Consider the following 115,343-nt stretch of genomic DNA (forward strand, 5'->3'; position numbering starts at 1 on the left):
CGAAAGACCCTGCGCGCCGTCGGCGCCGCCGCACTGACCACCGGGCTCGTCGTGACCGGCGCGGCCGCCGCGTCCGCCCACGTGACCGTCACGCCCGACACGACCGAGGCGGGCTCCTACGCCCTCCTGACGTTCGGCGTCCCGCACGGGTGCGGCGACTCCCCGACGACGAAGGTCTCCGTCCAGGTCCCCGAGCAGGTCGTCACCGTGACCCCCACGGTGAACCCCGGCTGGGACGTCGAGAAGGTCAAGGAAGACCTCGCCGAGCCCGTGGACGACGGGCACGGCGGCCAGTACACCGAGCGCGTCGCGGAGGTCGTGTACACCGCGAAGGCGCCGCTTCCCGACGGCTACCGCGACGCGTTCGTGCTGTCGCTCAAGCTCCCCGACGCGGCGGGCGAGACGCTCGTCTTCCCGACCGTGCAGGAGTGCGCGGAAGGCGAGAGCGCCTGGGTGCAGGTCCCGGCCGACGGCGAGGACGGCGAGGAGCTCGACCTGCCCGCCCCGCTGTTCGAGCTGACCGCCGCGACCGGCGGCGACGCGCACGGCACGCAGGACGCCGCGGCCGACGCGACCGCCGAGCCGGCCGCCGCGGGCGGCGAGGCGACGGAGGCCGCCGCGAGCACGTCGAGCGGCCCGGCCCCCGCCGTCACGTGGACGGCGCTCGTCCTCGCGGCGGCCGGCCTCGTGCTCGGGCTGCTCGGGTTCGTGCGCTCGCGCCCGCGGGCCTGACCCGTGGGCCGCCCCCTGGCGCTGCGCCGGGCGGTGGCCGTCGTCGTCGGTGCCGCGGCCGCGGTCCTGCTCGCGATCCTCGCGAGCGGCCCGGCCGCGGCCCACGCCGTCCTCGTGGGCACCGACCCGCAGGACGGCACCGTCCTCGACGCGCCGCCCGACGCGCTGACCATCACCTTCAACGAGCCCGTCCAGGTCGTCCCCGGCGGCACGACGGTCCTCGCGGCCGACGGCACGCCCGTCGACGTGGACGTCGCCGCGGTGGACGACGCGCTCGTCGTCACGCCCGGCTCGACCCTCGACGACGGCACCTACGTCGTGAGCTGGCGCGTCGTGTCGCTCGACACGCACCCCGTGGCGGGTGCGTTCACGTTCTCCGTCGGCGCGCCGAGCGCGACCGCGGTCGAGGCACGCGTGGCCGAGCCGACGGCGGCGCTCGTCGCCGTCCGGGCGCTCGACCAGGCCGCCGTCTACGCCGGGACGTTCCTCGTCGCAGGGCTCGTCACGTTCGAGCTCCTCGTGCTGCACGTCTCGCCCGGCGCGGCCCCCGTGCTGCGGCGGCGGCTCCAGCGTGTCCGGCGCGGGGCGCTCGGCGTCGCGGTCGTCGGGACCGTGCTCGCGGTCCCGCTCACGCCCGCCTGGCAGGCGGGCGGCGGGCTGGGCGCCCTCGTCGACCCGGCGACGTGGACCGCGGGCCTCGCCTCCGACACCACCGTGGCGGGCGCCCTCGGGCTCGCGGGGCTCGTCGTCGCGACGCTGCTCGCGCCCCGGGCCGCGCGCGAGACCCGGGCCGCGTGGCCCGCGGGCACGGTGCTCGGCGCCGCCGCGCTCGCGCTGGGGTCGCTCGTGCTCGTGGGGCACACGCGGACCTTCGGCCCGCCGTGGCTCGTCGTCACGGCGGACGCGCTGCACGTCGCGGCCGGGGCGGTGTGGCTCGGCGGCGTCGTCGGGCTCGCGCTCGTGCTCGCGCCGTCCGCACACGTGGACGCCCGTCGGGCCGGGGTGACCGTGGCGCGGTTCTCCGCGCTCGGCGCGTGGGTCGTCCTCGCGCTCGCGGTCACCGGGACCGTCCTCGGGTGGCGCATCCTCGGGTCGCTCGACGCGCTCGTCTCGACGACGTACGGCCGGACGCTGCTCGTCAAGGTCGGCGTCGCGCTCGTGCTCGTCGGCATCGCGGCGTGGAACCGGTACCTGCTCGTCCCGGAGGTCGCCGGGCCGGGAGGTGCCGGTGCGGCGGGCGGCACGACCGCCACGACCGCGCGCCGCCGCCTCGGCCGGACCGTCGCCGTGGAGGCGGCGCTGCTCGTGCTCGTGCTCGCCGCGACAGGCGTGCTGGTCTCGCGCAGCCCGGTCGTCCCGACGACGCCGTCCGCGCAGGACGCCGCGACCTCCGGCGTCGAGGTGGTCGAGGAGCTCGGGGACGGGACGCTCCGTGCGCGCGTCATGCCGGGGCGCGTGGGCGTCAACGCGCTCGAGGTCGAGCTGCTCGACGCCGCCGGGGCGCCGTTCGAGCCCGTCGCGGTGCCGGAGCTGGCGACGACGCTCGCCGACCCGGCGCTCGGCCCGTTCTCGCGGCCGCTCACACGCACCGGCCCGGGCGCGTACGAGGCGACGCTCGACCTGCCGATGCCCGGCTCCTGGACGCTCGAGGTCAGCGTGCGGACGTCCAAGTACGAGAACCCGATCGTCCGCATCCCCGTGGAGGTGACCTCATGACCCCCGACCGCCGTCCGCCCGGGCCGCGCCGCGGAGCGCGCGCCCTCCTCGCCCTGGCCGCGGCCGGGACGCTCGCGCTGCTCACGGCTGCGCCCGTCGCCGCGCACGTGCTCATCGAGACGGTCGAACCGCGCGGCGACGGCTCGGCGCGGCTCACGTTCACGTTCGACCACGGGTGCGACGGCGAGCCCACCGACGGCCTGCGCGTCACCCTGCCCGCCGGGGTCGAGGCGCTCGGCGCGGGCCAGCCGTCCGGCTGGACCTCCGAGGTGACGGACGACGCCGTCGCCTGGGCCGGCGAGCCCGTGCCCGACGGCGAGCGCGCGGCCTTCACGCTCGACGTCCGCGTGACGGGGGAGCCCGGTCAGGCGTTCGTCTTCCCGACGGTGCAGGAGTGCCCGTCCGGGGCCTCGTACGCGTGGACGGACACCGACCCGGCGGGAGCCCGCCCGGCACCCACGTTCGTCGCGACGGCGGCGTCGCTCGCCCCCGCGCCCGTCGCGGCGGGCGCGTCCCCGACACCGACCGGCCCGCTCGTCGGGGCGGTCGTGCTCGGGGCGGGCGTCGTCGGCGTCGCGGGCGGAGCGTGGTCCCGCCGTCGCGTGCGGGGTTGACGTCCGCAGCCGTCGCGGGTCCCCCTCTCAGGGGCCCGCGACGGTGAAGCCGACGCTCACGGTCGGCCCGAACCCTGCGGCGTCCGACGCCGGCTCGACGAACCGGAGCCCGAACGTGTGCGGGCCGGGGGCGAGGCCGCGCACCTGGCGCACCGCGGGCTCGTCGCCGAGCTCGTGGAGGTTGCCGGTCGGGCGCCCGTCGACGAACGCCTCGACGACGAGGCCCGCGGTGCCCGCGAAGGTCACGAGGACGGAGAAGCGCGGGTCCGCCCAGGGTGCGGTCTCGCGCGCGCCGACGACGGTCTCGCCAGGACCCGGCGACAGCACGCGCGGGAGGTCGAACACGTAGGGGCCGAGCGGCGCGGCGGCCGCGGAGGCGACGCCGTCGACGTCCTGGACGACGTCGAGCACGTGCTCCCCGGAGGCGTCGAGCCCGGTCGGGACGAGCGCCCAGCGGCCGTCGGTCGCCACGGTCGTCGTGCCGACGACCGCCCCCGCCGCGTCGAGCGCCCGCACGCGTGCCCCGGGCTCTCCGGTGCCGCGCAGGGCGGGGTAGACGGTGAGCGTCCCGGCCGGGGGCGCCTCGTCGACGACGGGCGCCGGGGGTGCCGGTTCTTCGGGCGCGGGCTCTTCGGGAGCGGGCTCCTCCGGCCCGGGCCGCTCGGGCTCCGGCGGGGTCGGGGCGGCCGGCTCGACCGGCGGCGGGGCAGCCTCGGGCGCGGTCTCGCCGGTGCCGGGCGCGCCCTGCCCGTCCGGACGCGAGGCGGGAGGGACGTCGAGGCCCGCGTCCGGCGGCTCGGGGCGGTCGCCCGCCCCGGTGGGGACGTCCGGCTCGGTCGCGACCGGCGCGTCGTCGGCGGGGCTCTCTGCGGGTCGGCCCTCCTGCGGGACGGGGAGCGGCGCGGCAGGACCGGGAGCGGACGCCTGCTGCCCGGCCGCGGCGGCGGGCGGCTCGGCGGCGGACCACGGCCGCGCCACGGCCAGCACGCCGACGACGGCCGCCACGACCACCGCCGCGAGCGCGCCGACCAGGACGCCGGGCGCCGCGACCCCCGCGGCGGCGGCCCCGGCGCCTGACGCTGCCCCGGTGGCCCCGCCCCCGGCCGTGCCGGCCGTCGGGCCGGTCGTCGCGCCGGGAGCCGGGCCCGTCGTCGTGCCGGGCGCGGCGGTCGTCGCCGCGAGCGCGGACGTCGCGGCGTCGACCGCGGCCGGGACACCGAGGACGAGCGGCAGGAGGACGATCCGCAGGCGCGAGGCGACGTCGTCGAGCTCCTCCGCGAGGATCGAGCACGACAGGCACCCGGTGAGGTGCTCCTCGACCCGGTCCCGCGCGGCGCGCGACAGCGTCCCGCGCGCGTGGTCGCCCAGGCGCTCGACCGTCCAGCGGCACTCCGGTGCCACCGAGTCGGTGCTCACGTGGGCCTGGAGCCACTCGCGGCGCAGGCCCTCGCGGGCGCGGTAGGAGAGCGCGGCGGTCGCTCCCGCCGACAGCCCGAGCAGCGGCGCCGCCTCGCGCGGCTCCATCCCCTCGACCTCGGTGTACCAGAGCACGGCCTGCCACCGCTCCGGGAGGCGGCGGAACGCGCGGACGGTCACCGAGCGCTCGAGGACCTCGGTCGACAGGTCGCGCGGGTCGACGACCTCCGGCACGTCCTCGACGGGCAGCGGGTCCGGCGTCCGGGCCCAGCTCGCCGCGACGTGGCGCAGCGTCGTGTAGAGGTAGGGCCGGAACGGACCGGTCGGCCCGTAGCCGGACTGCAGCGCGCCGAGCACGCGCAGGTACGCCTCCTGGACGAGGTCGTCCGGGTCGTACGTCGCCGTGAGGCGGCGGGCCGCCGAGCGCCCGGCGGCCGCGTGCCGCTCCCAGAGCACGGCGAACGCCTCCGCGCGGCCCGCGCGCACCGCGTCGGCGAGCTGCTCGTCGCCGAGCTCCGTCAGGTCCTGCGTGTGCACGCCGCTCCCGTCCCGGCCGCCTCCGTCCGGCAGCCCTCAGGGAGGAAGACGCTCCCGGGCCGCGATCATGACGCGGGTCGGGGTGTGACGTGCGCGCGCGGTCGAGCCGCTCGCGACGTACTGTGATCCACATCACTGGCAACGCGCGTCACGAACGGGCGCCCCGGTGCTCTTGCACTGGTGGGGGACGTCGCCACGACGGGTCACGTGGCGACACACCTGGACCGGTGGCGGTCCGCGACGAGAGCTTCGCTGGGGGGAGCTCTCGCGGCGGATCGCCACCGGTTCTCCCGTCTTCAAGAGCTTCCGTCCTTCCGGCCCGCCCTCGCGTCCCGGCGGCAGCGGCCCCGACCTCAGGCGGCGTCCGTGCGCGCGCCGAGCCAGGGCGCGAGGACGTCGGTGCGCCCGAGCCAGCGCAGCCCGCCGTCGGCCAGCTCGTCCGGCGTCGCGAGCACGTCGCGGAACGCGTCGAGGACCCGTTCGCGCACGCCGTCGCCGGGATCGCCGTCCGGCGGCGTCGCGCCGACCACCACCACGCGCGTGTGCGGCTCGACGGGCCGCCCCTCGGCCGTGGTCGCGTCGTCCCACGTGCCGAGCGTGCCGATGCAGAGCTGGCCGCCCGCGCCGTCCCACGCGCACAGCGAGTCGGGGCGGTTCGCGACGTGGAACACCCCGCGCGACCGGACCCGCCCCGTACCCAGGTCCTCGATGCGGCGCAGCAGCCGCTCGGGGTCGAAGGGGCGCGCCGAGCGCAGCTCGACCGTCCAGCTCCGGTCGCCCGTGCGGCGGGCGTGCCGGGGGAGCGGGCCCCGCACGCCGAGCGGGTGCGCCCGGCGCTCGCCGGCTCCGGCGTCGTGCGTGCGCCCAGCGAGGTCGGCGGCGGCGAGCGCGTGGAGGCCGTCGATGCGACGCGTCCCGACGCCACGCAGCCGGTCGACGAGCCCCGACCCGGTGGTGGCGGCGACGGGGTCCCCGGTCGTCACGACGAGGTCGGCGTGCTCGAGCTGCGCGGCGAGCACCTCGCCGACGGCCCGCTGGTCGTCCTCGGTGAGCCCCACGCCGCGCTCGGCGACGAGGTCGTCGTCGAGCAGGTCGTGCTCGAGCGTGTCCACGTCGGCGACGGCGAGCACAGTCGCGAGGCGCAGCCGCTCGAGCTCGGCGCCGGGGGTGGCCTGCGCGGCGAGCGCGCGGACCACGGGCAGCGACTCGGCGGCCACGGGCAGGGCGAGCACCACGTGGTCCCAGCGCCCGTCCTCGGCGAGCCGGCGCAGGGTCGGGACGGCGTCCTCCCGGACCGCGCACGACAGGCACGCGTGCTCGAGCGGCACGACCTCGTCCTCGACGACGCCGGTCGCGTCGACGACGACCCGGCGCAGCGCGCCCTCGGCGGCCCGGATGTCGTGGCGGAGCGCGACGACGCGCGGCGCCCCGACGACGAGCCCGAACACCGCGCTGTCGCGCAGCACGGGGTCGATCGTCGCGAGGACGCTCAGCGCGACGCGGGTGTCGTCGGGCGACGGTTCCGGCGAGGGGCGTGACGAGAGGGGCATGAAGCGCTCCGATCCGTGGTCTGGGGCGTCCCGGGCGGTTCGTTCGGCCGACCCGGGAACAACCTGCTCCTGAGAACTGTTCTCGACAGCGGGTCAGCATAGCGTCTTGACGGGAATGATTCTCACTATCTAATGTCGTCCCCGTCGCCCCGACCGACCCCGAGAGGAACCGCCATGTCCGCCGTCTGCCAGGTGCTCGGCACCGCTCCCGGGTTCGGCCACGCGATCTCGCACTCCCACGTGCGGACCAAGCGTCGCTTCGACCCGAACGTCCAGAAGAAGCGCTACTGGGTGCCGTCGCTGGGTCGCCACGTGACCCTGCGCGTCAGCGCCCGGGGCATCAAGACCATCGACCGCCAGGGGATCGACGCCGTCGTGGCGCGGATCCTCGCCCGAGGGGAGAAGCTCTGATGGCTACCCGCACCGACCTCCGTCCCGTGATCAAGCTCCGGTCCACGGCGGGCACCGGGTTCACCTACGTGACCCGCAAGAACCGCCGCAACGACCCCGACCGCATGGTCCTGCGCAAGTTCGACCCCGTCGTCCGCCGCCACGTCGACTTCCGCGAGGAGCGCTGATGGCGAAGCGGTCGAAGATCGCGCGCAACGACCAGCGGGCGGCCGTCGTCGCCCGCTACGCCGAGCGCCGCGCCGAGCTGAAGCGCGTCGTCGCGTCGCCGTCGTCCTCGCCCGAGGAGACGGCGGCCGCGGTGCGCGAGCTCCAGCGCCAGCCCCGCGACGCGAGCACCACGCGCGTGCGGAACCGCGACGTCGTCGACGGCCGCCCGCGCGGCTACCTGAGGAAGTTCGGGCTCTCCCGCGTCCGCCTGCGCGAGCAGGCGCACCGCGGCGAGCTGCCCGGAGTCACGAAGTCGAGCTGGTGACGGCGGCCGCCCAGCGCGGCGGCCCCCCACCCGTCACCGGCCCAGCGAGGAGAACCACCATGAAGAAGGACATCCACCCCGTCTACGGGCCCGTCGTCTACCGCGACAAGTCCGCCGACCTCTCGTTCCTGACCCGCTCGACCCTCGCAGGCGACCACCCGCAAGGCCCGGGCGTCCCGCGCGAGACCGTGACGTGGACGGACGGGAACACCTACCCCGTCGTCGACGTCGAGATCTCGAGCGCGAGCCACCCGTTCTACACGGGCACGCAGCGCGTCGTGGACACCGCCGGGCGCGTGGAGAAGTTCCGCCAGCGCTACGGCGCCCGCGGCGGCGCGCAGGGCGGGAGCGCGCGATGAAGGTCCGCGCCTCGCTCCGCTCGCTCAAGGACAAGCCCGGGGCGAAGGTCGTGCGCCGGCACGGCAAGACCTTCGTCCTCAACAAGGCCAACCCGCGCTGGAAGGCCCGTCAGGGCTGACCTGCGCACCACCACCACCGGAGAGGAGCGGCCGCCCGGGTGTCCGGGCGGCCGACCACGCATGCACCACACCGCACCCGACCCGACCGACGCCGCTGCCGATCCCGCCCGGGTGACGGCCCCTCCCGGCGCCCGTGCCCGACGCCGCCCGCTCGCCCTCGCGCTCGGCCTCGCCCTCCCGCTCACGCTCGTCGCGGCGTGCGCGCAGGGCGCGGGCGCCGAGGGCGAGCGGGGCGACGCGGCCGAGCCCGCGCCGTCGGCCACGTCCGACGTGAGCGAGGCCGCGGCGCTCACCCCCCGCCTCGCGATCACCTACGACGGCGGTGTCCAGGTCCTCGACGCGACGACGCTCGAGGTCGTCGACGACCTCGAGCTCGACGGCTTCAACCGCCTCAACCCCGCGGGCGACGGGCGGCACCTGCTCGTCTCGACGTCCGGCGGGTTCCAGGTGCTCGACGCCGGGACGTGGGCCGAGCCGCACGGCGACCACGCGCACTACTACACGGCGGACCCGGTCCTCACGGACGTGACGTACGCGGCCGAGAAGCCGGGGCACGTCGTCGTGCACGACGGCCGCACCGCGCTGTTCGACGACGGCACGGGCGAGATCACCGTGCTCGACTCGGCCACGGTGGCCGACCCGCACGGCATCGACGACGCGCGCACCCTGACGACCCCGGCGGCGCACCACGGCGTCGCGGTCGAGCTGTCCGACGGCGCGCTCGTCGTCTCCGAGGGCACCGAGGACGCGCGCACCGGCGTCCGCCTCCTCGACGCCGCGGGCGCCGAGGTCGCGGCGAACGACCAGTGCCCCGGCGTGCACGGCGAGGCCGTCGCCGCGGACGAGGCCGTCGTCATCGGCTGCGAGGACGGCGTGCTCGTCGTCGCGGGAGGCGCGATCACCAAGGTCGCGGCCCCGGACGCCTACGGGCGCATCGGCAACCAGGCAGGCAGCGAGGCGTCGCCCGTCGTGCTCGGCGACTACAAGTCCGACCCCGACGCGGAGCTCGAGCGGCCCACGCGCGTCTCCCTCGTGGACACGCGCGACGCGAGCCTGCGCCTCGTCGACCTGCCCGCGAGCTACACGTTCCGCTCGCTCGGGCGGGGCGACGCGGGCGAGGCGCTCGTGCTCGGCACCGACGGCGCGCTGCACGTCATCGACCCGGAGTCGGGCACGGTCGTGCGGTCCGTCCCCGTCGTCGACGCGTGGGAGGAGCCCGAGGAGTGGCAGGAGCCGCGGCCGGCCCTGTTCGTCCAGGACGGCATCGCCTACGTCACGGACCCGGCCGGTCGCGCGATCCACGCGGTCGACTACGTGGGCGGCGAGGTGTGGAAGAGCGCGGAGCTCGACGTCGTCCCGAACGAGCTCAACGGCGTCACCGGGAAGCCGGCCGCCGCGGGGGGCCACGAGGCCGACGAGCACGCCCACGAGGACGGCGACCACGGTCACGACGAGCCCGCGCACGACGAGCACGAGGGTCACGACCACGAGCACGAGGAGGGCTGAGCGAGGACACGCGACGACGAGAGCCGCGAGAAGTCGCGCGAAACTCCGCGTGTTCCCTAGTGTTGTCCCCGGTGCACGGCCCCGCGGCTGGCACACTGAGACCGTGACGACGGGTGGTGACCACCGCGCGTCGTGAACCGAAGAAGGGATTCGCATGTCGCTCAACAAGTCCGAGCTCGTCTCGGCCATCGCCAGCAAGGCCGACCTGTCGAAGGCGGACGCCGAGAAGGCTCTCAACGCCTTCCAGGAGGTGCTCATCGAGTCGCTGGGCAACGGCGAGGCCGTCAAGGTCACGGGCCTCCTGTCCGTCGAGCGCGTCGAGCGTGCCGCCCGCACGGGCCGCAACCCCCGTACGGGCGAGGAGATCTCGATCCCGGCCGGTTACGGCGTGAAGATCAGCGCCGGCAGCCTGCTCAAGAAGGCCGTCGCCAAGTGACGTCCCGCTGACCGGCCGTCGCCGGCCCGGTCAGCAGCACGAAGGCCCGGACCCCCGTGAGGGGATCCGGGCCTTCGTGCGTCGCACCCCCTGCGCCGAGCGCGGGGTTGACGTCGTTATCGGCGTGATGGCGCCACCGACCTCGTGCTCGACCGCGAGGAGGCTCGTGATCGGCGACCTGCGCTTCTCAGGCGTGCACGACGTTCGCGAGGATGCCGTGCTGCGTGAGGCGCGTGCCGATCGCCTGGTCGACCTCGCCGAACGCCTTGTTCGAGCGCGCGACGCCGACGGCGCCGGCCATCGCGCCGTGCCCGGTCGGGCGGTCGATGCGCGCGACGAGCTGGTCGCCGTGGACCATGAAGTCGACCGTGAAGACGAGGTGCTGGGCCTTGCCGGCGAACGCGCCGAGCCAGAACGTCTTCTGCTTGCTGCCGCGCTCCGCGGCCCACTGGCCCGTGGGGCGCGTGGTCACCGTGAAGCCCTGCTCCTGGAGCGCGGCGTGCAGGTGCTGCTTGGCGACCTCCGGGTCACCGGAGAGGAAGTAGTCGACCGTGGCCATGAGGGCTCCTCGTGCGTCGTGGTGGCGGGTGCGGCAGTCGCGCCGGGTCCGGCGGGTCGTGGCAGGGTGCGCGCGGCCCCGGGGATGCTACCGCCGGGCCGTACCGACAGCGCGACCGTCTTGAGAATCGTTCTCACGAACTGGTAGGCTGGTCGCTCGCCCACCGGAAGGACCCCTCATGGCCGTGCCCAAGCGCAAGCTCTCCCGCTCGAACACCCGTGCCCGTCGCTCGCAGTGGAAGGCGCAGGTGCCCGAGCTCGTGACCGTCGTCGTCGACGGCCGCGAGGTCACCCTGCCGCGCCGCCTCGTCGCGGGCGTGCGCCGCGGCCACGTCACGCTCCCCGAGTGAGCCGGAGGGGCGGCGTCGGGCCCCGGACGGCCCGGCCCGCGCGTTCGGTGCCCGACGGCGCGTGCCGCCGGGCGCCGTCGGGCCGCCGTGGCAGCATCCTCGGGTGAGCGCACCGACCCCTCCCGAGACGCCCGGGCACGGCGAGCGCCGCACGCGGTCCCGGCGGGTGCCCGACGTCCTCACGCGCGGCACCGCGCACGCCCCCGCGCACGCCCACGGGCACGCGCACGCCCACGGCCCGGCGGCGCCCGCGACCCGTCGCGTGCGGCTCACGCTCGCCGCCCTCCTCGTGCCCGCCCTGCTCGTCACGCTCGCCGGGCTCGTCGCGCTGTGGCCCGCCGCGGCGGACGTGCCCGCGCGCATCCCCGTCGCCGCCGAGGGCAGCACGGTCCTGCGCGCGACCGTGACCGGGCCGGTCGACGAGGCGACGAGCGAGGTGCCCGCCCGGCTCGACGCGGGCTCCCGCGCGGGCGGCGAGGACGTGGGGGGCGACGCGATCACCGTCAACGCACCGCCCGAGTACGTCGCCTACGGGTTCGACGAGGGCGACCGCCTGCGCGTCCTGTACATCGCCGAGGCCGCGGGCGCGGGCGGGACGCCGTACGTCTTCATGGACTTCGAGCGCGGGCTGCCCATCGGCCTCCTCGCGGTCGCGTACGCCGTCGTGGTGCTCGCCGTCGCGCGGTGGCGCGGCCTCGCGGCGCTCGCCGGGCTCGCGGGCGCGTTCGTCGTCATCACGTCGTTCACGCTGCCCGCGCTCCTCACCGGGCAGAACGCGCTGGGCGTCGCGCTCGTGACGTCGTCGCTCGTCATGTTCGTCGTGCTGTACGTCGCCCACGGGTTCACCGCGCGGACGTCGACGGCGCTGCTCGGCACGCTCGTCGGCCTCGCGCTCACGGCCGTGCTGGGCTGGTGGGGGTCCGGGGCGGCCAACATCACGGGCCTCACGTCGGAGGAGTCCCTGTGGATCCCGCAGTACGCGCCCGAGCTCTCGATCCGGGGCGTCGTGCTGTGCGGGATCGTGCTCGCGGGCATGGGCGTGCTCAACGACGTGACGATCACGCAGGCGTCCGCGGTGTGGGAGCTGCGCGCCGTCGCGCCGCTCGCGACCCGGCGCGAGCTGTACGCGCGCGCGATGCGCATCGGTCGCGACCACATCGCCTCGACCGTCTACACGATCGCGTTCGCGTACGTCGGCGCCGCGCTCCCGCTCCTCATGGCGGTCTACCTCTCCGACCAGAACCTCGCGACCAGCCTCACGTCGGGCGAGATCGCGGAGGAGGTCGTGCGCACCCTCGTCGGCTCGATTGGGCTCGTCCTCGCGATCCCCATCACCACGGGCATCGCCGCGCTCACCGTGCCCGGCGCCGGGTCGGCGCGGTCGGTCCCCGTGGGTAGGGTCGAGGTCCCCGCGGCCTGACGGCGGGGCGCCCGCCCGCGCGGGCGGGACGACCGGGGCTTGCCGGCGCGACGACGAGAGGACCACGGTGACGGGGACGACGGGCGGATCGAGCGGCCGGGACGGCCGGGACGTGGCGGTGCTCGGGCCGGGCGGGGTCGGCGGGCTGGTCGGCGCGCTGCTCGTCCGGTCGGGCGCGCGGGTGACGTTCCTCGCGGGCGAGGCCACGGCGGCCACCCTCACGGAGCGCGGCATCCACGTGCGCAGCCGCCAGCTGGGCGACCTCCACGTCCCGGTGCGCGCGGCCACGCGCCTCGACGCCCCGGTCGACGTCGTCGTGGTGGCGGTCAAGCAGACCGCGCTCGACGACGCGCTCGACCGCGTGCCGCCCGAGGTGCTCGGCGACGGCGTGGTCGTCCCGATGCTCAACGGCCTCGACCACCTCGACGCGCTGCGCGCGCGGTACGGCACCGCGCGCGTGCTGCCCGCGACGGTCCGCGTCGAGTCCACGCGCGTCGCGCCGGGCGAGATCGAGCACACGAGCGCGTTCGTCGAGGTCGACGTCGCGCCGGGGGGCGTGGACCCGAAGCGGGTCGAGGCCGTGCGTGCGCTCCTCGACCGGGCGGGCATCCCCACCACCGTGCACGACGACGAGACGGCGCTGATGTGGGCGAAGCTCGGCTTCCTCGCACCGTTCGCGCTGCTCACGACGGCGCACCGCGCCCCGATCGGCGAGGTGCGGACCACGCACCGGGCCGAGCTCGAGGCGCTCGTCCGCGAGGTCGCCGCCGTCGCGGCGGCGAGCGGTGCGCCGTCGGACCCCGAGCGCACCCTGCGGTTCTACGACCGTTTCGGGCCCGACGCGAAGTCCTCGATGCTGCGCGACGCCGAGGCGGGCCGGCCGCTCGAGACCGACGCGGTCGGCGGCGCGATCGTGCGCGCCGCCGACCGTGCGGGGGTCGACGCGCCCCTGACGCGCGCGCTCGTCGAGCGGCTGCGGGGCTGAGCGCAGCCGCTGAAGCCGGTCCTCTTCACCGGACCGCCACGCGACCCCCTGTGGACACGTCCCCAGGCGCCTCACAGGTTCGCCAGGATGTCCGTCATGAGAGAACCGTGGGTCGACGTCGCGCTGACGCGGCTGCCCGAGACGCGTTCCTGCCCCGCGTGCGCCGCGCCGTTGCGGTCGTCGCGGTGCGACCGGTGCCTGCTCGACCTCGTCGGACCGCTCGCCTTCGAGGTGGCGGCGGCGTCGACCGACGCGGCCGACGCGCTCCGGCGGCGCCAGACCGCCCTCGACACTCTCCGGGCCGCCCAGCCCGAGGCGGCCGCGTGGGCCGCCCGTGCCGCCGTCGCGGCCCCGCCCGGCACGCTCCCCGGCACGCTGCGCGGTGGCCGGCCGGGCGCAGCAGCGGGCGGCGGCTGGGCAACCCCGGCCGGCCCGCCGCCGATGCGTCCGCTCGACGCGAGCGGGCGCGGCGCGGCGGGGCCTCGCTCGTCGACCCTGTCGCCCGTGGCCGGACCGGGCGGGCCGGCGCGTCCCGGAGCGGCCGGCCCGATCGCGCCTGTGCCGGGGCCTGCGGGCGCGCGCGCCGGTGGTGTCGGTCCGGGTGCGGCCCCCGCGCGGTCCGTCGGCCTCCAGCCCGTCCTCGCCGGGGCGGGGGCCGGGCTGCTCGCCGTGGCCGCCGTCGTCTTCGTGTTCTTCACGTTCGCCGACGACCTGGCCCTGCGCGCCCTCGTCACCGGGGTGGTCACCGCGCTCACCGTCGGGGCCGCGGTGCTCCTGCGGTCGCGCGGCCTGCGGTCGTCCGCGGAGGCCGTCGCGGCGTTGGCCGTCGTGCTCGCCCTGGTCGACGTCGAGCTCGCGCTCAGCGCGTGGGCGCTCGACCCGGTGGGTGCCGCCGCGGCGCGCGCGACGCTGCTCGCCGTCGTGCTCGTCGGTCTCGGCGTCGTGGGCGAGCGGGCACGCGTCCGGGCCTGGGTGACGGGCGCCGTCGTGCTCGGTCCTCTCGTGCCGCTGGTCGCTGCGCCCGCGGCGCAGGCGTCGTGGGGCTGGGCGGTCGCGCTCCTCGTGACGGCGTGCCTGACGGCGGTCGCCGGCCCGGTCGCCGCGGCGGCGGGCGCGCGCGTGGGCGGTCGCCTCGGCGCGGAGCGCAGGTTCCTGGGTGTCGTGCGCACGGTCGCCGTGCTCCTCGCGGTCCTCGTCGGGCTCACCGTCCCCGCGCCGCCGGGGCTGCCCACGGGCGCGGGTGCGGCGCTCGTCGCGCTCGGGGCGGCGCTCGTCGCGACGCTGCTCCGGGTCACGACGGCTGAGCGGCGCTGGTACGCGGTCGGCGGCGCCGCGGCGGTGCTCGCCGGCGCGCTGCTCGGCACGGGCGGCGGCGTCGGCTTCGTGGGCCTCGCGCCCGCGCTCGGCGCGCTCGCGTGGGTCGTCGTGCTGGTGCTCACCGGCCGCCGCGTGTCGGCGGGGATGCTCCGAGGGCCCGTCCCCGCGGTCGGCCGCTCGGACGCGCTCCTCGGGGGCGCCGTCGTCGTGCTCGTCATGGCGGGACCAGCCCTCGCGCTCGCCGGCCTGCGCGCCGCCGAGGTGCTCGTGACCCCGACCGCGGGGACGAGCGCCGCGCTCGACGACGCACCGCTGGGCGTCGGCATCCTGTCCGCCGGGCTGGCGGGCGAGGGCACGGCGCGCGGGACCGTCGGCGCCACGCTCCTCGACGGCACGCTCGTCGGGCTCCTCTCCGTGCTCGTCGTCCTGCTCGTCGCGGCCCGCCTCCCGCTGCGCACGCCGCGGACCGCGCCGCCCCTCCTCGGTGGGGCGCCGCGGCTCGGGACGGCACCGCTCGTCGTGACCGGGCGCGGGCTCGCCCCGTGGGCGGCGCTCGCGCTCGTCCTCACCCTCGCGCTCGACCCCCGGCTCGCGGGCGTCACGTCGCTCGTCCTGCTCGCGCTGCTCGCCGCGGCGCTGCTCGTCGCGACGGCGCGGCCGGCCACCGTCGCTGCGCCCGTCGGGACCGATCGCTCGGCGGCGGCCGCTGCGGGCGCCCCGTCGCCCGGGACCGTCGTGCGCGCCGTCCGGAGCGGGCTCGGACGCGCCCTGCGCCCCGTCGCGCGTCTCGTGCCGAGCCCGCGCACCGCCGTCCGCCACGGTCTGCTCCCCGGCGCCCGGTCCGAGCGGCGAGCCGCTCGTGCCGCCGCCGTCGTGGGTGCCGTGCTCGCGCTCGTCCTCCTCGTCGCCGGTTCCTGGGTCGCGCGCCCGACGGCGACCGTCGGGGCCGTCGTCGTCGGTCTGCTCCTGCTCGCGGCGCGCGCCGCCGCGCCGCGGTCCCTGCACGCGCCCCTCGTCGGCGTCGCGTACGGGTACGCGCTGCTCGTGCTCGGCGTGACGCTCGCCTGGAGCGGGGCCGGGACGGTCGTCGTCCTGTGCGGGGTGTCCGGCGTCGCCTCGCTCGCGGCGCTCGCGGTGACGCTCGCGCCACGCGTCGACCGGGGCTCGTGGTGGGCGGTCCTCGGCGTGACCGCCGTGCCGTTCGGGCTCGGGGTGCTCACCGTCGTGGACGAGCGCAGCACCTGGTCCGTCGCGGCGTGCCTCGCGATGCTCGCGCTCGAGGTCGTCCTGGTCGGCTCCCGACGTCCCGGTTCGGTGACGGCGCTGCGCGTCCTCGCCGCGGCCCTCGTGCTCCCGACGGCGGCCGTCGCCGTCGTGAGCGCGGGCGCGCTCGTGCTCCCGGGCAGCGGCTCGCCGGTCGTCCTGCCCGTCGTCGCCGTCCTGGTCGCGACGGCCCTCGCGGGGGCCCGGCCGCTCGCGGCACGGCTCGACCTCGGGGCCGGTCGCGTCGCCGTGGAGGCGAGCGCGGCGGTGACGGGGGCCATCGCCGTCGGGCTCGCGTACGGGCGCCCTGCCGCGGGGCCGACGGTCGCCGTGGCCGTGCTGCTCCTGCTCGGCGCCGGCGCGGGGCTCGCCGCGCGCGACCGCGACCGCCGGGGCGAGTGGTGGCTCGCCGCCGCGCTCGGCACCGCGGCGCTGTGGACGGCGCTCGCGGCCGCCGAGGTCGGGCTCGTCGAGGCGTACACCGCGCCGCCGGCGCTCGCCGCCGTCGTCACGGGCGCGCTCCTCGCCCGTCGTGCGCGGCGCTGGTGGGAGATCGCGAGCGCGGGTCTCGTGCTGCTCGTCGTGCCGTCGGTGCTCGTCCTGGGCGCTGCCCCGGGCGCGGGGGACGTCCGCGCGTCGCTCCTCGTCGTCGCCGGTGCGGTGGCGGTGGCCGGTGCGGTGCTGCTCCGGCAGGGGACGACGGCGGGTGGCGTCGCTCCGGCCGCGACGACCCGCAGCGCGTGGCGGCGTGCCGGTGCGCTCCGGCTCGCCGGCGCCGCGGTGCTCGCCGCGGTCGCCGGGACGGTGGAGTCGCTGCACGTCGCGCACGTCCCGGGCGGCGGTGCGCTGTTCGTCCTCGGGTTCGCGTGGGCGCTCGCGGCGGGTGGCGTGGCGCTCGGTGCCGGGCTCGTGGCGGCGCGCTCGGCCTCGGGACGAGGTGCCGCGGTCGCGCGGCGCTGGGCCGTCGCCCCCGCCCTGGGGCTCGTGGTGGTCGGCGCCGTCGCGAACGTGCGGCCCGTGTGGGGCGTCATCGCGGCGGTCTGGCTCGTCGAGGTCGCGCTCCTCGCGGTGCTCGTGGTGGCGGTGCGCCGCGCCGTGCACGGGCGGCTGGACCTCCCGCCCGCGTGGTTCCTGTGGCTGCTCGCCCTCGTCGCCGCGATCGGTGCGTGGTCGCCGCGCGAGCTGCGCGTCGAGGTCTTCTCCCTCCCGCTCGGCGCCGGGCTCCTCGTCGCGGGCTACCTCGCGCTCGTGGCGGGCTCGGCGGGCACCGCGGGCTCGGCGGGCTCGGCGGGAACCGTGGGCTCGGCGGGCACGGCCGCGGGCGGACCGGGCGGTCTCCCGGCCGTGCCCCCGCGCACGGCCCGGCCCCTCGGCGGCTGGCCCGTCGGCGTCGTCGGGTCGTGGCGCGCGCTCGCACCCGGACTCCTCGCGCTCGTCGGGCCGTCGGTGCTCGCGACGTACACCGACGCGCGCACGTGGCGCGCGATGCTCGTCGTCGTGCTCGCGCTCGCGGCGGTCCTCGTCGGGACGCGCAAGCACCTCGCGGCGCCGTTCCTGCTGGGCGTCGCCGTGCTGCCGGTCGAGATCCTCGTGGTGTTCGTCTCGCAGCTCGGCACGCGCATCTCCGCCGGGCCGTGGATGCTCACGCTGGCCGCGGCGGGCGGCCTGCTGCTCATCATCGCGACGTACTACGAGCGGCGGATCGCCGCGTACGACGGCGCCGCCGCGTACGTCCGGGACCTGCGCTGACCATAATCCCTACCATGTGGCCCGTTTCTCCGCCGGGTGGCCCATAATGTTCGGGATCCGCCGCACGACGGCGGGCTCATCGGCAACGCAGGCGGGGGCGAGGCCGCGACGGCACACGGAGGTGTCCGGTCGTCGGGCCACGCCCCGGGGGCGCAGTCCCTGGAGAACGGCATCGTGATCAGGATCGGCATCGTGGAGGACGACCCCGCGAGCAGCGCGCTGCTCGTGGAGTACCTGCGACGCTACGAGCAGGAGCACGGCGAGCAGTTCGCCGTCGCGCTCTTCGCCGACGGCGAGCAGGTGGTCGCCGGGTACCGGCCGGACTTCGACATCCTGCTGCTCGACGTCGAGATGCCGAACCTCGACGGCTTCAGCGCCGCCCGGCGCATCCGTCAGGTCGACGCGGACGTCGTCCTGATCTTCATCACCAACATGACCCAGCACGCGATCAAGGGGTACGAGGTCGACGCGCTGAGCTACATGCTCAAGCCGCTGCGGTACTTCGCGTTCTCCCAGGAGCTCAAGCGGTCCGTGGCCCGGCTCCGACGGCGGTCGGCCGACTACCTCCTGCTCGCGGTCGACGGCGGGCTGGCCCGCGTCGCGACCGACGACATCGTCTTCCTCGAGAGCGCGAAGCACCGCACGACGGTGCACACGGTGGACGGGAGGCACTCCGTCGTCGGGCCGCTCAAGGCGCTCGAGGCCCAGCTGGAGGGCCGGGACTTCTTCCGGAGCAACAGCGGCTACCTCGTGAACCTGCGGCACGTGCTCGCGGTCCAGGGCAGCAGCGTGCTCCTCGTCGGTGGCCACGACCTGCTCATCAGCCGGGCGCGGAAGAAGGCGTTCCTCGCGGCGCTCACCGACTACCTCGGGGCGCGACGGGCATGAGCGCCGCGACGGACCTCATGGCGACCCTGCCCGACATCCCGCGCGCCCTGACCGGCCTCGCGGAGTGGCTCGCGTGCCTGGTCTACGTGCTCCTGCGCCGACCCCGCCTGCCGCGGTCCCGGCTCGTGGCGCTCGCCGTCGCCGCGCTCGCCGCGCAGGTCGGGGTGCAGGCGCTCGCCGACCTGCTCCCGCGCCAGCTGTGGACCGTCGGGATGGCCGCCGCGGTCGCGTGCATGTACGGGTTCATCGTCGCGGCGGCGCGCGTCTCGGCGCGCGACGCGGGCTACTTCGCGGCGCGCGCGCTCGTGCTCGCCGAGCTCGTGGCGGCGCTGCACTGGCAGGTCCACTGCTTCTTCTTCCTGCCCGACGGCCGCCCCGGCACGGCCTGGCAGGTCGCGTTCTTCGTCCTCGTGTACGCGGTGGGGTACGGGGTCGCGTTCGTCGTCGAGTCCCGCCACTTCCGCCCGGACCAGGAGCTCGACGTCACCGTCGGCGAGCTGGCGTCGGCGGTCGCGATCGCGCTCGTCACGTTCTTCATGAGCAACATCAGCTTCCTCAACGCCAACACCCCGTTCAGCGGGCGCCTCGGGCTCGAGATCTTCTACATCCGCACGCTCGTCGACCTGTGCGGCTTCGTGGCCCTCTACGCCCAGCAGGGCCAACGGCTCCAGCACCAGGCGCGGTCCGAGGTGCGCGCCATCGACGAGATGCTGCGCCGGCAGCACGAGCAGTACCTGCAGTCGAAGCGGAACATGCAGATCGTCCACCGCAAGTACCACGACCTCAAGCACCAGATCGGGGTGATCCGCGCCGAGGCGGACCCGGGACGGCGCGCGTCCTACCTCGACCACCTCGAGGCCAGCATCTCCGGCCACGCCCGGCAGGCCGACACGGGCAACGGCGTGCTCGACGTCATCCTCACGACCAAGAGCCAGGAGTGCGCGGAGCGGGACATCGACCTCACGTGCGTGGTCGACGGCGCCCTGCTCGACTTCATGTCCGCGATGGACGTCGCCGCGGTCTTCGGCAACGCCCTGGACAACGCGATCGACGGCGTCATGGCCGTCCCCGACCCGGAGCGGCGCATCATCAAGGTCGCGGTCTACGCGCGCGACCGCTTCGTGCTGCTCACGGTCGAGAACTACTTCTCCGGCGAGCTCCGCACCGAGGGCGGGGACATCGTCACCCGGCGCGCCGACCGCACGCGGCACGGCTACGGGCTCAAGTCCATCCGGTACACCGCGGAGAAGTACGGCGGGTCGATGACCGTGAACACCGAGGACCGCTGGTTCCTCCTCCGCGTCCTGCTGCCCATGCCGGAGGACCGCCCGCCCACGGGCTCGCCCCGGCAGGCGGCGTCGGCCACGCACCCGGCGTAGACCTGCGCCCCGCGGCCACGGGCCCTGCCGGGCTGTCACGGGCCGTCGCACGGCCACGGGCCCCCGCCCCGGAGGCCGACGGACGACCCGTCCGGGCGGGACCTGGGGCCCGCCCGCCGTGACCCCGCCGTGACCTCAGCGACCGTTCGTGGACGCAAAGCGACGGTTCGTGCACCCGGCCGCCCCGGCCGCCCCCGGCGTCCATAGCGTGACGGCGCGGCTCAGGGACCACGACGTCCCGGGCCTCGACGGGTTCGCAGAGCTCGCTGCGCCACGCACGCGCCTCCGGGTGGGTCGCCGGGGTCGGTGCGGAGCGGGTGGGCGCGGAGACGACAAGGGAAGGTCGATGAAGACAACGACAACGGCGGGACACCGCGACAACCGGGCGGGCCGCGTCAAGGGAGCGGCGGTGCTCGCGAGCCTCGCGCTCGTGGCCGCGGCGGGATGCACGGCGGGCACCACGGACGACGAGAGCGCGGCCGACGCGTTCACGACCCGGGAGGTCACGGACGGGACCACGTCCTTCGTGGTCGTCGACAACCCGGGCGACGGGCCCACCCTCTCCTACGGGAAGGACAGCGCCGTCGAGCTCCTCACCGAGGAGGTCGACGGCCAGGAGCTCGCGTTCAAGGACATGAACGCGAACGGGACGCTCGACACGTGGGAGGACTGGCGGGAGCCGGCGGAGGACCGCGCGGCGGCCCTCGCCGAGGAGCTCACGATCGAGCAGATCGCCGGGCTCATGCTCTTCAGCTCGCACGAGCGGTCGCAGGCCGACGGCCTCACGGACGCCCAGAAGGAGTACCTGACGGACTCCCACCTGCGCAACGTCCTGCACGCGGGCCCGAGCGACGTCGAGGCGACCGTCACGTGGGCCAACGAGATGCAGGCCTACGCCGAGTCGCTCGCGACCGCCGACGAGCCGTACGTCCCGGTGAACTTCGCCTCCGACCCGCGCTCGACCGCGGGCTCCGGCGGCTACAACGCCGAGGGCGCGGACATCTCGCGGTGGCCGTCGAACCTCGGCCTCGCCGCGACGTTCGACGTCGAGCACATGGACAACTTCGCCGAGATGTCCTCCGCGGAGTACCGCGCGCTGGGGATCACGACGGCGCTCAGCCCGCAGATCGACCTCGCGACCGAGCCGCGGTGGCTGCGCGTCGGCGGCACGTTCGGCGAGGACGTCGAGCAGAACACCGAGCTGGCCGCCGCGTACGTGGACGGCTACCAGAGCACGACCGGCCAGGACGGCTGGGGCCCCGAGTCCGTCAACGCGATGATCAAGCACTGGGCGGGCGACGGCCCCGGCGAGGGCGGCCGCGAGGCCCACACCGACGCCGGCAAGTACGGCGTCTACCCGGGCGACAACTTCGACGCGCACACCGAGGCGTTCCTCGGGTCGCTCGACTCCGCGGCCGTCATGTCGGCCTACTCGATCGCGCTCGACGGCGCGGGCGAGCCGCTGTTCGGCGAGCGCGTCGGCACGGCGTACGACGACACGCGCATGAACCTGCTCCGCGAGGAGAACGGCTACCAGGGCGTCGTCGTCACCGACTGGGGCGTCACGACCGGGGTGAACGACGAGGGCGCGGTCATCGCGACCGGCTGGGGCGCCGAGGACCTCACCAAGGAGCAGCGCCATTACGAGATCCTCAAGACCGGGCACGACATGTTCGGCGGCAACAACGACGTCGCGCCGGTCCTCGCGGCCCACGAGATGTGGCAGGCCGACTTCGAGGCCGGCACGAACGACGTCGACGCCGACACGCGCTTCCGCGAGTCCGGCGCGCGCATCCTCACGATGTTCTTCAACCCGGGTCTGTACGAGAACGCGTACCTGGACCTCGACGAGTCCACGACGATCCTCGCGAGCGACGACAAGGTCGCCGCGGGCTACGCGGCGCAGCTCGACTCCGTGGTCCTGCTGAAGAACGACGGCGAGACCGTCACCGCCGCGGACGCCGAGGCGTGGAAGGACAAGACCGTCTACGTCCCGCGCAGCGACAACACCGGCTTCGCGAGCTCGTTCGGTCCGGGCGAGTACACCGAGGGCGCGGGGATCGACCTCGAGGTGGCCGAGCAGTACTTCGGCACCGTGCTCACGGACGAGGCCGTCACCGACGCCGACGACAAGGTCACGAGCTACACCGCTCCCGACCTGTCGGACGTCGACCTCGTGCTCGTGGGCATGGACAGCCCGGACAACGGCGGCACGTTCTCGAACATCGGGCACGACGTCGAGAACGACACCTGGTACCCGCTGTCGCTGCAGTACCGCCCGTACACCGCGGACGGCCCGAACGTGCGCCAGACCTCGATCTCCGGCGACCTGCTCCCGGACGGCACGCGCCAGAACCGCTCGTACTTCGGGAACACGTCGAAGATCGCGAACGAGTCGGACCTCGACGCGTTCGAGCGCGCCGTGGCGGCCGTCGAGGCGTCCGGCAAGGACATCCCGGTCGTCACCGTCCTCAAGGCGACCAACCCGGTCGTCCCGGCCGAGTTCGAGCCCGCGTCCGACGCGATCGTCGTCGGGTTCGGCACGAGCGACCAGGCGCTCCTCGAGGTCGTGCTCGGCCTCCACGAGCCCCAGGGCCGCCTGCCCGTCCAGCTCCCCCGGGACATGGACACGGTCGAGGCGCAGCAGGAGGACGTCGCGAAGGACATGACGCCCTACACCGACGCCGCGGGCAACGCCTACGACTACGGCTTCGGCCTGAGCTACGGCGGGCCGATCACGGACTGACGGACCGCACGGGCGGGCGGTCGTACGAGCGGCCGCCCGCCCGGGGCGGACGGCGCCCGTCCGGCGCCGTCCGGCCCCGACCACGCCGCGGGGTGGGCCCGCGGCACGAACGAACCAAGGAGCAGGAAGTGAAGCGGAACAAGGCGCTGACCACGGGGATCGGGCTGCTCGTCGCCGTCACGGGGGCCTTCGGGCTGACGGCGTGCGGGAACGGCGACGACTCCGCCGCCGGGCCGTCGTCGTCCGAGAGCCAGGCGCCCGACGTCGACGTGGCGACGGACCTCGAGAACGCGCGCACGGCGGTCGCCGACGCGCTCGCGGAGGACGACAGCTGGGCGCAGATCATGCTCGCCAGCGACGTCAAGGAGCCGACGGTCAAGTACGGCCTCCTCGTGGTGCCGTTCGTCCCCTCCGACGCCGCCTCGCGCGTCCAGGGCACGGTCGACATCAAGGACGGGAAGTACACGATCGAGGCCGACTCCGCCGCGACCGGCGAGACGTGGCAGATCGACCAGGACGGCACCATCACCCCGGCCGGGGAGTAGCCGTACCGCGCCCCGCCGTCCGCCTCTCCGCCCGCCTCGCCGGGCGGACGGCGAGGCGGACGGCGGGCGCACCGGACGGCACGGGTCGAGCACGGCCGACCGTCCGTGCCGCAGAAACGACCGATCGTGCAGCCGCGGCGGGCGGCGCCGTACCCCGCTCCTAGCCTGAGGAACGGGCCGCACTCGAGGAGGAATGCAGTGAACGCCAGGGCGAAGAACGCCGACGGTGCCAGGACACCGATGTCGAACAAGAAGTTCCTGTGGATCTGGGTCCCCGTGCTCGCGACGGTGACCGTGCTCGTCGTCGTCGCGAACGTCGCGCTCAACGTCGCGGGCGGCTGGGTCGCGTCCCAGCTCGGGTCCGGCACCTACACGTTCACCAACTCCGAGGAGTCCTCGGGCTGGGACACCGCGTACTACACGGCCGAGCACGACAGCCAGGAGTCCGTCGACGAGGCCGCGAAGGCCCTCGTCGAGGAGATCGCGGCCGGCGGCATCGTCCTCGCGAAGAACGAGGCCGGCGCGCTGCCGCTCACGTCCGACGCCCGCGTGACCATGCTGGGCCGCGCCTCCGCGGACCCGGTGTTCGGCGGCTCGGGCTCCGGCTCGGTCGACACGAACTCGGCCGTGACCGTCCGCGGGGGCCTCGAGAACGCGGGCCTCACGGTCAACGACGAGGTCTACGCCACGATCGAGGCGTTCGCGGCGGAGAACCCGCGCGGCCACATCGAGATGGACAACCCCGACGCGTCGAGCTACACCGTCGGCGAGCTGCCCGTCGGCGACTACGAGGCGCGGTCCGGGACCTTCGCCGAGTTCGGCGACGCCGCGATCGTCACGATCGGCCGCCCCGGCGGCGAGGGCGGCGACCTCACGCGCGACATGACCGGCTGGGACGACCACGCCGAGCCGGGTCAGCACCAGCTCGAGCTGAACAAGGACGAGAAGGACCTGATCGCGCTCGCGAAGGCGAGCTTCGAGACGGTCGTCGTGGTCGTCAACGCGTCCACGACCCTGGAGCTCGGCGAGCTGCAGGCCGACCCGGAGGTCGACGCGATCCTCCTCGCGGGCTCGCCCGGCGCGACCGGCTTCAACGCCCTGGGGTCGGTCCTCACGGGCGAGGTCAACCCGTCCGGCCGCACGGTCGACGTGTGGGCCGCCGACTTCACGGCCGACCCGACGTTCGCCAACTTCGGGAGCTTCTTCTACTCGAACGTCGAGGCGTCCTACCCCGTCTCGGCGGTCGAGAAGGCGACCTCCAACGCGACCGTCACGAGCAACGCGCCGTTCGTGAACTACAGCGAGGGCATCTACGTCGGGTACCGCTACTACGAGACCGCGGCAGCCGAGGGCTTCCTCGACTACGACGACGCGGTGGTCTACCCGTTCGGCTACGGCCTCAGCTACACCGACTTCGCGTGGGCGGTCACGGGCACCGAGGCGGGCGACGTCGACGGGACCGTCGCGGTCACGGTCGAGGTGACGAACACGGGCACGGTCGCCGGACGCGACGTCGTCGAGCTCTACTACTCCGCGCCGTACACGCCCGGCGGGATCGAGAAGTCCGAGGTCGTCCTCGGCGACTTCGCCAAGACCGGGACGATCGCGCCGGGCGCGAGCGAGACGGTGACCCTCGAGCTCGCCGTCGAGGACATGGCGTCCTACGACCACCTGGGCGCGAAGGCGTACGTCCTGGAGGCGGGCGACTACACGCTCAGCCTGCGCACCGACTCCCACACCGTCGCGGCGGGCACCGAGCCGATCACCTACCCGGTCGCGTCCGACGTCGTGTACACGGGCGAGGAGCACCGCGCGTCGGACCTCGCCGAGGTGACCAACCGGTTCGACGACGTCTCCGCGCGCTTCAGCGCCGACGGCGCGGACGGCACGGTCGTCCCGATGTCCCGCGCCGACTTCGCGGGCACGTTCCCGCAGGCCCCGACGGCCGAGCAGTCGGTCGCGGACGAGGCCACCCAGGAGGGCTTCGCCGCCTGGGACCACGAGGCCGAGGCCGCCGCGTTCGACGGCCCGATGCCCACGACGGGCGAGCGCTCCGACCTGACGCTCGTCGACCTGCGCGGCCTGCCGAAGGACGACCCGCGGTGGGAGGAGCTGCTCGACTCCCTGACGGTCGGCGACATGACGGACATGCTGCTCAACGGCGCCTACCAGACGGCCGCGATCGCCTCGATCGCCAAGCCGCAGACGGTCGAGCCCGACGGCCCGGCGGGCTTCTCGTCCTTCATCAACTCGTCGATCAACGGCGTCGCCTACCCGTCCGAGGTGCTCATCGCCCAGACGTGGGACGTCGAGCTCGGGACCGCGATGGGCACGATGATCGGCGAGGAGGCCCTGCAGAAGGGGCTCAACGGCTGGTACGCGCCCGCGGTGAACCTGCACCGCTCGCCGTTCGGCGGCCGCAACTTCGAGTACTACTCGGAGGACCCGCTCCTCTCGGGCCGGATGGCCGCAGCCGTGTCGAACGGCGCGGCGAGCAAGGGCGTCTACACGATGCTCAAGCACTTCGCGCTCAACGAGCAGGAGACGAACCGCGTCGACAACGGCCCCGCGACCTGGGCGACCGAGCAGACGATCCGCGAGATCTACCTCAAGCCGTTCGAGCTCGCGATCAAGGACGTCTCCCTGGACGTCCGGTACATCGCGGACGACGAGGGCACGATCGAGGAGACGACGGTCGGCGCGCTCGGCATCATGAGCTCGTTCAACCGCATCGGCGCGACGTGGACGGGCGGCTCGAAGCCGCTCATGACGGACGTGCTGCGCGGGGAGTGGGGCTTCGAGGGCTTCGCCATCACGGACTTCAACCTGTACCCGTACATGAACCCCAACGAGGGCCTCGACGGCGGGACGGACCTGACGCTCACCTTCCAGCCGTCGAAGTCGTTCGGCGACACGACGTCCGCGAAGGCGGTCACGGACATCCGCAACGCGACCCACAACATCCTGTTCACGGTGGCCAACTCGAACGCCATGAACGGGCTCGCCCCCGGCGCGACGGTCACCTACACGCCGCCCACCTGGGTCTACGTCCAGATCGGCGTGTCGGTCCTCCTCGGGCTGCTCGTCCTGGTCGGCGCCTTCCTCGTGGTCCGGCGCGTCCGCCGGCACCGGTCGGCGGCCGAGGAGGTCGCCGCACCCGCCTCCGAGCCGGCGGTCCCCGCCGCCCGGTAGCCGGTGACCACGGGTCTCCCGGGCGGGCGACCGCCCGGGAGACCCGGCACCCGGCGCCGTCGGGCCGGTGGCGCCCACCACCGCCGGCCCGACGCCGGGGCCCGGACCGCCGTCCGGCACCGGGCCCCCACCGCACGTCGCGAGCAGCCGCCGTCCGCGGCGCACCGCCGACGGCCGGCCCCGGCATGCCCGGGACCGCTCGGACGCACCCCGCACGACCCCACGACCACGCAAGGAGAGCACCGTGCAGCTCCACGGCGAGACCACCGCCGCGGCCGGCGAGACGGCCGCGGCCCCGGGCACGACGCCCGCGACGACCGGCGTCGTCCCGACCGCGAGCCTGACGCTCCTGGAGAAGGCGGCCCTGCTCACGGGGAAGACCGTGTGGGAGACGCACGACCTCCCGCGGCTCGGCGTCCGCTCCCTCTGGCTGGCCGACGGCCCGCACGGCGTGCGCAAGCAGCTCGGCGCGGCCGACCACCTCGGCATCGCGGCCTCGCAGGAGGCCACGTGCTTCCCGACGGCGGCCGCCGTGGCGAACACGTGGGACGTCGAGCTGGCGGAGCGCGTGGGCACCGCCCTCGGCGCGGAGGCCGCGGCGCAGGACGTGGACGTGCTGCTCGGCCCGGGCCTCAACATCAAGCGGTCGCCGCTCGGCGGGCGCAACTTCGAGTACTTCTCCGAGGACCCGCTGCTCGCGGGCCGGATGGCCGCCGGCTACGTGCGCGGGATCCAGTCCCGCGGCGTCGCCGCGTGCCCCAAGCACTTCGCGGTGAACTCCCAGGAGCTGCGTCGCATGGTCTCGGACTCGGTGGTCGACGAGCGCACGCTCCGCGAGGTCTACCTCACGGCGTTCGGGATCGTCGTCGCGGAGGCGAGCCCGCGGACGATCATGTCGTCGTACAACCTCGTCAACGGCGTCTACGCCCACGAGGACCCGTTCCTCCTCACCCAGGTCCTGCGCCGGGAGTGGGGGTTCGACGGCGCCGTCGTCTCCGACTGGGGCGGCTCGAACGACGTCGTCGCCGCGGCGGCGGCCGGTGGCACGCTCGAGATGCCGGCGGCGGGCCTCAGCTCGGCGCGCCGGCTCGTCGACGCGGTGCGGTCGGGAAGCCTCGACGCGGCCGACCTCGACGCGCGCGCCGAGGAGGTGCTGCGCCTCGTCGCCGCGGCCCGCGAGCCGGGCACCGCCCCGGCCGTGGACGCCGACGCCCACCACGCGCTGGCCCGCGAGGTCGCGGCGCGCTCGGCGGTGCTGCTCAAGAACGAGGACGCGATCCTGCCGCTCGCCGCGGGGACCCGGATCGCGGTCGTCGGCGACTTCGCGCGCACCCCGCGCTACCAGGGCTCCGGTTCCTCCGCGGTGAACCCGACCCGTCTCGACAGCGTGCTCGACGTGATCGAGGGCTCGCGGCTCGAGCTGACGACGTTCGCCCCCGGCTTCCGGCGCGACGGCACGCCCGACGCCGCCCTGCGGGAGGAGGCGGTCGCGGCCGCGCAGGGCGCGGACGCGGTGCTGCTCTTCCTCGGTCTCGACGAGATCGCCGAGTCCGAGGGTCTGGACCGCACGACGCTCGCGCTGCACCCGGCGCAGGTCGAGGTCCTCGAGGCCGTGGCCGCGGTCAACCCCGCGACCGTCGTGGTCCTCGCGGGCGGGGGCGCGATCTCCACCCCGTGGCTCGGCGCGGCCCGCGCGCTCGTGCACGGGTACCTCGGGGGGCAGGCCGGGGCCGGAGGCGTCCTCGACGTGCTCACCGGCGCCGTCAACCCGTCGGGACGGCTCGCCGAGACGCTGCCCGTGCGGCTCGCGGACACCCCGACCGCCGCGTCGTTCCCCGCGACCGGGCGCACCGCCGTCTACCGCGAGGGCCTGTACGTCGGCTATCGGTACTACACGAGCGCGGACGTCCCGGTCGCGTTCCCCTTCGGCTTCGGGCTGTCGTACACGACGTTCGCGCACTCCGACCTCGTGGTCGACGCGGACGCGGGAGCCGTCGACGTGACGGTCACGGTCACCAACACCGGGCCGGTCGCGGGGGCGGACGTCGTGCAGGTCTACGTGCGTCGGGAGACGCCGGGCGTGCACCGCCCGGACCGCACGCTCGCGGGGTTCGCGCGCGTCGAGCTCGACCCGGGCGAGTCGCGCACGGTCACCGTCCCCCTCGGGGACGCGGCGTTCCGGCACTGGGACGTGGCGACCGGCGCGTGGCAGGTCGAGGAGGGCACCTGGTCGGTGCTCGTCGGCCCCCACGTCGACGACCTCCCGCTGCGCGCGACGGTCGAGCTCGACGGCACGGTGCCTCCGCGCACCGAGGACGACCTGCCCGAGCCGTACCGCACCGGACGCGTCCACGACGTGTCGGACGCGCAGTTCGCGGCGCTCCTCGGCCGACCGGTCCCGACCGCGGCGTGGTCCGGGGGGCTCGGCGTGAACGACCCGCTCTCGCGCCTCGCCGAGGCCCGCTCGCCCCTGGCCCGGCTCGCGTTCCGCGTCCTGTCCTGGCGGCGCGACGCGGCGGACCGCAAGGGCGCGCCGGACCTCAACGTCCTGTTCCTGCTCAACATGCCGTTCCGGGCCATCGGGAAGATGACCGGCGGCATGGTCGACGACGCGATGGTCGACGGCATCGTCCGCATCGTCAACGGCCACCTCTTCCGCGGCACCGGCGCCGTCGTGCGCGGGTTCGTCCGCAACCGCCGCGCCGACCGCCGTACCGCCCGCGCGCTCCGCGGCGACTCCTGACCCGCTCGAAAGGGAAGACCCATGCTCACCCGCCTCCGCGACGCCTGGCGCCGGTTCTCCGAGAAGCGACCGGGGACCGCGCAGTTCGTCGTGTTCTTCGTGCTGAGCAACGGCATCACCGTGCTGCAGCTCGCGCTCATGCCCCTCATCAAGTGGGTCTTCGGCATGACCGCCCTGGTGGACGTGGCGTTCCAGGTCTGGCCGGTCGGGGCCAACCCGGACGGGTCGGCCTACTACGTCTTCGACTACGCCGCCGGTCCGCTCCCGGGCGGCGGCGGGGGGCTGGCATACTTCCTCGCCGTGCAGATCACCTTGCTGGTGGCGCAGGTGATCAACTTCTTCGCTCAGCGCACCATCACGTTCAAGTCCAACTCGTCGGTCGCGAAGGCCGCGCTCTGGTACACCATCGCGTACGTCGTCATCTCGATCGCGGCCGCCGCTGCGCAGGGCCTGTACAAGACGCCGATCTACGAGCTGTTCATCGACACGTGGGGCCTGGGAGGCGCCGGCGAGACCCTGGCGGACTTCACGACGATGATCATCAACGCCGCGATCTCGTTCTGGGTGTTCTTCCCGATCTTCAAGGTCATCTTCAAGCAGGTGCCCGAGACGCCGGCCACGCCGGAGGCGGAGCACGCCGGAGAGGTGCGTGCGTCGTGACCCCGCTCCTGACCGTCGTGGTCCCGGCGTACGACGCCGAGCCGTACCTGGCGCGCGCGCTCGACTCGCTCGTCGGGTTCGGTCCCGAGGTGGAGGTGCTCGTCGTCGACGACGGCTCCACCGACGGGACGGCGGCGCTCGCCCAGGGCTACGCGGACCGGTACCCGGGCGAGGTGCACGTGCTGCGCAAGGCCAACGGCGGGCACGGGTCGGCGATCAACACCGGCCTCGACCACGCGCGAGGGGAGTACCTCAAGGTCGTGGACGCCGACGACTGGGTGGACCGTGCCGCGCTCGCCCAGGTGCTCGCGACGTTGCGCGGGTTCGTGCGCCGGTTCGTGGACGCCGGGACCCCCGGCGGGGAGCCCGTCGACCTGTTGGTGAGCAACTTCGTGTACGAGAAGGTCGGCAAGCGCGTGAAGACGGCCGTCCGGTACCGCGGCGCGCTGCCGCGCGGACGCGTGCTCACGTGGTCGCAGACGAGACGCTTCGCCAAGCGCCAGTACATGATGATGCACGCCCTGATGTACCGGACCCAGGTGCTGCGCGACGCCGGCCTGCGGCTCCCCGAGCACACGTTCTACGTGGACAACCTGTACGCGCTGGTGCCGCTCGCGCACGTGCGCACGCTGTACTACCTCGACGTCGACCTCTACCGGTACTTCATCGGCCGCGAGGACCAGTCGGTGCACGAGGCGGTCATGCTCAAGCGCCTCGACCAGCAGCTCCGCGTCAACTGGCTCATGCTCGAGCACGTCTCCCGGACCCCGGTGGCCGACCGGCGCCTGCGCCGCTACCTCCTGCACTACGTGGAGATCATCTGCGCGGTGTCGTCCATCCTGCTCGTGCGCGCGGGGACGCCCGCGTGCCTCGTGGAGAAGGAGCGGCTCTGGTCACGCCTGCGCGCCCAGGACCCCCAGCTCTACCACCAGGTGCGCTGGTCGGGACTCGGGCAGATCGCCAACCTTCCCGGTCCGGCGGGACGGCGCGTGTCGGTCCTGGCCTACCGGGTCGCGCAGCGTGCGATCGGCTTCAGCTGACAGCCCTCGTCCCCGTCCCCGTCACCGCGGGCCGCGACGCTGCTTCTCGATGAGCGGCCGCAGCCGGTAGGGGATGAGCTCGCCCATGGAGAGCGACGTCTCCGTGCGCTCGACGCCGTCGACGGCGAGGATCGCGGCGTCGATGCGGAACAGGTGGTCCGTGTCGCGGCACGCGACGGTGACGCGCAGGTCCGCGGTGCCGCTGCGCCCGAACGCCTGCACGACCTCGGGGATGCGCGCGAGGTCGTCGACGATGCGCGCGAGCTCCTTCTGCCGGAGCTGCACCTCGACGAACGCGGTGAGGGGGTGCCCCAGCACGTGCGGGTCGATGCGCCGGTCGAGGTCGAGGAACGCGCCCTCGGCCTCGAGGCGGGCGAGCCGCGCCGCGACCGTGTTGCGGGAGAGCCGCAGCCGGTCGGCGAGCGCGACGATCGTGGCCCGCGGGTCGTCGGCGAGCGCGAGCAGGAGGTCGAGGTCGACAGCGTCGGCGCTGTGCATGGTGCTCACCCTAACCGAGTGACGGCGGTCACAGTGCACGGTGCGTCAGGCGTCGGTGGAGCCATGTGCGTGACGCGGGTTACGTTCCCCCTACCTCGGTCCTCGACGGAGAGGACCGGCTCCCCGAGGTGAGGTGGCGACGATGCCCAGCGAACCTGCGGTGCGGACCGGACCGACGGCGGCGACCCCGCCGAAGGCGTACGACGGTCACCGGGCGGCAACCCCGCGCGACGCACGAGCAGACCGGAAGAACGTGGTGCGCGACGTGCGCAAGGACGCGCCGCGGCAGGACCCGCCCGACCCGGGCGCCGGGCCGACGCCGACCCTGCGCGTGCTCGACGAGAGCGGCACCCGCCACCGCGACCCGGACCTCGACCGGTGGCTCGCCGACCTCGACCCGACGGCGCCCGACGACGCCGCGCGCGCGTCGGCCCGGTCGGCGCTGCTGCGGCTCCACGAGGACATGGTCGTGGCGCGTCGCATCGACGCGGAGGCCACGGCGCTCCAGCGGCAGGGCGAGCTCGCGCTCTGGCCGCCGCTCCTCGGGCAGGAGGCGGCGCAGGTCGGCTCGGCGCGCGCGCTGCGCGACGACGACTTCGTCTTCTCCTCCTACCGCGAGCACGCCGTCGCGCGGGTGCGCGGCGCCGCGCTCGTCGACCTCGTGCGCGTGTGGCGCGGCGTCGCGGTCTCCGGCTGGGACCCGTACGCGATCGGCATGGCGTCGCCGCAGGTCATCATCGGCGCCCAGGCGCTGCACGCGACGGGCTGGGCGATGGGCGTGCAGAACGACGTCGACGCGGGCCGCGTCGACGCCGCCGCCGGGCTGCCGGTCGGGGTGTCGTACTTCGGCGACGGCGCGATGAGCCAGGGCGACGTCAACGAGGCCTTCGTCTTCGCGTCCACGTACCGCTCGCCGGTCGTGTTCTTCTGCCAGAACAACCAGTGGGCCATCTCCGAGCCGGTCGCGCTCCAGTCGCGCGTCCCGCTCGCGGAGCGCGCCCGCGGGTTCGGCCTGCCGGGCGTGCGCGTCGACGGCAACGACGTCCTCGCGGTGCTCGCCGTGACGCGCGCGGCCCTCGACCGCGCCCGGAACGACGGCGGCCCCACCTTGATCGAGGCCGTCACCTACCGCATGGGCCCGCACACCACGGCCGACGACCCGAAGCGGTACCGCGACGCGGCCGAGGTGGAGGAGTGGACGCGTCGCGACCCGATCGCGCGCTTCGAGGTGTACCTGCGCGCCGTCGGGGTGCTCGACGACGCGGGCGCGGCGCGCGTGCGGGAGGTCGCCGACGCGGCGGCCGCCGAGCTGCGCGCCGGGTGCGTCGCGCTCACCGACCCGCCGCCGCTCTCGCTCTTCGACCACGTCTACGCGGAGCCGCACCACGCGCTGGACCGCGAGCGCGCCGAGTACGCGCACTACCTCGCCGGCTTCGACGGGGAGGAGGCGCGATGACGACCCTCACGCTCGCGAAGGCGCTCGGCGCCGGCCTGCACCGCGCGATGACGGACGACGACCGCGTGGTCGTCATGGGCGAGGACGTCGGCCGGCTCGGTGGTGTCTACCGCGTGACGGACGGGCTCCAGGCGGAGTTCGGACCGCGGCGCGTGCTCGACACCCCGCTCGCGGAGTCGGGGATCATCGGGACGGCCGTCGGGCTCGCGTACCGCGGCTACCGGCCGGTGTGCGAGATCCAGTTCGACGGTTTCGTGTTCGTCGCGTTCGACCAGATCCTGTCCCAGCTCGCGAAGATGCACGCCCGCACCGGCGGGAGGGTGCGCCTGCCGATCACGATCCGCATCCCCGTGGGCGGCGGCATCGGCGCGGCCGAGCACCACTCGGAGTCGCCCGAGGCGCTGTTCGCGCACACGGCCGGGCTGCGGGTCGTGTCGGTCGCGAACCCCCAGGACGCGTACACCGTGCTCCGCCAGGCCGTCGCGTGCGACGACCCGGTGATCTTCTTCGAGCCCAAGCGGCGCTACCACCTCAAGGGCGAGGTCGACCTCGACCCCGTCGACCCGCCGGCCATGGACCGGGCCCGCGTCGTGCGCGAGGGCCACGACGTCACGCTCGTCACGTGGGGCGGCCTCGTCGGGACCGCGCTCGACGCCGCCGTCGCCGCGTCGGACGACGGCGTGTCCGTCGAGGTGATCGACCTGCGCTCGCTGTCGCCGATCGACCACGACACCGTCGCGGCGTCGGTCCGCAAGACGGGGCGGGTCGTCGTCACGCACGAGGCGCCCCGCCAGGCGGGGCTCGGCGCGGAGATCGCCGCGACCGTGACGGACCGCTGCTTCGAGCACCTCGAGGCCCCGCCCGTGCGGGTCACAGGCCACGGCATCCCGTACCCGCCCGCGAAGCTCGAGGGCCACTACCTCCCGGACCTCGACCGCATCCTCGACGGCGTCGACCGCGTCCTGGGGCGGGTGGAACCGTTCGTGCCGGCGTCCGGGCGTCCCGTCGCGGAGGTGACCCGATGACGGCGCTGCGCGAGTTCCGCCTCCCCGACCTGGGCGAGGGCCTCACCGAGTCCGACATCGTCAGCTGGCACGTCCACGCGGGCGACCACGTCGAGCTCAACCAGGTCATCGCCGAGGTCGAGACCGCGAAGGCCCTCGTCGACCTCCCGTCCCCGTACGCGGGCGTCGTCGCGTCCCTCCACGCCGAGGAGGGCCAGACGGTGAGCGTCGGCGAGCCGCTCGTCACCTTCGAGGTCGACGACGGCGCGGCCACCGCGTCCGGCGGCGGTCCGGAGGGCTCGTCCGCCGGGGTCCCGGCCCGGGTGCCCGACGCCGTCCCCGCCCTGGTCGGGGCGGTCGCCGGGTCGGGGGTCGCCCCGGCCGCCACTGCGGCCGAGCCCACCGACGAGCCCGAGCCGAACCTCGTCGGCTACGGGGCACGCCCCGACCGGGTCGGGCGGCCCGCGCGTCGACCCCGGCGGGCGGTGACTGAAACCCAGGTTTCACCGCCCGACCTCGCCGAGGCGCCCCGCCGCACCACCGTGACCGGCGAGCGGCCCCGGTCGACGCCGCCGGTGCGCGCGCTCGCGAAGAAGCTCGGCGTGCGGATCGACCGGGTCGAGGGGTCCGGCCGCGACGGGCTCATCACGCGCGAGGACGTCCTCGCGGCGGTGAGCTGCCACCGCGACGTCGCGCGCCGACCGCGCGACGAGCACAGCGCGAGCGTCCACCCCGCGCCGGCCGCCGGCCCGGGGGCACCGAGCGGCGAGAAGCGAGAACCGGCCCTTCCGGACCGCGTCCCCGGGGCCACTTCTCCCCTCTCGGCGCCGGGTGCGGCGGCGGGCGTGGCCGCCGACCGCGCGGCCGGCCTCGACCCGGAGGTCGTGCCCGTGCGGGGCGTGCGCAAGCACACCGCGGCGGCGATGGTGGCGAGCGCGTTCACGGCGCCCCACGCGACGGTGTTCCTCACCGTGGACGTGACGCGGAGCGTCGAGCTCCTGGAGCGGCTGCGCACCCACCGCCTCGCGCGCGGCGCGCGGATCACCGTGCTGGCGCTCGCGGCCCGCGCGCTGTGCCTCGTGCTGCCGCGCCACCCCGCGCTCAACAGCGCGTGGCGCGACCTCCCCGACGGCTCGGCGGAGATCGTGCGGCACCGGCGGGTGCACCTGGGGATCGCGGTCGCGACCGGCCGGGGGCTCGTCGTGCCGCACGTGCCCGACGCGCAGGCGCTCGACCTGCCCGACCTCGCCGCCGCGCTGACCGACCTCACGACCACCGCGCGCGACGGTCGCACGACGCCCGAGCGCCTGACCGGCGGGACGATCTCGATCACCAACGTCGGGGTGTTCGGCGTCGACGCGGGCACCCCGATCCTCGTCCCCGGCGAGGCGGCGATCCTCGGTCTGGGGGCGGTGCGGCGTCGGCCCTGGGAGCACGACGGCGAGGTCGCGCTGCGCGACGTCGTCACCCTCAGCCTGTCGTTCGACCACCGCGTGGTCGACGGCGAGCAGGGCGCGCGCTTCCTCGCCGACCTGGGCGCGCTGCTCGAGGACCCGGCGCTCGCGCTCCTCGCCGGGAGCCGGCAGGAGGTGGTCGCGTGACCGTCCTGACGAGCGCCGTCGAGCCCGGGTCGGACGCGGCCCGGGCGAACGACGCCGCGCAGCGCGGGCTCGCGGACGAGCTGCGCGAGCGCACGGCGGAGGTCGCGCGCGGCGGCCCGGCGTCGGCGCGCGACCGGCACGTGGCGCGCGGCAAGCTGCTCCCGCGCGACCGCGTCGACCGGCTGCTCGACGAGGGCAGCCCGTTCCTGGAGATCGCGCCGCTCGCCGGGTACGGCGTGGACGACGGCGCGTGGCCGGCCGCGGGCGCCGTCGCCGGGGTCGGGGTGGTGAGCGGGCGGCAGGTCATGGTCGTGTGCAACGACGCAACCGTGAAGGGCGGCACGTACCACCCGCTCACGGTGAAGAAGCACCTGCGGGCGCAGGAGATCGCGCTGGAGAACCGGCTGCCGTGCGTCTACCTCGTCGACTCGGGCGGCGCGTTCCTGCCCCGGCAGGCCGAGGTGTTCCCGGACCGCGACCACTTCGGCCGGATCTTCTACCACCAGGCGCGCCTCTCGGCGGCGGGGATCCCGCAGATCTCCGCCGTCCTCGGATCGTGCACGGCGGGCGGCGCCTACGTGCCCGCGATGAGCGACGAGACGGTCATCGTGCGCGGGCAGGGCACGATCTTCCTCGGCGGGCCGCCCCTCGTGAAGGCGGCGATCGGCGAGGTCGTCACGGCCGAGGAGCTCGGCGGCGGCGAGCTGCACGCGCGCCGCAGCGGCGTCGTCGACCACCTCGCCGACGACGACGAGGACGCGCTCGACACCGTGCGGCGCATCGTCGCGACGCTCCCGCCCGACCCGGAGCCCGCGTGGGACGTCGCGACCAGCGAGCCTCCCCGCGTGGCGGGGGCCGCCGTACAGGACCCGGGGGAGGATCTGTACGCCGCCGTCCCGGTCGACGTCCAGGCCCCCTACGACCCGCGCGAGATCGTCGCCCGGCTCGTCGACGGGAGCCGGTTCGACGAGTTCAAGCGCGAGTACGGCGACACGCTCGTCACGGGCTTCGCGCGCATCCACGGGCACCCGGTGGGGGTCCTCGCGAACCAGGGCGTGCTCTTCGGGGCGTCGGCGCTCAAGGGGGCGCACTTCGTCGAGCTGTGCGACCAGCGCGGCATCCCGCTGCTGTTCCTGCAGAACATCTCCGGCTTCATGGTCGGCACCGACGCCGAGGCGGGCGGGATCGCGAAGGACGGCGCCAAGATGGTCACGGCCGTCGCGACGACGCGCGTCCCGAAGCTCACCGTGATCGTCGGCGGGTCGTTCGGGGCGGGCAACTACTCGATGTGCGGGCGCGCGTACTCGCCGCGCTTCCTGTGGTCGTGGCCCGCGAGCCGCATCTCCGTGATGGGCGGCCCGCAGGCCGCGTCCGTGCTCTCGACGGTCAAGCGCGACCAGCTCGCGGCGCGCGGCGAGGCGTGGGACCCCGACGAGGAGGCCGCGTTCTCCGCCGGCATCCGCGCCGACTACGACGAGCACGGCAGCCCCTACTACGCGACCGCGCGGCTGTGGGACGACGGCGTGATCGACCCCGCCGACACGCGCCGCGTGCTCGGCCTCGCCCTCGGCGTGTGCGCGCGCACGCCCCTCGCCGAGACCTGGACCGGTGACCGGTTCGGCCTCTTCCGGATGTGAGCCGATGACCTCCCGCACCCTCCACGACGCGACCGCCCGCCCGACCGGCGGTCCCGGGTTCCGCACGGTCCTCGTCGCGAACCGCGGCGAGATCGCGTGCCGCGTCATCGGCACGCTGCGCCACCTCGGCGTGCGGTCCGTCGCCGTCTTCTCCGACGCCGACGCCGACGCTCGCCACGTGCGCGAGGCCGACGTCGCGGTCCGGCTCGGGCCCGCGCCGGCTGCGCAGAGCTATCTCGACGTCGACGCCGTCGTCGCCGCGGCCGTCGCGACCGGGGCCGAGGCGGTCCACCCCGGCTACGGCTTCCTCTCGGAGAACCCCGCGCTCGCCCGGGCGTGCGCGCGCGCCGGGATCGCGTTCGTCGGGCCGGGCGTCGACGCGCTCGAGGCGATGGCCGACAAGCTCGCCGCGAAGAGCATCGTCGGCGCTCGGGGCGTGCCTGTCGTGCCCGGGGCCGGCGAGCCCGGGATGTCCGACGACGACCTCCTCGCCGCCGCGGGCGCCGTCGGGTTCCCGCTGCTCGTCAAGCCGTCCGCCGGGGGCGGGGGGAAGGGCATGGTCGTCGTGCGCGCGGAGGCCGACCTGCCGGGCGCGCTCGCGTCGGCGCGGCGGGTCGCCGCGTCGTCGTTCGGCGACGACACGCTCCTGCTCGAACGGCTCGTCGAGGCGCCGCGCCACATCGAGGTGCAGGTGCTCGCCGACACGCACGGGACCGTGGTCCACCTCGGCGAGCGCGAGTGCTCGCTCCAGCGCCGCCACCAGAAGGTGGTCGAGGAGGCGCCGTCGCCGCTCCTCACCCCCGCGCAGCGTGCCCGCATGGGCGAGGCCGCGTGCGAGGTCGCGCGGTCCGTCGGGTACGTGGGTGCCGGGACGGTCGAGTTCCTCGTCCCCGCCGCGAGCCCGGACGAGTTCTTCTTCATCGAGATGAACACGCGCCTCCAGGTGGAGCACCCGGTGACCGAGATGGTCACCGGCCTCGACCTCGTCGCGCTCCAGCTGCGCGTCGCGGCGGGCGAGCCGCTGGGCCTGGCCCAGGACGACGTCGTGCTCCGCGGCCACGCCGTCGAGGCGCGCCTCTACGCCGAGTCGCCCGAGCGCGGCTTCCTCCCGGCCACCGGGTCGGTCCTCGTCTACGACGACGGCGGCGCCCCGTCGGGGCCCGGCGCGTCCCCGCTGCGCCTGGACTCCGGCATCTGCGCGGGCACGGTGGTCGGCGGCCACTACGACCCGATGCTCGCCAAGGCGGTCGCGTGGGCCGAGACACGCGACGAGGCGGTGGAGCGCCTCGACGGCCTGCTCGCGCGGACGGTCGTGCTGGGTGTCGAGACGAACACGGCGTTCCTGCGGTCCCTGCTGGCGGACGACGACGTCCGTGCGGGCCGGCTCGACACGGGCCTGATCGACCGTCTCGTGGGGTCGGTGCCTGGTTCGGGGTCCGTGACGGGGCCCGACGAGGGGCCGGGGGGTGCGGACGTTCGTCGGTCCCTCGCCGCGGCAGCCCTGTTCCTCGCCGAGCATGCGGTTGTGGCTCGTCCTGGGGGCGGGACGGGGCACAACCGCATGCTCGGCGAGGGAACGGGGGGTCGTGACGGCGATCCCTGGCGGGTGGGGGACGGGTGGCGGCTCAACGGGGACGCGGCAGCGCGGCGGGTTCTGCTCATCGACGCCGGCGGGGGCGCGCACGAGGTGCGGGTGTCCGGGGTGGTGGGGGACACCGTCGTGCACGTGCCGGCACCCGACGACGGTGCGTGGCCCGGCTCGACGACCCACGCGGTGCGGGCGTCGCTCGCCCGCGACCCCGGGGCCGACGGCGCGTGGTGGCTCACGGTGGACGGCGTCCGCGAGCGCGTGCGGCTGGCCCTCGACGCGCCTGCCGGCGACGGCGAGCCCGCGACGGTGTGGGTGTGGCACGACGGGCGGACCGTCGCCCTGGCCGCCCCGGACCGGGAGCAGCGCGCCGCACGGGCGCGGGCCGACCGCCGTCGGGCCCGGGGCGACGCGCCCGGCGCGACCGACCCCGAGGTGCGCGCCGCGATGCCCGGCACGGTCGTGTCGGCCGCCGCGGACGGCGAGCCCGTCACCACCGGGGACGTCCTCGTCACGGTCGAGGCCATGAAGATGGAGCACCCGCTCCTCGCCCCGCACGACGGCGTCGCCGACGTGCGCGTGCGCCCCGGCGACCTCGTGCGCCGGGACCAGGTGGTCGCCGTCGTCCACCCCCACGACTCCGGTGCGGCACAACCCGCCGCCCCGGTCCCGCAACCCGACACCCAGGGAGCATCATGATCGAGGCCGACGTCCTGCTCGACGACGAGCAGCGGAAGCTCAGCCAGGTGGTGCGCGACTTCGCGGACAGCGTCGTCGCGCCCGCCGCCTACCGCTACGACACGGAACGCCGCCTGCCGATGGAGATCATCGCGCAGATGGGGGAGCTGGGGCTGTTCGGGCTGCCGTTCCCGCGCGACGTCGGGGGCCAGGGCCAGGACTACGTGTCGCTGTGCCTCGCGGTCGAGGCGCTCGCGCGCGTCGACCAGTCGATCGCGGTGACGCTCGAGGCGGGGGTCGGGCTGGGGATCGTCCCGCTCTACCGGCACGGCTCGCGCGAGCAGCAGGAGCGGTGGCTGCCCGACCTGCTCGCCGGGCGGGCGCTCGCGGCGTTCGGGCTCACCGAGGCCGGGGCCGGGTCCGACGCGGGCGGGACGCGCACGACCGCGCGCCTCGAGGGCGACGAGTGGGTGATCGACGGGTCGAAGCAGTTCATCACCAACTCGGGGACGCCCATCACGAGCCTCGTCACCATCACCGCCGTGACGGGGGAGACGGTCAGCCAGGACGGCGAGGTGCGCAAGGAGCTGTCGAGCATCATCGTCCCGGCGGGGACGCCCGGGCTCGAGGTCGGGCCGTCGTACGACAAGGTCGGCTGGCACACCTCCGACACGCACCCCCTCACCTTGACCGACGTGCGCGTGCCCGCCGGGAACCTGCTCGGCGAGCGCGGCCGCGGGTACGCGAACTTCCTCCGCGCGCTCGACGAGGGCCGCATCGCGTTCGCCGCCCTCGCGACCGGCGCCGCGCAGGGCTGCCTCGAGGAGGCGCTGCGGTACGCGCGCGAGCGCGTCGTGTTCGGGCGGTCGATCGGGGAGAACCAGCACGTCGCGTTCACGCTCGCCCGCATGCAGGCGCGCGTCCACACCGCGCGCCTCGCATGGCTCGACGCCGCGCAGAAGCTCGTGCGCGGCAAGCCGTTCAAGGCGGAGGCGTCGGTCGCGAAGCTCGTCGGCGGCGAGGCCGCGATGGCGAACGCGCGCGACGCGTCGCAGATCTTCGGCGGCTACGGGTTCCTCAACGAGAACCCCGTCGCGCGCCACTACCGCGACGCCAAGGTGCTCGAGGTCGGCGAGGGCACGACCGAGGTGCAGCTCATGGTCATCGCGAGGAGCCTGGGACTCGACGGCTAGCGCGGCACCGACGCCGACCACGACGTTGCTGTCGTTCTGACGGTCATCCCGACAGCAACCTCGTGGTCGGCGGCTGGCGACGTCAGGGACGAGGGGAGGAGCAGCATGCGCGAGGTGGTCCAGCGGGGCCTGTACTACGACGAGCTGGAGACGGGCGTGGTCTACCGCCACCGTCCCGGCCGCACGCTCACGGAGGCGGACGACGTCGTCTTCTCCACGCTCACGATGAACCACCAGGCGCTGCACCTCGACGCCGCGTGGGCCGCGACCCAGCCGTTCGGGCAGCGGCTCGTCAACTCGATGATGACGCTGTCGACGCTCGTCGGGCTGTCCGTCGGGCAGGTCACGCAGGGCACGATCGTCGCGAACCTCGGCTTCCGCGAGGTCGAGTTCCCGAAGCCGCTGTTCCACGGCGACACGCTCTACGCCGAGACGGAGGTCGTCGAGAAGCGGCTGTCCGCGTCGCGGCCGGGGCAGGGCGTCGTGACCCTCGAGCACCGCGGCCTCAACCAGGACGGCGTGCTCGTCGCGCGCGCCGTCCGCACCGCGCTCTTCTGGACGCGCGCCGCGCACGAGGACGCGGCCCGCTCCATGCCCGACGGGTCGTCGCCCGACGGCGGTGGGGCGGCCGTGGCGGCGGCCGAGCCCGGGTCGGGACGGGGCGGGGAGCACGAGCCCGTGCTCGAGCGCGGCGACGAGGAGAGCGCGTGGTGACCGACGACGTCGGGCACGCTCGCGCCGTCCCGCCGGAGGGCGGGTTCGGCCTCGGGCCCGCGCTGCTGTTCTGCCCCGGCGACCGTCCCGACCGGTTCGCCAAGGCCGCCGACCGCGCCGACGCCGTGATCCTCGACCTCGAGGACGCCGTCGCCCCGCACGCCAAGGACGCCGCGCGGCGTGCCGTCGTCGAGGCGTCCGCGACGCTCGACCCGGCGCGCACGGTCGTGCGCGTGAACCCCGTCGGGACGCCCGAGCACGCGCTCGACGTGGCGGCGCTCGCGGACACGCGCCTGCGCACGGTCATGGTCGCCAAGGCCGGGCCGGAGCTGCTCGCGTCGCTCGGGGCGCTCGCGACGACGCTGCCCGGGGTGCGGGTGCTCGCGCTGTGCGAGACGGCGGCCGGCGTCGTCGCGGCGCCGGAGCTCGCCCGCAGGCCCGAGGTCGTCGCGCTCATGTGGGGCGCGGAGGACCTGGTCGCGTCGCTCGGCGGGACGTCGAGCCGCCGCCCGGACGGCACGTACCGCGACGTCGCGCGGCACGCCCGCGCCGCGGTGCTGCTCGCGGCCGGCGCGGCGGGGAAGGCCGCGGTCGACGCGGTGCACCTCGACGTCGGCGACCTCGACGGGCTGCGCGCCGAGGCCGAGGACGCGGCCGCGTCGGGGTTCGCCGCGACGGCGTGCATCCACCCGAGCCACGTCCCCGTGATCCGCGCCGCCTACGCGCCGACGGCCCAGCAGGTGGCCGACGCCCGCGCCCTGCTCGACGCCGCGGCCGCGAACCCGGGGGGCCCCGGCGCCGTCTTCACGTTCGAGGGCCGCATGGTCGACGAGCCGGTCCTCCGGCACGCGCGGGCGGTCCTCGGCCGGGCGTCGTCGGACGGGTGAGCGCGGGGATGTCGCGCTCGCGGGCTGTGCCGGGGGCGCCCGATCGCGGCTGACCGGACAAATACCCCGCTCCGCCCGTTCCGCTTGCGGGCCCGGGCGTCGTATGGTCACTCGCGTGAACGTCTACGTCGTCCTGTCCCGCAGTCGTACGGTCCTGTCCCGGACGATCGCGCTGGCGACCCGCGACGAGTTCACGCACTCCGCCCTCGCGCTCGACCAGGGGCTCGACCTGATGTTCAGCTTCGGCCGACGCCGGGCGGGCAACCCGTTCGTCGGCTGCTTCCGGCGCGAGCGGTTCGACGACGGCCTGTACCGCGGCATGGACGTCGTGCCGGGGGTCGTGCTCGCGGTGCCCGTGACCCCGGAGCAGCACGAGGCGATCCGCGTCCGGATCACCGAGTTCCTGCTCGACTCGCACGCGTTCTCCTACAACGTGCGGGGCCTCGTCGGTGCACGGTTCGGCCGCGGGCACGAGGCCGAGGACCGGTTCTTCTGCTCGGAGTTCGTCTACCACGTGCTGCACGGCGCGGGCGTGTGCGACCTCGGGGTCGAGCGGTGGCAGGTGCGGCCCCAGACGCTGCTCGACCTGCCGGGCCGCGTCGTCTTCCGCGGGGACCTCAAGGACTACGTCGCCGCCCACCGGACCCTCGAGACCCTGCCGTCGCTGACGTTCGCCCCCGCCCGGGAGCGCGTGCCCGGCTGATCGCCGGCGCGCGCTCCGCGGGTCCTGCGCCGTCCCGGTCGCCCGCGGCCCCTCAGCCCGCGCGGAGCGCCGCCACGATGTCCTCGACCCGCTGCTTGGCGTCCCCGAAGAGCATCCCGGTGTTCTCGCGGAAGAACAGCGGGTTCTGCACCCCGGCGTAGCCGGCCGCCATGGACCGCTTGAAGACGACGACCTGCTTCGCGTCCCACACGTGCAGCACGGGCATCCCGGCGATGGGCGAGCCCGGGTCGTCGAGCGCGGCGGGGTTCACGGTATCGTTCGCCCCGATGACGAGCACGACGTCCGTCCCCGCCAGGTCGTCGTTGATCTCGTCCATCTCGAGCACGATGTCGTACGGGACGCGCGCCTCCGCGAGCAGCACGTTCATGTGCCCGGGGAGCCTGCCCGCGACCGGGTGGACGCCGAAGCGGACCTGCGCGCCGCCGTCGCGCAGGATCTGCACGAGGTCCGCGACGGGGTACTGCGCCTTGGCGACCGCCATGCCGTAGCCCGGCGTGATGACGACGCTCCGCGCGTCGCGCAGGAGGGCCGCGACGTCGTCGGCGCTCACCTCGCGGTGCTCGCCCTGCGGGCCCTCGCCGCCCGCGGGGGCCGTGCCCTCCTCGGCCCCGAAGCCGCCGAGGATGACGGACACGAACGACCGGTTCATGGCCCGGCACATGATGTAGCTGAGGATCGCACCGGAGGAGCCGACGAGCGCGCCCGTGACGATGAGCAGGTCGTTGCCCAGCATGAAGCCCGCCGCGGCGGCGGCCCAGCCGGAGTACGAGTTGAGCATCGAGACGACGACGGGCATGTCGCCGCCCCCGATCGACGCGACGAGGTGCCAGCCCAGGGCGAGCGACACGACGGTGAGCAGGAGCAGCGGCCACACCGACGGCGCGACGACGAACCACGCGACGAGCCCGAGGCTCGCGACGAGCGCGGCGAGGTTGAGCAGGTTCCGGCCGGGGAGCTGGAGCGGCGCCGACCGCGTGCGGCCGGACAGCTTGAGGAACGCGACGACCGAGCCGGTGAACGTCACGGCGCCCACGAGCACGCCGAGCGAGACCTCGACGAGGTGCGCGACGTCGTCGTGCCCCGCGGCCTGCGCGGTGAGGTAGGAGTTGAAGCCGACGAGCACGGCCGCGGCCCCGACGAAGCTGTGCAGGATCGCGATGAGCTCGGGCATCTGCGTCATCTCGACGCGGCGGGCCCGCCACGTCCCGACGGCGGCGCCCACGAGGAGCACGACCGCGACGAGCAGCGCGGTGACGAGCACGGGGCGGGCGCTCGTGCCGAGCGCGAGGACGATCGTCGCGGCCAGGGCGAGGACCATGCCGACCATGCCGAGGACGTTGCCGCGGCGCGCGGACTCCTGCTTCGACAGGCCTGCGAGGCTCAGCACGAACAGGACGGCCGCGAGGACGTAGACGGCCTGGGCGACGGACGTGGCGGTCATCGGGCCACCCCCTGCGCGCGGGCGGGGACGTCCTTGCGGAACATGCCGATCATGCGGTTCGCGACGAGGAAGCCACCGAACACGTTGATGCTCGCGAGCGTCGCCGCGACGAGCGCGAGCGTCGTGACGACCCAGTCGTCGGAGCCGAGCTGCAGGAGCGCGCCGACGAGGATGATGCCGGAGATCGCGTTCGTCTGGGCCATGAGCGGCGTGTGCAGGGAGTGCGTGACGTTCGAGATGACGTAGTACCCGACGATCACCGCGAGCGTGAACACCGTGACGTGCCCGACGAGCGACGGCGGCGCGAACGACAGCGCGAGCGTGACGAGCACCGCGGCGAGCGCGGCGCCGACGGTCCGACGGCGGCGGCGCAGGCTCGCGGCTGCGGCGGCCTCCGCGGCGGCGCGCTCGCGGTCCGCGGCCTCCTGGACGGGGTCCGGCGGTGGCGGCGCGGCGGGGGACGGCGCGGCGCTCACCGCGACGGGCGGCGGCGGCCAGAGCACCTCGCCGGCGCGCGCGACGGTCATGCCGCGCTGGACCGGGTCGGCGAGGTCGAGCACGGGCACGCCGTTCTTGCCGGGCGTGAGCAGCTCGAGCAGGTGCACGACGTTCGTCCCCAGGAGCTGCGACGTGTGCTGCGGGAGCCGGCCCGCGAGGTCGGTCCAGCCGACGACCACGACGCCGTTCTCGGTCACGACACGCTCGCCCGGCACGGTGAGCGCGCAGTTGCCGCCGCCCGAGGCCGCGAGGTCGACGACGACGCTCCCGGGCCGCATCCCGGCGACCGCCTCGGCCGTGAGGGTGCGCGGCGCCCGGCCGCGCACGAGCGCCGTCGTGACGACGACGTCCGCGTCGGCAGCCTCGCGCGCGTAGACGGCGAGGGCCGCCGCCTCCTGCTCGGGCGTGAGCGGCTTCGCGTACCCGTCGGCCGACATGCCCTGCTGCGCCGCGGGCTCGCGCACGGCGGTGCCGCCCATGGACTCGATCTGCTCGGCCGCCTCCGAGCGGACGTCGAACGCGCGGACCTGGGCGCCGAGGCTCGCGGCCGCGCCGACCGCGGCGAGCCCCGCGACCCCGCCGCCGATGACGAAGACCTTCGCGGGCGGCGTCTTGCCCGCGGCGGTGACCTGCCCGGCGAACATGCCGCCGTACTCGGCAGCGGCCTCGACGACGGCGCGGTAGCCCGCGACGTTCGACAGCGTGCTCAGGACGTCGAGGGCCTGGGCGCGCGAGATGCGCGGCACGGCGTCGAGCGCGAGCGCGGTCACGCCGTGGTCGGCGAGGCGCCGCACGAGGTCGGGGTCGTTCGCGGGGCCGAGCATCGCGACGAGGGTCGCGCCCGGGCGCAGGAGCGCCACCTGCGCGTCGGTGGGCGCGTTCACGGCGGTGACGACGTCGGCCCCCCACGCCGTCGCGGCGTCGACCACCGCGGCGCCCGCGGCCTCGTACGCGGCGTCGGAGAACGTGGCCCCCGCGCCCGCGTCGTGCTCGACGACCACCTCGTACCCGAGCGCCCGCAGGCGCTCGACCGTGCGCGGGGTCGCGGCGACCAGCCGCTCCCCGTCCCTCACCTCGCGGGGGACACCGATCCTCACGTGCGGGCTCCTCACCTCGTCGGGCGTCGTCGGCACGCGCGCGACCGGTGGGGACGGCGGGTGCGCGGCGAGCCTATCGGGGGCCGCCCGCGCCGTCCCGGGTCGAACGTCCCCGGGCCTGCGGCGTCCGCCCGCTCGGTGCGCGGACCGCCCCGGGGCCGGCGGTGGCGCGCTAGAGGTCGCCCTTCTTCTGCAAGAACCGCATGGCGAACCAGCCGATGGGGATGCGCGCCCAGTACGTCGCGACGCGGAACAGCATCGCGACCGACGTCGCGATGGCGGGCGGCACCTGGGCCGCGGTGAGGCCGGCGATGAGGGCGAGCTCGATCGCGCCGAGGCCGCCCGGCGTCGGGACGGCGGCGCCGGCCGCGTTGCCGACCAGGTAGATCACGGCGACGTCGACGAGGTCGAGCTCCTGCCCGAACGCCGCGAGCGCGGCGTCGAAGGCGAGGACGTAGCCGAGCGTCATGACGATGTTGCCCGCGAACCCGAGCGCGAGGCGGCCGGGCTGGCCCAGCATCTCCGAGAGCCGCGGCCACACCTGCTGGACGGTCGGCCGGATCTTGGCGAGCGCCCAGGTCCGCACCGCGGGCACGAGCAGCGTCGCGAGCACCGCGAGGGCGACGCCACCGATGGCGAGCAGCACCGTCGTCGAGGGGAGCTGGACGAGGCCGCCCTCGCCGGTGAAGACGGACAGGACCACGAGGATGAGGATCGTCACGACGAACTGCGACACTTGGACGAGCGCGACGGTGGCGACCGCCATGGGCGTCGAGATGCCGCGCTTCGTGAGCAGCCGCAGGTTGAGCGCCGCCGGGCCGATGCCGGCGGGCGCGGCGAGCGCGATGTACGACCCGGCCGCCTGCGTGAGCGTGACGCGCCACATCGACAGCCGCTTGGGGGAGAACGCGGCGAGGGTGAGGGCCGCGCCGACCCACGTGAGGATGCCGAGCGCGAAGGACAGGACGGCGAACCAGGGGTTCGCCTCGGTGACGGCTGTGGCGATCTGGTCGAAGTTGAAGGACGTCACCAGCGCCGTGACGGCCGCGATGACGAGGACGAGCGTGAGGATGGTGCGGCCGCCGAAGCGGGTGATGCGCTGCGGCTCGACGTCGGCCTCCGGCAGCCGCTCCACGAGGGCGGCGCGGAGCTCCTTGAGGAGCTCCTTGTCCTGCCGGATCTCCTCGCGCGTGCTCGGCGGCAGGGCGACCGACTGGAGCAGCGGGCCGATGGCGGCGATGTCGTCGTCGGGCAGCACGCTCACCGCGGACTCGACGGCGCGCTGCGCCCCGACGCGGAGTGCGAGCAGCGCGACCATCTGGGCGAGGTCCATGCGGCGCGCGAGCTCGGACGACGCGATGTCGCCCTGCTCCCACCCGGTGAGCCACACCTCGGGGGCGCCCGTCGCCGGCTCGTGCGAGACGAGCACGACGTCGGAGGTCAGGGCGCGGTGCGCGATCCCGGCGGAGTGGGCGAGGCGGAGCTGGCGCCACGCCTCGTTGAGGACCGAGCCGGTGACGTCCTCGACGGGCAGGTCGCGCAGCGACACGGCGCCCGTCGCGTGCTCCTGGACCAGCACCATCGAGTCGGCGGACTCGGCGACGCCCAGGAGCCGCGGCGTGCGGACGCCCGCCGCCCGGGCCGCGTAGGACAGGAGGGCCGTGCGCTCCGCGGCGGCGCGCAGCGAGATCGCGGCGCGACCCTCGCTGCCGCGCAGGCGCAGCGACCGCCAGAAGCGGGTGAGGAAGCCGACGACCTGGCGGTCGCCGTCGAGCACGACGACGTCGCGGCGCACGTCGTCCTCCGCGAGCATCGCGTAGACGCGGTTGTCTCCCGCGCGCGTCAGCGCGATCGCGGCCGGGTCGGACGGGGCGTCCTGCGGCTCGGGGGCGGTGTCCGTGCCCTCCGGGGCGGCGCCCTCGTCGGGGTGCGCGGCCCCGAGGTGGTGCGCCGCGAGGGTCGCGTCGGCGGTGAGGACCGTCCCGGTGTCGTCGGTGGCACCGGGTGCGCGCAGCACGCCGACGTGCACCTCGTTGGTGATCCGGCCCTCGGCATCAACCTCCGTGATGGGGTCGTCCGCCGCCTCGGCGCGCTCGTCGTCGTCGGTGACGTCGCGCACGCGGACGAGCGCCACGGGGGAGAACCCCGCGCGGCGGACCCCGGCCACGAGGTCGGGCCCGTAGGCGCGCTCGCTGCGGACGCCGGAGACGTAGCGCACGGCCAGCCCGGCGAGGCGTCCGAGCAGCAGCGTGATGAGGATGCCCGGCAGCGAGACCTGGCCGGTGATGAGCACGACGCCGATGCCGACGAACAGCAGGTTCCACGACCACTTGACGGTGCGCCGCCGGGTGCGGGTCCCTGCGGCGGTGAGCAGCCCGCCGATCGCCGCGACGTAGCCCGGGACGGTCAGGCGCCACGCGCCCTGGGAGTAGACGGAGAGACCGCGCACCAGCTCGTCGGAGCCCCAGGCGCCCAGGGCCAGCACGACGAGCACCCCGAGCAGCAGGCCGAGGCCCGCGGCGACGATCGACTCGACGACCTGGCGACCGAGCCGGCGCACGCCGAGCTCGGTGAGGACCGCGATCGGGACGAACAGGGTGATGAGGCCCTCGAGCACCGCGACCGGCACGAACAGGATCCGCGCGAGCAGGTCGGAGAAGTTGCGGACGTCCTCGGCCACGCCGGCCGTCGTGCCGTGCGCGTACACGGACATGAGGAGCACCACGGCGACGCCGATCGCGCACAGCACGAGGTTGACGAGGTCGATCGGGTGCCGGACCCGCTGCTCGGCGGTGTCGACGACCCGGACCGTGCCGTCGTCGTCGCGGCCGCGCGGGGCGAGCAGCGCCTCGAGCGCGCCGGTCTGCGGCCGTGCGTCGCGGCGTCCCGACGCGGCGAGCGACCCGACCTCGACGACCGCGCCCACGTGGGACGTGTCGCCCGGCGTCGGCTCGGGCGCGGGGGAGGACATGCCTGCGAGTCTAGGTCCGGGGGTCCCGACAGGCGCGGTATTTGGCCGATTCCTCCGGGTGATTCGCCCGGTTCGACCGGTTGTCGGGCGCCCGCGGGGGGTCGTTCGACGGGCGGGTGTGAGGAAGGCCTCCCTAGCATGGGGGTGCGAGCACCCCTGGGGAGGTCGGCATGGCACGTGGCACGACGACGCAGCGCGACGAGGCCGGAGGGGCGGCACCCGCGACGCCGGACGAGAGCGGGCAGGAGCGCAACCCCTTCCGCCGGGTGTGGTGGCTCCCCGTCGTGCGGGGCACGCTCCTCGTCGTCCTGGGCCTCCTCCTCATGATCGAGCCGCTCGAGCGGCTGGGGACGCTCCGGGTCGTCCTGGGGGCGTTCCTCGTGGCCGACGGCGTGCTGGTCGCCGTCCAGGGGTTCGTGCACCGCAAGCAGGTCGGGTCGGCGTGGTGGCTCGCGCAGGCCGGGGTCAACGTCGTCTTCGGCGTCGTGGTGGCGCTGTGGCCGGACCTCGGCGCCACGGCGCTGTACTACGTCCTCGCCGTCTGGGTGCTCGTCCTCGGCATCACGACGATCGCGGGGGCGGCGGCGCTCGTGCGCAACCGCGACCTCGGCTGGGCGTGGATGCTCGCCGTCGGGATCGTGTCGGTGCTCTTCGGGATCCTGCTCGTCACGCGCCCGCTCGACGCGTTCGACGTGCTGCGCCTCGTCACCGTGGTGTTCGCCCTGTACGCGTTCGTGTCCGGGGCGATCCACGTGGTCTCCGGCTTCGCGGTCCGGGCGGTCGCGCGGGAGCTCGCCGACCTGCGCGCGCAGGCGGTCGCGGCCGGCGTCGTCGTGACGGGCGGGTCCGTGCTGGGCGCCGCCGCGGTGCACCCGGGCGTGGCCCCGCCGTCGGCCGTGGGCGGGGCGCCTGCCGGGCCCACGACCACCGATCCGGCGGCTCCCGCCTCCGATCCGTCCGCGACGAGCGGCCTCGCTCCGGTCGAGCCCGCCGCGGACGGCCCGACGACGCCCGGTCCCGTCGCGGACGAGCTCGGCGCCGACCCGTCGGACGGCCCGACGTCGAGTGGTCCCGGCGCGGGCGGGCCGGACGGCCGCGAGCGCGCCTGAGAGGCGGGTCGGCGCCGCCGGCCGGGAGCGGTCGGCCGCTCGTCCGGTGACCGCCGGGCGCGCCGTCCGCCAGGGTCGGGCGTCCCGAGGAGGGGCGGACTCTACACCCGGCGCGCGGGTGCCGTGAGTGTGTCTCACGTCACGACCGTTGCCCGGAGCTCAGGGTTACGACCGGGTAACAACGCTGGCGTTCTGTCCGGGTTTCTGTCGATCCTGACACCTGCACGACACAGCACTGTGCTAGAAATCACGGCACTCCGCCGACAGGTCGGGGTCCTGGTGCGTGCAAGGTCGCGCCACCGGTGTCTCGCACCCCGAGAAACCCGAGAAAGAGGTAGACACATGACAGCGGTGTCCAGGAAGCGGCTCCTCGCCGCGGCCGCCGGCATCACGGCGGTGACGCTGACCCTGACCGCGTGCGGCGGGGGATCGAGCGACGGCGAGGGCGACGGGGACGGCGGCGGCTCGGCGAGCGGCTCGCTCGTCATCGGCACCACCGACAAGGTCACGGTGCTCGACCCGGCCGGCTCGTACGACAACGGCTCGTTCGCCGTGATGAACCAGGTCTTCCCGTTCCTCATGAACACCCCGTACGGCAGCCCCGACGTCGAGCCCGACATCGCGGAGTCGGCCGAGTTCACCTCGCCGACGGAGTACACCGTCACGCTCAAGCCCGGCCTCAAGTGGGCGAACGGCAACGACCTCACGTCGTCCGACGTGAAGTTCTCGTTCGACCGCCAGGTCGCGATCAACGACGAGAACGGCCCGGCGTCGCTGCTCTACAACCTCGACAGCGTCGAGGCGCCCGACGACACGACCGTCGTCTTCCACCTCAAGAGCGAGAACGACCAGCTCTTCCCGCAGATCCTGTCCAGCCCGGCGGGCCCGATCGTCGACGAGGACGTCTTCGCGGCCGACGCGCTCACCTCGGACCAGGACATCGTCGACGGCAACGCGTTCGCCGGGCAGTACACGATCACGGGCTACAAGTTCAACGAGCTCGTCTCCTACGAGGCATACGACGGCTACGAGGGCCTCCTCGGCCCGGCGAAGACCGACAAGGTCGCGGTGAAGTACTTCGCCGAGGCGTCGAACATGAAGCTCGAGATCCAGCAGGGCAAGATCGACGTCGCGTGGCGCAGCCTGTCCGCGACGGACATCGAGGACCTGCGCGGGAACGACGACGTCAAGGTCGTGGACGGCCCCGGCGGCGAGATCCGCTACATCACGTTCAACTTCGACACCCAGCCGTTCGGCGCCAAGACGCCGGAGGCCGACCCGGCCAAGGCGCTCGCCGTGCGTCAGGCCGCCGCGTCGCTCATCGACCGCGACGAGCTCTCGGACCAGGTCTACAAGGGCACCTACACCCCGCTGTACTCCTACGTCCCCGCGGGTCTGACCGGCGCCGTCGAGCCGCTCAAGGAGATGTACGGCGACGGCGCGGGCAAGCCCGACGCCGCGAAGGCGCAGCAGCTCCTGACCGACGCGGGCGTCGAGACGCCCGTGACGCTCAACCTGCAGTACTCGAACGACCACTACGGCCCGTCGTCGGCGGACGAGTACGCGCTCATCAAGGACCAGCTCGAGAAGGACGGCCTCTTCACGGTCAACCTGCAGACCACCGAGTGGGTCACGTACGCCAAGGAGCGCACGTCCGACGTCTACCCGGCGTACCAGCTCGGCTGGTTCCCGGACTACTCCGACGCGGACAACTACCTCACGCCGTTCTTCCTCACGGAGAACTTCCTGGTGAACCACTACGCCAACCAGGAGGTCAACGACCTCATCCTCCAGCAGGCGGCGACGCCCGACGCCGACGAGCGCACCGCGCTCATCGAGGAGATCCAGAGCAAGGTCGCGGCGGACCTGTCGACCCTCCCGTACCTCCAGGGTGCGCAGGTCGCGGTCGTCGGGACGGACGTGGAGGGGGCCGAGGACACGCTGGACCCGTCCTTCAAGTTCCGCTACGCGGCGCTGTCCAAGGGCTGACCGGCAGCTGCCCCAGCCGCCCGGCCCTCCCCGCGCGACCCGCGGGGAGGGCCGGGCACCGCACGTCCGGACCGGCGACCACGCCGACGCCCGGGCACCTGAGGAAGAGACGACATGACGACCACCACCACCGACGTGCCCGTCGGCGAGGACGCGCCCCGCGACCCCGGCGGCACGGGGCGGGTGCGCACCCCGCGCACGACCCGCCGTCGCGGCGGCGGGCTCGGGAGCTACATCCTGGTCCGCGCGCTGCTCATCATCCCGACGGTCTTCATCCTCGTGACCACGGTCTTCGTGGTCATGCGGGCCACGGGCGACCCGATCACCGCGGCGCTCGGCGGCCGGCTCACGCCGGACCAGCTCGCCGAGCGCATCCACGAGGCCGGGTACGACCGCCCGGTGGTCGTGCAGTACCTCGAGTACCTCGGCGGCATCGTGCGCGGTGACTTCGGCACGACGATCAGCGACAACCGCCCCGTCACGGAGGTGCTCGCGACGTACGGCACCGCGACGCTCGAGCTCGCGGCCTACGCCCTGCTCGTCGCGTTCGTCGTCGGGATCCCGCTGGGCATGCTCGCGGGCTACCTGCGCGACCGCGTGCCCGACGCGATCCTGCGCGTCTCCGCGATCCTCGCCTACGCGACGCCCGTCTTCTTCGCCGGCCTCATGCTCAAGCTCGTCTTCTCGGTGTGGCTCGGCTGGCTGCCCGTCTCCGGGCGCGCGTCCACCGACGCGGAGATCGAGCTGCAGTTCCTCGACGACCCGTCGGGGTTCTACCTCGTCGACGCGATCCGGACGGGCGACCCCGCGATCGTCGGCGACGTCCTCCAGCACGCCGTCCTCCCGGCGCTCGCGCTCGGGCTGCTCACCGCGGGCGTGTTCCTGCGGCTCGTGCGCACCAACGTCATCGGGACGCTCTCGACCGACTACGTCGTCGCGGCGAGGTCGCGCGGCGTGCGCGAGTCCCGGCTCGTGCGCGCGCACGCGTGGCGCCCCGCGCTCATCCCCATCATCACCGTCATCGGTCTCCAGGTCGCGATGCTCCTCGCGGGCGCCGTGCTCACCGAGACGACGTTCGAGTGGAAGGGGCTCGGCTTCCAGCTCGCCGAGTACCTCCAGGCGCGCGACTTCGTCGCCGTGCAGGGGATCGTCGTGCTCATGGCCGTGATCGTCGCGGTCACGAACTTCCTCGTCGACATCATCGCGGCGCTCATCGACCCGAGGGTGAGGTACTGACATGGTCGCGGAGACCGTCGTCCCGGCCGGTCCGGGCACCGGGGGCCCCGCCCCCGCCGTCGTCCCCGAGCGCGGGCGCGTCGCGTGGTGGAAGCGCCTGCCCGTCGTGCACCAGCTCCGGCAGAGCGTCGGGCTGCAGCGCGGCATGCTCGTCACGGGCCTCGTCATCACGGGCCTCTTCCTGCTCACCGCCGCCCTCGCGCCCGTGCTCGCCCCCTACGGGTACAGCCAGCTCCGCACCGCGGACGGGCCGTTCGGCGCGCAGCAGCCGCCGTCGGCCGAGCACCTGCTCGGCACGACCGTCGGCGGCTACGACGTCCTGTCGCGCGTCATCTGGGGGGCCCAGACGGCGCTCCTCGTCATCGTCGTGGCGATCCTCGCGTCGATCGTCGTCGGGGTGCTGCTCGGGCTCGTGTCCGGGTACTTCGGCGGCTGGGCCGACCGCCTGCTCGTCGTGGTCTGCGACGCGATCTACGCGTTCCCGTCCCTGCTCCTCGCGATCCTCATGGCGATCGTCATCTCCGGCGGCCAGTCGAGCATGTGGGGCGGCATCCTCGCCGCGGCCTTCTCGATCACCGTGGTGTTCGTGCCGCAGTACTTCCGCGTCACGCGCGCGGAGGTCGTGCGGATCAAGGGCGAGGCGTTCGTCGACTCGGCGCGCGTGCTCGGCACGCCGCACCGGCGGATCATGGTCCGCCACGTCCTGCGGAACTCGACCCGCACGCTGCCGCTCATCGTCACGCTCAACGCGTCCGAGGCGATCCTCACGCTCGCCGGGCTCGGGTTCCTCGGGTTCGGCATCGAGCCGACGGCGGCCGCCGAGTGGGGCTACGACCTCAACAAGGCCGTGTCCGACGTGACGAGCGGCATCTGGTGGACCGCGCTCTTCCCGGGCCTGGCGATCGTGCTCGTGGTGCTCGGCATCACGCTCGTCGGCGAGAGCCTCAACGACCTCGCCGACCCGCGCCTGCGCTCGCGCCGCGCGTCGGCCGAGGTGTCGGGCGACGTCGCGGAGACGTCGGTCGTGCCGGGCGGAACGCTCACCGCCGGCCCCGGCGGCCTCGACGCGATCGAGGGCGCGGGCTCGCGCTCCGACGAGCTCGCCGCCGTCCCGGGGCAGCGCGACCCCGACGCCGTCGGGATCGACGGGCGGCTCGACGGGCGGCTCGGCGACGCGCCGGACGACGACGCCCCCGCGACAGGCCCGGCGACAGGCCCGGCGACGGGCCCCGCGAGCCGCCCGGCGGACGCACCCCACGACGAGACGGAGGACCGGCGATGAGCGCCGTGACCGAGACGACCCGCCGCCCGGACGGCGACGCCGCGCGTCCCGTCGTGACGATCCGCGACCTCGCGGTGTCGTTCGCGACCGACGCCGGGGCCGTGCGCGCCGTCGACGGCGTCGACCTGGAGGTCGCGCCCGGAGAGGTGCTGGCCGTCGTCGGCGAGTCCGGGTCCGGCAAGACGGTGACCGCGAAGACGATCCTCGGCCTGCTGCCGTCGACCGCGACGGCGCGCGGCGCCGTCGTGCTGACGAACAAGGCCGGGACGGCCGACCACGACGTCGTCACGCTCGGCGGGGAGCGGCTGCGCCAGGTCCGCGGGACCGACGTCGCGATGGTCTTCCAGGAGCCGTCCGCCGCGCTCAACCCGGTGTACACGGTGGGCTGGCAGATCGTCGAGGGGATCCGCGCGCACGCCAAGGTGTCGCGCCGCGAGGCGCGCCGGCGCGCGGTCGAGGTGCTGCGGCGCGTCGGCATCCCCGACCCGGAGACACGCGTCGACCACTACCCGCACCAGTTCTCCGGCGGGCAGAAGCAGCGCATCGTCATCGCCATGGCCCTCGTGCTCGACCCGGGGCTCATCGTCGCGGACGAGCCCACGACCGCGCTCGACGTCACCGTCCAGGCCGAGATCCTCGACCTCCTGCGCCGGTGCCGCGACGAGTTCGGCACCGCCATCGTGCTCATCACGCACAACATGGGCGTCGTCGCGGACCTCGCGGACCGGGTCGCGGTCATGTACCAGGGGAAGGTCGTCGAGCAGGCGCCCGCGCGCGAGCTCTTCGCCGCCCCGCAGGCCGCGTACACGCGCGCGCTGCTCGACTCCGTGCCGCGCGTCGGCGAGGGGACCGCGCGGGCCGAGGCCCGCGCGTCGGCCCGCGACGCCGGGTGGGCGGACGCGGAGCCCGTGGTCGCGGCGCAGGGGCTGACCGTCACCTACCCGGGCCGCCTGCGCCGTCCCGGCTTCACCGCGGTCGACGACGTCTCGCTCACCATCCGGCCGGGCGAGGTGCTCGGTCTCGTGGGCGAGTCGGGCTCCGGCAAGACGACGTTCGCGCGCGCCGTCGCCGGCCTCACCCGGGTGACGGACGGGTCGCTGCGCGTGCTCGGCGTCGAGATGAACGGCGTGAAGGAGCGCGAGCTGCGTCCCGTGCGGCCGCGCATCGGGTTCGTCTTCCAGGACCCCGCGACGAGCTTCAACCCGCTGCTCACGATCGCGGACTGCGTCGCGGAGCCGCTCGTCGTGCACGGGCGCGCGGAGTCGCCCCAGGCGGCGCGCGGGCGCGTCGACGAGCTCCTGGAGGCCGTGCAGCTCCCGCGGTCGTACGGCGACCGGTTCCCGCACGAGCTCTCCGGCGGGCAGCGCCAGCGCGCGTCGCTCGCCCGGGCGCTCGCGCTCGACCCGGAGCTGCTCGTGGCCGACGAGCCGACGTCGGCCCTCGACGTCTCCGTGCAGGCGCGCGTGCTCGAGCTGTTCGCCGAGCTCCAGCGCGAGCTCGGCTTCGCGAGCCTGTTCGTGTCGCACGACCTCGCCGTCGTGGACCTGCTGTCCGACCGCATCGCGGTGCTCTACCGCGGGCGGCTGGTCGAGGAGGGCACGGGCGCCGAGGTGCTGGGCAGCCCGCGCGAGGAGTACACGCAGCGACTCCTCGCGTCCCTGCCCGTCCCCGACCCGGTGCTCCAGGCGGAGCGCCGCGAGCAGCTCCGCGCCCTCCGCGGGGCTTGACCCTCCGGCCCGCCGAGGGAGAGCCCTGGTCCGCCGAGGTAGAGCCGTGGTCCCGTGAGGTAGAGCCGTGGTCCCGTGAGGTAGAGCCGTGGTGGTGCGGGACAGGCCGGGGCTCTGCTCCGGACGACCACGGCTCTCCCTCGGCGGGCGTCAGGCGAGGCCGAGGGACTGCTTCCACTCCAGGGGGAGGAGCGCGTACCCGACGAACGCGACGACGTCGAGCAGGGTGTGCGCGATCACGAGCGGCATGACGCGGTGCCGTCCCCAGCGGGACGTGTAGAACCACGAGAACACGACGCCCATGACGACGTTCCCGAGGAACGGCCCGAAGCCCTGGTACAGGTGGTACGACCCGCGCAGGAGCGAGCTCCACACGACGAACTTCACGCGTCCCCAGCCGAGGTCGCGCGTGCGCTCGAACAGGTACCCGACCGCGATGACCTCCTCGAGCAGACCGTTCTGCAGCGCGGCGAGGATGAGCACGGGCACCGTCCACCACGCGGCGTTGAGCGCTGACGCCTGCACCTCGACCGTGATGCCGAGGACGCGGCCGAGCGCGTAGAACCCGAGGCCGGGGATGCCGATGGCCGCAGCGAGGGCGAAGCCCCAGCCGACGTCGCGCAGGGGCCGGGCGCCGTCGAGCCCGATGGCGCGGACGGCCGACCGGCCGCGCGCGCTCAGCAGGTAGAGCGCGAGCGCGACGGGCAGCACGGCGAAGAAGATCCCGACGAGCTGGTAGGTGAGGTCGAGGTACGGCCGGGCCGACCGGCTCACGTTGAGGCTCGCGGACTGCTCGCCGAGCGGGGTCCCGGCGGTGAGCCGCGCGACGATGTTGATGACCGCGTAGACCGCGGACTTGCCGAGGCTGAGCCCGAGCACGATCCAGATCTCCGCGCCGATGCGACGGCGCGTGGCACGGTCCGGGCGCGCGGGAGCGCCGTCGGCGGTCCCGGGGACGACGGCGGCCGTCGGGCCGGGCACGGGCGCGGCGGGGGAGCCGGGAGCGGTCAGGTCGGGCACGGTCCGGTTATAGCACCGCTCCCCGGAAGCCACCTCGGTGCCTCCTGGACGAAACCTGTCCGCCGACGGGTGGGGGAGGGGAGGGGGAGAGGAGAGAGGGCAGTGGGTCAGGGTCGGGGTGGGCGGCCCGGGCGGCGGGGCGGGCGGACGTCGCGGGGGAGGCGGCCGGCGTCGTCGAGCGCTCGGCGCAGGAGCATCTCGATCTGCGCGTTGACGCTGCGCAGGTCGTCGCCGGCCCAGCGGGCGAGGGCGTCGTGCACGGCGGGGTCGAGGCGCAGGAGGACCGACTTGCGCTGCGGCCGCTGCGCTCTGCCCGCGCCCGCGCCCGTGCCCGTGTCTGCGCCCGCGCCGGGGGCTGTGCCCGTGCCCGACGACGCCTGCTCGCCCGGCGAGGACGCGTCGCCCTCCGGCGTGGCCTGCTGCCCGCCCGCGGGCACGCCGCGGCCCGACGACGGCTGGTCGCCGTCGTCGGGCGCGTCGCGCTTCTCGGGAGGCGTGGGCCCGACGGGCGTCACTGGTACAGGGACCCCGTGTTGACGACGGGCGTCACGCGGCTGTCGCCGCAGAGCACCACGAGGAGGTTGGAGACCATGGTCGCGCGGCGCTCGTCGTCGAGCGTGACGATGTCCTCGGCCTCGAGGCGGGACAGGGCGTCCTCGACCATGGACACTGCGCCCTCGACGATGCGCGAGCGCGCCGCGATGATCGCCCCGGCCTGCTGGCGCTGGAGCATCGCCTGGGCGATCTCGGGCGCGTAGGCGAGGTTGGAGATACGGGCCTCGATGACCTCGACGCCCGCCACGACGACGCGCTCCGCGACCTCCGCCGCGATCTCGGCCGAGACGACCTCCGTCGCGCCGCGCAGCGACTCCTCGCCGGCCTCGGCGTCGTCGTAGGGGTGGGACATCGCGACGTGGCGCAGCGCGGACTCGGCCTGGACCACGACGAAGTCGTCGTAGTCCTCGACCGCGAACGACGCCTTGGCGGTGTCGGCGACCTGCCAGACGACGATCGCGGCGATGTTGATCGGGTTGCCGTCGGCGTCGTTGACCTTGAGCTCGCTCGTCTCGAAGTTCCGGACGCGCACGGACACGCGGCGGCGGGTGCTGAGCGGCACGGTCGCGACGAGGCCCGTGGTGCGGACGGTGCCGAGGTAGCGGCCGAAGAACTGGACGACGACCGTCTCGCCGGGGTTGATGACGGCGACGCCGGTCGGGACGAGCACGCCCGCGAGGAAGGCCAGGACGCCGAGCGTGATGAGCACGGCGGGGTTGCCGGCCTCCGCGGCGGCGGCGACGACGAGCCCCGTGCCGCCGAGGAGCAGGACGATGCTCAGCGCGATGACGGCGGCCGCGCCGCCCGCGCCGAGCGACCAGGCGGGCCGCTCGGTGACGTCGACGCGCGTGCCGTCGTGGCCGACGGGGCGGCCGGTCGGTTCGCCGCCGACGGACTCCTGCGGGGGTGCTGCGCTCTCGGTCACGGTGGTCGTCCTCTCCTGCGGCGGGGCCGCGTCGCGTATAGCAAAGTGATATCACATTTCTGAGGGAGGCCGCCATCCGTCCCGCGGGGCTTGCGCGGCGCGGCCCGCGCGTGGGAACCTACAAACAGGTTTGCAGCGCAAAGTAGTTTCCGAACGGCCCGAACGACCCGAACGACCGAGAGGCCACCATGACGACCGACCACGGCGACGCCGTCCACGACGGAGCCGTCGGCGACCCGGACGAGCCGACCCTCGGCGCCGCCGAGACGCTCCGCCTCATCCGCGAGCAGCAGGACCGCGCGCGCCGGGCGACCGAGCCCGACCCGCGGCTGCTGTTCCTCGCGTGGGGCGTCGCGTGGCTCGTCGGCTACCTGTGCCTCTGGGCGAGTGCTGTCCGCGTCGCCGACGGGACCGCGACGGTCCGCGTCACGAGCGGCGCCGGCCAGGTCATGGGCGCCCAGCCCGAGCCGTGGGCCTTCTGGGTCTTCTTCAGCCTCATCGCGGCCGCCGTCGCGTTCACGATCGTCCACAGCGTCACGCGCACCGCCGGGACGCGCGGCGTGAGCGCCCGCACCGGAGCGATGTACGGGTGGTCGTGGATGCTCGGGTTCGTGTGCTTCGGCCTCGTGCTCGGCGGGCTGGCCCGCGCCGGGGCGTCCGAGGAGGTCATGGCGCTCGCGAGCAACGCGTTCGCGTGCGTCGTCGTCGGCCTCCTCTACCTCGGCGGCGCGACGGCCTTCGGTGACCGCGGGCTGTTCGTGCTCGGCGTGTGGATCCTCCTCACCGCGGCCGTCGCGACCTTCGCCGGGCTGCCGCTCACCTACCTCGTCATGGCGCTCGCGGGCGGCGGCGGCTTCCTCGTCATGGCCGGGATCGAGCAGGTCGTGCGCGCCCGACGACGGCGCAGCGCGGCCCGGCCCGTGCCCGCCCGGCCGGCGGAGGGAGGGGCCGATGCCTGAGGCCGGGCTCGACCCCGTCATCCACGCGCCCGCGCGGCTGCGCGTGGTCGCGACGCTCGCCACCCTCCCGTCGGGCGACGAGCTGTCCTTCCCCAAGCTCCAGAAGCTCCTCGACATGACCGCGGGCAACCTCTCGACGCACCTGCGCAAGCTCGAGGACGCCGGCTACGTGACCGTCACCAAGACGCACGAGGGCCGCACGCCCGCCACCTACCTGTCCCTCACCGCCCGCGGTCGCGGCGCCTTCGAGGACTACACGACCGCCCTGAACGCCCTCCTGAAGGGAGCCCGACCATGAGCGACGAGCGCACCAGGCGCACCGAGCGCACCGAGAGCGCCCCGCGCACCGGCCCGGTCCGGACCGCCCGGGCCGAGCCCGCGCCGTCGGGCACGGGACGCACCCCGCCCGTGGTCGCCGTCGACCGCGTGACGCGCCGCTTCGGCACGGTCGTCGCGCTCGACGACGTGTCCCTCACCGTCGGGGGCGGCGAGCTCGTCGGTCTGCTCGGCCCGAACGGCGCGGGGAAGTCGACCCTGCTGTCCCTGGTCAGCGGACAGCGCCGGCCCGACTCCGGGACCGTGCGGCTGCTCGGGGGCGACCCGCGCGACGCGCGCAGCCGCGTCGGCCTCGGCCTCACGCCGCAGGAGACGGGCCTGCCCGCGACGCTCAAGGTGCGGGAGGTCGTGGACTTCGTCGGCGGCCACTACCCTGACCCGGTCCCGACGGCGGAGCTGCTCGAGCAGTTCGGCCTCACCGAGCTCGCGGGCCGCCAGACGGGCGCGATGTCCGGCGGGCAGAAGCGCCGCCTCGCCGTCGCGCTGTCGCTCGTGGGCCGCCCGCGCGTCGTGCTGCTCGACGAGCCGACGACGGGCCTCGACGTCGGCGCGCGGCAGGCGCTGTGGGACGCGATCCGCGCGTACCACGCGGCCGGCGGGACGGTGCTGCTCACGAGCCACTACCTCGAGGAGGTGCAGGCGCTCGCTCAGCGCGTCGTCGTCATCGACCAGGGCGTCGTCAAGGCCGACGACTCGCTCGACGCGATCCTGCGGCGCGTGTTGCTGCGGCGCGTCGTCGTCGGGTCGGCCGTCGACCTGCGCGACCGGCCGGGCGTCGTGCGTGCCGACCGCCTCGGCGACGGCCGCCAGGAGCTGTACACGCCCGACGCCGACGCGCTCGTGCGCGAGCTCGTCACCTCGGGCGTCGACTTCCACGACCTCGAGATCCGGGGCGCGAGCCTCGAGGAGGCGTTCGAGCAGATGGTCGCGCGCGACGCGGCCCCGACGACGGAGGCACGGGCCCGATGACCACCACGACCACCACCCCGCGGACGGCGGCGCTGCCCGGGCCGCTGCGCCTCACGTGGCTGCACCTCAAGTACCAGTTCCTCGAGACCGTGCGCGTGCCCGTCGCGGTGCTCGGCAACCTGCTGTTCCCCGCGCTCGCCATGTTCTTCTTCGTCGTGCCGCAGAAGGCGGTGGCGCAGGACCCGGTGGCGGCGACGACGGCCGTCGCCTCGCTCGGTCTGTTCGCGATCTGCTCGGCGAGCCTGTTCACGTACGGGCTGGGCGTCGCGGAGGACCGGCAGCTGCCGTTCGACCCGTTCGTCCGCACGTTGCCCGCGGGACCTGCGCCGCGCATGGCCGCGCGCGTGCTCAACGGCGGGATCTTCTCGCTGTTCGGCCTCGTCCCGCTCATCCTCATCGGCTGGCTGTTCACCGACGCGAGCGTCACCGCGACGCAACTCCTCGCGGGCGTCGGGACGGTGCTGCTCGTGTCCGTGCCGTTCGTGCTGCTCGGCATGGCGATCGGCTACTCGCTGTCGGCGAAGGCGGCGCTCCCGGTGGTGCAGGTGATCCTCTTCCCGCTCGCGTTCGCGGGCGGCCTGTTCCTGCCGCCGTTCCTCTTCCCCGACTGGCTCGACGCGATCTCGAAGGCCACCCCGACCCGCGCGGGCCGCGACCTGCTGGTCCAGGCACTCACGGGCGAGCCGGCGTACGGCGCGGCGTGGTTCGTGCTCCTCGGCTGGACGGTCCTGTTCGCCGTCCTCGCGGTCGGCGCCTACCGCCGCGACGAGGGCCGCCGCTTCCGCTGACCTGGCCGTCCCGGCTGCCCCTCCCGCCGAGCACGGGATCAGCGACCGGATCCGAGCGATCCCGGTCGCCGACCCCGTGCTCGGCGGGTGTCGGTCCGGGGTGGGCGCGGGGTTTCAGGCCGCTCGGCGGAGGCGGAGGGAGTTGCCGACGACGAGCACCGAGCTCGCGGCCATCGCCGCGCCCGCGATCATCGGGTTGAGCAGGCCGGCCGCCGCGAGCGGGATCGCCGCGACGTTGTACGCGAAGGCCCAGAAGAGGTTCTGCTGGATGACGCGCAGCGTCCGGCGCGACAGCCGGATCGCGGTCGCCGCGCTGCGCAGGTCCCCGCGGACGAGCGTGAGGTCGCTCGCCTCGATCGCGACGTCGGTGCCGGTCCCCATCGCGAGCCCGAGGTCGGCCGTCGCGAGCGCGGCGGCGTCGTTCACACCGTCCCCGACCATCGCGACGACGCGCCCCTCGCGCTGGAGCCGGGCGACGACGTCGACCTTCTCGTCGGGAAGGACGCGCGCGACGACGTCCGCCTCCGCGATGCCGACGGCGCGCGCCGCCTCGAGGGCCGCGCCCTCTCCGTCGCCCGTGAGCAGGTAGGGCCGCAGACCGAGCTCCCGGAGCTCGCGCACCGCCTCGGCCGACGTGGGCTTCACCGGGTCGCGCAGCACGAGCACCGCGCGCGCCCGGCCGTCCCACGCGACGACGACGGCGCTCGCCCCCGACGCCTCGGCCGTCGTGAACGCCTCGTCGAGCGCCGCGTCGGGCGTCACGCCCTCGCGCGCGAGCCACGCCGGCTGCCCGACGAGCACCCGGCGCGCGCTGAGCCCCGCGCCGTCGGCACCCAGCGAGAGGCCCGAGTGCGCGGTCCGGACGACGGCCTCGACCCCGCCGCCCGGGGCGCTGCGGAAGTCGAACGCCTGGAGCGAGCCCACCACGACGCCGTCGGCCCCGACCGTGGGGCCGTCGTCCGACGCCGGGGCGCCCGCGGGCAGGTCGCGTGCCGCCGCGGTGATCGCGCGCGCGATCGGGTGCTCGCTGAGGGCCTCCACCGCGCCCGCGTGGCGCAGGGCGTCGCGCGCGCCCGCGGCCGCCGGGTCGTCGGCCACGAGCCGGTCGAGCGGTGCGGGGCCCGACGGCGTCACGACCGCCTCGAGCGCCATCGTGCCCTGGGTGACCGTGCCCGTCTTGTCGAGCACGACCGTGTCGACGCGGCGCGTCGACTCGAGGATCTCCGGTCCCTTGATGAGCACGCCGAGCTGCGCGCCCCGGCCCGTGCCGACGAGCAGGGCCGTGGGCGTCGCGAGCCCCAGCGCGCACGGGCACGCGATGATGAGGACCGCGACCGCGGCGGTGAACGCGAGCTGCGTCCCCGCGCCGGCGAGGAGCCACGCGGCCAGGGTGCCGACCGCGAGCACGAGCACGACGGGCACGAACACCGCGGAGATGCGGTCCGCGAGCCGCTGCACCGGGGCCTTGCCCGTCTGCGCCTGGCTGACGAGCCGGCCGATCTGCGCGAGCGTCGTCTCCTCGCCGACGCGCGTCGCCCGCACCAGGAGCGCACCCGCCGCGTTCACCGTCGCGCCGGTCACGGCGTCGCCCGGGCCGACGTCGACCGGCACCGGCTCGCCCGTGAGCAGCGACGTGTCGACGGCGCTCGACCCCTCGAGCACGACACCGTCCGTCGCGACCTTGTCGCCCGGTCGCACGAGGAACACGTCCCCGACGGCGAGGTCGGCGGCGGGCACGCGCTCGGTGACGTGCGCGCCGTCGGGCCCGGTGCGCGGGGTGCCGTCGGGGGCGAGCAGCACGCGCTCCGCGTCCTTCGCGCCGAGCTCGAGCAGCGACCGCAGCGCGTCGCCCGCGCGCCGCTTCGAGCGGTGCTCGGCGTACCGCCCCGCGAGGAGGAACGTCGTGACGACCGCCGCGACCTCGAAGTAGAGCTCGGGGGTGGCGCCCGCGTGGCCGCGCGACGGGACGAGCGTCGGCTCCATGCGCATCCCGAGCTCGCCCGCGCCGCCCAGCAGCAGTGCCCACAGCGACCAGAGCGTCGCCGCGACCACGCCGAGCGACACGAGCGTGTCCATCGTCGACGCGCCGTGCCGGGCCGCGCGGAACGCCGCCGTGTGGAACGGCCACGCGGCCCAGGTGACGACGGGCAGCGCGAGCGCCGCGACGACCCACTGCCAGCCGGTGAACTGCAGCGCCGGGACCATCGACAGCGCGACGACCGGCACGGTGAGCACCGCCGCGACGCGCAGGCGCTGCGCCAGCACGACGCCGCGGTCGGTCGGGGCGGCGCCGTCGTCGGGTGCGGCGGTGGCCCGGTCAGCCCCGGGGGCGCGGGCGGGCTCGGTGGCGGGGTCGCCGGAGGTGCTCGGGCCCGCCTCCGCCTCCTCCGGCCGCGCCGCCGCCTCGGCGGTCGTCTCGCCCTGGTCCGCCGGGGGAGTGCTCTCGACGGTGGTGGCGGTTGCGCGGCGGGTGGTGACGCGGGCCGTGTAGCCGGCCTTCTCGACGGCGTCGACGAGGTCGGCGTCGGTGACGTCGGCCGCGAGGACGACGTGCGCGGTCTCGAGCGGCAGGTTGACCGTCGCCGTGACGCCCTCGACGCGGTTGAGCCGCTTCTCGACGCGCGCGACGCACGACGCGCACGTCATGCCGCCGATCGCGAGGTCGACCTCGGCGACGGGCCGGGCCTCCGCGGCTCCGCCGGGTGCGGCGATCGACGTGGGCGCGGGCTGTGCGGTCATCGGTGGGGCTCCTCGACGGGGTGCGGGGCGAGGTCGCCGCGGTGGTCCGGCGTGGTGGCCGTCGCGGCGTGCGCGGCGCTGCTGGTGCGCGCGGGGTCGGATCGCGGTGGCGACCGGGACCCGGGGTGCCCGACGACGGTCGCGGCCTCGTGCGGTCGAGGCGCGTCCCGCCGTCGGGCACCGGGAGGTGCGGACCGGGACGGTCAGGCGCGGGGCGGGACCTGGAGGTCGTACGTCTTCGTGGCGGGGGCGGCGTCCGCGGCGGGCTCGGTGCCGCAGCCGCACGCGCAGTCGTGCGCCTCCTGCTTGTCGGCCGCCTGCTCGGCGTACTGGGCGGCGAGCGCGTCCTGCTGGACCTCGACCGACTCGACCGTGTAGCCGGCCTCGTCGACGGCCTCGCGCAGCGCGGCCTCGTCGAGCGGGTCGTCGGAGAAGACCGTGACCTCGGAGGCGCTGCCGACGCGGAGCTCGACGCTCACGTTCTCGACGCCGGCGACGGCCTCGAGGTCCTTCGTGACGTGGGCGACGCAGTTGCCGCAGGTCATGCCGGTGACGCCCAGGGTCGTGACGGTGCTCATGGTGCTCCTCGGGTGGTGGGGTGGTCAGCTGCGGACGAGGCGGGCGATGGCGTCGGCGGCCTCCTTGACCTTCGCCGCGCCCTCCGTCTCGGACTGGCGGGCCGCGTCCACGACGCAGTGGCCCAGGTGGTCCTCGACGAGGCCGATGCTCACGGCCTGGAGCGCCTTGGTGACGGCCGAGACCTGCGTGAGGATGTCGATGCAGTAGACGTCCTCGTCGATCATGCGGGCGATGCCGCGCACCTGGCCCTCGATGCGGCGCATGCGCTTGAGGTACGCCTCCTTGTCGGACGCGTAGCCGTGCGGACCGGTGTGGACCGCCTGCTCCTGCTCGACGGCCGTCGCCTCGGTCGTGTCGGTCATGCTCTCCTCCTCGTCCAGGACGCGGTAGCGCGCCCGCCGCCTCGGTGGTGCGGCGGTGATACCCCGTCAGGGTACGCCCCATCATACCCCGGTGAGGTATGTGTCAGGAGGCCTCTCCCGCGCCTCCCCGCGCATGACACGTGTCATGCCCGGCGCGTGAGGACTCCACCCCGACCGGTGACGGGCCGCACTGCCGCAGGCGCCCCGACGCCGCGAGGCTGGAGGCACCACCACACGAGAGGCGCATCATGACCGACATCGTCACCGGGCTCCAGGAGCTCACGCAGAGCCTTCCCCCGTTCCTGCGCTGGGTCGGCGTCCTGCTCGCAGGCGCGATCCCGTACGTCGAGGCCGAGGGTGCCGCGGTCCTGGGGGTCGTGGCCGGCGTCAACCCGTTCGTCGCGATCCCGGTCGCGATCGTCGGCAACGCGATCGCGCTCGCCGCGGTCGTCTGGCTCATCAGCGCGGCCCGCTCCGGGATCACGCGCGGACGCACCGTCGAGAGCTCGCCCAAGCGCCAGCGGATGCGGCAGGTCTTCGACCGCTACGGCGTGCCCGGCGTCAGCCTCCTCGGGCCGCTGCTCCTGCCGAGCCACGTCACCGCCGCGGCGATGGTCGGGTTCGGCGCACCGCGCGCCCGCGTCTTCACGTGGGGCGTCGTGGCCGTCGCGGCCTGGGCCCTCGTGCTGGGCGTCGTCGTGCACCTCGGCGTGAGCGCCGCCGTCGGCTGACGGCCGGGTCACGACGCCGTCACGGCGGCATCACGATTCGGCGCACGCCGCGCGGTGCGGTGACCCCGCCCCTACCCTCCGAAGCATGGGCAGGGGAGCCGGAGCACGACACGCGCTGCGCGTGACGGTGATGTCGGTCGCGCTCGCGGGCGCCGGGCTGGTCGCGGCGCCGCCCGCGGGCGCGTGCGCGTGCGGCGGGTTCGTCGACGGGCCCGCGTACGACACGTCGGTCTCGCACGAGACCGCGGTCCTCCAGTGGGACGGGACCACCGAGACGATGCTCGTCGAGCTCGCCACGCTGTCGAACGCGCCCGAGGTCGGCCTGCTGCTGCCCACGCCCGCACCGGCGGAGGTCGCGCTCGCCGACCCGCAGGTGTTCCGCGAGCTCGACGAGCTCACCCGGCCGCGCGCCGTCGTCTCCGACACCCGATGGTGGCCCGAGCTCGGCTTCGGGAGCGGGGCCGACGCCGTCGCGGGCGCGGGCGTCACGGTGCTCGACGAGGTCCGGCTCGGGCCGCTCGACGTCACGACGCTCGGCGCGACCGACACGGGCGCGCTCGACACGTGGCTCACCGAGCGCGGGTTCCAGCTCCCCGAGACGATCCGGACGGCGCTCGCCCCCTACGTCGGGGAGGGCTGGTCGTTCGTCGCCGCCCGGCTCGCGCCCGAGGAGGCCGCCGCGTTCGACGGCACGCTCCAGCCGCTCCGGGTCACGTTCCCGAGCGGCTCGCTCGTCTACCCCATGCGCATGTCCGCCGCGGCGGAGGACACCCAGAGCACGCGCACGTACGTCCTGGCCGACCACCGCGTCGACCGCGTCGACCCGACCGCCGAGGCGCAGGAGCCGACCGTGCGGTTCGCCGGGCGCCTCGACCCGGCGGACGTCACGTCGCAGGAGCTCTCCGCGCTCCTCGCGGGCGGCGGCTTCGTCACGGCCCACGAGCAGGTGTTCACCGAGCCGGCGACCCAGATCGTCTCCGACTTCGCCTTCGCGCCCGCAGCCGCGGACGTCGCCCACACCCCGACGTACGCCGTGGTCGCCGAGAAGCGGATCGGCCCGTTCTTCGCCGGGCCCGTCCTCGCGTTCGCCGGCGTGCTCGCGCTCGCGGCGCTCGTCGTCTGGAGAGGCCGACGGCGTCGCTCGCCCGCGCCGACCCTCGCACCGCACCCCGCCCGCGCCTGAGCGGCGCGACCCGGCCTGCTGCCGGGTCACCCGGTACGGGCGAGACGCGCGGTTCGCCGCGACACGCGGCACCGCCGGGTGTTCCATGGAGGCGAAGCGGGAGGCGCCCGGGCCCAGGCCGTCGGGAGCCGACCCGTCACCGCGGCAGGGGAGTGACCCATGACGATCCAGGACCCGATCCTCACCGCCTTCTCGCGCACCGCGAAGCAGGTCTGGTACTGGCCGGTGATCCGCGGCGTGCTCGCCATCCTCTTCGGCATCATCGCGCTCGCGTGGCCGGACAAGACGGCGGCCGTCGTCATCTGGGTGATCGGCATCTTCGCCGTCGTCGACGGCATCGTCGAGATCGTCGAGGGCGTCCGACGCCGCGGCACGGGGAGCGGCACCGCGCTGCTCGTGACGATGGGCGTCCTGAGCCTCGCGGTCGGCGTCGTGCTGCTCGTGTGGCCGGGCAAGACGGCGATCGTGCTCACCTGGATCATCGGGTTCTGGGCCGTGGTCTACGGCCTGTTCCAGACGGTCGCGAGCCTCGACCTGCGCAAGGTCCCCGGCAGCGGGTGGGGCTGGGGCGTCGTCGCCGGCCTGCTCGGCATCGTGTTCGGCCTGCTCGTGCTGTTCAACGTCAACGCCGGCCTGGTGTCGATCGTGTGGCTGCTCGCGCTCTTCGCGATCGTCTGGGGCGTCATGCTCATCGCGTTCGGCGTCCAGATCCGCTCGCTCGGCCGACGGGCCGGACGCGCGGCAACCCCCGGCACGTACTGACCCCCGCCGACCACGGGGTTGCTGTCGTCCTGAGCGTCAGAACGCCAGCAACCCCGTGCTCGGCGGGAGGGCCGCTCCGGCCAGACGCCTTCAGGCGGGGCGGGCCTCCGCGGCCGCGCGGGCGGCGGCGGGGAACGCGTCGAGGATGCGGGCGACGGCGGTGTCGTCGTGGGCGGCCGAGACGAACCACGCCTCGAACACCGACGGCGGCAGGCTCACGCCCGCGTCGAGCATCGCGTGGAAGAACGCGCGGTACCGGAACGTCTCCTGCGCCTGGGCCTGCGCGTAGTCGCGCACGCCCGCGGTCGCGGCGAGCTCGCCGAACATCACGGAGAAGAGCGAGCCCGCGCGCTGCACGCGGTGCGGCACGCCCGCCGCGTCGAGCGCGGAGCCGACCGCCGACGACAGCACGCCCGCGACCTCGTCGACGCGCGCGTACACCGCGTCGTCGGCGAGCCGCAGCGTCGCCAGGCCCGCCGCGACCGCGACGGGGTTCCCCGAGAGCGTCCCCGCCTGGTAGACGGGGCCGAGCGGCGCGAGCTGGTCCATCACGCTCGCCGGCCCGCCGACCGCGGCGACGGGCATCCCGCCGCCCACGACCTTGCCGAACGTGAACAGGTCGGGCGTCCAGCCGTCCGCGCCCTGGCTGCGCAGCACCGCGTTCTCGAGGCCCCACCAGCCGCTCGGCCCGACGCGGAAGCCCGTGAGCACCTCGTCGAGGACCAGCAGCGCGCCGTGCGCCGCGGTGATGCGGCGCAGGCCCTCGTTGAAGCCCTCCGCGGGCGGGACGACGCCCATGTTCGCGGGCGACGCCTCCGTGATGACGGCCGCGATCTCGGAGCCACGCTCCGCGAACGCCGCCTCGACGGCCGCGAGGTCGTTGTACGGGAGCACGAGCGTCTCGGCCGCCGTCGCCTCGGTGACCCCGGCCGAGCCGGGCAGGGCGAGCGTCGCGACGCCGGACCCGGCCTCCGCGAGCAGCGCGTCCACGTGCCCGTGGTAGCAGCCGGCGAACTTCACGACGACGTCGCGCCCGGTCACGCCGCGCGCGAGGCGGATCGCGGTCATCGTGGCCTCGGTGCCCGTGGACACGAGGCGCACGTGCTCCGCGGCGGGGACCCGGCGGCGGATCTCCTCGCCGAGCTCGACCTCGCCGAGCGTCGGCGCGCCGAACGACAGCCCGCGGGCCGCCGCCTCCTGGACCGCGGCGACGACGTCGGGGTGCGCGTGCCCGAGCAGGGCGGGACCCCACGAGCACACGAGGTCGACGTACTCGCGCCCCGCGACGTCGGTCACGTACGGGCCGCGCGCCGACGCGAGGAACCGCGGGTCGCCACCCACGGACCCGTAGGCGCGCACGGGCGAGCTCACGCCGCCCGGGAGCACGCCCTGCGCGCGTACGAACGCGGCGTGGTTGTCCGCGCCGCCCGCGCCCGGTGCGCCGAACAGCGCGGCGTTCTCCGCCTGCACGGCCCCTGCCGTCCCGAAACCGCCCGTGTCCGTCATGCCCGCGTCCTTCCGTCGTTCTCGTCCAGCCAGCCCGCGAGCTCCGTCGCCCAGTACGTGAGGATCACGTCCGCGCCGGCACGCTTGATGCCCAGCACCGACTCCGTGATCGCGCCCCGCCGGTCGATCCAGCCGTTCGCGGCGGCGGCCTCGATCATCGCGTACTCGCCCGACACCTGGTAGGCCGCGACCGGCACCGGCGACATCTCCGCGACCGCCGCGAGGACGTCGAGGTACGACCCGGCAGGCTTCACCATGACCAGGTCCGCGCCCTCGGCGAGGTCGAGGTCGGCCTCGCGCAGGCCCTCGCGGGCGTTGCCCGCGTCCATCTGGTACGTGCGCCGGTCACCCTGGAGGGCCGAGTCCACGGCCTCGCGGAACGGCCCGTAGAACGCGCTCGCGTACTTCGCGGAGTACGCGAGGATGCCGACGTCGTCGAACCCGGCGCCGTCGAGCGCCTCGCGGATCACCGCGACCTGGCCGTCCATCATGCCCGACGGCGCGACGACGTCCGCGCCCGCCCGCGCCTGCGCGACGGCCGTCGAGGCGTAGCGGTCGAGCGTCGCGTCGTTGTCGACGACGACGCCCCCGTCGCGTCCCTCGGCCAGCACGCCGCAGTGCCCGTGGTCGGTGAACTCGTCGAGGCACGTGTCCGCCATGACGACCGGCCCGCCGACCGCGTCCTCGCGCGCCGCCTCGACCGCGATCCGGATGCCGCGCTGCAGGATGCCGTCCTCGGCGTCCGCCTGCGTGCCGGTCGCGTCGCGCTCGGCGGGGATGCCGAAGAGCATGACGCCGCCGACCCCGGCGCGCGCGGCGTCGCGCACGGCGTCCGCGAGCGTCGCCTCGGTGTGCTGCACGACGCCCGGCATCGACGAGATGGGGCGCGGGGCGTCGAGACCCTCCTTGACGAACAGGGGGAGCACGAGGTCGGACGCGTGCACGCGCGTCTCGCTGACGAGCCGACGCACGCGCGGGCTCGTGCGCAGGCGGCGCGGCCGGTGGTGCCCGACGGGGAGCTGGTGGGTCACGAGGGGTCTCCTTCGGGGGTCGGGTCGACGCCGGTCGTGCCGGCGGCCGGGGGAGCGGCCGGGTCGTCGGGCAGGGCGGCGGAGCCGGCGGTGGTGCGGGTGGCGGCGAGCGCGCCGACGAGCGCGGCGGCCAGCGCGGCGTCGGTCGGGCGCTCCGCGACGGCGTCGAGCCGCAGCCCGACGTCGCGCGCGGCCCGGGCGGTCGGGTCGCCGATCGCGACGCCCACGACGTCGTCGCGCGGGCCGAGCTGACGCGCGACCTCGCGCGCGACGCTCCCCGAGGTGAGCACGACGGCGTCCACCGCGCCCGCGCGCCACGCCGCGACGACGTCCGGCGCGAGCGTGTGCGTGACGGTGCGGTAGACGGTGACGACGTGCGGGACGTACCCGAGGTCGCGCAGGCCGTCGTGCATCGTCGGCGCGGCGAGGTCCCCCTGCGGCAGCAGGACCACACCTCTACCTCGCGAGGTAGAGCCCTGGTCCGCCGGGGTAGAGGCATGGTCCGGCGGGGGGAGGGTCGCGAACGCGGCGACGAGGCCGCGGGCGGAGTTCTCGTCGGGCTCGAGCTCGACGGTGACGCCGACCGCCTCCAGGGCGCGGCGCGTCGCAGGCCCGACGGCGGCCCAGCGGGCCTGGCGCGCGGCGTCGCCGAGGTCGAGGCCCTGACGGGCGGCGCTCGCGACGAGCTCGTCGATCGCGTTGACGCTCGTCACGACGACCCACGCGAAGTCGCCGTGGACCAGGCGGGCGAGGGCGCGGTCGACGGGCGCGGTGTCCTCGACGGCCGCGCGCTCGATCGCCGGGCTGACGACGACGTGGGCGCCCGCGTCGCGGAGCGTCGCCGCGAGGCCCGCGGCGCGCTCGGGTGCGCGCGGGACCAGGACGGTCCGACCGGCGAGCGCGTCGGCCCGACGGTCCACGTCCACGGCGTCCACCGTCTCCACGGCGTCCACCGTCTCCACGGAGTCCACCGGCTCCACGGCGTCCGCCGTGCCGCGCGCCGGGAGCGGGGGCACCACGGGCGCGGGTCCCCGCGACGGGTCGCGCAGCGGTCCGGGGCTCATTCCGCCGCGCCGCGGTAGCCGCCGTCGCGGAGCTGCTCGCGGGCAGCCTCGACGGAGCGGTCGGTCGCCGGGGCCTCTGCGGCCGGGGCGTCGAGCACAGGGGTGCCCGCCCCGGTCTCGCGCAGCGGCGCGAGGCGCGCGGCGCCGTCGGCGAGGAGCGCGTCGGCGACGCGGGCACCCAGCCCGCGCGCGACGTCGTCCCGGGCGGTCGCGGCGGCGGCGAGCGACCCGGTGCTCGGGGGGAGCGTGGCGCGCGCGGAGTGCGTGAGCTGCTCGGCGCCGTCGACCCGCGCGACGACGGCGGTCAGCGCCACGTCGCCGTCCTCCACGACGGCGTGCGCGCCGACGGGGGCCGCGCACCCGGCCTCGAGCCGGCCGAGGAGCGCGCGCTCGGCGAGCACGGCGAGGCGCGTGGGCTCGTGGTCGAGGTCGTGCAGGGCGCGGGCGAGGACCGGGTCGTCGAGCGACGACGTGCGCACCTCGACGGCGAGCGCGCCCTGCCCGGCGGCGGGCGCCATGATCGCGGTGTCGATCACCTCGGACACGGCCTCGAGCCGGCCGAGGCGGGCGAGCCCCGCGTACGCGAGCACGACGGCGTCGAGGTCCGCCTCCTCGCCGAGCGCCCGCGCGAGGCGCGTGTCGACGTTGCCGCGGATGTCGACGACGTCGAGGTCGGGGCGGACGGACCGGAGCTGCGCGGCGCGCCGCGGCGACCCGGTGCCCACGCGCGCGCCGCGCCGGAGCGTCGTGATGGTCAGGCCGTCGCGCGCGCACAGGACGTCGCGCGGGTTCTCGCGCTCGGGCGTGACGACGGTGAGGCCCGGTGCGGGCTCGGTCGGGAGGTCCTTGAGGGAGTGCACCGCGACGTCGCACCGACCGTCGAGCAGCGCCTCGCGGAGCGCGGTCACGAAGACGCCCGTCCCGCCCATCTGGGCGAGCGAGCCGGTGAGCACGTCACCGTCGGTGCGGATGCGCACGATCTCGACGTCGCGGCCGGTCAGCTCTTCGAGGCGGCGGGCGACGTGGCCGGTCTGGGTCGTCGCGAGGGCGCTGCCGCGCGTGCCCACGCGGAGGGGCGTCGTACCTGCAGGACTCACGGAACCAGTCTCTCCCCACTTCGGCATTCCACGAAAATGCGCACGTCACCGCGCGGGAATGGCGCGCGGAGTGACGCGGTCCTGACGCTCGGTCAGGAACTTCCGGACAACGTGTCAGGTCAATTCGCGGAGAATTCTCGGGGCATTTCCGACGCGGAATCCGGTAAGGATTCCCTTACTCCGTGGACGCGAGGTCGCGCGCGCATTCCTGGGCGTGGCCGACGATCGACGCGAGCCCCGTCCCGGCGATCCAGCCGCCGGTCACGGCCAGCCCGGGCACGGCGTCCACGCGCGCGACGAACGCCGCGACCTCGCGCCGGAACGCGGGCGTGGGCGGAGGCAGCGCGCCGTTCCACCGCGTGACGACGTGGCCGAGGACGCGTCCGTGCAGGTCGACGCCGAAGAGGCGCGACGCGTCCGCGACGACGCGGTCGAGGTCGGGCTCCGTCGTCGCGCCGATGCGTCCGTAGCTGAGGCGCACCACGTGGTGCCCCGGGCCGGCGGCGGCGCGGACGCGGTCGCGCAGCCAGGGCCACTTGGCGGTCGAGTGCGTGAGGGCCTTGGCCTCGACGTCCGACGGCGGCGCCGCGCGCCCGGCGTCGCGGTGCGGCGGGGCGACGAGCAGGCCGGTCCCGCGCGGGGCGTCGTCGAGCTCGGGAGCGCGCAGCAGGAGCGTCACGAGCCGCACGTCCGCGCCCGGCTCCGGGTCGGGCAGGAGGTCTGCCGCCGTCCCGACGAGCGGCCCGAGCGCGTCGACGAGCGCCGGGGTCGTCACGACGAGGCGCGGCGCGGCGAGGTCGACCGGCCCGCCCAGGGTCTCGGCGCGCACGAGCCAGGACGCGGGCCCCCGGTCCGGGGCCAGGGCGCGCGAGATGCCCGTGACCTCGTGACGCAGCCGGACGTCGGTCCCCGCGGCGAGCCCCTCGACGAGCCGGTGCATGCCACCGTCGATGCCGCGCACGGCCGACCCGGCCGGGGCGAGCGCGCGCATCGACGCGACGGCGCGCGCGAGCGACCCCTCGCGCTCGAACGCCTCGCGCAGCCCCGGCGCGACCGCGGCGACGTCCAGCCGGTCGAGGGGGGCGGAGTGCACGCCGGAGGCGACCGGCGCGACGAGCCGCTCGGTCACGCGCGCCCCCATGCGGGACCGTGCGAACGTCTCGAGCGTCCGCAGGTCGGTGAACCGGCGGGGCAGCACCCGGTCGAGGCTCGCGCGCAGCGCCCCGCCGAGGCCGACGGCGCGACGCACGTCCCGTGCCCAGGGGTCCGCGGGGATCCCGAGGACGCCCGCGCGCGGCAGGGGGTAGGCGTGCCCGGCGGCGTAGCCCCACGCGCCCGCGCCCGACGGCTCGACGACGTCCAGCCCCAGCTCGCGCACGAGGTCGCCGACGGCGGTGCCGCGCGCCGCGAACGACTCGGCACCGAGGTCGACCCGGACGCCGTCGAGGCCCGGGAGGTCCCCGCCGCGGACCGGTCCGCCCGGCACCTCGGCGGCGTCCAGCACGACGACGCGCAGCCCCTGCGCGCGCAGGGTCCGCGCGGCGGTGAGCCCGGCGACGCCCGCGCCGACGACGACCGCGTCCGCGGTCTCGACCCCGTCCGCTGCGGCGGGTCCGGACGGACGGGGCGTCGTCGGCTCGGTGCTCACCGTCGGGTCGCCTCCTCGGTGGTGGCGTCGGGAGCGTCGTCCGCGAGCGCGTGGACGAGCGCGACGACGCGCGTCAGGACGTCGGGGTCGGTGTCCGGCGGGACGCCGTGGCCGAGGTTGACCACGTGCCCCGGGGCGGTGCGCCCGCGGCGCACGACGTCCCGGACGTGCGCCTCGAGCACGTCCCACGGCGCGGCGAGCAGCGCGGGGTCGATGTTGCCCTGCACCGGCACGGGGGCGTGGCCGTCGGCGAGGAGCCGGGCGGCGTCGTCGAGCGGCGTGCGGTAGTCGACGCCCACGGCGACGTCCTGCACCCCGGCCGCGGTGACGGCGTCGCGCATGGCGGGGAGCAGGTGCCCCGTGCCCGTGCCGAAGTGGACGACGGGCACGCCGAGGTCCGCGACGTGGGTGAGTGCGCGCGTGCTCGCCGGGGCGGCGCCGGCCGCGTAGTCCGCGAGCGAGAGCGAGCCGGCCCACGAGTCGAAGAGCTGCGCCGCGCTCGCGCCCGCCTCGACCTGCGTCCGCAGGAACGTGCCGGTGAGGTCGGCCGCCCAGTCCACGAGGCGCTGCCACGTCTCCGGGTCGCCGCGCAGCAGGGCGCGCGCCGCGAGGTGGTCGCGCGACGGACGGCCCTCCACGAGGTAGGCGGCGAGGGTGAACGGCGCACCGGCGAACCCGATGAGGGGCGTCGTGCCGAGCGCGTCGACGGTCAGCGCGACGGCCTCGCGGATCGGGGCGAGCGCGTCCTCGGTGAGCTCGCTCTCGACGAGCCGGGCGACGTCGTCGGGCGTGCGGTACGCCTGGCCCATGACGGGGCCGACGCCCGGCGCGATCTCCACCTCGACGCCCGCGAGCCGCAGCGGCACCACGATGTCCGAGAAGAAGATCCCGGCGTCCACGCCGTGCCGGCGCACCGGCTGGAGCGTGATCTCCGAGGCGAGGTCGGGGCGCAGGCACGAGTCGAGCATGCTCACGCCCTCGCGCGCGGCGCGGTACTCCGGCAGCGATCGGCCCGCCTGGCGCATGAACCACACGGGTGTGATTTCCGGGCGCTTTCCGGTCGTGCCCGCGCGCAAGGCCTGCACGAGCGGGGAACGGTCCGTGCGGCCGTCGGTCAGGGGATGGCCCGGGGAAAGGGCGACAGGAATCACAGCTACCGATTCTGCCTCTCTCCCGGGGGAATGATTAAATCGGAGGCACTGTGGCTCTTCTCTCCCTCACGGCCAGCCACCACGAGCTGGACCTCGACGCCCTGGAACGACTCTCCACCGGGGCGCACTCGATCGGCGGCTCCGCGGTCGCGGCGTGCGACGTCATCACCGGTGCGGTCGTCCTCGCGACGTGCAACCGGTTCGAGCTGTACCTCGACGTGGACGCCCCCCTCGACGGCACCGGCGTGCAGCACGCGACCGAGCACGTCGCGCGCATGGTCGCCGAGGCGTCGGGCGTGGAGGTGGCCGAGGCGCTCGCGTCGTTCCGCACGCGCGCCGGGACCGAGGTCGCCGAGCACCTGTTCGCCGTCGCGTCGGGCCTGGACTCGATGGTCGTGGGGGAGCGCGAGATCGCCGGCCAGGTCAAGCGGGCGCTGGAGACCGCGCACGCCGACGGCGTGACGTCCTCGACGCTCGAGCTCCTCTTCCAGACGGCGTCGCGCACGTCCAAGAAGGTCAGCACGCACACGACGCTCGGCGGGGCCGGTCGCTCCGTCGTCGCGCTCGGGCTCGACCTCGCCGCGGCCGAGCTGCCGCCGTGGCCGCAGGTGCGCGCCGTCCTCATCGGCACCGGGTCGTACGCGGGCGCGAGCCTCGCCGCGCTGCGGGCGCTCGGGTGCGACGACGTGCGGGTCTACTCGCAGTCCGGCCGCGCCGAGGAGTTCGCCGCCGCGCGCGGCGTGGAGGCCGTGACGGACCTCGTCGCGGCGCTGGAGGACGCGGACCTCGTGGTGTCGTGCAGCGGCGCGCGCGGGCGGGCGCTCGCCGCGGACGCCGCACGCCCGGGTGCCGAGCGGCGGGAGCAGGCGATCGAGCACGTGCTCGACGCCGCCGCGGTGGTGCGGGCGCGCGAGCGGGCCGCGGTGCGGGCGGGCGAGGAGCCCGTCGCGCGCCCCACGGTCGTGCTCGACCTCGCGCTGCACCGCGACGTCGACCCGCGCGTGGCCGACGTCGAGGGCGTGCTCCTGTACGACCTCGCGACGCTCGCGGCGCACTCGCCGTCGATCGCGTCCGAGCTCGTGACCCAGGCCCGCGCCATCGTCGACGAGGCGACGCGGGCGTTCGAGGAGACGCGCCTCGGCCGGGCGGCGGACACGGCGGTGGTCGCCCTGCTGGCCGACGCCGAGCGGCGCGTCGCGCTCGAGGTGGCCGACGTCGTCGCGCTGCGCGAGGCGGACGGCGACCCGGTGGAGCCGGACGAGGCCGACGAGATCGCGCGCGGCGTGCGGCGCCGCGTGCACGCCGACCTGCACCGCGCGATCGTCGCGGCCCGCGCGGAGGCCGTCGCCGCGGCGCAGGCCGAGGAGCGCGCGGTCGTCGCGGACGCCCAGGCGCTCGTCCACGAGGCCGCCGGCGTGCGCTGAACCTCCGTCCGCTCGACGGACCCGCTGCCTCGGGCATCCGATTGACAGCGCAGTCATACCCGGGAGAGGGTGGCCGACGGACGCCCGTCGTCGACCAGGAGCACCGTCGCCCCGCCACGAGCGGCCCGGGCGGCGCCTGACCGACGGCCCCGGGGCGCCCCGGGCGACGACGCCCGGTCGCACGTCGAAGAGGACATGGCATGAGACGACCACGACTCGCCCTGCTCGCCGCGGGGCTCGCGCTCGCCGTCGCGCCGGGCACGCTGCTGCCCGCCGCCGCGGGCGCCGCCCCCGCCGACGAGGGCACCGTCACCGCCGCCGCGAGCGACGACCTCACGCTCGAGGTCAACCCGTTCGTCGGCACCGAGAGCGAGGGCAACGCCTACCCGGGCGCGACCGTGCCGTTCGGCATGGTCCAGCTCAGCCCGGACAACACGAGCTCCTACGCCTCGACGTCGTACAGCACGAACGCCGGGCGCGTGTGGGGCTTCAGCCACCGGCACGTGAACAGCGCGGGCTGCCCCGCGGCGGGCGAGCTGCTCGTCACGCCGGACACGAGCGCGACCCCGCGCACCTCACGCTCCTTCATCGCGATCAAGGACCAGAAGAGCACCGAGCACGCGTCGGCCGGGTTCTACGAGGTGACCCTCGCGAACGACGTGCACGCCGAGCTCACCGCGACCACGCGCGTCGGCGCGCACCGCTACACGTTCCCCGCCTCGACGACGTCCCACCTGTCGTTCAACGTGGGCCAGACGCTGCGCGACGCCGGCGCGAGCTCGGTGACGTGGGTCGACGACCGCACGCTCGAGGGCTGGGTCGACAACGGCGGCTTCTGCGGCGGCACGCCGGACGAGCAGCGGTACTTCTTCAGCGCGACGTTCGACCGCCCGGTCGCGTCGAGCGGCACGTGGGGGACCGACGCGCGCTACGTTGCGGGCTCCACGACGAGCGAGGTCGCGGGCGGCGACAACGGCGCCGTCGCGATCTTCGACACCACGACCGACCGCGACGTCGAGGTGAGCGTGGGCGTGTCGTTCGTGAGCGTCGACGGCGCGCGCGCCAACCGTGAGGCCGAGGCCACCGACGAGGGCGGGCAGGTCGCGTTCGACACCGTGCGCGAGGAGGCCCGCGACGCGTGGAACGCCGAGCTGGGCCGTGCCGCGATCGACGCGTCGCCCGCCCAGCGCCGGATCTTCTACACCCAGCTCTACAAGACGCTGCTCTCGCCGACGATCGGCAGCGACGTCGACGGCCGGTACCGGGGCATGGACCTCGACGTCCACCAGGCCGACGGCTGGGACTACTACCAGAACTTCTCGCTCTGGGACACGTACCGCACGCAGGCGACGCTGCACGCGCTCCTGCTGCCCGAGCGCGCGCAGGACATCGTGCGCTCGATGTACCAGCACCGCGTCGAGGGGGGCTGGCTGCCGCGCTGGTCGCTCGGCGCGCTGGAGACCAACATCATGGCGGGCGACCCCGTCACGCCCTGGCTCGCGGAGAACTTCGCGCTCGGCACCGTCCCCGACGACATCGCGGACGAGCTGTGGGACTACCTCGTCGAGAACGCCACGACGACCCCGCCGGACGGCGTCGCGTCCGTCGGGCGGCGCAGCACCGAGTTCTACGCCGAGCACGGCCACGTGCCGTTCTACCCCGAGAACGAGGGCGGCCTCGGGGGCCAGTTCGAGGAGTACCGCCACGGCGGCTCCGCGACGCTCGAGCTCGCGCTCGCCGACGCGAGCCTCGGCGCCGCGGCCGAGCGGACCGGCCGCGAGGGTGGTCAGGCGTTCCTCGACCGGGGCCGCAACTGGCGGAACCTGTGGAACCCGGACGTCCCGCTCTCCGGCGGCTTCCAGGGCATGGTCAACGCGAAGCGCCCGACCGGCGAGTTCGTCACGCTGCCCGAGCTGACCGACGTCACGCGCTCCGGCTTCCACGAGGGCGTGCCGTGGCAGTACCAGTGGATGGTGCCGCAGGACGTCACGGGCCTCCAGGAGGTCATGGGCGGCGAGGACGGCTTCGTCGAGCGCCTCGACTACTACTTCGACCAGCCGGCGCTCGCCGCGAACCCCGGCGTCTCGCCGAGCACGTGGGCCAAGGGCGGCAGCTCGTACTACACGACGATCCGCTACAACCCGGGCAACGAGCCGACGATCATGAACGCGTGGCTCTACGGCTACGTGGGCCAGCCGTGGAAGACGAACGACGTCCTCGCCGCGAACCTCAACCGCTTCCCGGACACCCCGGGCGGCGGCGTCGGGAACGACGACCTCGGCACGCTCGCCGCCTGGTACGTCATGGCGTCGCTCGGGTTCGAGCCCGTCATGCCGGGCTCCGGGATCCTCGCGCTCAACGCGCCCAAGGTGCAGGCCGCGACGGTCACGACCGACGCCGGGGCGACGCTGCGCATCGACGCGGCGGGCGCGAACGAGAAGCTCCCGAGCTACGTCGCCGGGCTGGAGGTCGACGGCGTCGCGCACACCGCCGCGTGGCTGGACGTCGCGGCGCTCCAGGACGGCGGCACGCTCGACTTCGACCTCTCCGACACGAGCGCGGGCCTCACGTGGGGCACGGGGGCGGCCGACCGCATCCCGTCGGTCTCCGCCGTCGTGCCGCCCGCGCCGGTCGAGGTCGAGGCGAGCGCGCGCTGCCTCGGCGGCCGGGCGTTCGTCGCGGTCCGCGCGACCAGCACGGCCGACGCGCCCGTCGACGTGACACTCACGACGCCGTTCGGCGAGCGGACGGTCCGGCAGGTGCAGCCGGGCAAGAGCGCCTACCAGTCGTTCACCACGCGGGCGACGTCCGTCGAGGCCGGGACGGCGACCGTCACCGTGGTCGCCGCGGACGGCACGACGTCGACGGTCGACGCGGTCTACGACGCGCTGGCCTGCGACTGACCGGCAGGTCACCGCGGGTGCGCGCCGCGCACCGGTCGAGGGCCGTCGTCGGGCAGCACGCCCGACGGCGGCCCGCGCCGCGCCGCTAGGCTCGCCGCGTGAGCACCACCACGCGCCTGGGCGTCCTCGACATCGGCTCGAACACCGTGCACCTCGCCGTCGTCGACGCCGCGTACGCGGCGCGTCCCGTGCAGGCCGCGGGGGCGCGCACGGTCGTGCGCATCATGCGCTACCTCCGGCCGGACGGGTCGCTGTCCCCGGAGGGCGTCGCGGCGATGCTCGCCGCCGTCGACGACGCGATGGCGCTCGCGCGCGAGTCGGACGTCGACGAGATGCTGCCCATGGCGACGTCGGCGCTGCGGGACGCGACCAACGGGCCCGAGGTGCTGGCGGCGATCGGCGAGCGCGTCGGGCAGCCGGTCCACGTGCTCTCCGGCGAGGACGAGTCGCGACTGACCTTCCTCGCCGCGCGCCGCTGGCACGGCTGGGCCGCGGGTCGGCTGCTCGTCCTCGACATCGGGGGCGGGTCGCTCGAGATCGCGTCGGGGGTCGACGAGGAGCCCGACCTCGCCGTGTCCCTCCCGCTCGGCGCCGGCCGCACGACCATGGCCTTCCTGCCCGACGACCCGCCCGCGCCCGAGCACGTCGAGGCGCTGCGCGAGCACGTGCGCGCGACGCTCGCGCCCGCCGTCGCGCGGTTCGCCCGCCTCCCGCGTCCGGACCACGTCGTCGCGACGTCCAAGACGTTCCGCTCGCTCGCGCGGCTCGCGGGCATGCAGACGGAGGCGGTCGGCCCTGACGACCGGTGGCGGATGCGGCGCTCGCAGCTCGCGGACTGGGTGCCGCGGCTCGCGCGCATCACGGCCGAGGGACGCACCGCCCTGCCGGGCATCACGCCGGAGCGCACGTTCCAGATCGTCGCGGGCGGGGTTGTCGCGGTCGAGACGATGCGCGCGCTCGGCGTCGACGAGGTCGAGATCTGCCCGTGGGCCTTGCGCGAGGGCGCGATCCTGCGCCGCCTCGACCACGCCTGACGTCCGGCGACCCGCTCAGCCGGCGGCTCCCGCCGCGCCGCGCGGCGTCGCCCACCGCGGCGCGTCCGTGCCCCACGGCCGGGCCGGGGCCGGGTAGTCGTCGACGGGCTCGCCTGCGAGGCGGTCGAGCGCAGGCCGGGTCGTCGTCACCTCGACGTCCCGGCCGTCGAGGCGTACCCGGTGCCCGACGACGCACCGCGCCCCCGGCGTCCGCGGCGGCCCGTGCGCGGGGTCGCGCCGGGGGGCCGAGAGCAGCGCGTGCGCGGTGCGGGCGAGCGCGCCGTCGACCTCGCGCCCGCGTCCGTCGGCCGCGCGGTCGGCGAGGGCGTCCACGACGGCCGCGGCCACGAGGTAGCCCGTCGCGTGGTCGAGCGCCTGGGCGGGCAGGGCGCCCGGATCGGCGACGGCGGTGTCGTGTGCCGGGTCGCCCGCGGTCCCGTCCCGCGTGCCCTCCACGAGCGCGATCCCGCTGGCCGCCTGCACGATCGAGTCGAAGCCGCGCCGCGGCGCCCACGGGCCGTCGTCGCCCCACGCGCTGACGCGCGCGTGCACCGCACCGGCCGGGAGGCGCAGGCTGAAACCCTCCACCGCGCCCGGGCGGTAGCCCGTCACCAGGACGTCCGCGGCGTCGAGCAGCTCCTGGGCCCGGGCCCGGCCGGCGGGGGTCGCGAGGTCGAGCAGCGCGGACCGCTTGCCCTGCCCGGTGTCGAGGTGCTGGACCTCGATCTCCGGCAGCCCCGGAGGGTCGACGCGCAGGACGTCCGCGCCGAGCAGCGCGAGCGTCCGGGTCGCGACGGGCCCGGCGATGACGCGGGTGAGATCCAGGACGCGGAGGCCGGCGAGCGGCCGGGGCCCCGGGAGGAGCGGGCGCGGGGGAGCGACGTCGTCGCGCACCGTGGTCCGTACGGGAGGGCCCGACGCCGCGGCCCGGCCGGGCGCGGACGCGCGCCACTCGTCCACCGAGCGCACGCGCACCGCGATCGCGCCGACCGTGGCCGCGCGGTCCTCGACCTCCTGGGCCGACCGCACGGCGAGCGCCGCCGCGACGTCGTCCCGGGACGGGGCGTCCGCGACCGCGACGGGCAGGTCGAGGAGCGCGAGCAGCCGCACCCGGTGGTGCGGGTAGTTCGCGTGCGTGCGGACCCAGCCGTCCGCCGTGCGGAAGAAGCCGGACAGCGGCGCGAACCCGTCCACCGGCGCACCGTCGACGCGGAGCAGCCGGTCGCTCGTGAACGCCGCGGCGACGCGCTCGGGGTCGGGGGCCGGTCCGGGGTCGAACCCGCCCGCCCGCGCCGCCGCGTCCCGCATGGCTGCGACGGACCCGACCGCGAGGTCCCGGACGGGCAGCGTCGCGGCGAGGAAGCCCTGGTCGGCGTGCCCCGTCCCCGTGGTCATGACCCGACGGTACGCCCGAGCGTTGTTGGACAGTCGTCCATCTGGCGGTGCCCTGGAACTGGCCTTACCGTGCTTCAGGCGTGTCAACCCGACACGCCGGGCATGTCAGAACTTTCAGGGGGCAGGGGATGGTTCGGAACGCGAGGCGCTGGTCGGGCGTCGTGGGTACGGCGATGGCGGCGGCGCTCGCCACAGGCCTGGGGGGCGTCCTGGTCGCCCCGAGCGCGAGCGCGGCGGCCGCCGTCGTGGCGCCGCTGGGGGCCCGCACCTACTCGGTCTCGTCCTACTACGGTCCGCGCTGCATGCCGGTCGCCAGCGCGTCCACGTGGCACCTGGGACAGGACCTCGGCGCGGCCTCGGGCACCCGGATCAACGCGATCGCGGACGGCACGGTCCTCCGAGCGGGCAGCGTCAGCGGGTTCGGGCAGTGGGTCGTCCTGCGGCACACGATCGGCGGGAAGACGGTCTCGAGCGTGTACGGGCACGTCATCGACGGCGACAAGTACGTCAAGGCCGGGCAGACGGTCAAGGCCGGGCAGCGCATCGCCGACGTCGGCTCCACCGGGATCTCGACGTCCCCCCACCTGCACCTCGAGGTCTGGAACGGCACCTACGGGTCGGGCGCCTCGCACACCGACCCGCTCGCCTACCTCAAGGCCACGGGCGTCGACCTCGGGCGCAACGCGACGCGGGTGGCCGCCCGGTCGACCGCGACGTCGTGCACCTACTACACGAACGCCGCCGTGGACGTGCGTGCCGGGGCGGGGACGGGCGCCGTCGTCGCCCGGGTCGCGCGCGGGGCGACCGTCGTCGGCAAGCCCGGGGACGAGAGCGGCACGTGGCGCCGGGTCACGTCGGGGCGGACGACGGGCTGGGTCCCGGCCGCGAGCATCGGGCCGACGAAGCCCGCGCCGGTCAGCACGCCCCCGGCGACCAAGCCGCCGGCACCCCAGCCGGCACCCAAGCCCGTCCCGACGCCGTCGGCGCCCCAGCCGGCGACCCGGTACGTCACGGCCGCGTCGCTGAACCTGCGGGCGTCGGCGACGACGTCCTCGGCCGTGGTCGCACGGCTCCCGAAGGGCACGAAGCTCTCCGTCGCGACGACCTCGGGCGGCTGGCTGAAGGTCACCGCGAACGGCCGGACCGGGTGGGTCTCGGCCCAGTACACGTCCACGAGCGCCCCCGCGGCGCCCGCGAAGCCGGCCCCTGCCCCGGCACCGCCCAAGGCCGCGACGTCGTACGTCACCGCCTCGAGCCTCAACCTGCGGGCGTCGGCGTCGACGTCGTCCAAGGTCGTCGCGCGGCTCGCGCGCGGGACCGCGGTGACGCACGCCGGCACCGCCTCGAAGGGGTGGCTCAAGGTGACCGCCGGGGGCCGCACGGGCTTCGTCTCGACCGCGTACCTGTCGGCGCAGAAGCCGCGCTGAGCCGATCTCCGTGCCGCGCCCCTCCGGGGGCGCGGCGTCAGTTCCCCAGCGTCACCGTGCCGGGGAACCGGGCGGCGGACCGGTCCGTGACCGAGCCGTCGCCCGCAGCGTTGATCTCGCTGATCATCATGACGAGGTCCAGGTCGGAGTCGGCCGCCCGGGCGAGGCTCGTGGCGAGCTGGTACGGGTCCGAGAGCGGCTTCATGTCGTAGTCGGTGACGATGGCCCGCGTCTGCATGCCGAGGGCGTCGTTCTCGACGGCGGTGCGCACGCTGTCGGCGAGGCGGTTCATCTGCGACTCGGTGAGCGTCATCGTCACCTGCTGGCCGGGCGACACGTCGCCGGACGGCGAGAAGCCCGAGAAGTCCCGCGTGTTGAAGTACTGCGACGACATGTCGTCGGCCGTGACGTCGAACGAGTACGTGCGCGCCGACAGGTCCTCCGTGCCGGAGGCGTCGAACGACTGCGACAGGCGGAAGTCGCCCCGGTCGCCGTACGTCGCGGTCATGAGCTGCTCGGTGCTGCCGTCGGGATACGTCGTCGCGACGAGCGACCCGGTGTTCTGGCCGATCTGCCACTCGGCGCCGCCGACGGGCGTGTCGAAGCCGACGGTCGACGTCGAGTCGTAGTTGACGCGCTCGATGGTCGTCGTGCCGGAGATCCCGGTCGACGGGTCGCCGGGGATCTCGCCGGTGACGAGGTAGGTGTCGTAGGCGGCCTGGCCCTCCGGCGTCGACAGGTCGAACTCGGCGCTGCGCAGGGACGCGCCGTCGAGCGACGTCGTGTTGCCGAGCATGACCTTCACCGCGTCGAAGTCGAGGCCGAGGCCCGCGTGGTTCGCGATCGCCTCCGTCGGGCCCGCGGTGACGCGGACCGTGTCGTCGCCCGTGCGCTCGATGAGGCTGCTCACGCCCTCGGAGTCCTTGACGGACGACTCGAGCGCGATGTGCCGGAACGCGGCGTCGAGCTCGGTCTTGGCGTAGCTCCCGCCGTCCATCGTCACGGACGAGCCGACCGGCATGCTCCGCGGGTCGAACGGGTTGACGGAACCGGGGTCGACGTCGGTGCCGTCGGGCATCTTGAGGGTGTACTCGGACGTGACGCCGGTCGTGTACCCGCCGCTGACGCCCGTGCCCCCCTTCGAGACGCCACCCTCGACGCCGATCGAGACGTCCGACTTCGACGTGTACATGGTGAAGCCGTCCTCGGACTTCTCCCCGACCGTGTACTCGGCGCCGCCGTTGACGCCGAACGAGACCTTGGAGCCGTCGGTCGTCTTGAACCAGTCGGCGAGCGACCCGCTGCCGGAGTACGTCGTCTCGCCGCTGTCCGGGTCGTGGGAGACGCCGAAGCCGACCTTCGAGTCCGTGCCCTCGGTCGCGGGGCTCCCGAGGCCTCCGTTGTCGGATCCGCCGCTCTGGCTGCCCTTCACCGAGACCGTCGGGCCGCCGGGGCCCTCACCGCTCTCGCCGCCGTCGCCCGACCCGCCGGATCCCGGCCCGGACCCGCCCGGCCCGCCGGGGCCGCTGCCGCCCCCGCCCGTGCCGTCGGAGCTGGCGCTCTCCTGCTGGTCGGCGTTCGTGCGCACCTTGTCGGCCGCGTCGCGGAGCGTGGCCGCGGCCGCGGCGAGCGCGGGGCCGAGCTCCGAGGTCCATCGGCCGCGCAGCTCGTCGCCGTCGGGGCCGGCCCAGCGGGCTCCGCTGACGGTGGACTGGAGGCCGCCGCGCGTCGTCTCGAGCGAGTCCGACGCCGTCGTCAGGCTCTGCGCGAGCCTGCGCAGCTCGCCGATGTCGGCACCGTAGAACCCCATGGTCGTCCCTCTGTCGCGGCGGATCGTGCTCCCGGAGCGTACGTGGGCGAGCGGCCCCGCGTCTCGGGGTGCCCATGGGGCGAGGTCCCCATGCCGGGTGCGGACGGCCTGCCGACCCGGCGCGCGGTCAGGCCGTGAGGACGTCCGCGAGCCGCTCGAGGACGATGCGGCCCGCGGGCGGGACGCGGTCCGCGTCGGCCGGCGTGAGCCACGCGAGCTCGGCGATCTCGGCGTCCGGCGCCGGCTCGGGGGACCCGGGCAGCGGCTCGGCGTACAGGCAGTGCATCCGCACGACACGTCCGCCCAGACCGTGCCCCGGCGCCTCGGCGACGAACGCCGGGCGCACCGTCGCCGGGTCGAGGCGTACGCCGAGCTCCTCGTGGATCTCGCGCACCAGGGCCTCGGTGTCCGTCTCGCCGCGCTCGACCTTGCCGCCCGGCATGAAGAAGCGGTCCTTCCCGGTGGTCCGTACCGCGAGCAGGCGTCCGCCGCGGACGTTGACCCACCCGACGGTGCGCAGCGGTGGGAGGTCGGACGGCGGGGCCGACGCTCCGGAGGTCGAGGGGTCGGCGGGGCGGAGGTCGGGCGTGCTCACGTGTCCCACTGTGCCAGTCGGCGCCCACGGGCGGGTGGCCGGGGAACCTCGACGGCGCGTGGCGCACCCAGCGAACCACGCGCCGTCGGGCCTGCCCCTCGCGCGGCCCCAGTTCCGGCGAAGGGCGATCGTGCCGGGCCGAGGCCCGGCACGACGATCGTCACACCGACCAGCGGACCCTGCTCGGTGCGGACTCGTTCCAGACGCGGTCGAGCGCGGTCACGGCGTACGTGTACCGGCGCCCGCGCACGGCGGTCGGGTCGAGGAAGTCCTGGACCACCCGGCCCTCGGCCCGCTGCGTCGCGACGAGGTTCGCCGGGTTCTCGGTGTCCACGTGCTGCACCCACCCGTCGGCACGGTAGATCGCGAACGACGTCGCCGCGAACCGGCGGCCCCCGGCGTCGGTCCAGTGCACGCGGACGCCGTCGTCGCGCCAGCCGGCCCACGCGAGCACCGGTGTGCGGACCTTCGTGCCCGGGAGGTGCGGCATGGCCGGGACGAGCGCCGGGTACCGGTAGTGGTCGTCGCGCACGCGCGTCATCGAGCCCTGCGGGTCGGCCGGGACGTGCTTGGCCGAGAAGTACACGTTGCCGTGCACCGGGTGCTCCTGCTCCCGGCAGAACGTCAGGTGGTTCGACAGCTCGGCCGGGTCCGTGAAGACGCCCGACGTCACCTTGTACAGCGCCTCGCCGATGTACAGGTGCGTGCCGGACTGCGCGGCGACGTCGGCCCACCACGGGACGAGCTTCGCGTAGTCCGCGACGGCGAGCCCGAGCTGCCAGTAGACCTGCGGGTTGATGTAGTCGAGCCAGCCCTCGAGGACCCACTTGCGCGTGTCGGCGAACTGCATGTCGTACGACTGCGAGCCGCCCGTCTGGGAGCCGCGCGGGTCCGTCGACGCGTTGCGCCAGATGCCGAACGGGCTGATGCCGAACTTGACCCACGGCTTCGCCTGCTTGATGCGCTGCGAGATGGACTGCACGAACGTGTCGACGTTGTGGCGGCGCCAGTCCTCGATCCGGTCGAAGCCCGCGCCGTGGGCGGCGAACGTCGCCGCGTCGGGGATCGTCTCGCCCGCGACGGCGTACGGGTAGAAGTAGTCGTCGAAGTGCACGCCGTCGAGGTCGTAGTTCTCGACGCTGTGCAGGATCGCGTTCTTGATGTGCTCCTGCGCCGCGGGCAGACCCGGGTCGAAGTAGAGCTTGCCCCCGTAGGCCCACACCCACTCCGGGTGCTGCCGGGCGGGGTGCTCGGGGACGAGCTGCGCCGGGTCGGCCTGCATCGACACGCGGTACGGGTTGTACCAGGCGTGGATCTCGAGGTTGCGCCGGTGGCACTCCTCGACGACGAACGCGAGGGGGTCGTAGCCCGGGTCCCGGCCCTGCACGCCCGTGAGGTACTGCGACCACGGCTCGTAGGGGCTGGGCCAGAACGCGTCCGCCGTCGGGCGTACCTGGACGAACACGGCGTTGAGGCGGAAGTCGCGTGCGACGTCGAGCCAGCCCAGCAGCTCGGCCTGCTGCTGCTCGGCCGAGAGCCCGGACGCCGACGGCCAGTCGATGTTCACGACGCTCGAGATCCACATCGCCCGCAGCTCGCGCTTGCGAGGCGCCGGGGCCGCGGTCGGCGCGGCGTGGGCCGCGCCGGGCGTGGTGAGCGCGGCGGCCGGGGTGAGCGAGCCGACCGTCACGGTGAGCGTGCTCGCCGCGACGCCGGCCGTGGCGAGGGTGAGGAACTGTCGTCGTCCGACGCCGGCCGCTGCCGGGGCCGGGGACGTGGGGGAGCCGTCGAGCGTCATTGCTGATCCTCCGGGTCGTCGAGTATGTGGCAGATAGTTTCACAGAACATCGTGACTGTGAAGGTTTGCGCCACGCGAGCCCACGACTACGCCGATCACGGGGTTGTCGGCGTTCTGGGGCTCTTCGCGACAGCAGGGTCGTGGTCGAGTGCTCGTCGCCCGCGCGTCGCGGGCGGCGACACGCGGTGCGGCGCGGGTTCTGAGCTATGCCCTCGTGGCGAGAGTATGGTCGCGGGCATGGTATCCAAACCGCTCCAGGAGCCCGCGTTCCTCGTGCTCTCCGCGCTCGCCGCCGGGCCGCTGCACGGGTACGGCATCGCGCAGGACGTCGAGTCCAGCTCCGACGGGCGGGTCACCCTGCGCGCCGGCACGCTGTACGGCGCGATCGACCGGCTCGTCGCCGCCGGGCTCGTCGAGGTCGACCACGAGGAGGTCGTCGACTCACGGCTGCGCCGGTACTACCGGCTCACCCCCGAGGGTGGATCGCGCCTCGCCGCCGAGGCCGAGCGCGCCGAGGCGCAGGCCCGCCGGGCGCTCGAGCGTCTCGGTGCCCGACGCCGCACGGCCGCCCCGGCGGGCGACCGCACCGCGGCCCGCCCCGCGCCCGGGAGTGCCGGAGTGTCGCTCGACGGCGTGGCGGTGCCGGCATGAGCCACCTCGACAGCCATGACGGCACCGACGCCGTCGGGACGGTGCTCGTCGCGCCCGTCCTCGTGCGGGACTACCGGCGGCTGCTGCGCCTCTTCCCGTACACCTACCGGCGGGCGCACGAGGCCGAGATGCTCGGGCACCTGGTCGACGCCGCGCAGCCCGGGCAGTCACGGCCGACGTGGGCCGAGCGGTGGGACCTGCTGCGTGCCGCTGCGCGCGAGTGGCTGCTCGCGCCGCTGGGCTCGACCCCGCGGCAGCGGCGCGCGGCGACCGGGCTCCTTCTCGTGGTCCTCCCTGCCGTTCTCGTGGTCATGGCCGCGCGAGTCCTCGCGGTCGCCGCGGCGATCGTCCGGGCGATGCTCGGTCCGGACGGGCACGCGCCGCTCCTGGCGACCGTCCCGACGGCGACGATGTGGACCTTCTGGCTCGCGGCGGTCGCTCTCACGCTCCTCGGGGCGCAGCGCGTGGGCCTCGCGACGGCGGTGCTCGCCGCCGTCGCCGGGGTGGGCGGGCTCGTCCTGTCGCTCGGGTCCGGCAGCAGCTACGCCGCCTACCTCGACGCGCCGTGGGCCGCGGGGGTGGCGGTCTACGCGGGCGTGCTCGCCGGGCGGCGGACGTGTCGGGTCGGGCCCGAAAGGTGGACGCTCCGGGGCGCGACCCTCGGGGCGATGTCTCTGACCCTCGGCGCGTTCGTCGCCGCGACCTCCGCCGACGCGGCGAGCTTCGGGGTGCCCTGGTGGTCCGGTGTCGCGCTGAGCCCGTGGACGCTGCCCGCGCTCGCGGCACCGGCCGTCCTGCTCCTCGGGGCCGCGCTGCTGTGGCGTCGGACGCGGCAGGCGGTCCCGCTGCTCGGCGGTCTCGCTCTCGCCGGGCTCCTGAGCCGCTCGACCTTCTTCTGGTCGGGGACGGTGAACATCCAGACGGCGGACCTCGGCAACGTGCTCGGCCTGCTCGCGCTCGCAGTCGCCGCGACGCTCGTGCTGACCTGGGTCGTCAACCGCCTCGACGAGCTGGCCGAGGCGCGGGCGGCGCACCGCGCCGAGCTCGCCGCCATCGGCGGGGCGCCGGCCCGGGCCCGGTCGCACCCGGGCGAGCCGACCGCCGTCTGACCCGGGCGCCGTCGGGCACGACGGTGCGTGCGGACGAGAACGGGGTCGGCGACCGAGATCCCCAGGATTCGGTCGCCGACCCCGTTCTCGGCGCCGGCCGGTCAGTCCAGGTAGGTCTCGACCAGGCGGGAGGCGAGGCCCGTGTACGTCGCGGGGGTGAGGTCCGAGAGGCGCTGCGCGACGTCGTCGGGCAGGCCGAGGCCGGCGACGAACTCGCGCAGGCGCGCCGCGTCGACGCGCTGGCCGCGCGTGAGGTCCTTGAGGCGCTCGTACGGGTTCTCCATGCCGGGGACGCCCGCGACCGACGCCGCACGCATGGCCGACTGGATGGGCTCGCCGAGCACCTCCCAGTTCTCGTCGAGGTCCGCCGCCATGAGGTCGGCGTTCGCGGCGAGGGCCTTCAGGCCGCGGCGCACGTTGTCGATCGCGAGGAGCGAGTGGCCGAACGCCGGGCCGACGTTGCGCTGCGTCGTCGAGTCCGTGAGGTCGCGCTGGAGGCGCGAGGTCACGAGCGTCGCGCCGAGCGTGTCGAGCAGCGCGGAGGAGATCTCGAGGTTCGCCTCGGCGTTCTCGAACCGGATCGGGTTGACCTTGTGCGGCATTGTCGACGACCCGGTCGCGCCGGGCACGGGGATCTGCGTGAAGAAGCCGAGCGAGATGTAGGTCCACACGTCGGTCGCGAGGTTGTGGAGGATCCGGTTGAACCGCGCGACGTCCGCGTACAGCTCGGCCTGCCAGTCGTGCGACTCGATCTGCGTCGTCAGCGGGTTCCACGTGAGCCCGAGGCCCTCGACGAAGTGCTTCGAGACCGACGGCCAGTCGACGCCCGGGACGGCGACGGTGTGCGCGCCGTACGTGCCCGTCGCGCCGTTGAGCTTGCCCAGGTACTCGGCCGCGCCGACGCGGCGGAGCTGGCGGCGCAGCCGGTGCGCGAGGACGGCGAGCTCCTTGCCCAGCGTCGTCGGCGTCGCGGGCTGGCCGTGCGTGCGCGAGAGCATCGGCACGTCGGCGTGCTCGCGCGCCATGTCCGCGAGCTGGTCGGCGAGCGCCGTCGCGGCGGGCAGCCACACCTGCTCGACGGCGCCGCGCACCATGAGCGCGTACGACAGGTTGTTGACGTCCTCGCTCGTGCACGCGAAGTGCACGAGCTCGCCGACGCCGGGCAGCACCGTGTCGGGGCCCAGCGACTCGGGCGCCGCGGCGAGGCGGCGCTTGACGAAGTACTCGACCGCCTTGACGTCGTGCACCGTCTCGCGCTCGATCTCCGCGAGCTCCGCGATCTCGGCGCCGCCGAAGCTGGCAGGGATGCGGCGCAGGTAGGCGACCTCGGCCTCGGAGAGCTGGGGCGCACCAGGCACGACCGGACGGACGGCGTTCTCGTCGACCGCCTGCACGCCGTTGCACAGCGTGATGAGCCACTCGACCTCGACGTGGATGCGCTCGCGGTTGAGCGCGGCCTCGCTGAGGTGGTCGACGAGCGGGGCGACCGCGGCGCGGTAGCGGCCGTCGAGCGGGCCGAGCGCGATCGGCGGGGTCACCTCGGCGAGGCTGACGCGGGCAGGGGCGGCTGCGGCGGGGTTCTCGGGCACGCCCCTGATTCTCCCACGCGTGCCCGACGGCGGTCGGTGCCGCCCGCAGTCCGGGCAACGGAGCCGTCGTGCGGCCCGTGGCCGTCCCCAGCGTCCGGTTGCGAGGGGTCGGTCCACAGCGTCCGCCCGGTCCTCGCCGCCGGTCGGCGGGGGTCCGTACGGTCGCCGCCATGCCGACCCCTCCTCCAGCCCCGTGCCTCGCCGCACCCTTCGGGATCACCCGCGCCCGCGACCAGGTCCTCACGGCCACGGACGACGCGGCGCGCGCCGCTGCTGCCCTGGGGACCCCTGACCTCCCGTGGTCCGGGCAGGCGCGGCACGCGTACGACGACGCGACGGCGGAGGTCCGGGCAGCCCTGGTCCGGCTCGACGGGACGCTCGAGTGCTGCCTCACAGGGCTGGACGCTCTCACCGTGCTCGCGGAGACGGACGTCGCGAGCCTCCGGGCGGAGCTCGCCGCGGTAGGCGGCGCGTGAGCGGGACGTGGCCCGCACCGTCCGTCGTGATCCGTGGCGGGACGGAGCCGACCGTGATCGAGACGGCGGCGGTCGTCGCGCAGGCCGTGGCGCTCGCGGGGCGCGCGGACCTCCTGGCGGGAGCGGCGGTGGCGCTGCGGGACGCCCGGCACGGCGTGGAGGTCACGACGGCGACGCCCACGGCGTTCGCCGGTCGGCTCACTCCGCCCGACCTGCTCCGGTCCGCCTCGGGCTGGAACCTGCCGACGACGCCGTTCTGGTCGACGGAGGTCCGTGCCGCCCGCGCGGCCGTCCTCGACGAGCTCGACGCGGCGGTCCTGCTCGCCGAGCAGCAGGAACGGGGCCTGCGGCGGCTCGCCGCGCGTCTGCACCAGGCGGTCCGGGTGTACGACGACGCGGACGCCGCGGCCGCCGCCGGGTGGTCCGACACCGCGTTGGTCGTGGCGGGACGGCACTACGGGCTGGCGGGGGCGGGCGTCGCCGGGCTCGGGATGATCGTCGCGCAAGGCCTCGCCGGGCTCGCGCAGTCCCTGCTGCACGGGGGGCCCGCTCTCGGTCGGCTCGTCACGACGGGCGAGGCGCTGCACCCCGCGACCGTCCGCGCGCTGGGTCGCACGATCGGCATGCTCGACCCGGACCGCCCCTGGTACGCCGTGCCGACGGTCGGGAACGCGGCGGCGGTGCTGCGGGCGTCCGTCCAGCCGCTGCGCGACCGGTTCCTGCCCGACCCGGAGGTGCGGCGGGTCGACGCGGCGCCCTACGACCTGCCGACCCCCACGGACACGCGGTCCGCCCTCGGCGCCGTGGCGGCGCTCGGGAGCACGGACTCGGTGCTGAGCGTCCAGCGCATCGTCAAGGACGGCGGGACGCCGACGTGGGTCGTCGCGATCCCGGGCACCCAGCCCGGCAACCTCCGGACGGTGTGGAACATGACGTCCAACTACGACCTCATGTCCGACGACGAGTCCCAGCGCGCGCGGGCGGACAGCGTGCGGGCGGTGCTCGACGCGATGGGCCAGTCGGGCATCGAGCCGAAGGACGACGTCGTGCTCGTCGGGCACAGCCAGGGTGGCATGGTCGCGGCCACGATCGCGGCGGCGACGGTCGGGACCTACCAGGTGCGCCACGTGGTGACCGCCGGGTCGCCGGTCGGTGGGCACGACCTCCCGCCCGGCGTGCGCGCCACGCACCTCGAGACCAGCGGGGAGGGGGTCTCCGGCCTCGACGGGAAGCCGAACCCGGCGACGCCCGAACGCGTGACGGTGACCGGTACCGTCTTCGCGCCCGGCGGCGGGCCGCCGCTCGACGTGCCGCACTCCGTCGGCTACCACCAGGACGTGCTCGACGCCGCGGTCGAGGTGGGCGACCGCGGCCTCGAGGAGCACCTCACCGACGTGGAGCACTGGCTCGACGGGGAGGCGGAGGAACCGCTCGTCTACGAGGCGCGTCTCGTCCCGGACCCCGAGACGACGTTCTGCGTCGGTGAGCTCGCGGTGCCGAGGCCGCCGTGGCCCCCGTGGCCGGCTCCGGACGGCGTCGTGACGGCGCCGGGTCCGTCCCTCGGCACGCCGGGGACGTTCGGGACGGCGGGCGGCTCCGGCACGCTCGGCGGCACGGGCACGCTCGGGGGCGCCGGGACGGGTGGTGGCGAGGACGATGCGCGGTGACGGCCCGGTGCCGTCCCCCGGCGGGCCGGTCGGGAGGGCGGGCGGCGGCGCGCGCGGTGGAGCGCTCGGGTCAGCGGTCCTGGGCCTTCGGCACGACGGCCGAGACGAGGAAGTTGATCACGGCGATGATGAGGGCCGCGAGCAGCGCCCACCAGAACCCGCCGATGATGCGGATGCCCCAGTCCGTCTGCTCGGTGATCCACGCGGTGAGCATGAGCATGAGCGCGTTGACGACGAGCGAGAACAGCCCCAGCGTGAGGATGTAGAGCGGGATCGAGAGGACCTGCACGATCGGCTTGATCACCGCGTTCACGAGCGAGTAGAGCAGCGCCACGACGAGGACGATCACGACCTTGCCGCCGGCCGTGTCGGAGCCGACGATCTGGAAGTGCTCGTCCATGAACAGGCTCGTGAGCCAGATCGCGAGACCGGTGATGAGGACGCGGACGACGAAGCTCATACCCGGCATCCTGCCATCCGGGCGGTCGTGCGGCACGGGCGCCGCGCGTGGCGCGCCGTCGTCCGCCACGGACCGCGGTGCACGAGTGGCATGATCGAGGACCGTGGCCCACGAACCTCGCGTCCCCCTGCGTCCTGCCGTCGCCGCCCTGCCGGCCTACGTCCCGGGGGCGCGCGTCGCCCCGGGTGCGGCGGCGTTCAAGCTCTCCTCGAACGAGAACCCGTACCCGCCCCTGCCCTCGGTCGTGGCGGCGATCGCCGACGCCGCGGCGGACGCGAACCGCTACCCGGACATGTACGCGACCGAGCTCACCGAGGCGCTCGCGGCGGACCTCGGGGTGGGGGCCGACGAGGTCGTCGTGGGCAACGGCTCGGTCGCGGTGCTCGCGCACGTGCTCCAGGCGTTCGTCGAGCCGGGCGACGAGGTCGTCTACCCGTGGCGCTCGTTCGAGGCGTACCCGATCGCGGTCGCGGTCGCGGGCGGCACGTCGGTGCAGGTCCCGCTGCAGTCCGGGGAGCACCGCGGGCGTCTCGACCTGCCCGCGATGGCCGCGGCGGTCACCGAGCGCACGCGTGTGGTCATGGTGTGCACGCCCAACAACCCGACCGGTCCGGCGGTGCACCGCGACGAGCTCGAGACGTTCCTCGCGGCGGTCCCGTCCGAGGTCCTCGTGGTGCTCGACGAGGCGTACCTCGAGTTCGTGCGGGACCCGGAGGCCCCCGACGGTCTGGCGGTGTACGCGCAGCACCCGAACGTCGTGCTGCTGCGCACGTTCTCCAAGGCGTACGGTCTCGCCGGTCTGCGCGTCGGGTACGCCGTCGCGCGTCCGCGCCTCGCCGCCGGCGTCCGTGCCGTGTCGACGCCGTTCGGCGTCTCGCACGTCGCGCAGCGGGCGGCCATCGCGTCGCTCGGGGCGCGGGAGGAGCTCCTGCAGCGCGTCGAGCACCTCGTGGCGGACCGCACGCGGCTCGTCGAGGGTCTGCGGGACCAGGGCTGGTCCCTGCCGGAGTCGCAGGCGAACTTCGTGTGGTTCGACCTGGGGGAGCGCACGGCGCAGCGCGCCGAGGAGGCCCGTGCTGCCGGCGCGATCGTGCGCCCGTTCGTGGGCGAGGGTCTGCGCGTGAGCGTGGGGGAGCCGGAGGCGACCGACCTCTTCCTGCGCGTCAGCGCGACCTGGCTGTAGCCCTTCCTCGACGACCCTCTGCGTTCCGGCAACAGAACTTCCCCAGTTCGACCGAACCCCTGGTGCTCGCGCCTCCGGATTGCTACTTTTACGTAGCAATCACTTCCGAAGGGGGAGATATGAGGTTTGGTCGAGTACTGACGACGGCGATGGTCGCCGGGGTCCTGGCCTTCACACCGGCGGCGGCGTTCGCCGGCTCGCAGCTCGTGGGCGGCGGGATCTGGAACTACGGGACCAGTGCGGGGGCGATCTACTCGCACTACCTGCACAACACCCAGTGCCACGGTGCGTCCGTGCACAACGGGAAGCTCTACCGGGTGACCAACATCAAGCCCGGGGTCTGGGCGAAGGTGCACGCCAAGGACTGGCCCATGCGCGTGGACCACGCCTACTGGCACAAGTGCGCGTAGCACGGACGCAGGGCAGGGGCGGCGCCGTGCCGCCCCTGCCCGGTCCGGCGCGGAGCCCCCATGCCGAACAGAAGCCTCAGCCTGGCCTACGCCCTCGCGGTGGTCGTCAGCCTCTTCCTCGCCTTCTTCACGGTGCAGGCCTACAGCGAGTTCGCGGTCCGGGGCTTCGACGCCCAGCTCCGCGTCGACTCCCTCGGCACCACCGTGTCGAGCGCCGAGGTCTACGGGACGATCGCGACCTTCGCGACCTCCCGCGACTGCACCGTCGCCAAGGTGACCTTCGACCTCACCGACGTCTCGACGCGGCACCTCTCCGTCCTCGGTGACGGCTCGGCCGACCCGGGCGGGCGGTGGCTCGACCACGGGGTCGCCGACTTCAGCCGGGGCGTCACGACGCAGGTGCACCCGGGGTCGGAGCTCGGGGCGACGAGCCCGGTGGGCTCCTACGGGCTTTCGTGCGGCACGGCCGAGGCCCAGGCGCTGGCCGCCGCGCTCCGGGAGGCCGGTGTGACGGGGTCGGCCGACTCGTACCCGACGCTGATCTCGTGGCACCGTTACCTCGCGGGCACGCCGATCCCGGCGGGCTACGCCATCGCGACGGTCGCCGTCGTGCTGCTCGCGGGGTGCGGTGCGCTCCTCAACGCCCGGGCGTACGCGGTCCAGCGACTCCAGGGCGCGCCGTTCTCCAGCATCCTGGGGCGTGACCTCGCGCCGATCGGCCGGCGCCTCGTCGTCCACCTGGGCGTGGCCACGGCCGTCTGCGCGGTCCTCCTCGGCGCCTACAACGGGTTCGCCCAGCTGACGACGTTCCTCGGCCTGGCCCTCCCCGTCCTCGCCGGGCTGCTGCTCGTCACCGTGACGGCCCACGCCGTCTCGGCGGCCGCCGCGCAGCGCATCCCGCTCGCGGCCGCGATCAAGGGCGAGTCCGTCGGGGCCTGGGTGGTCCCCGCGGCGTTCGGCGTGCGGCTCTGTGCCCTCCTCATCCTCGTCGCGTCGATCTTCTCCGCCGTGCACGCGGGCCAGCTCATCGCGGGCCAGCAGGCCGCCCGCTCCGCCTGGCAGAGCGCGGGCGACGCGACCTCCGTGGGCGTGGGTGGTGACGACCAGGCCCGAGCGGGCGAGTTCGCGCAGCGGCTGGGCGAGCTGGTCGTGCGGGCGCTCGACGACCGCGAGGCCGTGCTCGCCGCGCAGCAGCCCGTCTCGGCGTTCGGCACGGTGACGGTCGCGCCCGAGGACCAGCCGGTCCTCCTCGTGAGCCCGTCCTACCTCGCCGAGCAGGACGTCCGCGACGCGGCCGGGTCGCGGCTCGCGCCGCCGCCGGGGACGTGCCTCACGCTCCACCTGCCCGCCACGCTCCGGGCGGACCAGCAGGACGACGTCGCGGCCGCCGTCGGCTCGTGGGCGGAGTACTTCGGCGCGACGTGCGCCGTCGAGCGCGGTGCGCCGCTCGCCGAGGGCAGCACGCTCTTCGACTACGGCAACGCCGCGGACCCGAGCGCGTCGCCGCTCGTGGACGACCCCGTCGTGCTCGTCGTCGACCCGTCCTCGGAGGTCGTCAGCGCCGACGGGTACGGCGCCTACACCTCGACGGGGGACGTGGTCTTCCTCGACCCGGCGTACGTGCTGGAGGAGAGCCGCGCGGCGGGCATCCGCGACTACGTGCTGTCGGTCACCCCGATCGCCGACGCCGCGGCCGAGGAGTACCAGAAGCTCGTCCGGAGCTTCCGGCTCGGGCTCGCGAACATCGCGGCGGCCGCCGGCGTCGTGCTGCTCACCGCGGTCGTGGTGTCGAGCGCGTACACGCGGCGGTACGCGCAGAGCGTGTTCGTCCGCTACATCGCGGGGTGGTCGTTCGCCGCGCGGTACCGCGCGGCGTTCCTCGCCGAGGCCGCCTCGGCGGTGCTGGTCGTCGCGTGCGTGGCGGCGAACCCGCCGCGGACGCCACCGGCCCTCGGGGCCGTCGTCGCGGCGGCCGCGCCGCGGCTGCTCGGGGGAGCGGAGCCGCTCGTCGCGGTCGCGGTGTGCCTCGTGTCGTCCGCCCTGCTGGTGACCGCGCTCGCCGTGGCCCAGCGCAGGCTCCTGCGGACGCGATCCAGTGACAGCTGAACGAAGGGGGATGGCGATGATCGAGGTCGTGGGTGCGGCCAGGTTCTACGGGGCGCGGACGGTCTGGACGGGCCTCACGCTGAGCGTGGAGGCAGGCTCGATGGCAGGGCTCGTGGGATCGAGCGGCTCGGGGAAGACGACGCTGCTCAACTGCCTGGGCCTGCTCGACCGGCTGGACGCGGGGACGCTGTTCGTGGACGGGCGCGACGTCACCGCGCTGAGCCCGCACGGGCGACGCCTGTTCCGGCGCGACGAGCTCGGGTACCTGTTCCAGAACTACGCGCTCATCGACAACGCGACGGTCGCGACGAACCTCGACGTGGCGCTCGTGGGCCGGGGCGTCCGGCGGGCGGACCGAGCGCGTCGGCGTGAGGAGGTGCTCGAGCGCGTGGGCCTCGGCGGCTACGAGCGCGCTGCCGTCTACGAGCTCTCGGGCGGCGAGCAGCAGCGGGTCGCCGTGGCGCGGCTGCTCCTCAAGCGTCCGCGCGTCGTCCTGGCGGACGAGCCCACCGGGGCGCTCGACGAGGGGAACGCCGACGCGATCGTCGGGCTCCTGCGCGAGCTCGCGGACGAGGGGCGCGCCGTGGTGGTCGCGACGCACAACCCGCGCGTCGAGCAGGCGTGCGACACCGTCCTCGAGCTCGGCGCCTCGACCCAGCACGTGGCCCGCGCGCTCGTCGGCGCGGACGACGACGGCACGCCGTAGCGGGCGGGCGCCCGCGGAGCGGTTGCCGGGTCCTGGACACGCGAGAAGACTCGCGGTATGGACAACCAGGAGTGGGAGCAGTTCGTCGAGGACAACGGCTGGCTCTTCGGGGGCGCGGCCCTGGTCCTCTACATCGCGGTGGCGGTGATCTTCTTCATCGCCTACGTCCGGATCATCCAGAAGGCCGGCTACTCCGGCTGGTGGGTGCTCGTGGGCCTCGTGCCGATCCTCAACGTCGTCATGTTCCTCGTGTTCGCGTTCTCGCGCTGGCCGGTCCTGCGCGAGCGCGACGCGCTGCGCTCGGGCGGCGTCTACCCCCGGTAGGGCCGACCCCCCGCGGGCCGGGGGTGCGCCGGTCGGGATTGGAGGTTATCTACAGCCCGTCGTGACGGACGTTGGGCGACACGTCGGAGGCGCTACCTACGGGGTCGTAGCCTACGCTTGCGTAGGCTACGGAGACGTAGGTTCCGACGGCGCCCCGCACCGGGCGCCTCCTGCCCCCGAGCGGGCCGGCCGCACGGCCGGGCCGCACCGAAGGAGAGTCGCGTGACCGAGAACGACGCGAGAACCGGCGTGCGGGACGCTGCGAGCACGCACCCCGACCTCCCCGACGTCGCGGGCGGTCCCGACGACGCACCCCTGCTCCAGCTCGTGACCCCGGCCGGCGCCCGCGTCACGACCCCCGAGACCGACGCCTACCGCGAGCGCGTCGCCCACCTCGACGCCGCGGCGCTGCGCGGGCTCTACCGCGACATGGTGCTCACGCGCCGCTTCGACGACGAGGCGACGTCGCTCCAGCGCCAGGGCGAGCTCGGCCTGTTCGCCCAGGCGAAGGGCCAGGAGGCCGCGCAGATCGGCTCGGGCCGCGCGCTCGCCCCGCAGGACTACGTCTTTCCGTCGTACCGCGAGCACGGCGTCTCGCACGTACGCGGCATCGACCCGACGGCGCGCCTGCGCCTCTTCCGCGGCGTGGACCACGGCGGGTGGGACCCGACGGCGCACAACGTCCACCTCTACACGCTCGTCATCGGGTCGCACGCGCTGCACGCGACGGGGTACGCCATGGGCGTCCAGCGCGACGGCCTCGTCGGGTCGGGCGACCCGGAGCGCGACGCGGCCGTCGTCACGTACTTCGGCGACGGCGCGACGTCGCAGGGCGACGTCAACGAGGCGCTCGTCTTCGCGGCCGTGAACAACGCGCCGGTCGTCTTCTTCTGCCAGAACAACCAGTGGGCGATCTCGGAGCCGACGTCCCGGCAGACCCGCGTGCCGCTCTACCGCCGCGGCGGCGGGTTCGGCATCCCCAGCGTCCGGGTCGACGGCAACGACGTGCTCGCGTGCTACGCCGTGACCGCGGAGGCGCTCGAGCGCGCCCGCTCCGGCGGCGGCCCGACGTTCGTCGAGGCGTTCACCTACCGCATGGGCGCGCACACGACGTCCGACGACCCGACGAAGTACCGGTCGCGCGCCCAGGAGGACTACTGGCGCCGTCGGGACCCGATCGACCGGCTCGAGAACCTGCTCCGCGCCGAGGACGCGTGGGACGACGCGTTCGCCGCCGACCTGGCCGCTGAGGCCGACGCGCTGGGCGAGCGGCTGCGCGACGAGGTCCGCGCGCTCGCCGCGCCCGACCCGTCGAGCATGTTCGACCACGTCTACGCGACCCCGAACGCCGTGGTCGAGCGCGAGAAGGCGTGGTTCGCCGACTACCAGCAGTCCTTCGAGGAGCCGACCGCGGAGGTGGCGCGATGAGCGACAGCAAGACCCTGACCCTGGCCCGCGCCATCAACGAGGGGCTGCGCCGGTCGCTGGAGAACGACCCCAAGGTCCTGCTCATGGGCGAGGACATCGGCGCGCTCGGCGGCGTCTTCCGCGTGACCGACGGCCTGCAGAAGGACTTCGGCGAGGACCGCGTCGTGGACACGCCGCTCGCGGAGTCCGGCATCCTGGGCACCGCGATCGGTCTCGCGCTGCGCGGCTACCGGCCGGTGTGCGAGATCCAGTTCGACGGGTTCATCTTCCCGGCGTACGACCAGATCACGACGCAGCTCGCGAAGATGGGCTACCGCTCGGGCGGGAAGCTCCAGGTGCCCGTCGTGATCCGCGTGCCGTACGGCGGCGGGATCGGTGCGGTCGAGCACCACAGCGAGAGCCCCGAGGCGCTGTTCGCGCACACGGCCGGCCTGCGCGTCGTGTCGCCGTCCACGCCGCAGGACGCGTACACGATGATCCAGGAGGCCGTCGCCTCGCCGGACCCGGTGCTCTTCTTCGAGCCCAAGGGCCGCTACTGGGAGAAGGGGCCGGTCGACGTCGCGGGCCGCGGCGAGGGCGCGACCGTGCTCGACCGGGCGCGTGTCGTCCGCCCCGGCACGGACCTCACGCTCGTCGCCTACGGGCCGACCGTCGCGACCGCGCTCCGCGTCGCCGCGGCGGCCGAGCAGGAGGGGCGCAGCATCGAGGTCGTGGACCTGCGCAGCATCTCGCCGCTCGACACCGCGACGGTCGTCGAGTCCGTCCGCCGGACGGGGCGCTGCGTCGTCGTGCACGAGGCCCCGACCTACCTCGGCTCGGGGGCCGAGGTCGCGGCGCGCGTGACCGAGGAGTGCTTCTACTCGCTCGAGGCGCCCGTGCTGCGCGTCGGCGGGTTCCACACGCCGTACCCCGTCGCGAAGATCGAGCACGACTACCTGCCGAGCCTCGACCGCGTGCTCGACGCCGTCGACCGCGCGTTCGCGTTCTGACGCGCGTCCGCCGCGACCTCGACAGCGCCGACCGGGACCACCAGGAGGACCACGCAGTGCCCACCTTCGAGAAGTTCAACCTCCCCGACGCGGGCGAGGGCCTCACCGAGGCCGAGATCGTGCACTGGCACGTCGCCGTCGGCGACGCCGTCACGGTCAACCAGACGATCGTCGAGATCGAGACGGCGAAGTCGCTCGTCGAGCTGCCGTCGCCGTACACGGGCGTCGTGACGGAGATCCTCACGCCCGAGGGCACGACGGTCGAGGTCGGCGTGCCGATCATCGTCGTGGACACGGACCCGGGCGGCACCGCCCCGGCGCCGACCGCACCGGCCGGCGTCGTGCCCGACGGAGCGGACGCGCCCGCCATGGCCGCGTCGCCGCAGCCGGTCGCAGGCTCCGGCGACGCCACGGCGCCCGCAGCGAGCGAGGGCTCCGGCTCCGTGCTCGTCGGGTACGGCACGGTGGAGCCGGGCACGGCCCGACGCCGCCGCCGCGCGGCCGAGCCCGTCGCCACCGAGCCCGCCCCGACGACCCCGGACCGTGCGACCCCGGCGGCAAGCCCTGCACCCCCTGCCCCGGCACCGGCCTCCGCCCCGCGGGCGAGCGCGCCGGCCGCCGTCGGGCACGCGACCCTGCCGGTGCTGGCCAAGCCGCCGGTGCGCAAGCTCGCGAAGGACCTGGGCGTCGACCTCGCGAGCGTCGCGGGCACCGGACCGGGCGGGATCGTCACGCGCGAGGACGTGCAGGCCTACCACGAGCAGGCGAAGGCGCAGCCGCTCGCGACGTACGCGGACGACGACCAGCCGTGGCTCGCGTCGGGCGCCGTCACGGCCGACGGCCGCCAGACGCGCGTGCCCGTGAAGTCGGTGCGCAAGCGCACGGCCGAGGCGATGGTCACGAGCGCGTTCACCGCCCCGCACGTCACGGTGTTCCACACGGTCGACGTCACGCGCACCATGAAGCTCGTCCGCACGCTGCGGGAGGACCGCGAGTTCGCGGACGTGCGCGTCACGCCGCTGCTCGTCACGGCCAAGGCGCTGCTCCTCGCGGTGCGTCGTCACCCGGAGATCAACGCGAGCTGGGACGACGCCGCGCAGGAGATCGTCTACAAGCACTACGTGAACCTGGGGATCGCGGCGGCGACGCCGCGCGGGCTCGTCGTGCCGAACATCAAGGACGCGCACCGCCTCGACCTGCACGGGCTCGCCGGGGAGATCGCGGACCTCACCGCGACGGCGCGGGCCGGGCGCACCTCGCCGTCCGCGATGTCCGACGGCACGATCACCATCACGAACGTCGGGGTGTTCGGCATCGACACGGGGACGCCCATCCTCAACCCCGGGGAGGCCGCGATCCTCGCGTTCGGCGCGATCCGTGAGCAGCCGTGGGTCCACAAGGGCAAGATCCGCAAGCGCTGGGTCACGCAGCTCGCGCTGAGCTTCGACCACCGCCTCGTCGACGGCGAGCTCGGCGCGCGCGTCCTGGCGGACGTCGCTCGCATCCTGGAGGACCCGGCGCGCGGTCTCGTCTGGGGCTGAGCCCACCCGTCGGCACCCACCTGACGACGAGCGACCGGGCAGCCGCTCACAGCGGCCCCCGAGCGGGTGTGCGGAAGACCTCACACGGGCTTAACGGGGCTCGCGCGCGGGGGAAACACGGCGTTCCTAGCGTCCTGGTCACTGACCGGGACCTGCTGAAGGAGCCGCCATGTCCGCGCCCACGAGCCCCACCACCCACGAGGGTGAGCAGTCCGCAGCACGCCCGTCCGTCGTCGCGCCCGCGACGCCGCTCGCGCCAGGACGCGCACCGGCGTCGCCCGGGACGCAGCACCGCCGCTCCGGGCGCTGGATCGACCGCTGGGACCCGGAGGACCCGACGTTCTGGCGCGACGGCGGCCGCCGGGTCGCGAGCCGCAACCTCGGGATCTCGGTGCTCGCGGAGTTCCTCGGTTTCGCGGTCTGGGCGCTGTGGTCGATCGTCGTCCCGCAGCTCCCCGCCGCCGGGTTCGCCTTCACCGTGGACCAGCAGTTCTGGCTCATCGCCGTCCCCAGCCTCGTCGGCGCGACCCTGCGCATCCCCTACACGTTCGCCGTGCCCCTGTTCGGCGGGCGCAACTGGACGGTCGTGTCGGCCCTCCTCCTGCTGCTCCCGACGGCGGCGCTCGCGGTCGTCGTGCAGGACCCGGGGACGTCGTTCGGCGTGATGCTGGCGGTCGCCGCTCTCGCCGGCTTCGGCGGCGGCAACTTCGCGTCCTCGATGGCGAACATCTCGTTCTTCTACCCGGAGCGGGAGAAGGGCAAGGCGCTGGGTCTCAACGCCGCGGGCGGCAACCTGGGGACGGCGGTCGTGCAGCTCGCGGTGCCGCTCGTCATCGTCGCCGGGGCGGGCGTCGCGCTCGAGCGCGCGGGCCTCATGATGATCCCCTTCATCCTGCTCGCGGCGTTCCTCGCCTGGCGGTTCATGGACAACCTCGCCACCGCGAAGGCGGACCCGCGGTCGTTCGCCGTCGCGACGCGGAACCGGCACACGTGGATCATCTCGTTCCTCTACATCGGGACGTTCGGGTCGTTCATCGGCTACGCGGGCGCGTTCCCTACGCTCCTCGCGGGCCAGTTCCCGGAGGTCACGCTCTCGATCGCGTTCCTCGGCGCGCTGGTCGGCTCGGTGTCCCGGCCGCTGGGCGGCATCGTCGCGGACCGGCTGGGCGGCGCGCGCGTGACGATCGCGTCGTACGGGGTCATGGCGCTGGGCGCGGTCGGTGCGATCCGAGCGCTGGAGACGCACAGCTTCGGCCTCTTCTTCGCGTCGTTCCTCGTCCTGTTCGTCGCGACGGGCGTCGGGAACGGCTCGACCTACCGGATGATCCCGGCCGTCTTCCAGGCGAGCGCGGCCCGGGCCCTCGCCGGCACGACGGCGAGCGACCCCGCGGCCCTCGCCGCGGCCCGGGTGCGCGCCCGCCAGGCCGCGGCCGGGTGCATCGGGATCGCGGGCGCCGTCGGCGCCTTCGGGGGGTTCCTCATCCCGCGCGGGTTCGCCGCGTCGACGAGCCTCTCGGGATCGCTCGTCCCCGCCCTGTGGACGTTCGTGGGGATGTACGCGGTGATGGCGGTCGTCGCGTGGGCGGTCTACCTGCGCAAGGGCTCTGCCCTCGCGGCGGCCGGGATCTGAGCGTGGACACCCACTGCCCCTACTGCGCGCTCCAGTGCGGCATGACGCTCACGCCCGCGCGCGGCCCGCTGCCGGTCACGGTCGCCCCGCGCGACTTCCCCACCAACCGCGGCGGGCTGTGCCAGAAGGGCTGGACGAGCGCGACGGTGCTGCGCGCGCCCGACCGGCTCACGAGCCCGCTCCTGCGCGGGCCCGACGGCGAGCTCCGGCCCGCGTCGTGGGACGAGGCCCTCGACGCGGTCGCGGCCGGGATCGGTCGGGTCCAGGCCGCGCACGGCCGCGACGCGGTCGCGGTGTTCGGCGGCGGCGGCCTGACGAACGAGAAGGCGTACGCGCTCGGGAAGTTCGCGCGCACGGTGCTGCGGACCGCGAACATCGACTACAACGGGCGGTTCTGCATGGCGTCCGCGGCGGCGGGGGCGAACCGCGCGTTCGGCGCCGACCGCGGGCTCCCGTTCCCGCTCGCCGACCTCGGCGGCGCGGACGCCGTGCTGCTGCTCGGGTCGAACGTCGCCGAGACGATGCCGCCGTCCGTCCAGCACCTCGCGGGCGTGCGCGCGCGGGGCGGGCTCGTCGTCGTGGACCCGCGCCGCAGCGCGACGGCGGCGCTCACGGGGGAGGCGGGGGACGCCGTCGGGCAGGGGGTGCACCTGCAGCCGGTCCCCGGGACCGACCTGGTGGTGCTGCTCGCGCTGCTGCACGTCGTCGTCGCCGAGGGGCTCGCGGACACGGCCTACCTCGACGCGCGCACGACGGGGTTCGACGACGTCCGCCGCTCCGTCGCCGGGTGGTGGCCCGAGCGCGCGGAGTCGGTGTGCGGGGTGCCCGCGGGACGGCTGCGGCACGTCGCCCGGCTGCTCGCGGCGGCGTCGCCCGTCCACGGGGGCGCGGGCGCGTACGTGCTCACCGGCCGCGGCGTCGAGCAGTCCTCGCAGGGCACGGCGACCGTGACCGCGGCGATCGACCTCGCCCTCGCGCTCGGCCTGCCCGGCCGGGTGGGGTCGGGGTACGGCGCGATCACCGGCCAGGGGAACGGTCAGGGCGGACGCGAGCACGGGCAGAAGGCGGACCAGCTCCCCGGGTACCGCAGGATCGACGACCCGGCGGCCCGCGCGCACGTCGCCGCGGTGTGGGGTGTCGACCCGGCGACGCTCCCCGGCCCCGGGATGCCCGCCGTCGAGCTCCTGCGGTCGCTCGGGGCGCGGCCCGGACCGGGCGGTGCGACCACGACCTACGCCGACGACGGGCGCCCGCGCGCGCTGCTCGTGCACGGGTCGAACGTCGTGGTCAGCGCGCCGGACGCGGACCGGGTCACGGCCAACCTGCGCGCCCTCGACCTGCTCGTGGTGTGCGACCTCGTGCCGTCGGAGACGGCGCTGCTCGCGGACGTCGTGCTGCCCGTGACGCAGTGGGCCGAGGAGGAGGGCACCATGACGTCGCTCGAGGGGCGCGTGATCCGACGGCGCCGCGCGGCCGACGCGCCGGGCGGAGCGCGGTCGGAGCTGTGGATCCTCGCGGAGCTCGCGCGCCGGCTGGGGTCCTCGGTCTCCTTCCCGACCGACCCGGCCGTCGTCTTCGACGAGCTCGCGCGCGCGTCCGCGGGCGGCGTCGCGGACTACGCGGGGCTCAGCCACGCGCGCCTCGACGCGGACGAGGCGGACGGCGGCCCGGGCCTGCACTGGCCGGTGCCGTCCCCCGACCACCCGGGCACCCCGCGGATGTTCCTCGACCGGTTCGCGACGCCGGACGGACGTGCCCGCATGGTCGCGGTCGACCACACGGGCCCGAGCGACGACGTGCGCCCCGACGCGCCGCTCTACCTCGTCACCGGCCGCGTGCTCCAGCACTACCAGTCGGGCGCGCAGACCCGGCGCGTGCCGGAGCTCGACCGCCTCGTCCCGGAGCCGTTCGTCGAGGTCCACCCGGTCCTGGGCACGCGCCTCGGCGTCGACGACGGGGACCGGGCGCGCCTCACGACCGCGCGCGGCGCCATCGAGGCGGTCGTGCGGTGGACGGACCGCGTCCGGCCGGACACCGTCTTCATGCCGTTCCACTGGGGCGGTGAGGGCAGCGTCAACCGGGTGACGACCGACGCGACCGACCCCGTCTCCGGGATGCCCGAGTTCAAGGTCTGCGCCGTGGACGTGCGACGCGCCCCCGCGCTCCAGGAGGTCGCGGGATGACGCGCGTCGTCGTGGTCGGTCACGGCATGGTCGGGTCCCGGTTCGCGGGCGACCTCGCGGCGCGGTGCGGGATCCCCGGGGGGTCCGCCGACGTCGAGGTCACCGTGCTCGGCGCGGAGGAGCACGAGCCGTACAACCGCGTGCTGCTCAGCGAGGTCGTCGCGGGCCGGGCCGATCTCGCGGCGATCGCGTTGCCCGCCACGGACGACCCGCGCGTGACGGTCCGGCGCGGTACCGAGGCCCTCGCGATCGACCGGGCGGCGCGCCGCGTCGTCACGGGCGAGGGCGCCTACCCGTACGACGTCGTCGTGCTCGCGACGGGCGCCGCCGCACGCGTCCCGGACGTGCCCGGTCTTACCGGCCTGCCGGGCGGCCTGCCCCGCGGCGCGCACGTCCTGCGCACGCTCGACGACGCGCGCGCGATCGTCGCGGGGTCGCTCGACGCGCGGCACGCCGTCGTCGTGGGGGCGGGCGTCCTCGGCCTTGAGGTCGCGTGCGGGCTCGCGCGTCGCGGCGTCGCCGTGAGCCTCGTGCACGGCGGCGCGAGCGTCATGGACCGTCAGCTCGACCGCGCGGCGGGCGGCGTCGTCGCGCGGGGTCTCGCCGGCCTCGGGGTGCGCACCTGGACACGGGCCCGGACCGAGCGCGTGGTCGTGGACGGCGGCACGGTGCGGGGCGTGACGCTCCGGGTGGCCGACGGCGGCCCGCGCGACCTCGCGGCGGACAGCTCGGGCGCGCCCGCGGGAGCGTCGGACGGCGTGCGTCGGGTCGACCTCGACGCCGACCTCGTCGTGCTCGCGTGCGGCACGGTGCCCGAGGCCGGGCTCGCGCGGGCGGCAGGGCTCACCGTCGACCGGGGGGTCGTCGTCGGCCCCGACCTCGCCAGCCCGGACGACCCGCGCGTGTTCGCGGTCGGCGACTGCGCCCAGCCGCCCGAGGGCGGCACCGGGCTGATCGCCCAGGGGTGGGACCAGGCGCGCCGGCTCGCGCAGCACCTCGCGGACCGGCTCATCGCCGGGGCCGACGGCGCGGGGAGCCCGGGCGCCGCACGAGGGGCCCCGCCGGACCGGCAGCGCGCGCGCCGGGGACCGGCCCCCGACCGGCCGAGCGTCGCGCTGCGGCTCGCGACCGACGTCGTCGCGCGCCCGCTCGAGCCGACGGCCGACCCCGGGGTCGGCACGCGCGCGACCGCCGGGACCGGCGTCGTGCGGGTCAAGGCGGCGGGGCTCGAGATCGTGACGATGGGCGTGTGCGGCGAGCGTCGCGCGCCCGACGCGACGCACCGGTCCGTGACGCTGAGCGACCCGGCGTCGGGGCGGCACGTCGAGGTCGTCGTCGCGGACGGGCTGCTCGTCGGCGCGACGTGCGTCGGCGCGCCCGAGGTGGGTGCCGACCTCACCGCCACGTACACGCGCCGCGTCCCCGTGCCCACCGACCCGGCCCACCTGCTGCTGCGCCCCGTCGCGCAGGCGCCCGCCCCGGCGTCGTCCCCGACGCTCATGCCCGACCGCACGACCGTGTGCACGTGCAACGGCGTGACCAAGGGCGACGTCGTGGGCTGCTGGCACGACGGCGCCCGGAGCGTCGACGACGTCGCACGGGCGACGCGCGCGACGACGGGCTGCGGCGGGTGCAAGGACGTCGTCTGCGGCCTGGTCGACTGGCTCGCGCAGACCGACCCGGAGCAGCCGCGGGCCGACGGCGCACGGGCGAGCGTCGGTCTCGGCGCGTGAGGCCGGCAGGTCCTGCCGCGATCGGCGATCACGATCACCGATCTCGACAGGACCTGCCGATCTCGCACCGCGCCGCCGACCTCACACGGCGGCGTTCGGCCGGGTGAGAACACCGTTACGGACGGGCAACGGGCGGGGCACGGTCGCGAAACCGCCCGTCCGTAGCGTCGTCAGCACCGTCCCGGGGCCTCTCCTCGCTCTCGTCGGACCCCGCGGACGGTGACCGTTCCGCCCCGACGCCCCCAGGAGCCCGCCGTGACCGGACCTCAGACCGATCCCGCCCCCGCCCCGGCCCCCGGTGCGCCCCGGCACGTCGTCGTCGTCGGCGGCGGCATGGTGGCGCAGCGGCTCGTCGAGGCGTTGCGCGCGCGCGACGCCGACGGCGCGTGGCGCGTCTCGCTCTTCGCCGAGGAGCCGCGCACGCCGTACGACCGCGTCGCCCTCACGAGCTACTTCTCGGCGCGCGACGCCGAGGAGCTCGCGCTCGGCGACCCCGCCCTGTGGGACGACCCGCTGGTCACGCTGCACCGCGACTGCGCGGTGACGTCGATCGACCGCGAGGCGCGGACCGTCACCGACCGGCTCGGGCGCGTGCACGCCTACGACGAGCTCGTCCTCGCGACCGGTTCGAACGCCGCGCGCCCCCCGATCCCCGGCAACGAGCTGCCCGGCGTGTTCGTCTACCGCACGATCGACGACGTCGCGGCCCTGCGCGGCTGGGTCGAGGAGAAGCGGCGCGACGCCACGACCGAGGGTGGTTGGGAGCGCCCGGTCCGCGGCGCCGTCATCGGCGGCGGTCTCCTGGGCCTCGAGGCCGCGGGCGCGCTCAAGGCCCTCGGCGCGCAGGCCACGGTCGTCCAGTTCGGCACGCACCTGATGGACGCGCAGATCGACCTGGGCGGCGGCGAGGCCCTCAAGCGCCTCATCAACGGCATGGGCATCGCGGTCCGGTGCGACACCGGGACCAAGGAGATGAGGGTCTCCCGCAAGACCGGGCACGTGGGCCGGCTCGACTTCGCCGACGGCGGCCGGCTCGACGTCGACGTCGTGGTCCTCGCGACGGGCGTGCGGCCGCGCGACGAGCTCGCGCGCGCGGCGGGGCTCGCGGTCGGGGAGCGCGGGGGCGCGGTCGTCGACCTGGCGTGCCGCACGGAGGACGAGCACGTGTGGGCCGTGGGCGAGGTCGCGTGCATCGAGGGTCGCTGCCTCGGCCTCGTCGCGCCGGGCTACGCCATGGCGGAGGTCGTCGCGGACCGCCTGCTCGGCGGCGAGGCGACGTTCCCCGGCGCGGACACCGCGACGAAGCTCAAGCTCCAGGGGGTCGACGTCGCGAGCTTCGGTGACGCGCACGGCCGCACCGAGGGCGCGATGGAGCTGGTGTGGGCCGACCCGGTCGCGGGCGTCTACAAGAAGCTCGTCCTGTCCGACGACGCACGCACGCTCCTGGGCGGCGTGTTCGTCGGGGACGCCGCGCCGTACGCGTCGCTGCGGCCGATGCTCGGTACGGAGCTCCCGGGCGACCCGGGGCTGTTCCTCCTCCCCGAGGGGTCCGGCGGCGGGGCGCCGAGCCTCGAGCTGCCCGACGACGCCACGGTCTGCTCGTGCAACAACGTCGGCGCGGGCGCGATCCGCGGCGCGGTCACCGAGCACGGGTGCACCGACCTCGCGGGCGTCAAGGCGTGCACGCGCGCGGGGACGAGCTGCGGGTCGTGCCTGCCGCTCGTCAAGAAGATCACCACGACCGAGCTCGCCCGCGCAGGGGTCGAGGTCTCGAACGCCCTGTGCGAGCACTTCGACCTCTCGCGCGCCCAGCTCTTCGACGCCGTGCGCGTCGCCGACCTGCACACCTTCAGCGAGATCGTCGGGCGGTTCGGCCGGGGTGTCGCTGCGCCGGTGGACGAGAGCGCAGCCACGCAGGGTGCCGTGCTGGTGCGCGACGCCGGACGCGGCTGCGACATCTGCAAGCCCACGATCGCGTCGATCCTCGCGTCGCTCGGCAACGGGCACATCCTCGACGGCGAGCAGGCGACGCTCCAGGACACGAACGACCACGTCATGGCGAACATGCAGAAGGACGGCACGTACTCCGTCGTCCCGCGCATCCCCGGGGGAGAGATCACGCCGGACGGCCTGCTCGTCATCGGGCAGGTCGCCAAGGACTTCGGGCTCTACACGAAGATCACGGGCGGCCAGCGCATCGACCTGTTCGGCGCGCGCATCGAGCAGCTCCCGCACATCTGGCGCCGGCTCGTCGAGCACGGGTTCGAGTCGGGGCACGCGTACGGCAAGTCCCTGCGCACGGTGAAGTCGTGCGTCGGGTCCACGTGGTGCCGGTTCGGGGTGCAGGACTCCGTCGGCATGGCCGTCGAGCTCGAGCTCCGGTACCGCGGCCTGCGCTCGCCGCACAAGATCAAGCTCGGCGTGTCGGGGTGCGCGCGCGAGTGCGCCGAGGCGCGCGGCAAGGACGTCGGCGTCATCGCGACGGACAAGGGCTGGAACGTCTACGTCGGCGGCAACGGCGGGTTCACGCCCCGGCACGCGCAGCTCCTCGCCGAGGACCTGGACGACGAGGCGCTCGTCCGGACCATCGACCGCTTCCTCATGTACTACGTCCGCACGGCCGACCGCCTCCAGCGCACGGCCGCGTGGGTCGAGGACCACGAGGGCGGCCTCGACGCGATCCGTGAGGTGGTCGTCGAGGACTCGCTCGGCATCGGCGCCGACCTCGACGCCGCGATGGCCCGCCACGTCGGCGACTACGAGGACGAGTGGCGCGCGGTCCTCGAGGACCCGGAGAAGCTGCGCCGCTTCGGCTCGTTCGTCAACGCGCCCGCCGAGCCCGACCCCGACCTCGCGTACGTCACCGAGCGTGGCCAGATCAGGCCCGCGACGGCCGACGAGCGCGCCGCCCTGGAGGAGGCCCGCGCCGCGGGCCTCGCCACCGTCCCCGCCGGCCCCGTGGTCATCGCCGGCACGACCCTGGAGGTCCGTCGATGAGCGTCGTGCCGGCAGAGCAAACTGCGTACCCCGTGGAGACGGCGACGTCGGACGCGGTGGGGTGGGCGCCCGTGTGCCTCCTGCGCGACCTCCTCGTCGAGCGCGGCGCCGCCGCCCTCGTCGGCGGGGTGCAGGTCGCGCTCTTCCGCCTCCCCGACGACACGGTGCGCGTCGTGCAGCAGCGCGACCCGTACTCGGGCGCGAACGTCATGTCGCGCGGGATCGTGGGCACGCGCGGGGGCGTGCCCACGGTCGCCGGGCCCATGTACAAGCAGGTCTTCGACCTCGCGACCGGCCGCTGCCTCGAGGCCGCCGGGTACGTGCCCGTCCAGGGCCTCGCCCCGGACCTGGCGACGTGGCCCGTCGAGGTGCGCGACGGCGTCGTGCACGTGGGCCTGCACGCCGCCGCGCCCGCGGACGGTGCGCCGTGACGACGCTCCTGGGCCTCGACCTCGCCGGGCGCACGGTGCTCGTCGCCGGCGGCGGTCCCGTCGCGGCCCGCCGCGCGCGGGCCATGGCCGACGACGGCGCCCACGTCCGCGTCGTCGCGCCCCAGGTCTGCGAGGATCTGCGCGACCTCGTCGCGGCCTCGCTGCGCGCCCCGCTCCTCGCACCGTCACCCGTCGGGCTGCGGGCCGACGGCGGGGCCGCGCCGGGCGGCCGCGTCACCTGGGCGCCGCGCGAGGTCCGTGAGTCCGACGTCGAGGACGCGTGGCTCGTGCTCGCGGCGACGGACGACTCGGGGACCGACCGCGACGTCGCCGCGTGGGCGGCGGCGCGCCGCACCTGGTGCGTCCACGCCGGGGCCGCGCACGAGGGCACCGCCCGCACGCCGGCGACGACCCGCAGCGGCGACGTGCTCGTCGGGGTCGTCACGGACGTCCCCGCGGCCGGCGTCCCGGGGGACGGGCGCGCTCGGGAGCGACGACAGGCCGACAGCCCGGGGGAGCGGCGAGGCGCCGACCCGCGGCGGGCGCGCGCGGTGCGCGACGCGATCGCCGAGCACCTGCGCTCCGGCGGCGTCGACCAGCGCCACCACCGTCCTGCGCCGGGAGGCCTGGGGCGCGTGACGCTCGTCGGGGGAGGGCCCGGCGCGGTCGACCTGCTCACGGTCCGGGGCCGTCGGGCGCTCGCGGAGGCCGACGTCGTCGTCGCGGACCGGCTCGGGCCGGTCGACGTGCTCGACGAGCTCGCGCCCGGCGTCGAGGTGATCGACGTCGGCAAGACCCCCGGGAACCACCCCGTGCCGCAGCACGAGATCAACACGATCCTCGTCGAGCAGGCGCAGCGCGGGCGGCGCGTCGTACGGCTCAAGGGCGGCGACCCGTTCGTCTACGGGCGCGGCGGCGAGGAGGTGCTCGCGTGCCGCGCGGCGGGTGTGCCGGTCGACGTCGTGCCGGGCGTCTCGAGCGCGCTCAGCGTCCCCGCGCTCGCGGGCATCCCGCTCACGCACCGGGGCACGGTCGCCGCGTTCCACGTGGTCAGCGGCCACGACGGGCTCGACGCGGCCGCGCTCGCGGGGGTCCGCGACCGCACGGCTACGCTGGTGGTCCTCATGGGTGTCTCGCAGCTCGCACGCATCACGGCCCAGGCGCTCGGCGCCGGGGCCGACCCTGCGCTGCCCGTCGCGATCGTGGAGAACGGGTCGACGCCGCGCCAGCGCGTCACGCGGGCCCCGCTCGGCGAGATCGTGGAGCGCGCCGCCCAGTCTGGGGTCCGACCCCCGGCGATCATCGTGGTGGGGGACGTCGCCGCCGCGGGACGGCTCGACCCGGCGACGGTCGCGTGACCGGCACCGGCGGCACCGAGGTCGACCCGCCCGTCGCGACGTCGACCCGCGGAGGGTCGATCTCGGACGCTCGGGTCGATCTCGCGTCCGGCCCCGACGCCGATCGCCCCACCCTCGGCCAGGTCATGGCCGGCTGCACCGTGCTCGTCACGGCCGACCGCCGCAAGAGCGAGCTCGCCGCCGCCCTCCAGCGCCGGGGCGCCGAGGTCCGCCACGCGCCCGCGCTGAGCATGATCCCGCACGCCGACGACGAGCAGCTCCTCGCCGGGACGCGCGACCTCGTCGAGCGGCCGCCGGACGTCGTCGTCGTCACGACCGGGATCGGCTTCCGGTCCTGGGTCGAGGCCGCCGACGCGCACGGCCTCGCCGACCGCCTGCTCGAGGTGCTGGCCGACGCGCGGATCGTCGCGCGCGGGCCCAAGGCGCGCGGCGCGATCCAGGCCGCAGGCCTCACCGCCGACTGGGTCGCCGAGTCCGAGACGTCGGCGGAGATCGCCGACGTGCTGCTCGGCGAGGGCGTCGCCGGGCTGCGCATCGCCGTGCAGCACCACGGCGCCGGTGCCGACGGGCTCGACGTCGTGTTCGCGGAGGCCGGCGCCGAGGTCGCGAGCCTCGTCGTCTACCGGTGGGGACCGCCGCCCGACCCGGAAGCGCTGCGCGCGTCCGTCGAGGCCGCGGCCGTCGGGGAGATCGACGCGGTCGTCTTCACCTCCGCGCCCGGCGCCGAGGCGTGGCTGAGCGCCGCCGAGGAGCACGGCGTCGGGCGGCTCGTCGTGTCGAGGTTCCAGGACGGTTCGATGGTCGCGGCCGCCGTCGGGCCCGTCACCGCGCGACCGCTCGAGCACCGCGGCGTCACGCCGCTGCAGCCCGAGCGCGGACGGCTCGGCGCGCTCGTGCGGACGCTCGTCGCGCACTACGAGCAGGCCGAGACCGTCGCCCTCGCGACCGTCGCCGGGACGCTGCAGATCCGCTCGCGCGTCGCCGTCCTCGACGGCGAGGTGCTGCCCCTGTCGCCCAGCAGCCTCGAGGTGCTGCGCCTCCTCGCCGCGCGCCGCGGCGAGGTCGTCACCCGCGACGACGTGCTCGACGTCCTGCCCGGCGACTCGCGCGACCCCCATGCGGCCGAGGTCGCGGTCGCGCGCCTGCGCGAGGCCACCGGTCGCCGGGACCTGGTCAGGACCGTCGTCAAGCGCGGATACCGATTGGAGCTCGCATGAGCGCGGACAGCCCCACCTCCCTCGACGCCGTCGCCGACGCCACGGCCGGGCCGCGTGCCGCCGCGCCGGTGCTCGTCGGCTGCTCCCACGGCACGAACGACCTCGCGGGGCGTGCGGTGATCCGCGGCCTCCTGGACGACGTGCGCGCTGCCCGTCCTGACCTCGACGTCCGGGAGGCGTTCGTCGACGTGCAGCAGCCCGAGGTGGCGGACGTCGTGGCGGCGGTCGTCGCGCCGTCCGACGGCGGGGCCCCGGGCGCCGCGGTGGTGGTCCCGCTCCTGCTCTCCGCCGGGTTCCACGTGAGCGTGGACGTCGCCGCGGCCGTCGAGGACCGCGGCCCCGGCACCGGGGCGGCCGCCGCGTCGGGGCCGCTCGGCCCCGACCCGCGCCTCGTGGACCTGCTCGCCGAGCGGCTCGCGGAGGCCGGCCTGCGCGACGGCGACGCCGTCGTGATCGCCGCCGCCGGGTCGAGCCGCCCGGGCGCCGCGCGCGACGTCGCGGAGCTCGCCGCGGGGCTGCGCGAGCGCGTCCCCGGCCCGGTCTCCGTCGGCTACGGCGCCATGGCGACGCCCACGGTGCCCGACGCCGTCGCCGCCGCCCGCGCGGGCCTCGCCCCGGGCGGGCGCGTCGTCGTCGCGGCCTACCTCCTCGCGCCCGGCTTCTTCTACGACCGGGTGCTGGAGGCGGGCGCCGACGTCGTGACCGGCCCGCTCGCGCCCGACCCGCGGCTCACCGCGATCGTGCTCGACCGCTATGCGGACGCCGCGGCCGGGCTGCGCCCTACGCCCTGAGGACCGGGCGGGTGCGGGGCGCGAGGAGGGCGACGCCCGCCGCGAGCAGCACCGTGACGCCGAAGCACACGACGTACGACGCCAGGCCGAGCGTGGGGTGCAGGGCCCACAGGAGCGACCCCGTGACGGCGAGCGCGGTCGCCGCGGCGACGGCGTCGGACACCTGGAGCGCGGACGAGTTCGCGCCCTGCTCGGCGACGGGCGAGAGCTCGAGCGTGAGCACGGAGAGCGTCGGGTGCGTCATGCCCATGCCGAGCCCCGCGAGGGTCCACGCGACCATCCCGACGACGGGCGGCACCGCCGTCCACGCGAGCAGCGCGGCGCCACCGATCCCGAGCGCGACGAGCGTCCCGCCGAGTCGCACGTAGCCCGCGTGCTGGAGGCCCCACGTCGCCCGGCCGCGGAGCCACGACCCCGTCGACCAGCCGACGGCGCCGAACGTGAGCACGGCGCCCGCGAGCGACGGCGAGAGGCCGCGCTCGTGCGACAGCAGGAGCGGGAGCAGCACCTCGGCGCCGGTGAACGCGGCCGCGACGAGG

93 protein-coding genes (2 of these 93 running past the window's edge) are annotated in these 115,343 nt (G+C 75.2%); 67 read left to right on the forward strand and 26 right to left on the reverse strand.

Features of this window, described 5'->3' with window-relative positions; all coding sequences use genetic code 11:
* The 3 genes in view from ACZ4MO_RS00785 to ACZ4MO_RS00795 are tightly spaced (at most 3 nt apart) and all read left to right on the forward strand, a layout consistent with a single transcriptional unit that may run on beyond the window.
* Positions 1–732, forward strand: partial view of a DUF1775 domain-containing protein gene (locus tag ACZ4MO_RS00785; protein WP_175008797.1) — the 3' portion only. The gene continues 3 nt to the left of window position 1, outside the view; only the last 732 of its 735 coding nucleotides appear in the window; its start codon lies off the left edge, out of view; its stop codon occupies positions 730–732.
* A gap of 3 nt (positions 733–735) precedes the next feature.
* A complete protein-coding gene (locus ACZ4MO_RS00790; protein WP_175008796.1) occupies positions 736–2,448 on the forward strand; it encodes a copper resistance protein CopC in 1,713 nt (570 codons plus the stop codon).
* Positions 2,445–3,062 (forward strand): DUF1775 domain-containing protein, encoded by a 618-nt coding sequence (locus ACZ4MO_RS00795; protein ID WP_175008795.1) that lies wholly within the window; start codon positions 2,445–2,447, stop codon positions 3,060–3,062. Before ACZ4MO_RS00790 ends, ACZ4MO_RS00795 begins: the two co-directional genes overlap by 4 nt.
* A gap of 27 nt (positions 3,063–3,089) precedes the next feature.
* On the opposite strand, the gene ACZ4MO_RS00800 is transcribed toward ACZ4MO_RS00795, so the two are convergent.
* Together ACZ4MO_RS00800 and ACZ4MO_RS00805 are read right to left on the reverse strand one after the other, a co-directional pair.
* Positions 3,090–5,015, reverse strand: coding sequence for a sigma-70 family RNA polymerase sigma factor (locus tag ACZ4MO_RS00800; protein WP_175008794.1), 1,926 nt, complete (start codon positions 5,013–5,015; stop codon positions 3,090–3,092).
* A 353-nt stretch (positions 5,016–5,368) separates the two neighbouring features.
* Entirely contained in the window at positions 5,369–6,565 is a 1,197-nt protein-coding gene (locus ACZ4MO_RS00805; RefSeq protein ID WP_175008793.1) for a GTP-binding protein, read from the reverse strand.
* Positions 6,566–6,739: 174 nt separating this feature from the next.
* On the opposite strand from ACZ4MO_RS00805, the gene rpmB reads away from it, so the two are divergent.
* From rpmB to ACZ4MO_RS00840, 7 genes are all read left to right on the forward strand, one after another.
* Positions 6,740–6,976, forward strand: a complete 237-nt coding sequence (gene rpmB, locus ACZ4MO_RS00810; protein WP_175008792.1) for a 50S ribosomal protein L28 — start codon at positions 6,740–6,742, stop codon at positions 6,974–6,976.
* On the forward strand, positions 6,976–7,143 hold the full coding sequence (gene rpmG, locus ACZ4MO_RS00815; protein WP_021483268.1) for a 50S ribosomal protein L33: 168 nt from the start codon (positions 6,976–6,978) through the stop codon (positions 7,141–7,143). Before rpmB ends, rpmG begins: the two co-directional genes overlap by 1 nt.
* Positions 7,143–7,448 (forward strand): 30S ribosomal protein S14, encoded by a 306-nt coding sequence (gene rpsN / locus ACZ4MO_RS00820; RefSeq protein ID WP_175008791.1) that lies wholly within the window; start codon positions 7,143–7,145, stop codon positions 7,446–7,448. The genes rpmG and rpsN overlap by 1 nt, the downstream gene beginning before the upstream one ends.
* A 59-nt stretch (positions 7,449–7,507) precedes the next feature.
* A complete protein-coding gene (locus ACZ4MO_RS00825; RefSeq protein ID WP_175008790.1) occupies positions 7,508–7,807 on the forward strand; it encodes a type B 50S ribosomal protein L31 in 300 nt (99 codons plus the stop codon).
* Positions 7,804–7,926: a type B 50S ribosomal protein L36 gene (gene ykgO / locus ACZ4MO_RS00830; protein ID WP_021483271.1), complete on the forward strand. Its 123-nt coding sequence runs from the start codon at positions 7,804–7,806 to the stop codon at positions 7,924–7,926. The genes ACZ4MO_RS00825 and ykgO overlap by 4 nt, the downstream gene beginning before the upstream one ends.
* A 112-nt stretch (positions 7,927–8,038) precedes the next feature.
* Positions 8,039–9,433, forward strand: a complete 1,395-nt coding sequence (aztD, locus tag ACZ4MO_RS00835; RefSeq protein WP_175008889.1) for a zinc metallochaperone AztD — start codon at positions 8,039–8,041, stop codon at positions 9,431–9,433.
* 154 nt (positions 9,434–9,587) lie between these two features.
* On the forward strand, positions 9,588–9,869 hold the full coding sequence (locus ACZ4MO_RS00840; protein WP_086149447.1) for an HU family DNA-binding protein: 282 nt from the start codon (positions 9,588–9,590) through the stop codon (positions 9,867–9,869).
* A 187-nt stretch (positions 9,870–10,056) separates the two neighbouring features.
* Here ACZ4MO_RS00840 and ACZ4MO_RS00845 read toward each other — a convergent pair whose 3' ends face one another.
* A complete protein-coding gene (locus ACZ4MO_RS00845) occupies positions 10,057–10,428 on the reverse strand; it encodes a hypothetical protein (protein ID WP_021482679.1) in 372 nt (123 codons plus the stop codon).
* 178 nt (positions 10,429–10,606) lie between these two features.
* On the opposite strand from ACZ4MO_RS00845, the gene rpmF reads away from it, so the two are divergent.
* From rpmF to ACZ4MO_RS00905, 12 genes are all read left to right on the forward strand, one after another.
* Entirely contained in the window at positions 10,607–10,777 is a 171-nt protein-coding gene (gene rpmF, locus ACZ4MO_RS00850) for a 50S ribosomal protein L32 (RefSeq protein WP_009864893.1), read from the forward strand.
* Between the two features lie 103 nt (positions 10,778–10,880).
* Positions 10,881–12,197, forward strand: coding sequence for a YibE/F family protein (locus ACZ4MO_RS00855; RefSeq protein WP_255437172.1), 1,317 nt, complete (start codon positions 10,881–10,883; stop codon positions 12,195–12,197).
* Positions 12,198–12,264: 67 nt separating this feature from the next.
* Complete coding sequence (locus ACZ4MO_RS00860; RefSeq protein WP_222592382.1) at positions 12,265–13,182, forward strand: ketopantoate reductase family protein; 918 nt, start codon at positions 12,265–12,267, stop codon at positions 13,180–13,182.
* A 96-nt stretch (positions 13,183–13,278) separates the two neighbouring features.
* Positions 13,279–17,511, forward strand: a complete 4,233-nt coding sequence (locus ACZ4MO_RS00865; RefSeq protein ID WP_186810415.1) for an SCO7613 C-terminal domain-containing membrane protein — start codon at positions 13,279–13,281, stop codon at positions 17,509–17,511.
* Between the two features lie 174 nt (positions 17,512–17,685).
* Entirely contained in the window at positions 17,686–18,399 is a 714-nt protein-coding gene (locus ACZ4MO_RS00870) for a LytR/AlgR family response regulator transcription factor (RefSeq protein WP_074804780.1), read from the forward strand.
* On the forward strand, positions 18,396–19,778 hold the full coding sequence (locus ACZ4MO_RS00875; protein ID WP_175008789.1) for a GHKL domain-containing protein: 1,383 nt from the start codon (positions 18,396–18,398) through the stop codon (positions 19,776–19,778). Before ACZ4MO_RS00870 ends, ACZ4MO_RS00875 begins: the two co-directional genes overlap by 4 nt.
* Positions 19,779–20,124: 346 nt before the next feature.
* The gene (locus ACZ4MO_RS00880) at positions 20,125–22,524 is read left to right on the forward strand and encodes a glycoside hydrolase family 3 N-terminal domain-containing protein (RefSeq protein ID WP_175008788.1); all 2,400 of its coding nucleotides are present in this window, start codon (positions 20,125–20,127) and stop codon (positions 22,522–22,524) included.
* 128 nt (positions 22,525–22,652) lie between these two features.
* Positions 22,653–23,069 carry a hypothetical protein gene (locus ACZ4MO_RS00885; RefSeq protein ID WP_175008787.1) on the forward strand — a complete coding sequence of 139 codons (417 nt, stop codon included), beginning with the start codon at positions 22,653–22,655 and terminating at the stop codon, positions 23,067–23,069.
* A gap of 198 nt (positions 23,070–23,267) precedes the next feature.
* Positions 23,268–26,261 carry a glycoside hydrolase family 3 C-terminal domain-containing protein gene (locus ACZ4MO_RS00890; RefSeq protein WP_255437170.1) on the forward strand — a complete coding sequence of 998 codons (2,994 nt, stop codon included), beginning with the start codon at positions 23,268–23,270 and terminating at the stop codon, positions 26,259–26,261.
* A gap of 244 nt (positions 26,262–26,505) precedes the next feature.
* Positions 26,506–29,004, forward strand: a complete 2,499-nt coding sequence (locus ACZ4MO_RS00895; RefSeq protein ID WP_175008786.1) for a glycoside hydrolase family 3 C-terminal domain-containing protein — start codon at positions 26,506–26,508, stop codon at positions 29,002–29,004.
* Positions 29,005–29,025: 21 nt separating this feature from the next.
* The gene (locus ACZ4MO_RS00900) at positions 29,026–29,664 is read left to right on the forward strand and encodes a hypothetical protein (RefSeq protein WP_175008785.1); all 639 of its coding nucleotides are present in this window, start codon (positions 29,026–29,028) and stop codon (positions 29,662–29,664) included.
* On the forward strand, positions 29,661–30,704 hold the full coding sequence (locus tag ACZ4MO_RS00905; RefSeq protein WP_175008784.1) for a glycosyltransferase: 1,044 nt from the start codon (positions 29,661–29,663) through the stop codon (positions 30,702–30,704). Before ACZ4MO_RS00900 ends, ACZ4MO_RS00905 begins: the two co-directional genes overlap by 4 nt.
* 21 nt (positions 30,705–30,725) lie before the next feature.
* Here ACZ4MO_RS00905 and ACZ4MO_RS00910 read toward each other — a convergent pair whose 3' ends face one another.
* Complete coding sequence (locus ACZ4MO_RS00910) at positions 30,726–31,202, reverse strand: Lrp/AsnC ligand binding domain-containing protein (protein WP_175008783.1); 477 nt, start codon at positions 31,200–31,202, stop codon at positions 30,726–30,728.
* 142 nt (positions 31,203–31,344) lie between these two features.
* On the opposite strand from ACZ4MO_RS00910, the gene ACZ4MO_RS00915 reads away from it, so the two are divergent.
* From ACZ4MO_RS00915 to ACZ4MO_RS00955, 9 genes are all read left to right on the forward strand, one after another.
* A complete protein-coding gene (locus ACZ4MO_RS00915; protein ID WP_175008782.1) occupies positions 31,345–32,658 on the forward strand; it encodes a thiamine pyrophosphate-dependent enzyme in 1,314 nt (437 codons plus the stop codon).
* On the forward strand, positions 32,655–33,683 hold the full coding sequence (locus ACZ4MO_RS00920; RefSeq protein WP_175008781.1) for a transketolase C-terminal domain-containing protein: 1,029 nt from the start codon (positions 32,655–32,657) through the stop codon (positions 33,681–33,683). Before ACZ4MO_RS00915 ends, ACZ4MO_RS00920 begins: the two co-directional genes overlap by 4 nt.
* Entirely contained in the window at positions 33,680–35,263 is a 1,584-nt protein-coding gene (locus ACZ4MO_RS00925) for a 2-oxo acid dehydrogenase subunit E2 (protein WP_175008780.1), read from the forward strand. The genes ACZ4MO_RS00920 and ACZ4MO_RS00925 overlap by 4 nt, the downstream gene beginning before the upstream one ends.
* Positions 35,260–36,900 (forward strand): carboxyl transferase domain-containing protein, encoded by a 1,641-nt coding sequence (locus ACZ4MO_RS00930; protein WP_175008779.1) that lies wholly within the window; start codon positions 35,260–35,262, stop codon positions 36,898–36,900. The genes ACZ4MO_RS00925 and ACZ4MO_RS00930 overlap by 4 nt, the downstream gene beginning before the upstream one ends.
* A 4-nt stretch (positions 36,901–36,904) precedes the next feature.
* A complete protein-coding gene (locus ACZ4MO_RS00935; RefSeq protein ID WP_175008778.1) occupies positions 36,905–39,187 on the forward strand; it encodes an ATP-binding protein in 2,283 nt (760 codons plus the stop codon).
* Positions 39,184–40,359 carry an acyl-CoA dehydrogenase family protein gene (locus tag ACZ4MO_RS00940; protein ID WP_175008777.1) on the forward strand — a complete coding sequence of 392 codons (1,176 nt, stop codon included), beginning with the start codon at positions 39,184–39,186 and terminating at the stop codon, positions 40,357–40,359. Before ACZ4MO_RS00935 ends, ACZ4MO_RS00940 begins: the two co-directional genes overlap by 4 nt.
* Before the next feature lie 105 nt (positions 40,360–40,464).
* Positions 40,465–41,073, forward strand: a complete 609-nt coding sequence (locus tag ACZ4MO_RS00945; RefSeq protein ID WP_175008776.1) for a MaoC/PaaZ C-terminal domain-containing protein — start codon at positions 40,465–40,467, stop codon at positions 41,071–41,073.
* A complete protein-coding gene (locus tag ACZ4MO_RS00950) occupies positions 41,067–41,960 on the forward strand; it encodes an HpcH/HpaI aldolase/citrate lyase family protein (protein ID WP_342779574.1) in 894 nt (297 codons plus the stop codon). The genes ACZ4MO_RS00945 and ACZ4MO_RS00950 overlap by 7 nt, the downstream gene beginning before the upstream one ends.
* 115 nt (positions 41,961–42,075) lie before the next feature.
* Positions 42,076–42,663, forward strand: a complete 588-nt coding sequence (locus ACZ4MO_RS00955; protein ID WP_175008775.1) for a hypothetical protein — start codon at positions 42,076–42,078, stop codon at positions 42,661–42,663.
* Between the two features lie 52 nt (positions 42,664–42,715).
* Here the strand turns inward: ACZ4MO_RS00955 and pntB are convergent, their stop codons facing one another.
* From pntB to ACZ4MO_RS00970, 3 genes are all read right to left on the reverse strand, one after another.
* A complete protein-coding gene (gene pntB, locus ACZ4MO_RS00960) occupies positions 42,716–44,125 on the reverse strand; it encodes a Re/Si-specific NAD(P)(+) transhydrogenase subunit beta (RefSeq protein ID WP_175008774.1) in 1,410 nt (469 codons plus the stop codon).
* Positions 44,122–45,720, reverse strand: coding sequence for a Re/Si-specific NAD(P)(+) transhydrogenase subunit alpha (locus tag ACZ4MO_RS00965; protein ID WP_175008773.1), 1,599 nt, complete (start codon positions 45,718–45,720; stop codon positions 44,122–44,124). The genes pntB and ACZ4MO_RS00965 overlap by 4 nt, the downstream gene beginning before the upstream one ends.
* Positions 45,721–45,892: 172 nt before the next feature.
* Positions 45,893–48,691, reverse strand: coding sequence for a flippase-like domain-containing protein (locus ACZ4MO_RS00970; RefSeq protein ID WP_175008772.1), 2,799 nt, complete (start codon positions 48,689–48,691; stop codon positions 45,893–45,895).
* Positions 48,692–48,861: 170 nt separating this feature from the next.
* Here ACZ4MO_RS00970 and ACZ4MO_RS00975 point away from each other — a divergent pair, with 170 nt between their 5' ends.
* From ACZ4MO_RS00975 to ACZ4MO_RS00995, 5 genes are all read left to right on the forward strand, one after another.
* On the forward strand, positions 48,862–49,800 hold the full coding sequence (locus ACZ4MO_RS00975) for a DUF308 domain-containing protein (RefSeq protein ID WP_175008771.1): 939 nt from the start codon (positions 48,862–48,864) through the stop codon (positions 49,798–49,800).
* 342 nt (positions 49,801–50,142) lie between these two features.
* On the forward strand, positions 50,143–51,789 hold the full coding sequence (locus tag ACZ4MO_RS00980) for an ABC transporter substrate-binding protein (RefSeq protein ID WP_175008770.1): 1,647 nt from the start codon (positions 50,143–50,145) through the stop codon (positions 51,787–51,789).
* A gap of 114 nt (positions 51,790–51,903) precedes the next feature.
* On the forward strand, positions 51,904–53,025 hold the full coding sequence (locus ACZ4MO_RS00985; protein WP_083384927.1) for an ABC transporter permease: 1,122 nt from the start codon (positions 51,904–51,906) through the stop codon (positions 53,023–53,025).
* A 1-nt stretch (position 53,026) separates the two neighbouring features.
* Positions 53,027–54,307 (forward strand): ABC transporter permease, encoded by a 1,281-nt coding sequence (locus tag ACZ4MO_RS00990; RefSeq protein WP_175008769.1) that lies wholly within the window; start codon positions 53,027–53,029, stop codon positions 54,305–54,307.
* Positions 54,304–56,034 carry a dipeptide ABC transporter ATP-binding protein gene (locus ACZ4MO_RS00995; protein WP_175008768.1) on the forward strand — a complete coding sequence of 577 codons (1,731 nt, stop codon included), beginning with the start codon at positions 54,304–54,306 and terminating at the stop codon, positions 56,032–56,034. Before ACZ4MO_RS00990 ends, ACZ4MO_RS00995 begins: the two co-directional genes overlap by 4 nt.
* 150 nt (positions 56,035–56,184) lie before the next feature.
* On the opposite strand, the gene ACZ4MO_RS01000 is transcribed toward ACZ4MO_RS00995, so the two are convergent.
* From ACZ4MO_RS01000 to ACZ4MO_RS01010, 3 genes are all read right to left on the reverse strand, one after another.
* A complete protein-coding gene (locus tag ACZ4MO_RS01000; RefSeq protein ID WP_286185753.1) occupies positions 56,185–57,054 on the reverse strand; it encodes a CPBP family intramembrane glutamic endopeptidase in 870 nt (289 codons plus the stop codon).
* A gap of 107 nt (positions 57,055–57,161) precedes the next feature.
* The gene (locus ACZ4MO_RS01005; RefSeq protein ID WP_499278592.1) at positions 57,162–57,332 is read right to left on the reverse strand and encodes a type II toxin-antitoxin system antitoxin; all 171 of its coding nucleotides are present in this window, start codon (positions 57,330–57,332) and stop codon (positions 57,162–57,164) included.
* Between the two features lie 233 nt (positions 57,333–57,565).
* Positions 57,566–58,396: an SPFH domain-containing protein gene (locus tag ACZ4MO_RS01010; protein WP_499278593.1), complete on the reverse strand. Its 831-nt coding sequence runs from the start codon at positions 58,394–58,396 to the stop codon at positions 57,566–57,568.
* Between the two features lie 326 nt (positions 58,397–58,722).
* On the opposite strand from ACZ4MO_RS01010, the gene ACZ4MO_RS01015 reads away from it, so the two are divergent.
* From ACZ4MO_RS01015 to ACZ4MO_RS01030, 4 genes are read left to right on the forward strand one after another with little or no spacing between them, the layout of a single operon-like run.
* Positions 58,723–59,493, forward strand: coding sequence for a hypothetical protein (locus tag ACZ4MO_RS01015; RefSeq protein WP_175008766.1), 771 nt, complete (start codon positions 58,723–58,725; stop codon positions 59,491–59,493).
* Entirely contained in the window at positions 59,486–59,791 is a 306-nt protein-coding gene (locus ACZ4MO_RS01020) for a transcriptional regulator (protein ID WP_175008765.1), read from the forward strand. Before ACZ4MO_RS01015 ends, ACZ4MO_RS01020 begins: the two co-directional genes overlap by 8 nt.
* Entirely contained in the window at positions 59,788–60,798 is a 1,011-nt protein-coding gene (locus tag ACZ4MO_RS01025) for an ATP-binding cassette domain-containing protein (protein ID WP_175008764.1), read from the forward strand. Before ACZ4MO_RS01020 ends, ACZ4MO_RS01025 begins: the two co-directional genes overlap by 4 nt.
* Positions 60,795–61,586, forward strand: coding sequence for an ABC transporter permease (locus ACZ4MO_RS01030; RefSeq protein WP_175008763.1), 792 nt, complete (start codon positions 60,795–60,797; stop codon positions 61,584–61,586). The genes ACZ4MO_RS01025 and ACZ4MO_RS01030 overlap by 4 nt, the downstream gene beginning before the upstream one ends.
* A 114-nt stretch (positions 61,587–61,700) precedes the next feature.
* Here the strand turns inward: ACZ4MO_RS01030 and ACZ4MO_RS01035 are convergent, their stop codons facing one another.
* The 3 genes from ACZ4MO_RS01035 to ACZ4MO_RS01045 form a co-directional block, all read right to left on the reverse strand.
* A complete protein-coding gene (locus ACZ4MO_RS01035; RefSeq protein ID WP_175008762.1) occupies positions 61,701–64,325 on the reverse strand; it encodes a heavy metal translocating P-type ATPase in 2,625 nt (874 codons plus the stop codon).
* A 203-nt stretch (positions 64,326–64,528) separates the two neighbouring features.
* Entirely contained in the window at positions 64,529–64,903 is a 375-nt protein-coding gene (locus ACZ4MO_RS01040; RefSeq protein ID WP_175008761.1) for a cation transporter, read from the reverse strand.
* Between the two features lie 24 nt (positions 64,904–64,927).
* On the reverse strand, positions 64,928–65,266 hold the full coding sequence (locus ACZ4MO_RS01045; protein WP_034654885.1) for a metal-sensitive transcriptional regulator: 339 nt from the start codon (positions 65,264–65,266) through the stop codon (positions 64,928–64,930).
* A 248-nt stretch (positions 65,267–65,514) separates the two neighbouring features.
* Here ACZ4MO_RS01045 and ACZ4MO_RS01050 point away from each other — a divergent pair, with 248 nt between their 5' ends.
* The 3 genes from ACZ4MO_RS01050 to ACZ4MO_RS01060 all read left to right on the forward strand — a co-directional run bounded on the left by ACZ4MO_RS01050 (position 65,515) and on the right by ACZ4MO_RS01060 (position 67,942).
* Positions 65,515–65,997, forward strand: a complete 483-nt coding sequence (locus tag ACZ4MO_RS01050) for a hypothetical protein (protein WP_074804843.1) — start codon at positions 65,515–65,517, stop codon at positions 65,995–65,997.
* Between the two features lie 85 nt (positions 65,998–66,082).
* On the forward strand, positions 66,083–67,180 hold the full coding sequence (locus ACZ4MO_RS01055) for a DUF2330 domain-containing protein (protein WP_175008760.1): 1,098 nt from the start codon (positions 66,083–66,085) through the stop codon (positions 67,178–67,180).
* Positions 67,181–67,339: 159 nt separating this feature from the next.
* Positions 67,340–67,942 (forward strand): DUF308 domain-containing protein, encoded by a 603-nt coding sequence (locus tag ACZ4MO_RS01060; RefSeq protein WP_175008759.1) that lies wholly within the window; start codon positions 67,340–67,342, stop codon positions 67,940–67,942.
* A gap of 90 nt (positions 67,943–68,032) precedes the next feature.
* Here the strand turns inward: ACZ4MO_RS01060 and hemL are convergent, their stop codons facing one another.
* The 6 genes from hemL to hemE form a co-directional block, all read right to left on the reverse strand.
* Positions 68,033–69,448: a glutamate-1-semialdehyde 2,1-aminomutase gene (gene hemL, locus ACZ4MO_RS01065; RefSeq protein WP_175008758.1), complete on the reverse strand. Its 1,416-nt coding sequence runs from the start codon at positions 69,446–69,448 to the stop codon at positions 68,033–68,035.
* Positions 69,445–70,479 carry a porphobilinogen synthase gene (hemB, locus tag ACZ4MO_RS01070; RefSeq protein ID WP_175008757.1) on the reverse strand — a complete coding sequence of 345 codons (1,035 nt, stop codon included), beginning with the start codon at positions 70,477–70,479 and terminating at the stop codon, positions 69,445–69,447. The genes hemL and hemB overlap by 4 nt, the downstream gene beginning before the upstream one ends.
* A complete protein-coding gene (locus tag ACZ4MO_RS01075) occupies positions 70,476–71,543 on the reverse strand; it encodes a uroporphyrinogen-III synthase (protein WP_175008756.1) in 1,068 nt (355 codons plus the stop codon). The genes hemB and ACZ4MO_RS01075 overlap by 4 nt, the downstream gene beginning before the upstream one ends.
* Positions 71,540–72,640, reverse strand: a complete 1,101-nt coding sequence (gene hemC, locus ACZ4MO_RS01080; protein ID WP_499278576.1) for a hydroxymethylbilane synthase — start codon at positions 72,638–72,640, stop codon at positions 71,540–71,542. The genes ACZ4MO_RS01075 and hemC overlap by 4 nt, the downstream gene beginning before the upstream one ends.
* Before the next feature lie 175 nt (positions 72,641–72,815).
* Complete coding sequence (locus tag ACZ4MO_RS01085) at positions 72,816–74,288, reverse strand: FAD-dependent oxidoreductase (RefSeq protein WP_175008754.1); 1,473 nt, start codon at positions 74,286–74,288, stop codon at positions 72,816–72,818.
* Positions 74,285–75,313: a uroporphyrinogen decarboxylase gene (gene hemE / locus ACZ4MO_RS01090; protein ID WP_499278594.1), complete on the reverse strand. Its 1,029-nt coding sequence runs from the start codon at positions 75,311–75,313 to the stop codon at positions 74,285–74,287. The genes ACZ4MO_RS01085 and hemE overlap by 4 nt, the downstream gene beginning before the upstream one ends.
* Before the next feature lie 176 nt (positions 75,314–75,489).
* Between hemE and ACZ4MO_RS01095 the strand changes: the two genes are divergently transcribed.
* The 3 genes from ACZ4MO_RS01095 (at position 75,490) to ACZ4MO_RS01105 (ending at position 80,800) form a co-directional block, all read left to right on the forward strand.
* Positions 75,490–76,863 carry a glutamyl-tRNA reductase gene (locus ACZ4MO_RS01095; protein WP_074804863.1) on the forward strand — a complete coding sequence of 458 codons (1,374 nt, stop codon included), beginning with the start codon at positions 75,490–75,492 and terminating at the stop codon, positions 76,861–76,863.
* Positions 76,864–77,063: 200 nt separating this feature from the next.
* A complete protein-coding gene (locus ACZ4MO_RS01100) occupies positions 77,064–79,766 on the forward strand; it encodes a GH92 family glycosyl hydrolase (RefSeq protein WP_175008752.1) in 2,703 nt (900 codons plus the stop codon).
* Between the two features lie 98 nt (positions 79,767–79,864).
* Entirely contained in the window at positions 79,865–80,800 is a 936-nt protein-coding gene (locus ACZ4MO_RS01105; RefSeq protein WP_255437166.1) for a Ppx/GppA phosphatase family protein, read from the forward strand.
* A 15-nt stretch (positions 80,801–80,815) separates the two neighbouring features.
* Here ACZ4MO_RS01105 and ACZ4MO_RS01110 read toward each other — a convergent pair whose 3' ends face one another.
* Positions 80,816–82,195, reverse strand: coding sequence for a CoA transferase (locus tag ACZ4MO_RS01110; protein ID WP_175008751.1), 1,380 nt, complete (start codon positions 82,193–82,195; stop codon positions 80,816–80,818).
* 128 nt (positions 82,196–82,323) lie between these two features.
* Between ACZ4MO_RS01110 and ACZ4MO_RS01115 the strand changes: the two genes are divergently transcribed.
* A complete protein-coding gene (locus ACZ4MO_RS01115; protein ID WP_175008750.1) occupies positions 82,324–83,622 on the forward strand; it encodes an SH3 domain-containing protein in 1,299 nt (432 codons plus the stop codon).
* Between the two features lie 37 nt (positions 83,623–83,659).
* Here ACZ4MO_RS01115 and ACZ4MO_RS01120 read toward each other — a convergent pair whose 3' ends face one another.
* The 3 genes from ACZ4MO_RS01120 to ACZ4MO_RS01130 all read right to left on the reverse strand — a co-directional run bounded on the left by ACZ4MO_RS01120 (position 83,660) and on the right by ACZ4MO_RS01130 (position 87,825).
* Positions 83,660–85,432, reverse strand: a complete 1,773-nt coding sequence (locus ACZ4MO_RS01120; protein ID WP_175008749.1) for a hypothetical protein — start codon at positions 85,430–85,432, stop codon at positions 83,660–83,662.
* A 127-nt stretch (positions 85,433–85,559) separates the two neighbouring features.
* Complete coding sequence (locus ACZ4MO_RS01125; protein ID WP_222592380.1) at positions 85,560–86,027, reverse strand: NUDIX hydrolase; 468 nt, start codon at positions 86,025–86,027, stop codon at positions 85,560–85,562.
* Between the two features lie 160 nt (positions 86,028–86,187).
* Positions 86,188–87,825 (reverse strand): family 10 glycosylhydrolase, encoded by a 1,638-nt coding sequence (locus tag ACZ4MO_RS01130; RefSeq protein WP_175008748.1) that lies wholly within the window; start codon positions 87,823–87,825, stop codon positions 86,188–86,190.
* Positions 87,826–88,062: 237 nt separating this feature from the next.
* On the opposite strand from ACZ4MO_RS01130, the gene ACZ4MO_RS01135 reads away from it, so the two are divergent.
* On the forward strand, positions 88,063–88,476 hold the full coding sequence (locus ACZ4MO_RS01135) for a helix-turn-helix transcriptional regulator (protein WP_175008747.1): 414 nt from the start codon (positions 88,063–88,065) through the stop codon (positions 88,474–88,476).
* Positions 88,473–89,585, forward strand: coding sequence for a hypothetical protein (locus tag ACZ4MO_RS01140; RefSeq protein ID WP_175008746.1), 1,113 nt, complete (start codon positions 88,473–88,475; stop codon positions 89,583–89,585). The genes ACZ4MO_RS01135 and ACZ4MO_RS01140 overlap by 4 nt, the downstream gene beginning before the upstream one ends.
* Positions 89,586–89,686: 101 nt before the next feature.
* Here the strand turns inward: ACZ4MO_RS01140 and purB are convergent, their stop codons facing one another.
* The gene (gene purB / locus ACZ4MO_RS01145; RefSeq protein WP_175008745.1) at positions 89,687–91,174 is read right to left on the reverse strand and encodes an adenylosuccinate lyase; all 1,488 of its coding nucleotides are present in this window, start codon (positions 91,172–91,174) and stop codon (positions 89,687–89,689) included.
* Positions 91,175–91,344: 170 nt separating this feature from the next.
* On the opposite strand from purB, the gene ACZ4MO_RS01150 reads away from it, so the two are divergent.
* Positions 91,345–91,650: a hypothetical protein gene (locus ACZ4MO_RS01150; RefSeq protein WP_175008744.1), complete on the forward strand. Its 306-nt coding sequence runs from the start codon at positions 91,345–91,347 to the stop codon at positions 91,648–91,650.
* Complete coding sequence (locus tag ACZ4MO_RS01155; RefSeq protein ID WP_186810414.1) at positions 91,647–93,317, forward strand: PGAP1-like alpha/beta domain-containing protein; 1,671 nt, start codon at positions 91,647–91,649, stop codon at positions 93,315–93,317. The genes ACZ4MO_RS01150 and ACZ4MO_RS01155 overlap by 4 nt, the downstream gene beginning before the upstream one ends.
* A 70-nt stretch (positions 93,318–93,387) precedes the next feature.
* Here the strand turns inward: ACZ4MO_RS01155 and ACZ4MO_RS01160 are convergent, their stop codons facing one another.
* On the reverse strand, positions 93,388–93,777 hold the full coding sequence (locus tag ACZ4MO_RS01160; protein WP_021483630.1) for a phage holin family protein: 390 nt from the start codon (positions 93,775–93,777) through the stop codon (positions 93,388–93,390).
* A 103-nt stretch (positions 93,778–93,880) separates the two neighbouring features.
* On the opposite strand from ACZ4MO_RS01160, the gene hisC reads away from it, so the two are divergent.
* From hisC to ACZ4MO_RS01240, 16 genes are all read left to right on the forward strand, one after another.
* Positions 93,881–94,960 carry a histidinol-phosphate transaminase gene (hisC, locus tag ACZ4MO_RS01165; RefSeq protein ID WP_175008742.1) on the forward strand — a complete coding sequence of 360 codons (1,080 nt, stop codon included), beginning with the start codon at positions 93,881–93,883 and terminating at the stop codon, positions 94,958–94,960.
* A gap of 119 nt (positions 94,961–95,079) precedes the next feature.
* A complete protein-coding gene (locus tag ACZ4MO_RS01170) occupies positions 95,080–95,370 on the forward strand; it encodes a lactococcin 972 family bacteriocin (protein WP_021483224.1) in 291 nt (96 codons plus the stop codon).
* A 60-nt stretch (positions 95,371–95,430) separates the two neighbouring features.
* Positions 95,431–97,476 (forward strand): bacteriocin-associated integral membrane family protein, encoded by a 2,046-nt coding sequence (locus tag ACZ4MO_RS01175; protein ID WP_175008741.1) that lies wholly within the window; start codon positions 95,431–95,433, stop codon positions 97,474–97,476.
* Positions 97,477–97,492: 16 nt separating this feature from the next.
* Positions 97,493–98,182 (forward strand): ABC transporter ATP-binding protein, encoded by a 690-nt coding sequence (locus ACZ4MO_RS01180; RefSeq protein ID WP_074805744.1) that lies wholly within the window; start codon positions 97,493–97,495, stop codon positions 98,180–98,182.
* A gap of 57 nt (positions 98,183–98,239) precedes the next feature.
* Positions 98,240–98,506 (forward strand): DUF805 domain-containing protein, encoded by a 267-nt coding sequence (locus ACZ4MO_RS01185; protein ID WP_209828022.1) that lies wholly within the window; start codon positions 98,240–98,242, stop codon positions 98,504–98,506.
* 249 nt (positions 98,507–98,755) lie between these two features.
* Positions 98,756–99,934, forward strand: a complete 1,179-nt coding sequence (gene pdhA, locus ACZ4MO_RS01190) for a pyruvate dehydrogenase (acetyl-transferring) E1 component subunit alpha (RefSeq protein WP_222592387.1) — start codon at positions 98,756–98,758, stop codon at positions 99,932–99,934.
* Positions 99,931–100,923, forward strand: coding sequence for an alpha-ketoacid dehydrogenase subunit beta (locus tag ACZ4MO_RS01195; protein WP_043656580.1), 993 nt, complete (start codon positions 99,931–99,933; stop codon positions 100,921–100,923). The genes pdhA and ACZ4MO_RS01195 overlap by 4 nt, the downstream gene beginning before the upstream one ends.
* A 56-nt stretch (positions 100,924–100,979) precedes the next feature.
* A complete protein-coding gene (locus ACZ4MO_RS01200) occupies positions 100,980–102,464 on the forward strand; it encodes a 2-oxo acid dehydrogenase subunit E2 (protein ID WP_175008740.1) in 1,485 nt (494 codons plus the stop codon).
* Positions 102,465–102,633: 169 nt separating this feature from the next.
* Positions 102,634–104,094 (forward strand): MFS transporter, encoded by a 1,461-nt coding sequence (locus ACZ4MO_RS01205; protein WP_175008739.1) that lies wholly within the window; start codon positions 102,634–102,636, stop codon positions 104,092–104,094.
* Positions 104,095–104,096: 2 nt separating this feature from the next.
* Positions 104,097–106,277 (forward strand): molybdopterin oxidoreductase family protein, encoded by a 2,181-nt coding sequence (locus ACZ4MO_RS01210; RefSeq protein ID WP_255437165.1) that lies wholly within the window; start codon positions 104,097–104,099, stop codon positions 106,275–106,277.
* Positions 106,274–108,010, forward strand: a complete 1,737-nt coding sequence (locus ACZ4MO_RS01215) for an FAD-dependent oxidoreductase (protein ID WP_175008738.1) — start codon at positions 106,274–106,276, stop codon at positions 108,008–108,010. The genes ACZ4MO_RS01210 and ACZ4MO_RS01215 overlap by 4 nt, the downstream gene beginning before the upstream one ends.
* A 333-nt stretch (positions 108,011–108,343) precedes the next feature.
* Positions 108,344–111,007: a nitrite reductase large subunit NirB gene (gene nirB / locus ACZ4MO_RS01220; RefSeq protein WP_175008881.1), complete on the forward strand. Its 2,664-nt coding sequence runs from the start codon at positions 108,344–108,346 to the stop codon at positions 111,005–111,007.
* The gene (gene nirD / locus ACZ4MO_RS01225; protein ID WP_175008737.1) at positions 111,004–111,438 is read left to right on the forward strand and encodes a nitrite reductase small subunit NirD; all 435 of its coding nucleotides are present in this window, start codon (positions 111,004–111,006) and stop codon (positions 111,436–111,438) included. The genes nirB and nirD overlap by 4 nt, the downstream gene beginning before the upstream one ends.
* Positions 111,435–112,796, forward strand: a complete 1,362-nt coding sequence (cobA, locus tag ACZ4MO_RS01230; RefSeq protein ID WP_175008736.1) for a uroporphyrinogen-III C-methyltransferase — start codon at positions 111,435–111,437, stop codon at positions 112,794–112,796. Before nirD ends, cobA begins: the two co-directional genes overlap by 4 nt.
* Positions 112,793–114,013: a uroporphyrinogen-III synthase gene (locus ACZ4MO_RS01235; protein WP_499278577.1), complete on the forward strand. Its 1,221-nt coding sequence runs from the start codon at positions 112,793–112,795 to the stop codon at positions 114,011–114,013. The genes cobA and ACZ4MO_RS01235 overlap by 4 nt, the downstream gene beginning before the upstream one ends.
* A complete protein-coding gene (locus tag ACZ4MO_RS01240; protein ID WP_175008735.1) occupies positions 114,010–114,804 on the forward strand; it encodes a CbiX/SirB N-terminal domain-containing protein in 795 nt (264 codons plus the stop codon). Before ACZ4MO_RS01235 ends, ACZ4MO_RS01240 begins: the two co-directional genes overlap by 4 nt.
* Here ACZ4MO_RS01240 and ACZ4MO_RS01245 read toward each other — a convergent pair.
* Positions 114,794–115,343, reverse strand: partial view of an MFS transporter gene (locus ACZ4MO_RS01245; protein WP_175008734.1) — the 3' end only. Its footprint extends 986 nt past the window's final position; 550 of the gene's 1,536 nt are visible here — the last part of the coding sequence; its start codon lies off the right edge, out of view; its stop codon occupies positions 114,794–114,796. The two genes, ACZ4MO_RS01240 and ACZ4MO_RS01245, sit on opposite strands and share 11 nt — an antisense overlap.

It is taken from the genome of Sphaerisporangium cinnabarinum (genome assembly GCF_055567015.1).

Bases quoted from the DNA above. Each gene is read 5' to 3' on its own strand.
- ACZ4MO_RS00795 (WP_175008795.1), top strand. From the start codon at position 2,445: ATGACCCCCGACCGCCGTCCGCCCGGGCCGCGCCGCGGAGCGCGCGCC.
- ACZ4MO_RS00805 (WP_175008793.1), bottom strand. From the start codon at position 6,565: ATGCCCCTCTCGTCACGCCCCTCGCCGGAACCGTCGCCCGACGACACC.
- rpmB (WP_175008792.1), top strand. From the start codon at position 6,740: ATGTCCGCCGTCTGCCAGGTGCTCGGCACCGCTCCCGGGTTCGGCCAC.
- rpmG (WP_021483268.1), top strand. From the start codon at position 6,976: ATGGCTACCCGCACCGACCTCCGTCCCGTGATCAAGCTCCGGTCCACG.
- rpsN (WP_175008791.1), top strand. From the start codon at position 7,143: ATGGCGAAGCGGTCGAAGATCGCGCGCAACGACCAGCGGGCGGCCGTC.
- ACZ4MO_RS00825 (WP_175008790.1), top strand. From the start codon at position 7,508: ATGAAGAAGGACATCCACCCCGTCTACGGGCCCGTCGTCTACCGCGAC.
- ykgO (WP_021483271.1), top strand. From the start codon at position 7,804: ATGAAGGTCCGCGCCTCGCTCCGCTCGCTCAAGGACAAGCCCGGGGCG.
- ACZ4MO_RS00840 (WP_086149447.1), top strand. From the start codon at position 9,588: ATGTCGCTCAACAAGTCCGAGCTCGTCTCGGCCATCGCCAGCAAGGCC.
- ACZ4MO_RS00845 (WP_021482679.1), bottom strand. From the start codon at position 10,428: ATGGCCACGGTCGACTACTTCCTCTCCGGTGACCCGGAGGTCGCCAAG.
- rpmF (WP_009864893.1), top strand. From the start codon at position 10,607: ATGGCCGTGCCCAAGCGCAAGCTCTCCCGCTCGAACACCCGTGCCCGT.
- ACZ4MO_RS00865 (WP_186810415.1), top strand. From the start codon at position 13,279: ATGAGAGAACCGTGGGTCGACGTCGCGCTGACGCGGCTGCCCGAGACG.
- ACZ4MO_RS00875 (WP_175008789.1), top strand. From the start codon at position 18,396: ATGAGCGCCGCGACGGACCTCATGGCGACCCTGCCCGACATCCCGCGC.
- ACZ4MO_RS00880 (WP_175008788.1), top strand. From the start codon at position 20,125: ATGAAGACAACGACAACGGCGGGACACCGCGACAACCGGGCGGGCCGC.
- ACZ4MO_RS00900 (WP_175008785.1), top strand. From the start codon at position 29,026: ATGCTCACCCGCCTCCGCGACGCCTGGCGCCGGTTCTCCGAGAAGCGA.
- ACZ4MO_RS00910 (WP_175008783.1), bottom strand. From the start codon at position 31,202: ATGCACAGCGCCGACGCTGTCGACCTCGACCTCCTGCTCGCGCTCGCC.
- ACZ4MO_RS00915 (WP_175008782.1), top strand. From the start codon at position 31,345: ATGCCCAGCGAACCTGCGGTGCGGACCGGACCGACGGCGGCGACCCCG.
- ACZ4MO_RS00920 (WP_175008781.1), top strand. From the start codon at position 32,655: ATGACGACCCTCACGCTCGCGAAGGCGCTCGGCGCCGGCCTGCACCGC.
- ACZ4MO_RS00925 (WP_175008780.1), top strand. From the start codon at position 33,680: ATGACGGCGCTGCGCGAGTTCCGCCTCCCCGACCTGGGCGAGGGCCTC.
- ACZ4MO_RS00935 (WP_175008778.1), top strand. From the start codon at position 36,905: ATGACCTCCCGCACCCTCCACGACGCGACCGCCCGCCCGACCGGCGGT.
- ACZ4MO_RS00940 (WP_175008777.1), top strand. From the start codon at position 39,184: ATGATCGAGGCCGACGTCCTGCTCGACGACGAGCAGCGGAAGCTCAGC.
- ACZ4MO_RS00945 (WP_175008776.1), top strand. From the start codon at position 40,465: ATGCGCGAGGTGGTCCAGCGGGGCCTGTACTACGACGAGCTGGAGACG.
- pntB (WP_175008774.1), bottom strand. From the start codon at position 44,125: ATGACCGCCACGTCCGTCGCCCAGGCCGTCTACGTCCTCGCGGCCGTC.
- ACZ4MO_RS00970 (WP_175008772.1), bottom strand. From the start codon at position 48,691: ATGTCCTCCCCCGCGCCCGAGCCGACGCCGGGCGACACGTCCCACGTG.
- ACZ4MO_RS00975 (WP_175008771.1), top strand. From the start codon at position 48,862: ATGGCACGTGGCACGACGACGCAGCGCGACGAGGCCGGAGGGGCGGCA.
- ACZ4MO_RS00980 (WP_175008770.1), top strand. From the start codon at position 50,143: ATGACAGCGGTGTCCAGGAAGCGGCTCCTCGCCGCGGCCGCCGGCATC.
- ACZ4MO_RS00985 (WP_083384927.1), top strand. From the start codon at position 51,904: ATGACGACCACCACCACCGACGTGCCCGTCGGCGAGGACGCGCCCCGC.
- ACZ4MO_RS00990 (WP_175008769.1), top strand. From the start codon at position 53,027: ATGGTCGCGGAGACCGTCGTCCCGGCCGGTCCGGGCACCGGGGGCCCC.
- ACZ4MO_RS00995 (WP_175008768.1), top strand. From the start codon at position 54,304: ATGAGCGCCGTGACCGAGACGACCCGCCGCCCGGACGGCGACGCCGCG.
- ACZ4MO_RS01015 (WP_175008766.1), top strand. From the start codon at position 58,723: ATGACGACCGACCACGGCGACGCCGTCCACGACGGAGCCGTCGGCGAC.
- ACZ4MO_RS01020 (WP_175008765.1), top strand. From the start codon at position 59,486: ATGCCTGAGGCCGGGCTCGACCCCGTCATCCACGCGCCCGCGCGGCTG.
- ACZ4MO_RS01025 (WP_175008764.1), top strand. From the start codon at position 59,788: ATGAGCGACGAGCGCACCAGGCGCACCGAGCGCACCGAGAGCGCCCCG.
- ACZ4MO_RS01030 (WP_175008763.1), top strand. From the start codon at position 60,795: ATGACCACCACGACCACCACCCCGCGGACGGCGGCGCTGCCCGGGCCG.
- ACZ4MO_RS01035 (WP_175008762.1), bottom strand. From the start codon at position 64,325: ATGACCGCACAGCCCGCGCCCACGTCGATCGCCGCACCCGGCGGAGCC.
- ACZ4MO_RS01040 (WP_175008761.1), bottom strand. From the start codon at position 64,903: ATGAGCACCGTCACGACCCTGGGCGTCACCGGCATGACCTGCGGCAAC.
- ACZ4MO_RS01045 (WP_034654885.1), bottom strand. From the start codon at position 65,266: ATGACCGACACGACCGAGGCGACGGCCGTCGAGCAGGAGCAGGCGGTC.
- ACZ4MO_RS01050 (WP_074804843.1), top strand. From the start codon at position 65,515: ATGACCGACATCGTCACCGGGCTCCAGGAGCTCACGCAGAGCCTTCCC.
- ACZ4MO_RS01055 (WP_175008760.1), top strand. From the start codon at position 66,083: ATGGGCAGGGGAGCCGGAGCACGACACGCGCTGCGCGTGACGGTGATG.
- ACZ4MO_RS01060 (WP_175008759.1), top strand. From the start codon at position 67,340: ATGACGATCCAGGACCCGATCCTCACCGCCTTCTCGCGCACCGCGAAG.
- hemL (WP_175008758.1), bottom strand. From the start codon at position 69,448: ATGACGGACACGGGCGGTTTCGGGACGGCAGGGGCCGTGCAGGCGGAG.
- ACZ4MO_RS01075 (WP_175008756.1), bottom strand. From the start codon at position 71,543: ATGAGCCCCGGACCGCTGCGCGACCCGTCGCGGGGACCCGCGCCCGTG.
- hemE (WP_499278594.1), bottom strand. From the start codon at position 75,313: ATGCGCCAGGCGGGCCGATCGCTGCCGGAGTACCGCGCCGCGCGCGAG.
- ACZ4MO_RS01100 (WP_175008752.1), top strand. From the start codon at position 77,064: ATGAGACGACCACGACTCGCCCTGCTCGCCGCGGGGCTCGCGCTCGCC.
- ACZ4MO_RS01110 (WP_175008751.1), bottom strand. From the start codon at position 82,195: ATGACCACGGGGACGGGGCACGCCGACCAGGGCTTCCTCGCCGCGACG.
- ACZ4MO_RS01115 (WP_175008750.1), top strand. From the start codon at position 82,324: ATGGTTCGGAACGCGAGGCGCTGGTCGGGCGTCGTGGGTACGGCGATG.
- ACZ4MO_RS01120 (WP_175008749.1), bottom strand. From the start codon at position 85,432: ATGGGGTTCTACGGTGCCGACATCGGCGAGCTGCGCAGGCTCGCGCAG.
- ACZ4MO_RS01130 (WP_175008748.1), bottom strand. From the start codon at position 87,825: ATGACGCTCGACGGCTCCCCCACGTCCCCGGCCCCGGCAGCGGCCGGC.
- ACZ4MO_RS01135 (WP_175008747.1), top strand. From the start codon at position 88,063: ATGGTATCCAAACCGCTCCAGGAGCCCGCGTTCCTCGTGCTCTCCGCG.
- ACZ4MO_RS01140 (WP_175008746.1), top strand. From the start codon at position 88,473: ATGAGCCACCTCGACAGCCATGACGGCACCGACGCCGTCGGGACGGTG.
- ACZ4MO_RS01150 (WP_175008744.1), top strand. From the start codon at position 91,345: ATGCCGACCCCTCCTCCAGCCCCGTGCCTCGCCGCACCCTTCGGGATC.
- ACZ4MO_RS01160 (WP_021483630.1), bottom strand. From the start codon at position 93,777: ATGAGCTTCGTCGTCCGCGTCCTCATCACCGGTCTCGCGATCTGGCTC.
- ACZ4MO_RS01170 (WP_021483224.1), top strand. From the start codon at position 95,080: ATGAGGTTTGGTCGAGTACTGACGACGGCGATGGTCGCCGGGGTCCTG.
- ACZ4MO_RS01175 (WP_175008741.1), top strand. From the start codon at position 95,431: ATGCCGAACAGAAGCCTCAGCCTGGCCTACGCCCTCGCGGTGGTCGTC.
- ACZ4MO_RS01180 (WP_074805744.1), top strand. From the start codon at position 97,493: ATGATCGAGGTCGTGGGTGCGGCCAGGTTCTACGGGGCGCGGACGGTC.
- ACZ4MO_RS01185 (WP_209828022.1), top strand. From the start codon at position 98,240: ATGGACAACCAGGAGTGGGAGCAGTTCGTCGAGGACAACGGCTGGCTC.
- ACZ4MO_RS01195 (WP_043656580.1), top strand. From the start codon at position 99,931: ATGAGCGACAGCAAGACCCTGACCCTGGCCCGCGCCATCAACGAGGGG.
- ACZ4MO_RS01205 (WP_175008739.1), top strand. From the start codon at position 102,634: ATGTCCGCGCCCACGAGCCCCACCACCCACGAGGGTGAGCAGTCCGCA.
- ACZ4MO_RS01215 (WP_175008738.1), top strand. From the start codon at position 106,274: ATGACGCGCGTCGTCGTGGTCGGTCACGGCATGGTCGGGTCCCGGTTC.
- nirB (WP_175008881.1), top strand. From the start codon at position 108,344: ATGGTGGCGCAGCGGCTCGTCGAGGCGTTGCGCGCGCGCGACGCCGAC.
- nirD (WP_175008737.1), top strand. From the start codon at position 111,004: ATGAGCGTCGTGCCGGCAGAGCAAACTGCGTACCCCGTGGAGACGGCG.
- ACZ4MO_RS01240 (WP_175008735.1), top strand. From the start codon at position 114,010: ATGAGCGCGGACAGCCCCACCTCCCTCGACGCCGTCGCCGACGCCACG.